The following is a 114,425-nucleotide window of genomic DNA, read 5'->3' on the forward strand; positions in this document are numbered from 1 at the left end:
AGCGGTGCCCGGCCTTGCGCAGGGGCGCGCTCGCTCATGGCTCAGTCGCCCTGCGGGCCGCGCGGCGTGCAGAAACGACGATCGCCCTCGACCAGGATGAAGTCCAGCACCTGCTGCACCAGCGGCTCCTCGCCAACGGTTGCGGCCAGTTTCTGCGCCCGGTCACGCAAGGTGCCCTCGTCGCTTTCGAACAGGTCACGATAGGCAGAACGCAAGGCGTGGATCTGTTCACGCGGGAAATTGCGGCGCTTCAGACCGACCAGGTTGAGACCGCCCAGACGGGCGCGGTTGCCCGTGACCATGCCGAAGGGGATGAGATCGTTCTCAAGACCAGCCAGGCCGCCGACAAAGGCATGATCGCCGATGCGGGTGAACTGGATCACTGCCGAACCGCCGCCAAAGATCACGTGATCACCGACGGTGACGTGGCCAGCGATCATGACGTTGTTCGACATCACCACATTGTTGCCGATGTGGCTGTCGTGGCCGACATGCGAATTGGCAAGGAACGCGCAGCGATCCCCGACGGTTGTCGTGCCGCCGCCGCCTTCGGTGCCAGGGTTCATGGTGACGCCCTCGCGAATGAGGCAGTCAGACCCGATCGTCAGTGACGCGGGCTCGCCGCGATACTTCAGATCCTGCGGCTGATGCCCGAGAGACGCGAAGGGGAAGATCACCGTGCGCGCGCCAATCGTCGTGTCGCCGGCAACCACCACATGGGACTTCATCTCGACGCCATCGCCGATCTTCGCGTCCTTGCCGATGTGACAGAACGGGCCGATGCGGACACCTTCGCCGAGGCTCGCGCCGTCCTCGATCACTGCGCTTGGATGGATCACAGTCTGAACTCCCCGGCACTTACGCGGTACTGTTGATGCATTGCTTCAGAAGGGCGCAAACCCGTCCCGGTCAGGCATCCACCAGCATGGCACTGATCTCGGCTTCCGCAACCTTGACGCCGTCGACCTTGGCGACCGCTTCGAAGCGCCAGATGTTCGAGCGGTTGCGGATCTTCTTCACATGGAAGTGGACCTGGTCGCCCGGGCCTACCGGCTTGCGGAACTTCGCCTTGTCGATGGTCATGAAATACACCAGCTGGGGCGTATGGTCACCGCCAAGCGAGTGAACGCACAGGGCACCCGCCGTCTGCGCCATCGCCTCGATCAGCAGAACGCCCGGCATCACCGGACGGGTCGGAAAGTGACCCTGGAAATGCGGTTCGTTGATCGTGACATTCTTGATGCCGATGCAGGACTCGTCGCCGTTCATCTCGATGATCTTGTCGATCATCAGGAACGGATAGCGGTGCGGCAACAGCTCCATCACCTTCATGATGTCGGCAGCTGCCAGTGTGGTCGTGACTTGTTCTTCCATATCCTCTGCCCCCGTGAAGGGAAAATGTGCCTTTCCTGCTCTTTAGCCGAGCAGAAGCGTCCTGTCAGGTGTCTGAGCCGCGTTGCGCCAGTTTTTTCAGGGCTGTCAGTTCGCGGAACCACTGCTTGACCGGCTTGGCCGGCGTGCCGCCATAACGACCACCGGCCGGAACGCTGTCGTTGACGACGCTGACGGCGGCAATCTGCGCGCCCATGCCGACCTCGACATGTCCGGCAACGCCGGACTGGCCGCCGATTGCGACATAGTCGGCAAGCGTCGAGGATCCAGACAGACCAACCTGCGAAACGATCACACAATGGCGGCCGATGTTGACATTGTGGCCAACCTGGACCTGATTGTCGATCTTCGTGCCCTCCCCCCACAACCGTGTCGCGGTTGGCGCCGCGGTCAATGGTGGTGTTGGCGCCGATCTCGACGTCGTCCTGAATGATGACACGGCCGATCTGCGGCACCTTGAGATGACCGCCGAGGCCCATGGCATAGCCAAAGCCATCCTGCCCTATGGCAACGCCGGGATGCACGATGACACGGTTGCCGATGAGCGTATGCTGCAGGACCGCGTTTGCGCCGATCCGGCAATCGCGGCCGATGCGGACATTCTGGCCAATGACGGCGTTGGGGCCGATATGGCTGCCACTGCCGATCTCGGCACCTGCACCGATCACAGCGCCTGGCTCTACAGTGACATTGTCCTCAAGCTGTGCCTGTGGATGCACGACCGCCCGCGGCGAGACACCCGGCGTATCCTCGAAAGCCGGCAGCGGCGCCATGGCCTGCGGGTAGAGCCGGGCCAGAACCTTGGCCCAGGCGCGATAAGGATCCTTGGCAACCAGCAACGCGACGCTGTCCGGCACCTTGGCCGCGTGTTTCGGCGCAACAATGCAGGCCGTCGCACGCGTGGTCGCCAGGTGATCGAGATACCGCGTGTTGTCGAAGAAAACGAGCGCGCCCTGCCGGGCGTCCTCCAGCGGCGTCACGCAGGAGATGGTGAGGTCAGCGTCGCCCCGCTGCAAGTCAGCTCCGGCCACTTCAGCAAGTTCAGCCAGACGCAGCGCCTGCATCGGCGCGTAGAACATCGGATCTGCCATTCGAAGGCTCCTCGCCCCGCCCGAACGGGGCCTTAAAAAGCAAACGGCCGCCGATGCGTGCGGCGGCCGTAGCTCAATCTCTTGTCCGGCCTTAGAACCGGGTACCACCCGACAGGCGGAACACCTGGGTCTGGTCCTGCTTCTGCTTCATGAGCGGCCATGCGAAGTCCATGCGCAGCGGACCGAACGGCGACACCCAGCGAACGCCGAAGCCGGCAGAAGCACGCAGGTCGAAGCTGTTCGACGACACGCCGTTGGCACCCACGGCCTTGATCAGCTTGGAATCTGCATCCCACAGCGAACCGGCATCGGCGAACACGGCACCGCTCAGACCGAACTCTTCCGGAATGACCGGGAACGGGAACGTCGCTTCCAGCGTACCGGCGACATAGAAACGACCACCGATCGCATCACCTGTCTTACGGTCGCGCGGTCCGATACCGCCGTTCTCGAAGCCGCGAACCATGTCGCCGCCCATCATGAACTGGTCGGAAATGCGCAGACGCTTGCTGCCCAGAGCCTGGATGTGACCGCCGCGCAGGGTGATGTTCCCCACGATGCCCGCATCCGGGTAGATCTCCTTGTACAGGCGACCTTCTGCCGTGGTGCGGATGAACTGAGCGTCACCACCGATGCCAGCAAACTCCTGCTGGAACTTGCCATAGAGGCCGTCCGACGGGTTCTGGTTGCTGTCGAGGGTGTTGTAGATCAGCGCGTAGCCAGCCAACGACGTCAGGTAGGACCCGAGCGAGTCGCAGATGGCCGGGGACAGATCCTTGTTCTTCGAGCAGTTCGACAGACCAGTCGCCAGCTTCTTCGGATCGGAGATCTTGGTCTCATAGATGTTGTAGAACAGCTTGAGAGCCAGCTCGTCTTCGCGCAGCGGCAGGGTGAAGCCGAAACCGCCACCGGTCACGTCTTCCTTGTAGCTGCGGTAGTCGTTCTTGTCCGACACGCGGCGATAGGCGTCGAGGTCGAGTGCAATGCGGCGACCGAGGAAGAACGGCTCACGGAACTGGAACTCGTAGTTCTGCGAGGACTTGCCACCGCCGACACCGACGCGAACAAACTGGCCACGGCCAAGGAAGTTCTTTTCAGAGATCGACACGTCACCGATGACGCCGTCAGACGTCGAGTAACCGATACCGAAGGAAACTTCACCGGTTGCCTGCTCTTCGACATCCACGTTGATGATGACGCGGTCGGGAGAGCTGCCACGCTCAGAGGTGATGCGGACTTCCTTGAAGAAGCCGGTGTTGCGCAGACGACGCTCGGCCTTGTCGAGAAGGACGCGGTTGAACGCATCACCTTCGGCCAGATCGAACTCGCGGCGAATCACATACTCACGCGTCCGGTCGTTGCCGCGGATGTTGATCCGCTCGACATAGGCACGCGGACCTTCCTCGATGTTGTACACGAGGTCGATCGTCTTGGTCTCATAGTTGCGCAGGGCACGCGGGCGCACCTCAGCGAAGGCATAGCCGTCTTCGGACACCTTGAGCGTGATGTCTTCCAGCGTCTGCTCGACACGGCGCGAATTGTACGTGTCACCGGACTTGGTGCGCACGTCGCTCTTCAGCGCTTCAGGGTCGATCGAAGACAGCGAGCTCTGGATCTCGACGTTGCCGATCTCGTACTTCTCGCCCTCTTCCACCGTGAAGGTGACGAAGAAGACGTTCTGTTCACGGTCAAGATCGGCGCTGGTGGCAACGATGCGGAAGTCAGCGTAGCCGTTCTGATAGTAGAACTGGCGCAGGAGCTCCTGGTCGGCGGCAAGACGGTCCGGATCATAGGTGTCCGTGCTGCGCAGCCAGCTCAGCAGCCCGCTCTCACGGGTCCGGATAACCTCGCGCAGACGACGGTCACTGAAGTTGCCGTTGCCGATGAAGGTGATGCGCTCGACGCCGGTCTTCTCGCCTTCGGAGATCTCGAACACCAGATCGACGCGGTTGTTGCCACGGTCAATGATCTTCGGCTCGACCGAGGCGCGATAGCGGCCGGTGCGGCGATAGGCTTCGAGAATGTTCTGAACATCCGACTGGACCTTCGAGCGCGTCAGCATGGAGCGCTCGGTGGTACGGACGGCCGTCTTCAGCTGGTCATCAGTCACCCGGCGATTGCCTTCGAAGGAGACGCGGCCGATGACCGGGTTTTCCTTGACGGTGACCACGAGCGTGCCGCCCTCGGAGCTGATGCGGACATCCTCGAACAGACCCGTTGCAAACAGGGCCTTCAGGGATTCATCCACATCCGCCGCGCTGTACGACTTGCCGCGCTGGATCGTGAGGTAACTGACGACGGTTTCGCCTTCGATGCGCGTGTTGCCACGCACAACGATATTGCCGGCGACCGCGGCCTCAGCGCTCGTGACAGACAGACCGAACGGATCAGGAAGGATCCCACCGGCCACAAAGAGCGGTGCCGACAAAATAACGGCACGAGAAATTTTCCGCAGTCGCTGCATATCCGAGCTATGCCTTTTTCAATTGAGACCGGTTAGGGCCTTCGTCAGATTCTCAGCATCCGGCATGGTTTTACATCCTTTTGCCGAATACGCAACCGCAAGCCTCACCAGAAACGGATTTCATTTGAAGGCGTTGCGGCCATGTCACGCCCGCCTTCAACCGCCGGCGAGGCGTGACACATCATTCCAGGTGGCAAACACCATGAGCATCAGCACAATCGCAAGGCCGATCCGGAAGCCGGCATCCTGCACGCGCTCGCTCAGGGGTTTCCCTCGCACGGCTTCCGCCGCGTAGTAGACAAGATGCCCGCCATCCAGCATCGGGATCGGCATCAGATTGAGCAATCCAATGGAGACGGACAGGACAGCAGCCAGCTGCAGCAAGGGGATGATCCCAAGCTCTGCCACCTGCCCCGACACCTGCGCCACGCGGATCGGACCACCAAGCTGCTCCGCTGATTCCCGGCCTGTGATGACCTTCGACAGGTAGTCGAGGGTCCGGGCCGCGATGAACCACGTTTCCTTGGCCCCCTCAGCCACTGCTTCGACCGGGCCGTAGCGGATGACCTTGAGGTCGTCCTGATTTGGTGAGCGCGCAACGCCAAGCAGGCCCACACGCTGGGTGCCACCGAACCCGTCGGAGACTTCCGTGTACTGCGGCGTCACCACGATCCGCACGACTTCACCCTTGCGGTCGACATCAAGGGTCAACGGAATGTCGGCGCTCGCCGAAACGATGCGCTGCAGATCGGTGAAAGTGGCGATTTCCTTGCCATCAACGGTCAGGACCAGATCGCCCGGCAACAAACCCGCCTGCTCGGCCGCACTGCCCGGACGGATTTCCTGCAACAGCGGCGTCGTGACGACCTTGCCGTAGACACTGAAGACCAGCGCAAAAATGGCAATGGACAGAAGGAAGTTGGCGATCGGCCCGGCAGCAACAACGGCGGCGCGCTGCCACACCGGCTTGGCCGGGAAGGTCCCCGCGCGCTCGGCCTCGCTCATCGCCGCAAGCCCGTCGCGGTCCGGCACGCTGGCGGCGTTGTCGTCGCCGGCAAACTTCACGTAACCACCCAGCGGGATCAGGCTGAGTTTCCACCGTGTGCCGTGCCTGTCATTGAAGCCGAACAGTTCACGGCCGAACCCGACTGAAAAGGCATCCACGCGGACACCGCACCAGCGGGCGACGAGGAAATGACCAAGCTCGTGGAAGAAGACCACTATCGTCAGGACAAACAGGAACGCAGCGAGCATCGTCGCTGACTGGGTCAGGTAGCCTGAAATAAGGTCCATACGCTTATCCTACGCCAAGGGAGGCGGACCAACGCGGCCTCCCCGTTACCGGAACCCTAAGGTCCAAATCGTAATTGTAGTTTAACATAGCCGCCTGCCGCGAGCGTTGCCAGCCCAGAACATCACCACCGGGTCATGCAAGCGGGATAACCTCGGCTGGCGATTTCTGTTCAAACGGCGCGCCGGGCAATCGCGACAGCCGCCTGGCGGCGCGCTTCGCCGTCCAGGTTGAGAACGGCAGCGACCGATTCCGGTGCAGCAAGGGCTCCCGATCCCGTGAGCGTCTCAAGCACATCGGCGACAACCGATGCGATATCGAGAAACCCGATCCGCCCCGCCAGAAAAGCTGCAACGGCCTCTTCGTCAGCGGCATTGAGCGCAGCCGGTGCCCCGCCCCCGGCCCGCATCGCCGAAAGCGCCAGACCCAGAGCAGGAAACCGGACAAGATCGGGTGCCTCAAACGTCAAGGTTGCAAGACGGGCAAGATCAAGCCGCGCCACCGGCAGATCCAGTCTGCGCGGCCAGGCGAGACAATGCGCGATGGGCGTGCGCATGTCCGGGCTGCCAAGCTGGGCCAGCAGGGACCCGTCCTTGTACTGCACCATGCCGTGGATCACAGACTGGGGATGGACCAGCACATCCAGCTGATCATGCGCCAGTGGGAAGAGGTGCGAGGCCTCGATGACCTCAAGCCCCTTGTTCATCAAGGTGGCGCTGTCGATCGTGATACGGCTGCCCATGTCCCAGTTCGGGTGGCGCAATGCCTGTGCGGGCGTCACATGACGCATCTCGTCCAGGGTCTTGGTCCGGAACGGGCCGCCCGACGCGGTGAGAACGATCTTTTCCACCTCGGCAATATTTCGGCTTTCCAGCACCTGGAAGATCGCATTGTGCTCGCTGTCCATCGGCAGCACGGCCACCTGCCGGCGCCGGGCTTCCGCCATGAACAGATCACCGGCACACACAAGGCATTCCTTGTTGGCAAGCGCGATGGTCCGGCCCGCCTGAAGGGCGGCAAAGGTCGGGGCAAGGCCTGCTGCACCGACGATCCCGGCAACGACGATGTCGGCTGGATAGAGCGCGGCGTCATGCAGGGCTGATTGTCCTGCGCCATTGGCAATCCCGCTGCCAGCCAGTGCCGCATCAAGAGCCTCTCCAGCCGACGCATCGGCAAGGGCGGCAAAACGGACGTTGAATTCGCGGGCAAGCTCGGCCAGTTCGGCAGCCCTGCGTCCGGCGGCCAGCGCCACAACTTCATAGCGATCGGGATGATGCCGGACGATATCCAGCGTGCTCTTGCCGATCGAGCCGGTCGCACCGAGAACCACGAGGCGAACACGGGGAGCATCCATCGTGGCGATGTCTGCGCTCATGCCGGGCGCTGCGGAAACGAAACTGTTGCTCGGGGTCACGACAGTACCTTGTTTGGGTCAGCCAAGGCCAAGCCCAGAGACCGGTTCATGCAGAGATCCGCCCAGAAGGAGGCCCAAAAGCGCCGCCGCAACGGCCGCAGCAACCAAGCCGTCGACACGGTCCATCAAACCGCCGTGGCCCGGGATCAGCGCTCCGGAATCCTTGACGCCGAACCGCCGCTTGACGGCTGATTCCGCCAGATCTCCCGCCTGCGAGACGATCGACAGGACCACCGCCAGCGCAAACCAGATCAACAGGTCGGCACGGCCGTAGAAGGCTGCCGCGCCAACGCCTGCCAGTGAACCTGCCAGAAGCCCGCCGAGGGCACCGGACCAGGTTTTCTTTGGTGAAATGCGCGACCAGAGTTTCGGTCCGCCAAGTCGCCGCCCGACGAAATAGGCAGCGATGTCGGTCACCCAGACGGTCGCGATCAGAAAGAAACTGAAAGCCTCGCCAATTGCCCCGCGACGCACGACAAGCAGCGCCCCGACGGACAGGGCGGCGTAGATGAGGCCTTCGGCCGTCCAGCGTCCGGTTTTCCCGCCACCTGCGGCGAAGTACAAGGCGAGTGTGGCAGCAACCAGAAGGCCGAGTGCCGCAAGTTCAAATGACAGATGCACCAGGAAGGTGAAGGCAAGCACCGCCAGATAACCGATGACCGGCACCGGTCCGGAGCCAGGTGCGCTGACGATGACGAACCATTCGCGCAGGATGACGAGGCCGCCAACCGCGATCAGGGCCGTGTAGGGCTCCTCGCCCCACCAGACGATAGCCAGGACCAGCGGCCCCAGCACCAGCGCCGACAGCACTCTGGCCCTGAGGTCAGAAGCCGGCCGGCCGCGCGCTCCCTCGCCTGCCGATGATCCCCCCTCGCCCATCAGCCCCCCGTTGCCGAAACCGCGCCGAACCGGCGTTCCCGCGCGGCAAAGGCATCAAGGGCTGCGTCGAAGGCCGCGGCATCGAAGTCGGGCCACAGAACCGGCGAAAAATAGAACTCGGCATAGGCGGCCTGCCAGAGCAGGAAATTCGACAGGCGCTGTTCGCCGCTGGTGCGAATGATCAGATCCGGATCCGGAATGTCGGATGTATCGAGCGCGGCGGTCACATCACCCTCAGCGAGCGCGTCGGGATCAAGCCGCCCCGCAGCAACATCCTGCGCCAGCTGGCGCATCGCGCGGACGATCTCGTCCCGGGCACCATAGTTGAAGGCGACGATCAGGGTCATGCCGGTGTTGCCCCGCGTCAGCGCCTCGCTCTCGTCGAGCAGGCCCCGGATCCCGGGTTCAAGCCCCTCGCGCGATCCGATGATCCGGACGCGGATGTTGGCCTGGTGCAGCTCGGACAGGTCCCGCTGCACGAACCGGCGCAGCAGGCCCATCAGGAAGCTGACCTCGGTCGGCGGACGGCTCCAGTTCTCGGACGAGAAACTGTAGACGGTCACATAGCCAATGCCGCGCTCCCGGGCGTGGCGAATGGCGCCGCGCAAGGCTTCCAGGCCATGGCGGTGGCCTTCGGTGCGCGGCAGCCCGCGCGCCTTTGCCCAGCGGCCATTGCCGTCCATGATGATGGCGACATGGCGCGGGACACAACCACCCTGACCGGCTCCGCGTTTTGCGGGAGCTGATTGCAGCGAACCGGTATCAGGGTCACTCGTCATTCACATCCTCGGCGTCGCGCGGAACCCGGTCTCAGACCTGAGAGATTTCCTGCTGCTTCTTCTCGAGCATGCTGTCGACTTCCGCAATGCGGTTGTCGGTGAGCTTCTGGACGTCATCCGAGGCGACGCGCGCGTCGTCCTGGCTGATCTTGCCGTCCTTTTCGAGCTTCTTGATCAGGTCCATGCCATCGCGGCGGACATGGCGGATCGAAACCTTCGCCGCTTCCGCGTATTTGTGCGCGACCTTGATCAGCTCTTGACGCCGTTCAGCGTTCAGCTCCGGAATTGGCAGACGCAGCAGCTGGCCATCGATGACCGGGTTGAGGCCGAGGCTCGATTCGCGGATCGCCTTCTCGACAGCGCTCACCATGCCCTTGTCCCAGACCTGGATCGCGACCATGCGCGGTTCCGGAACGGACACGGTGCCGACCTGGTTGATCGGCATGGTCTGGCCATAGGCGGTCACGACAATCGCATCAAGCATGCTGGAAGATGCGCGACCGGTGCGCAGACCCGACAGTTCGGTTTTCAGTACGCCGAGCGCGCCCTGCATCCGACGCTCAAGATCTCCAAGATCGACACCTTCTACCGGCATTTTGATCCTCGCATTTTTTGTTTGTAGAGGCCCGTTCGGGCTGGGGCGCAACCATCGCACAATCTTGCCCAAAGACAAGAACGACCGTGCCGTTGCAACAATATTCGCACGCATTCCCGCCGCCCTCCAGCGCCGAGGGGCGCCTGGGCGGAGAAGCGGTGGAAAAGCGTCCAGTTCGACCTGGGGTCAGGCCGCTGCGCTGACGACGGTGTAGCGCCCGCGCTGGAGCAGCACGTCGACAAGCGAACCCGGCGTATGAATGGAGAAGACGACGACCGGAATCCGGTTGTCGCGGGCCAGCGCAATGGCCGTCGTATCCATGACCTTCAGGTTGCGCGTGATGACGTCCTCGTAGGTCAGTTCCGTGTAACGTTCGGCATTCGGATTGATCTTGGGGTCTTCCGAATAAATGCCGTCGACCTGGGTGCCCTTCAGGAAAGCGTCGCACTTCATTTCAGCCGCACGCAGGGCAGCGCCCGAATCGGTGGTGAAGAACGGGTTGCCCGTGCCACCGGCGAAGACGATCACGTCACCGTCTTCCATGTAGCGTTCAGCACCGCGCTGGGTGAAGGTTTCGCAGATCGAGGGCACCGGCACAGCCGACAACACGCGCGCCTGAACTTCCTGGCGACGCAGCGCATCGGCGAGCGTCAAGCTGTTCATCACCGTGGCCAGCATGCCCATGTGGTCGCCGGTCACGCGATTGCCGCCCTTGGCCGCGACAGCAACGCCGCGGAAGATGTTGCCGCCGCCGACAACCAGACCGACCTGTGCGCCGAGCTTCACCGCATTGGCCACTTCCACTGCGATGCGCTCCACCACTGCCGGATCGATCCCGAAAGCTTGCGTCCCCATGAGGGCTTCACCGGAAAGCTTCAGCAGAACTCTGCGCCAACGCAATGTGGTGGTCATGGGCACACCTTTTTCTATTTATGGAGTGATGGGAAATTAGATGGCAGTCAGAAAAAAGGCGCCGGGGTCGCCGGCGCCTTTGGCATTCAGTGGCCGGCGGCCGCGGCCACTTCGGCCGCGAAGTCCGTTTCTTCCTTCTCGATGCCTTCACCGAGAGCGAAGCGAACGAAGCCGGTGAGCTTGACCGGAGTGCCAAGGTCCTTGGCCAGTGCCTCGACGGCCTGTTCCACGGTCTTGTCCGGGTCGATCACGAAAGCCTGCTTCACGAGGGTCACTTCCTCGTAGAACTTGCGGATACGGCCTTCCACCATCTTTTCGATGATGTTGTCCGGCTTGCCGGACTCGCGGGCCTGCTCGATGAACACGTTGCGCTCACGCTCGACAACAGCCGGATCGAGTTCGTCAACATTCAGCGACAGCGGGCTGGTGGCCGCAATGTGCATGGCGATCTGGCGGCCGAGGGCGTTCAGCTTGTCCTTGTCACCAGCGGACTCGAGCGCGACGAGCACGCCGATCTTGCCCAGACCATCGGTCACGGCGCTGTGGACGTAGGACGCAACGATGCCTTCGGAGACGGACAGCACAGCGGCGCGGCGCAGGGTCATGTTCTCGCCGATGGTGGCGATGGCATCCTTGATCGCAGCGTCGACAGTCTTGTCAGTGCCCGGGTAGGTCGCAGCCGAGATTGCCTCGACGTCGGAACCAGTGGCAACGGCGACCTTGACGACGTCGCGGACGAGCGTCTGGAAGCCTTCGTTGCGGGCAACGAAGTCGGTTTCGGAGTTCAGCTCGATGACGGCAGCCTTGGTGCCCTGGGAGGCAACGCCAACCAGACCTTCAGCAGCGACGCGGCCGGCCTTCTTGGCAGCCTTTGCGAGGCCCTTGGTGCGCAGCCAGTCAATGGCAGCTTCCATGTCGCCGCCCGTCTCGTTCAGGGCGGTCTTGCAGTCCATCATGCCCGCGCCGGTCTTCTCGCGGAGCTCTTTTACCATCGCAGCGGAAATGCTCATCGAACGCCTCGTGGTGGGAGTTTCTAAGATTTGCCCGGTTTAGCGCATGCGCCACCGCGGCATTATGACGATATGCGTTATTCACACATATCGCGGCCCTGACGAAGCTTGCCTGAACTTCAGGCGCCTGAGGGCCGGGCGAAAGTCTTGTGCGGAACCCTGTCTGGCTGTCTTTCGACATCGCAGACGAACCATTCCGTCGTGCGAGATGCTGTTGCCAATGTTCTGGCTGTCACCTCGTCAAGGCGAAGGCGCGCGATGCGTCAAGCACCGCGCGCCTGCCTCAGATAATCAGGCGTCAGCCTGCTCGTCGGCATCCAGAGCCGGCTCAACCGGAGCAGCTTCCGAAGCGCCGATGTCCATGCCCATGTTGCCCTGGGCGCGGGAGATGCCGTCGATGGCAGCACGTGCGATCAGGTCGCAGTAGAGCTGCAGCGCGCGGCCGGCGTCGTCGTTGCCCGGGACCGGATAGGTGATGCCTTCCGGCGAGCAGTTCGAATCAAGGATTGCAGCAACCGGGATACCCAGACGACGGGCTTCCTGGATGGCGATCGCTTCGCGGTTGGTGTCGATCACGAAGATCAGGTCCGGCAGGCCACCCATGTCCTTGATGCCGCCCAGGTTCCGCTCGAGCTTCTCGCGCTCGCGGTCCATGAACAGCTTTTCCTTCTTGGTCAGGCCGGAAGTGTCGGTCGACAGGACTTCCTCGAGCTTGCGCAGGCGCTGGATCGAACCGGAAATGGTCTTCCAGTTGGTCAGCATGCCGCCGAGCCAGCGGGCGTTGACGAAATACTGCGCGGAGTTACGCGCGGATTCGGCAACAGCTTCCTGGGCCTGACGCTTGGTGCCGACGAGCAGCACGCGGCCACCGTTGGCGACGGTGTCGCTCACGGCCTTAAGAGCCTGGTGCAGCAGCGGAACGGTCTGTGCCAGATCGATGATGTGGATGTCGTTGCGAACGCCGAAGATGTACGGCGCCATGCGCGGGTTCCAGCGGTGCTTCTGGTGACCGAAGTGAACGCCTGCTTCCAGCAGCTGACGCATGGTGAAATCGGGCAAAGCCATGGCCCTAAACTCCTGATTTTTCCGGTTATGACCTCCACGGGGAGTGCAGCGGCGGCATCAAGCCGCAACGGACACCGGACGGAACCGGACATGCCGGATCCTTCCCCGTGTGTGGAATGGGCGCCTTATAGGCGTCGAAGTTTCGAAATACAAGTGCCAATGCGGACCTTGGGCCGGTTCTCCCTGCTCCCGGCTCCACGGACAGAAGCGCCACTCAGGCGAGCTGGACGTCGGTTACACCCGGGACGGCCTTCAGTGCCCCGGCGATTTCCGGCGAGAGGCGGAACTTGCCGGGCAGACGGACCTCGACTTCGCGCTTGCCCTCATCCAGCAGCACGACGACGTTGACCTCGCCCTCCCCCTTGGTCGACAGATGACGGACAAGGCTCTTCATCGGCCTTTCGTCGCGCAGGAACACGCGCAGGCTCTTCTGCACCCTCGCGGCCATGGCCTCGATCGGGTCGACCTGTTCGATGCGCAAGGATGGCTCATCGTCACGCATATCTGCGCTGACGAGCACGACCATCGACTTGCCGACCTCCAGCACATCGCGGAACTGGGCCAGCTTCTCTGAGAACAGCAGAGCTTCGAACTGGCCGGACGAATCGGAGAAACGAACGATACCCATGCGGTTGCCGGACTTCGTCTTGCGTTCCTGCTTGGAGATCACCGTCCCGGCGAGGCGTCCAGCCGAAGCACCGCGCTTCACCGCCTCTGAGAACTGCGCCCAGAGCTGCACGCGCATGCGCTCCAGCAGCGGCTGGTACTCGTCGAGCGGATGGGCAGACAGATAGAAGCCGATGGCCTGATGTTCGCGCTGCAACCGCTCGGCCGGCAGCCAGCCGGACACTTCGGCGAGCTGCAGGTCATCGCCTGCGCCACTGCCACTGCCGAACATGTCGTTCTGACCCATGCTGGCGTTGGATTCGGTGCGCTGTGCCTGCCCGATGATGCGGTCGAGCCCTTCGAACACCCGGGCGCGGTTGCTCTCCAGACAATCGAAAGCGCCGGCGTTGACGAGGCTTTCCAGCACCCGCTTGTTCAGGAACTTCGGCGAGATGCGCGAGGCAAAGTCGCCAATGCTTTTGAACGGCCGGTCGCCGCGGACATCAACAATGTGCTGGATCGCCTGTTCGCCGGCCCCCTTGATCGCGCCCATGGCATAGACAATCCGGCCGTCATCGACGTCGAAGGGAACCATGGACCGGTTGATGGACGGCGGCAGAACGGCAACGCCCATCCGCCGTGCCTCCTGACGGAAGTCGCCCAGCTTGTCGGTGTTGCCAAGGTCGAGCGTCATGGACGCGGCCAGGAACTCGACCGGATGGTTCGCCTTGAGCCAGGCCGTATGGTAGGAGACCAGCGCATAGGCGGCCGCGTGCGACTTGTTGAAGCCGTAGTTGGCGAACTTGGCCACGAGGTCGAAGATCGTGCCGGCCTGATCCTTGTCAACGCCCCGCTCGACGGCGCCATCAACGAAGCGGGCGCGCTGGACTTCCATCTCGGCGGCGATCTTCTTGCCCATGGCGCGGCGCAAAAGGTCTGCTTCGCCGAGCGAATAGCCCGACAGGACCTGGGCGATCTGCATCACCTGTTCCTGGTAGACGATGATGCCGTTCGTCTCCGTCAGGATCGGCTCCAGCAGCGGATGCAGGTAATCGGGCTCCTGCTCGCCGTGCTTGACGGCGTTGTAGACCGGAATGTTCTCCATCGGCCCCGGACGATAGAGCGCCACCAGGGCGACGATATCCTCGAACCGGTCGGGCTTCATGCCGGCAATAGCGCGGCGCATGCCCTGGCTTTCCAGCTGGAACACGCCGACCGTCTCGCCGGCGGCCAAGAGCTTGTAGGTTTTCGGGTCATCAAGCGGCACCGCCGCCATGTCGACGGTGATGCCCTTGCGGGCGATCAGCTTCACCGCGGTATCAATGACGGTGAGGGTTTTCAGGCCGAGGAAGTCGAACTTCACCAGGCCCGCTTCTTCCACCATCTTCATGTTGAACTGCGCCACCGGCATGTCGGAGCGTGGATCGCGGTAGAGGGGGACGAGCTGTTCGAGCGGCCGGTCGCCGATCACCACACCGGCGGCGTGGGTCGAGGCGTGGCGGTAGAGGCCCTCCAGCTTCTGGGCCATGGCGAGCAAGCGTTCGACGCTCTCTTCCTCGCGCGCGGCCTCACGCAGGCGCGGCTCCTCGGCGATGGCCTGGGCCAGCGTGACCGGATTGGCCGGGTTTGCCGGCACCAGCTTGCAGAGACGGTCGACCTGGCCATAAGGCATCTGCAACACGCGGCCAACGTCACGCAGCACGGCGCGGGCCTGCAGAGATCCGAAGGTGATGATCTGGGCCACCTGGCTGCGGCCGTACTTCTCCTGGACGTAGCGAATGACCTCTTCGCGCCGGTTCTGGCAGAAGTCGATGTCGAAGTCCGGCATCGAAACGCGTTCCGGGTTGAGGAAGCGCTCGAACAGCAGCGAGAACCGCATGGGATCGAGGTCGGTGATGGTCAGTGACCAGGCGACCACCGAACCTGCACCCGATCCGCGGCCCGGACCGACCGGAATGTCATGCGACTTCGCCCACTTGATGAAGTCCGCCACGATGAGAAAGTAGCCGGGGAATTTCATCCGTTCGATGACCGAGAGCTCGAACTCCAGCCGCTCCCAGTAGTCCTGCTCGCTGAGGCCAGGTGCGAGGCCGTGGGCGGCCAGGCGCATGGCCAGACCATCGCGGGCCTGCCGCTTCAGCTCGTCCGCCTCGGCCTTTTCGGCCTCCTCCGGGTCGGCGTCCGCGCCGGCAAAGCGGGGCAGGATCGGGTTGCGCTTCAGCGGCCGGTAGTGGCAGCGCCGCGCAATCTCGACCGTCGCGGCGGTCGCCTCCGGCAGGTCGGCAAACAGCGCCAGCATTTCCGCGCGTGACTTGAAGTAATGCTCGGGCGTCAGCTTGCGGCGATCATCGTCGATCAGCACGCGGCCTTCGGAGATCGCGATCAGCGCGTCATGGGCCTCGTAATCGTCGCGCTTGGGGAAGAAGGCCTCGTTGGTCGCAACGATCGGCAGGCCCTTTTCATACGCAAGATCGAGGAACCCCGGCTCTGCCTTTCGTTCAGCGGCCATGCCATGGCGCTGCAGCTCGACGTAGCACCTGCCGTCGAAAGCGGCCGCGAGCCGGTCGAGGCGGGTGGCGGCGAGCGCGCGATGGCCGCCGAGCAGGGCCTTGCCGATGGGACCGTGCACGCCGCCGGTCAGCAGAATCATGCCGGCGCTGCGCGATTCGAGCAGGCTGAGCGGAACATGGGCACGCTGGCCCGTTGGCGTATCGAGAAAGGCGCGGCTGGTGAGCTCCATGAGGTTCATGTAGCCCTGCTCACTCATGGCGAGCAGCACGACATCGCTCAGCGACGGCTCTCCGCGCCGCTCATCAGCCGCGTCATCACCAAACGCGACAGCCAGCTGGCAGCCGATGATCGGCTGGATGCCGGATCCCCAGGCCTTGCCGGCAAATTCCTGCGCCCCGAACAGATTGCCCGTGTCGGTGATGGCCAGGGCCGGCTGGTCGTCGGCCTTGGCAAGGTCCAGCAGCTTCTTGATCGGCAATGCCCCTTCGAGAAGGGACAAAGCGGAATGAACCCGAAGGTGAACGAAGCCGATCTCGGACATGGACGGTGCGCCCCGGTGGTAAGATACCCCCTGCCCCGCTGCGGGACTGGAATGGAGCCGCTCACATTCCGAACGGGATGGCGCGAGTCCAGCTTGTCCCGTGATGCCCCGAAGCAGCGGCCCCTGTCGAGACCTTATAGGGTGCGCGGGAAACCGATCCAGAGATTCCTGCGGGGCGACATAGCTGACGCCGGCACGGGGTCAGTTCAGCGCGAGGAGAACCTCGCCCCAGACAGCGACAGTTGCAGCGAAGACAACGAGCGAACCGAAAGCGGCGATATCACGGGCCAGGAAGGTCATGTCATGCTCCTCTCGTCAAACCGGCGTCACAGTCCGCGCCAGCTCTTGGTCCGGGCCGTTCCGGCCCCTTGAGAAGACATTGTTCTCTTTTTGTTCTGTTCGCAAGCCACAAAATCACGCAGGGCCAGAGAAGCCTCGTTCTTCGCACAAGAGGGTGAACGAAGCGTGAACTTTGCCGTCCGGCCGTTTACTGAACTGCGCAGGTGCGCCTGACCGGATCACCTGCGCAGTTCAGTAAACGCCGGGGCCTGGCGGACACTGCCGCCTCGGAGTGACGGCACAGTCCCTGCCTTCTCAATAGTCGAGGATCAGCCCGTCGCGCAGGGTGATGACCCGGTCCATCCGGCCGGCCAGTTCCATGTTGTGTGTGGCAAAGAGTGCCGCAACGCCGGTGGCACGCACAAGGGCGTGCAGGGCATCAAACACGTAATGCGCGGTCTGCGGGTCGAGGTTGCCGGTCGGCTCGTCGAGCAGCAGCAACTGTGGCGCATTGGCGACCGCACGGGCGATGGCAACTCGCTGCTGTTCTCCGCCCGACAGTTCCGACGGCCGGTGCGTGCCGCGCGCGCCGAGGCGCATATAGGCCAGCAGCTGGCCAGCCCGCTCGGCCGCCGTCTTTTTCGGCAGGCCCTGGATCATCTGCGGCATCATCACGTTCTCCAGCGCGGTGAACTCCGGCAGGAGATGATGGAACTGATAGACGAAACCGATGTCATTGCGGCGGATGGTGGTGCGCGCATCATCGCTCAAGGCGCCGCAGGGCTTACCGCCGACATAGACTTCACCGGCATCCGGCTTTTCCAGCAGGCCGGCAATATGCAGCAAGGTCGACTTGCCGGTGCCCGATGGGGCAACAAGCGCGACCATCTGTCCGGCCTCGAGCGTGAGGTCGGCACCGCGCAGGATTTCCAGCTTGCCGGAGGCTTCGCTGAAGCCACGGGTGATGCCACTGAGGCGCAGAACGGGCGCGGACATGGACGAGGTCTCTCCTGAGGATCCGGCTACGGCCATGATTTACTCGTACCGAAGCGCTTCGACCGGGTCGAGGCGCGCGGCGCGCCAGGCCGGGTAGAGCGTCGCCAGCAGCGACAGGACCAGGGCCATGACGAGCACCATGATCGTCTCCCCCTGATCCATTTCCGCCGGCATGCGCGACAGGAAATAGAGCGTGGGATCGAACAGCTGCGTGCTGGTCAGCCACGAGATGAACTGGCGGATGCTCTCGATGTTGAGGCACACGAGCAGCCCGAGCAGGAAGCCGGCGAGCGTCCCCACCACGCCGATGCTGGCACCGGTGATGACGAAGACGCGCATGACCGAGCCACGTGTCGCGCCCATGGTGCGCAGGATCGCGATGTCGCGCCCCTTGTCCTTCACCAGCATGGTCAGGCCGGAAATGATGTTGAGCGCGGCAACAAGCACGATCAGCGTCAGGATCAGGAACATGACGTTGCGCTCCACCTCCAGGGCGGAGAAGAAGGTCATGTTGCGCTGACGCCAGTCGCTGACGAAGGCAGGACGCCCTGCCCCTTCCTCGACCGCCGTGCGATAGTCGCCCACCTTGTCCGGGTCGTCGGTGTAGACCTCGACGCCGGTCGCCTTGCCATCCATGCGGAAGAAGCCCTGGGACTCAGGCAGCGGCATGAACGCAATCGTGCCGTCGTATTCCGACATGCCGATCTCGAAGATCGCACTGACCGGATAGGACTTGGTGCGCGGCGTCACGCCCATCGGGGTGACCGCCCCGCGCGGCGAAATGATCGTGATGTTGTCGCCGACCTGCAGCCCGAGCTGCTGGGCCATCCGGGTGCCGATGGCAATGCCGCCCGCGGTGTCGAAGCCATCGAGCGTGCCCTGGCGCAGGTTGCCCGCCACCAGAGGCAGACGCTTCAGGTCCGCTTCATACATGCCGCGCACAAGGGCGCCGAGATTTCCGGCCGGACCGGAGACGAGCGCCTGCCCTTCGACAAAGGGAATGGCCGACACGACGCCCTGAACACCCTGCAGGCGCGAGGCAACGGCGTCATAGTCTGTCAGCGGCTGGTCAATCGGCTGCACCAGCATGTGGCCGTTGATGCCGAGGATCTTGCTCAGCAGTTCGGTGCGGAAGCCGTTCATCACCGCCATCACGATGACCAGCGTCGCCACGCCCAGCATGATGCCGACAAAGGAAAACCCGGCGATCACGGAGATGAAGCTGTCCCGCCGGCGCGAGCGCAGATAACGGCCGGCAATCATCCACTCGAACGCGGCAAACGGACGGACGGACGGGCGGCTGCCAGCGCCCTTGGAGCTGTCGGCGCCTTGCGACTGATCCGACTTTGCTTCCTGCGACTGCGACGATGTGCTGCGTGCGCTCATGATCTGCCTTGAGGGTTGAGCAAGGGCTCTGGCTCGGCATCGGACGTCCCGCGTCTCCGCCCGTCCGTCGCATTCGCCTGTTCAGTTGCTCGGGCCTGCCGATTCGATCTCGAGCGCCAGCCTGAGGTTTTGCGCTCTAGTGCCGAAAGCGGGCAAGATTTTGGTGGCATGGCCCGAAAGCGGGCCATGCCTGACGAATCCCGTGACAAGGATCCGCGAGTGGGATCAGGAGGTCAATGCGTCGCGGATCTTGTTGAAGGCGGCTTCAACGGTCAGCGTCTCACGGGCACCGGTGGCGCGTTCCTTCACCTCGACCACCCCGTCCTTGAGGCCGCGCGGACCAGCGATCAGCTGGAACGGCAGACCGATGAGGTCCATCGTGGCGAACTTGGCACCAGCGCGGGTGTCGGCATCGTCGTAGAGCACCTCGATCCCGGCATTCTCGAACCGCTGGTACAGCGCCTCGCAAGCCTGATCCGTCTCGGCGTCGCCGGGCTTCAGGTTGATCAGGCCGACATGGAACGGGGCCACCGAGGCCGGCCAGATGATGCCTTCCTCGTCATGGCTCGCCTCGATCAAGGCCCCCATCAGGCGCGACACGCCGACGCCATAGGAACCCATGTGGACCGGCACTTCGGTGCCTTCCGAGGTCATGACCTTGGCACCCATCGGCTCGGAGTACTTGGTGCCGAAATAGAAGATGTGGCCAACCTCGATGCCGCGGGCCGAGACGCGGGCGTCTTCCGGGATTGCGTTGAAGGCTGCCTCGTCGTGCATTTCCTCGGTCGCCGCGTAAGGCGTCGTCCAGCTGTCGACGATCGGCGTCAGGTCGGAGGAGAAGTCGGTGTCGAGGCCCGGCGTTGCCATGTCCAGGAGGCTCTTGTCGCAGAACACGGCGCTTTCGCCGGTTGCGGCCAGGATGATGAATTCGTGGCTCATGTCGCCGCCGATCGGGCCGGTGTCGGCGCGCATCGGGATCGCCTTCAGGCCCATGCGGGCAAAGGTCCGCAGGTAAGCGACGAACATGCGGTTGTAGGCGTGGCGGGCGGCTTCCTTGTCGATGTCGAAGGAATAGGCGTCCTTCATCAGGAACTCGCGGCCGCGCATGATGCCGAAGCGCGGACGGACCTCGTCACGGAACTTCCACTGGATGTGGTAGAGGTTCAGCGGCAGGTCCTTGTAGGAGCGCACGTAGGAGCGGAAGATCTCGGTGATCATCTCCTCGTTGGTCGGCCCGAACAGCATCTCGCGCTCGTGGCGATCGGTGATGCGCAGCATCTCCTTGCCATAGGCGTCATAGCGCCCGCTTTCGCGCCACAGGTCCGCCGACTGGATCGTCGGCATCAAGAGCTGCACGGCGCCGGCGCGGTTCTGCTCTTCCTCGACGATCTTCTCGATCTTGCGCAGCACACGGAAGCCCAGCGGCAGCCAGGAGTAGATGCCAGCCGACTGCTGACGGATCATGCCGGCGCGCAACATCAGGCGGTGCGAGACGATCTCGGCTTCCTTGGGCGTTTCCTTCAGGATGGGCAGAAAAAAGCGGGACAGACGCATATCGGGTTCCTGGATCTTGCGGGCACACTCCACCGGGCCGCGCCGCAGTGAAACCGCATGCACCCGGAAAACACAAGTCCCTTGCGGAAAAGCGGCGGCAAAAGCTTGGGATTCCGGGTCAACCGGCCCCTTCCCTGACGGCCATCCCGTTGAGGAAAAAGGCGTTCTGAACCGCCACCAGAACAAGCATGCAAAAAGTTTGGGCTTATGCGCTCAAAATAGTGACAAGTTTGTGTCAATGCGCTAGGTTGCCACTCCATAAGAACAAAGGCAGTGAGCGGCAACGCTCAAAGCCTTTCATAACAGGCATCGCGGTCTGAGTCTTGGGAGGAAGATCCCTCTGGCGCACCCACAAGGTTCGCAGCCGACACAGTGAAGTTTCTAAAAGAACGCACTGATGTATCGAGGGAGTTTTTGGACGCGGAACTTAAAAAAGCAGGGCAATTGCCCTGCTTTTTTTTCGCCTGAAGTTCGCAGTTGCAAGCGAGTTGCATCTAGATGCATCCGTCCGGAAATTCGAGACCTATCGGAAGGATAGCTGTTGAAAAGCCGTGACTGGCCCTGCGTCTTGCACAGAAAAGCAAGGGCCGCCTCCACGTATTGCCAGTTCTTTCAAGGGGATAACCTGCAGGGCAGGCAGGCATTGGACGCTCGGCAAGAACGATCTCTGCCCTCTGTCTGCCGACGCGGCATGGCCGGGCGGACTGTCGCGACCAAAAGGGATGCCCTCCCGGCTCAAATGACAGACGTCGCCCCGGACATGCGATGATGGCCGGAGCGGCGCAGCTTCATTTTCCGCTCAGCGCGGACCTGGCAGCGGGATGTCATCGAGGGTGATTCCGGACTGTCGCAGCCACACGAAGGCACCGAACAGCACGCTGGTGACGACGGTGGTCCAGAATGCGGTGCGCCACATCCTGAACTTTGCTGGCGCACTCTCGACGGTACCGGGCACCACTTCGCCCTCTTCGGCCTGGGTCCGGACACCGAACGGCAGGATCGCAAAGAGAACGATCCACCACATCATGAAATAGACGGCAAGCGCATAGGCGATGGACATGGGTCACTGGCTCTTGTCTGTGCTGCTGGATGGCCTGCCGGCTCCGCCCGGAGGGCTCAGGCCTGTTCCAGCTCTGTCAGGGTTCCGAGGAAGTCTTTGGGGTGGAGAAACAACACCGGCTTGCCATGCGCGCCGATCTTCGGTTCGCCATCGCCCAGCACGCGGGCCCCACGGGCCACAAGCTGGTCGCGGGCCGCCAGGATGTCGTCCACCTCGTAGCAGACGTGATGAATGCCGCCGGACGGGTTCTTTTCGAGGAACTTGGCGATGGGAGATTGCTCGCCCAGGGGCTCCAGCAACTCGATCTTGGTGTTGGGCAGGTTGATGAACACGGTGGTCACGCCGTGCTCCGTCTGTTCGACCTTGCCCGACACCTCAGCCCCGAGCGTGTCGCGGTAGACCGCCGTTGCCGCATCGATGTCCGACACGGCAATGGCAACGTGGTTCAATCGTCCGATCATGCTCACTCCCCCAGGGGTTGCCGGGGGGCCGGCCTACGCGAGGAACCGAGCACCCACCGGGTTGTCATACACGGGTGACGAGCACCTTGCAGAGCGTCTTTTTGCCCCACACGCTGGTCACCGAGGCGCGTGCTGCACGGCGCACGGCTTCGGACACGAGGTCACTGTCCTTGCGGCGGGCCTTGGGGATGCCGGAGATTGCCCCTGTGACCGCCTTACGAACGATCTCGTCCATCGGATCGCCTTCGGTATCCGTTTCCGGAATACCGAACAGGGCAACGCCGGGATCATCCATCAGGTCGCCGGTCCGGTTCATCACCACCGACACCACCAGCGCCCCGGCAAAGGCCAGCTTGCGCCGTTCCTTGACGCCCGTGACTTCCGGGTCCCCCATGACGTTGCCATCGACGACCGTCAGGCCGAAGGGAGCTTCGTCAATCACCTCCGCCTTGCCAGGGAACAGGCGAATGATGTCACCGTTGCCGGCGATCACCACGGACCGGATGCCCTGGCTTTGCGCGAACGCACCATGGGCGGCAAGATGGAACGGTTCGCCGTGGACGGGAACCACCACCTTTGGCTGAACCAGCTTGTAGAGCTCGGCCAGTTCGCCGCGGCGCGGATGGCCGGAGACATGCACCAGCGCATCACGATCGGTGACGATCTGGACGCCGGTCTGCGCCAGGCCATTGACCACGGCACCGACTTCCTTCTCGTTGCCCGGAATGGTCCGGGCCGAAAAGATGACCATGTCGCCCTTGGTCAGCGCGATGTTGCGATGCTCGCCGGCCGCGATCCGGGCCAGCGCGGCGCGCTCTTCCCCTTGCGAGCCAGTGCAGAGCAGAACCGTCTTTTCGCGCGGCAGGAAACCATAGCTGTCTTCGTCGAGGAACGGCGGCAGGTCGTCGAGATAGCCAAGCTCACCGGCAACCTCGATCACCCGGCGCATCGAGCGGCCGACGACGACGAGATTGCGATCAGCGGCAGCGGCCGCTTCAGCGACCGCGCGAATGCGTGCGACGTTGGACGAAAACGTAGTGACTGCAACGCGATGCTTGGCTTCCTTCAGAATTCGAGTCAGCTCGGCGGCCACATCCGACTCGCTCGGGCTGAAGCCTTCGCGGTAGGCATTGGTGCTGTCGCAGACGAGCGCGGTGACACCCTCCTGGCCGAGCTCCTCAAGACGCTTCAGATCGATCGGCAGGCCGAGACCCGGCTTCAGGTCGATCTTCCAGTCGCCCGTATGCAGGACCATGCCTTCCTTGAACCGCAGCGCCAGCGCGCAAGGCTCCGGAATCGAGTGCGACATGGCGACAAACTCGACGTCGAAGGGGCCGATGTTCAGCCGCTGGCCCTGCTGGACCACGGTGACCGGGATTTCTTCCGCGCCGGGCTCGCCCTCGACCTTGGCCTCGATCAGGCCTGCGGTGAACGGCGTTGCATAGACCGGCGCACGCAACAGCGGCCACAGATGCACGAGACCGCCGTAATGGTCCTCATGCGCGTGCGTGATGACGATGCCGGCAATGCGGTTTTTCTCGGACTCCAGGAAGCTGATATCGGGCAGAACCAGATCGATGCCCGGCAGCTCGGGGCCAGCGAATGTCACGCCGACGTCCACCACCAGCCAGGTTCGATCATCCTCAGGCCCATAGCCATAGAGGCCCAGATTCATGCCGATTTCGCCAACGCCGCCGAGCGGCAGGAAGACGATTTCGTTGGCCTCAGCCATGCGTTCAAACTCCTTCTGTCGTCATGCGCGGCAGGCTGGATCAGCCCTCGGACCGCGCGCCGAAGAACACGTCTCCGGCCGAAATAACCCGTGTCGTCCCGCCAGCAAGCGCCAGAACCAGCTGCCCGCGCGGATCAATGTCGCGAAACCGGCCAACCAGGTCCTCGCCCGGCAGACGGACGATGATTTCCTCACCAAGCTTCAAGGCCCGGTCGAGCCAGGCCCGGCGTGCCGGCTCGAACCCGTCTCGGCGCCAGCCTTCCAGCCGCTCCGCCAGACAAGCCGCAAGGCACCGGAACATGGCCTCCGCGTCGACCCGGTATCCAAGCGCCGCAAGGTCCGTTGCCGCATAATTCTCGGGGTCGGGATGACTGGCGCAATTGACGCCAAACCCGCAGACGACTGCCAGACGACCATCGCCAAGCGGTTCGGCCTCCAGCAGGATGCCCGACAGTTTTGCCCCGCCAACCAGCAGGTCGTTGGGCCACTTGAGCCGCGCCAGTCCGAAGGCGCCGACCGCACGGTCAACCGCTTCTGCCAGGGCAACGGCAGCCACCAGCGGCAGTTCTCCAATCCGGTCGCGCGGGCCCGGATCGATCAGCAGCACACTGGCAAACAGGTTGCCGGCCGGCGACACCCAGTTGCGGCCCCGCCGCCCGCGGCCTTCGGTCTGCACGTCGGCAAGGACCCAAAGACCACTGCCCTGCCCGGCCCGCGCTGCAGCCATGGCGGCGCTGTTGGTCGACGGCAGACTGGCATGCTTTTCAAAGCGGAAGCCCGGCGCCTGAGGCACCGGGCCGTAAGTCAAACCTGCTGACATCCGCGTCTCAGAACAGGCTCTTGGCCGCAAGCGCCGTCGCATCGGTAATCGGCTGAGGCAGCACGATGTAGAAGATCACGAACAGGCTGGACAGGCCAAGGACCACCTTCAGTTCAACGGGCATGGCCTCGAACTTCTCGGCCGGCTCATCGAACAGCATCACCTTGATGACGCGCAGGTAGTAATAGGCACCCACGACCGAGGCAACGACACCGATGATCGCCAGCGGATAGAGCCCGGCCTGCACGGCGGCCGAGAACACGTACCACTTGCCCCAGAACCCGACGAAGGGCGGGATACCGGCCAGCGATACCAGGATCACCGACAGCAGCATGGCCATCGGCAGGTTGGTGCGCCACAGGCCGGACAGGTCAGCGATCTCTTCGACCATGCCGTCCTTGCGGCGCATGGACAGGATGCAGGCAAAAGCGCCGAGCGTCATGCCGAGATAGGCGGTCATGTAGAACAGCACGCCCTCGACACCATTCTCCGTGCCGGCCGCAAGACCGACAAGCGCATAGCCCATGTGACCGATCGACGAATAGGCCATCAGACGCTTGATGTTGCTCTGGCCGATCGCCGCAAACGCACCCAGAACCATCGAGGCAATGGAGACGAAGACGATGATCTGCTGCCACTCATGCGTCACCGGCTGGAATACGTCGATCACCACGCGAACCAGAAGGCCCATGGCGGCAACCTTGGGAGCAGCAGCCAGGAAGGCGGTGACCGGCGTCGGAGCACCTTCATAGACGTCCGGCGTCCACATGTGGAACGGCACGGCCGAAATCTTGAAGGCAAGACCGGCCAGCATGAACACCAGACCGAAGATCAGGCCAAGCGACGCACCATCACGGGCGAGTACCTCGGCGATCTGCGGGAAGCCGACATTGCCGGTGAAGCCATAGACCAGCGACATGCCGTAGAGCAGCATGCCGGAGGACAGCGCGCCAAGCACGAAGTACTTCAGGCCGGCTTCGGTGGAGCGGACGCTGTCGCGGTTGATGGCAGCCACCACGTAGAGCGCGAGGCTCTGCAGCTCGAGACCGAGATACAGCGCGATCATGTCATTGGCCGACAGCATCAGCATCATGCCGACGGTCGCCAGCAGGATCAGCACCGGATACTCGAACTTGTCGAAGTTCTGGCTGCGGGCATAGGCCCAGGACATGGCGATGGCGAAGAACGAGCCGATCAGCACGAGCTGCTTCAGGTAGTAGGCGAAGCTGTCGAGCACGAAGGCGCCCTGGAACGTGGTTCCAAGCTGTGCGCCGTAGGGCATCACGAACAGGGCCGTGGCGGCGATGAGGCCCATCGCCATGCCATTGACCAGGAAGCTGATGCGCTGACCGCCGAAGACGCCGATCATCAGGAGGGCGAGAGCCCCCACGGCCAGAAAGATCTCCGGCAGCACGGGCAGAAGGTCGGGCAACTGGGTGAGTTCAGTCATTGCACACGTCTTTCGTCCTGTCGGGGATCAGTGGGCGGCCGCCGGTGCGGTCGCATGCACTGCATGGCCCGCCGCCTCGATGGCTGCCTGATAGTTGGTGATGAGCGCGTCCACCGAGCCCTGGGTCACATCGAGGATCGGCGCCGGATAGAAGCCGAACAGGATGGTCAGGATGATCAGCGGAACCAGGATCACCTGCTCGCGCAGCGAGAGGTCGGTGATCGACTTCAGGCTTTCCTTGTCCAGCGCACCGAACACGACACGGCGGTAGAGGAACAGCGCATAGGCCGCAGAGAACACGACACCGGTGGCACCGAAGAACGCAACCCAGGTGTTGACCTCGAAGGCGCCAAGCAGCGTCAGGAATTCACCGACGAAGCCGCTGGTGCCCGGCAGACCGACGTTCGCCATAGTGAAGATGAGGAAGGCCACGGCATAGAACGGCATCCGGTTCACCAGGCCGCCATAGGCCGCGATGTCACGGGTGTGCATGCGGTCGTAGATCACGCCGACGCAGAGGAACAGCGCACCGGAGACGATGCCGTGCGACAGCATCTGGAACAGCGCGCCCTGGATGCCCTGCTCCGTCATCGTGAAGATGCCCATGGTCACGTAGCCCATGTGAGCGACGGACGAGTAGGCGATGAGCTTCTTGATGTCTTCCTGAACCAGCGCCACCAGCGAGGTGTAGATGATGGCGATGATCGACAGGGTGAAGACCATCGGCGCGAACATCTCGCTCGCAATCGGGAACATCGGCAGCGAGAAGCGCAGGAAGCCGTAGCCACCCATCTTCAGCAGGATCGCAGCCAGAAGCACGGAACCGGCTGTCGGCGCTTCCACGTGCGCATCCGGAAGCCAAGTGTGGACCGGCCACATCGGCATCTTCACCGCGAAGCTGGCGAAGAAGGCAAGCCACAGCCACGTCTGGACGTCACTTGCGAAGGTGTACTTCGACAGTTCGGTGATGTCGGTGGTGCCGGCGCTCCAGTACATGGTCATGATGGCAATCAGCATCAGGACCGAACCGAGCAGCGTGTAGAGGAAGAACTTGTAGCTGGCGTAGACGCGGCGCTTGCCACCCCACACACCGATGATGAGGAACATCGGCAGCAGGCTCGCTTCGAAGAAGACGTAGAACAGCACCAGATCCTGCGCGCAGAACACGCCGATCATCAGCGTTTCCAGCACGAGGAAGGCGATCATGTATTCCTTGACGCGCTTCTCGATGCTTTCCCACGAGGCCAGGATGCAGAAGGGCATCAGGAACGTCGTCAGGATGACGAACAGCATCGAGATGCCGTCGACGCCCATCTTGTAGCCAATGTTGCCGCCGAGCCACTCCTGGGTTTCGACGAGCTGCAGGCCCGGGTTGGCGTAGTCGAACGCGCCCCAGATGAACAGGGACAGTACAAAGGTGAAAAGGGTCGTCACCAGCGCAACCATGCGGATATTGCGCTTGGCGCCCTCGTCTTCCCCCGGCACCAGGAGAATGGCCAGCACGCCTGCCAGCGGCAGGAAGGTGGTGGTCGTCAGGATCGGCCAGTCGATCATCAGTGCGCTCCCCCGCCGGTCGAAACACCGGTGAACATCGACCAGGTGACGAGCGCCGCCACACCGATCAGCATCGCAAAGGCATAGTGATAGAGGTACCCGGTCTGCAGGCGCACGACCCAGGACGTGACGTTCTGGACACGGGCAGCAACGCCGTCCGGACCGCAGCCGTCAATGACCATGCCATCCCCCTTCTTCCACAGCGTGCGGCCAATCCACATCGCCGGGCGAACGAAGATCCAGTCATAGAGTTCGTCGATGTACCACTTGTTGAGGAGGAACTTGTACAGCCCCTCGTGCTCGGCGGCGAGGCGCTTCGGCGTCTCCGGCGAACGGATGTAGAAGTACCAGGCAACCACGAAGCCGCTTGCCATCATGACGAAGGGCGAGACCTTCACCCATTTCGGGACGTCATGCATGGCATGCAGGATGTGGTTCTCCGGACCGGTGAACAGCGCACCCTTCCAGAAGGCGTCATAGGCGTCGCCGATGAACGGGGCCTTGAACACCATACCGGCAGCAATGGCGCCCACCGACAGGATGAACAGCGGCAGCAGCATGACCAGCGGCGACTCGTGCACGTGCTTCATGACATCCACCGGCGCGCGCGGCTTGCCGTGGAAGGTCATGAAGGTCAGACGCCAGGAGTAGAACGAGGTCAGGCCAGCGGCGGCAACGGTCATCCAGAAGGCGAACTGGGAGGCCGAGTTGTGGCCGGCAAAGGCCGCCTCGATGACCGCGTCCTTCGAGATGAAGCCGGCGAAGCCGATGTAGGTGAGCGGAATGCCGAAGCCCGTGAGCGCCAGCGTGCCGATCATCATCGTCCAGTAGGTATAGGGGATGTGCTTGCGCAGGCCACCCATGCGGCGCATGTCCTGCTCGTCCGAGACGGCGTGAATGACCGAACCGGCACACAGGAACAGCAGCGCCTTGAAGAAAGCGTGCGTGAACAGGTGGAAGATGCCGACCGAGTAGGCGCCGACGCCAAGAGCCACGAACATGTAGCCGAGCTGCGAGCAGGTCGAGTAGGCGATGACGCGCTTGATGTCGTTCTGCACCAGGCCGACGGTGGCGGCAAAGAAGGCCGTGATCGCACCAAAGGCAGTGACGACCGTCAGCGCCGTCGGCGACAGCTCGAACAGCGGCGACATGCGCGCGACCATGAACACGCCCGCGGTCACCATGGTGGCGGCGTGGATGAGGGCCGAGACCGGGGTCGGGCCTTCCATTGCGTCCGGCAGCCAGGTGTGCAGCAGGAACTGCGCCGACTTGCCCATCGCGCCGACGAACAACAGCAGGCAGACAACCGTGATCGCCGACTGCGCGTCGAGCTGGTAGCCGAGGAAATCAAGCACTGCCGGGCCATGCGAGGCGGCTGCTTCCGCGCCATGGGCAACGGTACCGACGACAGCGGGAGCATTGGCGAAGATGGTCGACAGGTTGATCGTGTCGAACATCATGAAGACGCCGAAGATGCCGAGCAGGAAGCCGAAGTCACCGACGCGGTTGACGACGAAGGCCTTCATGGCAGCCGCGTTCGCCGAGGGCTTCTGATACCAGAAGCCGATGAGCAGATACGAGGCAACGCCCACGCCTTCCCAGCCGAAGAACATCTGCAGCAGGCTGTCAGCGGTCACCAGCGACAGCATGGCGAAGGTGAAGAACGACAGATAGGCAAAGAAGCGCGACCGGTGCGGGTCGTGATGCATGTAGCCGATCGAGTAGATGTGGACGAGCGCCGAGACGCTGTTCACCACCACCAGCATGACCACCGTCAGCGTGTCGATGCGAAGCGACCAGGAAACATCCAGCGCACCGGAAGTGATCCAGCGCAGCAGCTCGACCTGAACCAGCGCCGTTTCACCGTAGCCGATCTGGAAGAAGGCGACCCAGGACAGCAGCGCGGCGATCACCACCAGCGTGGAGGTGACCAGCTCGCTCGCCTTGTGGCCGATGGCCCGGCCGAAGAGACCCGCGATCAGGAAACCGATCAGGGGCAGGAAGACAATAGCCTGAAACAACATCTGTCCTCACCCCTTCATCATGTTGACGTCTTCCACGGCGATGGAGCCGCGGTTGCGGTGGAACACGACCAGGATTGCAAGACCGATGGCGGCTTCAGCCGCGGCCACGGTCAGGACAAGCATCGTGAAGATCTGGCCCATCAGGTCGCCGAGGAACGACGAGAAGGCAACGAAGTTGATGTTGACGGCGAGCAGGATCAGCTCGACCGACATCAGGATGACAATGACGTTCTTCCTGTTCAGGAAGATCCCGAAGATCCCGATCGTGAACAGGATGGCCGCGACCGACAGGTAGTGCGACAGACCGATTTCCATGGGCGCCGCTCCGTGCTCCCTCGTTTAACCTGATCCGGCCGATGGCGGCTTAAAGGGCCGCCAGGCCGGGTTTCGTGCGCGTTGCCGCGCTTAGATGCCTTTGCCCGGCTCCACCTTGCGGATCTCGATCGCGCTCGCCTTGTTGCGGGCGACCTGAGCTGCAATGTCCTGACGCTTGACGCCTTCCTTGTGGCGCAGGGTCAGCACGATGGCTCCGATCATGGCGACCAGCAGGACAAGGCCGGCCGCCTGGAAGAAGAAGATGTACTTGGTGTACAGCACCTGGCCGATGGCCTCGATGTTGCTCACCTGATCGATCGGCGGTGTCGGCTGCGAGCCGTGACCCAGCATCTCGGGTGCGATCACCCAGGCGCCGATGCCCATCAGCAGTTCCACCAGCATGATGAGGCCGACAAGGCCACCGATCGGCATGTACTGCAGGAAGCCCTGACGCAGCTCCACGAAGTCCACGTCCAGCATCATGACGACGAACAGGAACAGCACCGCCACCGCGCCGACGTAGACAACCACCAGCAGCATCGCCAGATATTCGGCACCGAGCAGGATGAACAGCCCGGAGGAGTTGACGAAGGCCAGGATGAGGAACAGCACCGAGTGAACCGGATTGCGCGAGGCAATGACCATGAAGGCCGATGCCACCGTCACGCCGGCGAACAGATAGAAGAAGAGGGCTTTCAGGATCATGTCAGGACCTGCCTGTCTCGGTCTCATGCCTCGGGGCATCTGCCCCTGTCGGTAGCTGGCATCTGGGTGCGGCCCCTGCCCGGCTCGGATCAGCCGGCCAAGGACCCTGGATCTGGGCGCGCCTCAGCGGTAGGGCGCGTCCATTGCGATGTTGCGTGCGATCTCGCGTTCCCAGCGGTCGCCATTGGCCAGGAGCTTTTCCTTGGAATAGTAGAGCTCTTCGCGCGTCTCGGTGGCGAACTCGAAGTTCGGTCCCTCGACAATGGCATCCACCGGGCAGGCTTCCTGGCAGAAGCCGCAGTAAATGCACTTGACCATGTCAATGTCATAACGGGTCGTGCGGCGGGTGCCATCGTTGCGGCGCGGACCAGCCTCGATGGTGATCGCCTGAGCCGGGCAGATCGCTTCGCATAGCTTGCAGGCGATGCAGCGCTCTTCCCCGTTAGGGTAGCGCCGCAGGGCATGCTCACCGCGGAAGCGCGGGCTCACCGGTCCCTTTTCGAAGGGATAGTTCACCGTCGGTTTCGGCTTGAAGAAGTACCGCATGGCGAGAAAGAACGCCGATACGAATTCCTTCAAGAAGAGCGACTTGGCGGCCTGATCAAGTCCCATCGCTGTTGCCTTCCCTCACGCGCTCAGCCGACAAGCTGATGCGCGGCCAGATACCCGATCACCGGAAAACCGAAGACCGGGAGAATGAACACCAGTTTGCGCAGGGCGGGTTCGAACCGGACGGCGAAACCGCCGCCCTTGCGCTTTTGCTTTTCCACCATCGCCGACAGCAGCCCGTTGAGGATGCCGTAGTCGATCCAGCCGATGTAGAGGCCGATACCAGCCCCGATCAGCCCGGCGATGGAAAACTCCATCGCCTTACGGAGCCCAGCCCATCAGCTGCAGCACGCCGGCCACCAGGACCACCATGAACAGCGACAGCGGCAGGAACACCTTCCAGCCCAGACGCATCAGCTGGTCGTAGCGATAGCGCGGGACCATTGCCTTCACCATGGCGAACATGAAGAAGACCAGCAGTGCCTTGAGCGAGAACCAGACAATCCCCGGCACCCAGGTGAAGGGCGCGATGTCGAGCGGCGGCAGCCAGCCACCCATGAACAGGATGGTCATCATCGCGCACATCAGCGCAATGGCGACATACTCGCCGAGCATGAACATCATGTACGGGGTCGAGCCGTATTCCACCATGAAGCCGGCGACCAGCTCGGACTCCGCTTCCGCGAGGTCAAACGGCGGACGGTTCGTCTCGGCGAGCGCCGAGATGAAGAACACGACGAACATCGGGAACAGAGGCAGCCAGTACCAGTTCAGGATCGACAGCCACGGCAGACCGACATAGCTCGCCAGACCCGTCTTCTGGGCATGGACGATCTCCGTCAGGTTCAGCGAACCGGCGCAGAGCAGGACGGTGACGATCACGAAGCCGATGGAGACTTCGTAGGACACCATCTGTGCCGCCGAGCGCAGGGCCGACAGGAACGGGTACTTCGAGTTCGACGCCCAGCCACCCATGATGATGCCGTAGACGCCGAGCGACGAGATCGCGAAGATGTAGAGAATGCCAACGTTGATGTCAGCGATCACCCAGCCTTCGGCCACCGGCATCACGGCCCAGGAGCTGAGGGCCAGCAACACGCTGATCAGGGGAGCCAGCAGGAACAGGCCCTTGTTGGAGCCTGCCGGGATCACCGGCTCCTTCAGCACGAACTTCAGAAGATCGGCGAAGGACTGGAAAAGACCCCAGGGACCGACCACGTTAGGGCCACGGCGGATCTGCACGGCCGCCCAGATCTTGCGGTCGGCGTAGAGGATGTAGGCGATGACCACCAGGAGCACCACGAGCATCACCACGCTCTGCAGCGCCATCCAGAGGAAAGGCCAGCCGTAGGTCGTCATAAACTCCGACATGTCTGTCCCCTGCCCCTTATTCCGCAGCCGCTGCCATGCGCGCCTTGGCCAGGGCGGAGCATTCCGCCATGACCTTCGACGCACGGGCAATCGGGTTGGTCAGATAGAAATCGCTGATGACGTTGTGGAACGCCGCCGAGTTGGCCTTGCCACCGGCAGCAGCCAGCTTCGCCACGTCCGCCGGGTCACCGGCGGCAATGCTGTCGATCGCGGCCATGTGCGGATGCGCCTCGAACAGCTTGGCGCGCAGCTGCGCCAGCGTGTCGAACGGCAGCGCCTTGCCCAGAACCGCCGAGAGCGCACGCAGGATGGCCCAGTCTTCACGGGCTTCGCCAAGCGGGAAGCCGGCACGCTCACCGAGCTGCACACGGCCTTCGGTGTTGACGTAGATCGCCGACTTTTCCGTGTAGGCCGCACCCGGCAGGATGACGTCGGCGCGGTGTGCGCCCTTGTCACCGTGGGTGCCCTGGTAGACGACAAAGGCGCCTGCGGGGATCTGGATCTCGTCCACGCCGAGCAGGAACAGCACGTCGAGGCTGTTCTCGGCGAGGATCTGACCGGTGGTCAGACCGCCCTCGCCCGGCACGAAGCCGATGTCGAGTGCACCAACCTGGGCAGCTTCCGTGTGCAGGACACTGAACCCGTTCCAGTCGGCACGGACAGCACCGCGGCTCTCGGCAAGCTTGGCGGCCAGCGCCAGGACGGCCGCGCCATCCGGACGGTTGATCGCGCCCTGACCCACGATGATCAGCGGCTTCTTGGCGCCCGCGAGGAACGACGCGTCATCAATCAGGGCTGCGAGCGTGTCCGGGCCAGCACCGCGATAGGTCGCCGGGTAGGTCAGATCCGCGTTCTGGCCGATGATGTTGACCTCGACCGGACCCTTGACCCAACGCTTGCGCAGACGGGCGTTCAGCACCGGAGCCTCGACGCGCGGGTTGGTGCCGATCAGGACGATGGCATCCGCCTCGTCAATGCCGGCAACCGTGGCGTTGAACAGGTAGCTGGCACGACCGTTCTTCGGATGCAGCGGCGAGCCGGGGAAGCGGCTGTCGAGGTTCTTCACGCCGAGGCTCTCCATGAGCAGCTTCAGCGCAAACATTTCTTCAACGCCCGACAGCTGACCGACGAGCGCGCCGATCTTGTCGGCGCTCGTTGCCTTCACCTTGTCGGCGATGATCTGGAACGCCTCGGCCCAGGAGACCGGCACGATCTTGCCGTCCTTGCGGGCATAGGGGCGATCAAGGCGCTGGGTCTTCAGACCATCCCAGATGTAGCGGGACTTGTCCGAGATCCACTCCTCGTTGACCTCTTCATTGAGGCGCGGCATGACGCGCATGACTTCACGGCCACGGGTGTCGACGCGGATGGCCGAGCCGAGCGCGTCCATCACGTCGATGCTTTCGGTCTTCACCAGTTCCCAGGGACGGGCCTTGAACTCGTAAGGCTTGTGCGTGAGCGCGCCCACCGGGCACAGGTCAGCGGCGTTGCCCTGCATTTCGGACGACAGCGCAGCTTCCAGGTAGGTGGTGATCTCGGCATCCTCGCCGCGGCCGATCAGGCCCATGTCGGCGACGCCGCACACTTCCGTCGTGAAACGGACGCAGCGGGTGCAGTGGATGCAGCGGGTCATGATCGTCTTGATCAGCGGACCGATGTTCTTGTTCTCGACCGCGCGCTTGTTCTCGTGGAACCGCGAACCGTCGACGCCATAGGCCATCGCCTGGTCCTGCAGGTCGCACTCGCCGCCCTGATCGCAGATCGGGCAATCCAGCGGGTGGTTGATGAGCAGGAACTCCATCACGCCTTCGCGCGCCTTCTTGAGCATCGGGCTCTTGGTCAGGACGACGGGCGGCTCGCCATTCGGTCCAGGACGCAGATCCTTGACGCCCATGGCGCAGGATGCGGTCGGCTTCGGGGGGCCGCCCTTCACTTCGACGAGGCACATGCGGCAGTTGCCGGCAATGGACAGACGGTCGTGATAGCAGAAGCGCGGCACTTCCGCGCCGGCCTCTTCGCAGGCCTGCAGCAGGGTGTAGTCCGCCGGGACGTCTACTTCATTGCCGTCGATGATCAGCTTTGTCATCGCGTGTCTCCGAATCCTCGTTCCCGGTTTACTCGGCCGCAACCAGCGTCTTGGGCGCACGGGTCTTGGCGACATAGTCGTCAATCCGCGCCTCGATCACCGGACGGAAGTTCTTGATCAGGCCCTGGATCGGCCAGGCAGCCGCATCGCCAAGGGCGCAGATCGTGTGGCCTTCGACCTGCTTGGTCACGTTGAACAGCATGTCGATCTCCTCGCGCGAGGACTGACCCTTGACCATGCGTTCCATGACGCGCCACATCCAGCCCGTGCCCTCGCGGCACGGCGTGCACTGACCGCAGCTCTCATGCTTGTAGAAGTAGCTGAGACGGGCAATCGCCTTGATGATGTCGGTCGACTTGTCCATCACGATCACCGCCGCCGTGCCAAGGCCGGAGCCAAGGCCGCGCAGGGTGTCGAAGTCCATGGCGACGTCCTTAACCTGCTCGCCGGTCAGGCAAGGCACGGACGAACCGCCCGGGATCACGGCCAGAAGATTGTCCCAGCCGCCACGAATGCCGCCGCAATGGCGCTCGATCAGCTCGCGGAACGGAATGCCGAGTTCTTCTTCCACGGTGCACGGCTTGTTGACGTGACCGGAGATGCAGAACAGCTTGGTGCCGGTGTTGTTCGGCTTGCCGAGACCGGCAAACCAGGCACCGCCACGACGCAGGATGGTCGGGGCGACAGCGATGGATTCGACGTTGTTCACCGTCGTCGGGCAGCCGTAGAGGCCAACGTTGGCCGGGAACGGCGGCTTCAGGCGCGGCTGGCCCTTCTTGCCTTCCAGGCTTTCGAGCAGCGCGGTTTCCTCACCGCAGATGTAGGCACCTGCGCCGTGATGGACGTAGATGTCGAAATCGTAGCCGTTCTTGTTGTTCTTGCCGATCAGGCCAGCCTCATAGGCCTGGTCGATGGCACCCTGAAGGCGCTCACGCTCGCGAATGAACTCGCCGCGCACATAGATGTAGGCCGCAATGGCGCCCATGGCGTAGCCGGCGAGCAAGCAGCCTTCAACCAGCGTATGCGGGTCGTGGCGCAGGATCTCGCGGTCCTTGCAGGTGCCCGGCTCGGACTCGTCGGCGTTGACGACGAGGTAAGACGGACGGCCATCGCTGGCCTTCGGCATGAACGACCACTTGAGACCGGTCGGGAAGCCTGCACCGCCACGGCCGCGCAGTCCCGACCCCTTCATCTCGTCGATGATCCAGTCACGGCCCTTTTCGATCAACGCCTTGGTGTTGTCCCAATGGCCACGCTTGCGCGCGCCCTCAAGACCCCAGTCGTGCAGGCCGTAAATATTGGTGAAGATCCGATCCTGATCCTTCAGCATCTCGCCCTCTCACCCCTCACTCTTGCTGGACGGCACGTCGCCGGCGTCCACGCGCTTGGAGAATTCCGTTTCGCCGCCGGTCGCCAGGGTCTTGGCCTGAACGATCCACTCTTCACGGTCGATACGGCCCTTGAAGTTCAGATTGGATTCAACCCAGGCCTTGTTGGCATCGGTCCAACCGGCGATCTGGTCAAAGTGATAGACGCCAAGCTCGTTCAGCGTGGCTTCGATCTTCGGACCAATCCCCTTGATCCGCTTGAGATCATCCGCCTTGCCTTCACGGGCAGTCGTCAGCAGGCCGGGCTTCTCGCCCTCACCTGCCGGGCTTGCAGCCTCCGGCTTTGCCGGTGCAGCAGCAGCAGGAGCTGCGGCAGCAGGGGCCGGCGCAGGTGCTGCAGCAGCTGCCGCCTTACGGGCTGCAACCTCGGCCTTGACGCGCGCGACCGCATCCTCAGCCGGCGTCGGAACGCCGTTGTAGTCATGTCCGCCGCCGTTGATCGACGCGCCGGCGAAGGCATGCGAAGCCTTGGCGTTGCCGTCGACAACATGGGCGTAGGGCAGCGCGCCAACCGTATCGTCGCTCAGCGAGGTCAGGGTCGTTGCCCCGCCCTCAGGAGCGCCAAAGCGGCGGTCAATCTGCGGACCCGGTGTGATTTCACGGCCGGCGGCGATGCCCTCGATCAGCTTCTCGAGGCTCTCCGGGGTCAGGTCTTCGTAGGTGTCCTTGAAGATCTGGACCATCGGCGCGTTGACGCAGGCACCAAGGCACTCGACCTCTTCCCAGGAGAAGTTGCCATCAGCCGACAGTTCGTGCGAATGCGCCGCGATCTTCGACTTGCAGACGCGGATCAGGTCCTCAGCGCCCCGCAGCTGGCACGGCGTGGTGCCGCAAACCTGGATATGCGCCTTCTTGCCGACCGGCTGAAGCTGGAACATCGTGTAGAATGTCGCGACTTCCAGCACGCGGATATGCGGCATGTCCAGCATTTCGGCGATGTAGCGGATGGCAGGCTCGCAGACCCAGCCCTCATTCTGCTCCTGTGCGCGCCACAGCAACGGAATGACTGCAGAGGCCTGACGACCAGCCGGATAGCGGTCAATCACCTTCTGTGCCCAGGCAAGGTTCTCCGCCGTGAAAGCGAAGTTGTCCGGTTGTTCCGCGGCAAGTCTGCGAACCGCCATGGTCTGATCCCCGTTCCGTATGTCTCAGGCCGCTTGGCCCTGTCCTGTAGCCGCCCGATGCGGACGTCTTCACGACAGGCCCGCGGCGACTGCGGGTTGCGCCAGGGCAAGGCCCCGGTGCCGATTGAATTGCTGCCGGGAAAGGGCAATCCCCTGCCCGGCTTCGAAATCTTGCTCCGGCAACCGGTCAGACCGGAGCCGGAAAACGGACCGCGCTTAGCGGTCAACCTCGCCGAACACAATGTCGAGCGAGCCAAGGATGGCCGACACGTCCGCCAGCTGATGGCCACGGCAGAGGTAGTCCATCGCCTGCAGGTGGGCGTAGCCCGGAGCCTTGATCTTGCAGCGGTACGGCTTGTTGGTGCCGTCAGCCACGAGATAGACGCCGAATTCGCCCTTCGGCGCCTCGACAGCGGCATACACTTCGCCGGCCGGGACGTGATAGCCCTCGGTGTACAGCTTGAAGTGATGGATCAGCGCTTCCATCGACCGCTTCATCTCGCCGCGCTTCGGCGGCACGATCTTGCCGTCAGTCGACGAAATCGGACCCGTCTCCTTGGTCAGGCGCTCAAGGCACTGCTTCATGATCCGGACCGACTGGCGCATCTCTTCCACGCGGATGAGATATCGGTCGTAGCAGTCGCCGTTCTTGCCGATCGGAATGTCGAAGTCGAGATCGGCGTAGCACTCATAGGGCTGCGACTTGCGCAGGTCCCAGGCAGCGCCGGACCCGCGAACCATGACGCCGGAGAAGCCCCAGGCCCAGGCCTCGTCAAGCGTCACGACGCCGATGTCGACGTTGCGCTGCTTGAAGATACGGTTGTCGGTCAGCAGGCCCCTCGATGTCGTCCAGCGTCTGCAGGAACGGATCACAGAAGTCCCAGATGTCGTCCAGCAGCGCACGCGGCAGATCCTGGTGCACACCACCTGGACGAACATAGGCTGCGTGCATGCGGGCGCCACAGGCGCGCTCATAGAACACCATCAGCTCTTCGCGCGGCTCGAAGCCCCACAGCGGCGGGGTCAGCGCGCCAACGTCCATGGCCTGCGTGGTCACGTTCAGGAGATGCGACAGGATGCGGCCGATTTCCGAGAAGAGGACGCGGATCAGCTGGCCACGCATCGGCACGGTGATGCCGAGCATCTTTTCCACGGCCAGCGCGAAGGCATGTTCCTGGTTCATCGGCGCCACGTAATCGAGGCGGTCGAAATACGGAACGGCCTGCAGATAGGTCTTCTGCTCGATCAGCTTCTCGGTGCCGCGATGCAGCAGGCCGATATGCGGATCGACGCGCGTGACCACTTCGCCGTCAAGCTCCAGCACGAGGCGCAACACGCCGTGCGCCGCCGGATGCTGCGGACCGAAGTTGATGTTGAAATTGCGAACCTGAGCCTCAGCCATCTTGCCCGCCTTAATTCGTCGTTGCCTTCTCATCGCCCGGCAGCACGTAGTCCGTGCCTTCCCAGGGCGAGAGGAAGTCGAAGTTGCGGAATTCCTGGTTCAGACGCACGGGCTCGTAAACCACGCGCTTCTTCTCGTCGTCGTAACGCACTTCGACGTAACCGGTGACGGGAAAGTCCTTGCGGAGCGGATGGCCGTCAAAACCATAGTCGGTCAGGATGCGGCGCAGATCCGGGTGACCGGAGAACAGGATGCCGTACATGTCGTAGGCTTCGCGCTCGAACCATTCGGCCGACGGGAACACAGCGATCAGCGAGGGGACCGGCGTGTCTTCGTCGGTCGCGACCTTCACGCGGATGCGCTGGTTCTGGACCGGAGACATCAGGTGATAGACGACGTCGAACCGCTTTTCGCGTGCCGGGTAGTCCACGCCGCAGATATCCGTCAGGTTGACGAACTTGCAGCTCGCATCGTCCCGCAGGAAGCGGATCGCATCCACGATCGCCGGCGCGCCGACCACCAGGGTCAGTTCGCCATAGGCGACGGACCAGCCCAGAAGCTTGTCATGAAGCCCCTGCTGGATATGCTCGCCGAGTTCCTTGAGCGTCTCGTCCATCGTATCGACCTCGACAATGGCCCCGTGAGCGTCACGCGGGGCTCTCCCTCAAGGCACCGTCGCCGGTGCCGCTGGCAGGTTGTCCCCGCCCGTCCTGCCCAGCCAGACTTGCGCCTGGCCCGAGCCTTAGCGTTCGATCGTGCCGGTGCGGCGGATCTTCTTCTGCAGCATCAGCACGCCATAGAGCAGCGCTTCTGCCGTCGGCGGGCAGCCCGGGACATAGATGTCGACCGGAACGATGCGGTCACAGCCGCGCACCACCGAATAGGAATAGTGATAGTAGCCGCCGCCGTTGGCACAGGAGCCCATGGAGATGACATAGCGCGGCTCCGGCATCTGGTCATAGACCTTGCGCAGGGCCGGGGCCATCTTGTTGGTCAGCGTGCCGGCGACGATCATCACGTCGGACTGGCGTGGGCTGGCGCGCGGAGCAAAGCCGAAACGCTCGGCGTCATACCGCGGCATCGACATCTGCATCATTTCGACAGCGCAGCAGGCCAGACCAAAGGTCATCCACATCAGCGAGCCGGTACGGGCCCACTGGATCAGGCTGTCGGTCGAGGTGACGAGAAAGCCCTTGTCGGCCAGCTCGTCATTGACCTGCGAGAAAAAGGCATCGTTCGAGCCGATCGGCTTGCCGGTGGCCGGATCGATCAGGCCCTTCGGCTGCGGCGCGACGAGCGGGCCGGAAGACGTGGTCAGTCCCATTCCAGTGCCCCCTTCTTCCATTCGTAGATGAAGCCGATTGTCAGCACGCCGAGGAACACCATCATCGACCAGAAGCCGTACCAGCCCAGATCACCGAACACGACGGCCCAGGGGAACAGGAAGGCGACTTCCAGATCGAAGATGATGAACAGGATCGAGACGAGATAGAAGCGCACGTCAAACTTCATGCGCGCGTCGTCGAAGGCGTTGAACCCGCACTCATAGGCGGAGAGCTTTTCTGGATCCGGCTTCGAATAGGCCAGCAAAAACGGCGACACCAGCAACGCCAGGCCAATGACCAGCGAGATGCCGATGAAGACGGCAATCGGGATATAGTCCCGCAACAGATCTTCCATGTCTTTCGCGTCCTTGCATTTGGCGGGCCGGATCGGGAGGAGATCCAGTCGCAACGGACAGGCGCGATGGCGCGACTCATGCCCGCAGCGGCCCCGGTTTAACCAACATGCGAGCGCACGATTAGCCCACGCGCATGGGCAACGCAAGAGGCCAGACCGGTCAAACACAAGCACAATTCGTTCTGGCACAAGCCCTGCTCTAGCAATTTTTGCCGGTCACGCCGCGAGGGCAGCGGATTTCCGCCTGAAATGCGCCGCAATTTCTCTCAGCTTGCGGCAGCGCAAGGCGACACCTCGCCGCAGAACTCTCGCTGGAAATGGTTGTTGGCCGGCTAATCGCCGCAGGCACCGGATGGCGGCCTTTGCACGCAGGGCCGCTGGCGGTGTGAATGTTCTGGTGAATTGCTGGCAAAGAAAAAGGCCCCACGAGGGGGCCTGTTCTTTTCGTGAGTGGCGCGAGTGACGGGGCTCGAACCCGCGACCTCCGGCGTGACAGGCCGGCACTCTAACCAACTGAGCTACACCCGCACATCTCACGAAGCGGTCGCCACTTCCAGAACCTGGAGAGTGGCGCGAGTGACGGGGCTCGAACCCGCGACCTCCGGCGTGACAGGCCGGCACTCTAACCAACTGAGCTACACCCGCTTCGCTCCTGCAAACCGTGTGGCCTGCAAGAAGTGGGCGTGGTGTACGGCGCTGAGAGCGGGAAGTCAAGCACCTGAAACAGCGTTCTGTGCGGTTTTTCAGAGAGCGCGAAAACTTGCCCGGATCCCTTGCGGAAACCTCGGATTTCACTTGTGAATAACCGCCGTTTCCGCAGCCGACTAAAAATTTGGTCCGGCAGAAATCTCTTCTCCGGCAAAAGGTTATCCACAGCCAATGCAAGAATGCCGGCGTCTGATCCAGACGTCGCAAAGTGGGTCCGACCCGGCAGATTGGCGCGAGCGCCCTCGCCTTCCATCGGTCGTCTGGCTTGCGACAGGTTGCCGGTACAGGATCAGGCGCCGCAAGGCACAAAAAAACCCGGCGACTTTCGTGCCAGGTTCGTATCGCGTTGACATCGTGCGGAATGGTGGGCGGTGAGAGACTCGAACTCCCGACATCCTCGGTGTAAACGAGGCGCTCTACCAACTGAGCTAACCGCCCGCCGATAAATTGGCTCATAGGGGCTTCGGCCCAGCTTGGCAAGAGGCATTTCGAGGGCGGATTGCAATTCACCAGGAACCTGTGGGCAACATTTCGCGCCCTGCCTTCCCTGCTCAAGACCCGATGTGACAGCTGCATTCGCCAGGATCGAGATCAGACGATTCCTCGCGATAAGCGTTTGAGCTGGCGCAGACAGCGCAGGATGGACGCACGTTGGTTCCCACGCGCTCACCCGGACCCGCTGCTGTCTCAACTGCTTACGGGATGTCCCGGCCGGTTCAGCTCGCAAGCATCGCGTTCGTTACGCTGCTGATGATCGCACCGTTGTTTATGGCAGAGTAGATTGGTCTGGGCGGTCGCGTCTCCTCCTCAACACGCCTGCGAATCCAGGTCCTTTGCTCCATGCACCGCAGCGATTGCGACAAGGCCCGATCCGTGATCGAGGGTAAGCTCCGCTTTATTTCTCCGAACGGATGTGGCGTCTGCAGCGTGGTCAGAACCGGCAAGGTCCAGCACAGGCGCAGGAGGTCCTGTTCGTCAGTCCTGATGATGTGGAGAACCTCATTTGCCAATTTTGCCGCCGCCTCCCCCGCCGGCGTCAGCCGAAATTCCGGTCGTAGCGGGTGCCCGTAGCCCGGGTTTCGCTCCAGCAGTCCGATCATCAGGAGATGATCAAGGCTTTGCAGAAAAGCCGTCCTGCCGGCGCCAGTCGCAGCCAACAGCGCAGCCTGCCGCCCGGGGATGCCGAGATGGAGCTTGTCGAGAATGGGCAGCGCCCAGGCCCGCGAGGTGATCTTGACAATGAAGTTTATGTCCATATTGTATAGTTACTATATTTTTGAACGAAAGGACAGCCCATGGCTCTGGTTGCAGTCGATGAAACCATCACAATCGCCATGTCGGTCAAGGACCGGCACAAAAGCGCAGACTGGTATAAGGAGATGCTGGGCTTCGAGACCATCTTCCACATCGATGACGCCGGCTGGTCAGAGGTGCAGACAAACACAAAGCACGTGACGCTCGGTCTCGGCGAGCACGTTCAGCCAGCACCGGGGAACTGTGTCCCGGTCTTCGGCATTGCAGATCTCGATGCGGCGCGTGCCAAACTGGAGGGGGTCGGCGTCAGGTTCGATGGCCCGACAGAAGTCATCGAGGGTATGGTCAAGACCGCCACGTTCTATGATCCCGACGGGAACGCCTTGATGCTTGCGCAGAACCTGATGACGGACGCATCGTGATTGCGGGCGGAATTGTCCGGCAGTCTTTGATCTCCTGATTTAATGTCCGATCACAAGGGGCGGCCGGTCCACGAAACTGGCCGCCCTTCCCTTTTGTCTCGTCGCCGCGTGAAGATCCGTCCCGGTTGGACCAGCAACGCGCCACCGCCGGCGTCCGCGGCGGGACCTGCTCCAGAACATCGGCACAAAAAAACCCGCGCATTCGACCGAATGCGCGGGAAATCCTGTCCTGACGGACAAACAGATCAGGCGTTGACCGCGTCCTTGAGGCCCTTGCCGGCCTTGAACTTCGGCGTCTTGGAGGCCGGGATCTTGATCGTTTCGCCGGTGCGCGGGTTGCGACCTTCGGTGGCAGCACGCTCGGAAACCGAGAAGTTGCCGAAACCGATGATGCGGACTTCGTCGCCGCCCTTGAGCGCCTGGGTCACGGCTTCAAAGGTCGCATCAACAGCCTCACCGGCCTGCGCCTTGGTCAGGCCGGTCTTCTCGGCCACGGCCGCGATCAGATCGTTCTTGTTCATAGCAGTCCCTTTCTACAAAACGGCGAAAAGCAGGCGATTCTCGCCAAAGCCGCTGGCCGGAAATTCGTGGGAAACGGACCTCAAATCAAGCCATTTTTTCGCAGAAAACCGCCATTTTCACGCGATTTAGACGCAAAAAGCCCCGGTGGTTACCGGGGCTTTCGTTCGTCTAGACAAATTTTGCCGTGTCAATGGGCAATCAGGCCCGATGCATCGTCTTCGGCGGGGCGCTTGTCAGCGGCTGCTGCCGCCCGCGCTTCGTCCCATTCGATGGCTTCGGGCATGCGCAGAAGTGCGTTTTTCAGCACCTCTTCCATGCTCGATACCGGGATGATGTCGAGCGCGTTCTTCACGCTGTCCGGAATGTCCGCCAGATCCTTGGCGTTGTCCTCCGGGATCATCACGGTCTTGATGCCACCACGCAGGGCTGCAAGCAGCTTCTCCTTGAGGCCACCGATCGGCAGGATTCGGCCACGCAGGGTGATCTCACCGGTCATGGCGACATCGCGGCGGACCGGAATGCCGGTCATGACCGAGATCACCGCCGTGGCCATGGCGATACCGGCAGACGGACCATCCTTCGGCGTTGCGCCTTCCGGCACGTGCACGTGGATGTCGCGCTTGTCGAACAGCGGCGGCTCGATGCCGAAGTCGATGGCACGGGAGCGGACGTAGGATGCCGCTGCCGAGATCGATTCCTTCATCACGTCGCGCAGGTTGCCCGTGACCGTCATCTTGCCCTTGCCGGGCATCATGACGCCTTCGATGGTCAGCAGTTCGCCGCCCACTTCCGTCCAGGCAAGACCGGTGACGACACCGACCTGATCCTCGAGTTCCGCTTCGCCATACCGGTAACGCGGCACACCGAGGTAGGTTTCGACCATCGCGCTGTCGACCTGAACCGAGGTCACACCCTTCATCAGGATGTCCTTGACGGCCTTGCGGGCCAGGGTCGCCATCTCGCGCTCGAGATTACGCACGCCCGCTTCGCGGGTATAGCGGCGGATCACCTTGCGCAGCGCCTCGTCATCGACGGAGAACTCACCCGGCTTGAGGCCGTGATCCTTCTCCGCCTTCGGCAGCAGATGGCGGCGGGAGATCTCGACCTTCTCATCTTCGGTGTAGCCGGCGATGCGAATGATCTCCATGCGGTCCATCAGCGGAGCCGGGATGTTCAGCGTGTTGGCCGTCGTCACGAACATCACGTCCGAAAGGTCGTACTCGACCTCCAGGTAGTGGTCCATGAAGGCGCTGTTCTGTTCCGGATCGAGCACCTCGAGCAGGGCTGCCGACGGATCGCCGCGGAAGTCCATGCCCATCTTGTCGATCTCGTCGAGAAGGAACAACGGGTTCGACTTCTTCGCCTTCTTCATCGACTGGATGACCTTGCCGGGCATCGAGCCGATGTAGGTGCGCCGGTGACCACGGATCTCGGCCTCGTCACGCACGCCGCCCAGCGACATGCGCACGAATTCGCGGCCTGTCGCCTTGGCAATGGACTTGCCAAGCGAGGTCTTGCCGACGCCCGGAGGGCCGACGAGGCAAAGGATCGGGCCCTTCAGCTTGTTGGCGCGGGCCAGCACGGCGAGATACTCGACGATGCGTTCCTTGACCTTGTCGAGGCCGTAGTGATCGGTGTCCAGCACCTGTTCGGCGAGGGCGAGGTCGTTCTTGACCTTGCTCTTCTTGCCCCAGGGAATGCCCAGCATCCAGTCAAGGTAGTTGCGCACCACGGTGGCTTCCGCCGACATGGGGCTCATCTGCTTGAGCTTCTTGACCTCGGCATGGGCACGCTCGCGCGCTTCCTTGCTGAGCTTGGTCTTCTTGATGCGCTCTTCCAGTTCGGCCAGCTCGTCACGGCCGTCTTCGCCGTCACCCAGCTCCTTCTGGATCGCCTTCATCTGTTCATTGAGGTAGTACTCGCGCTGGGTCTTCTCCATCTGGCGCTTGACGCGCGAGCGGATGCGCTTTTCCACCTGCAGGACGGAAATCTCGCTTTCCATCAGGCCAAGGACGCGCTCCAGACGTTCGGCGACGGAGACGATTCCGAGGATGTCCTGCTTTTCCGGGATCTTGATCGCCAGATGCGACGCGATGGTGTCGGCAAGCTTCGAGTAGTCCTCGATCTGGTTGACCGCGCCCAGAACCTCCGGCGAAACCTTCTTGTTCAGTTTCACGTAGTTCTCGAACTCGGCCACGACAGAGCGGGCGAGCGCCTCGACCTCGATGTTCTCGCCGTCCTTCTCGGGCAGCACTTCCGCCTCGGCCTCGTAGAAGTCGGACCGGTCGGTGTACTGGGTGATCCGCGCACGCGCGCCGCCCTCGACCAGCACCTTCACGGTGTTGTCGGGCAGCTTCAGCAGCTGGAGAACGGTGGCAAGCGTGCCGATCTCGTAGATGTCATCCGAGGCCGGATCATCATCGGCAGCGTTCTTCTGGGTGGCAAGCAGGATGTGCTTGTCGGAGGTCATGACCTCTTCGAGGGCGCGGATGGATTTCTCACGGCCAACGAACAGCGGGACAATCATGTGCGGGAACACAACGATGTCGCGCAGCGGGAGCACCGGATAGACAGTCTTTCCGGCCTCGTCGAGGGAGCGCGTTTCGATTTCGCTCATGTCCATTCCTTTCTGCGGCCTCTGGCGTCCAGGGAGGAGGACGGATGCCTGAGGCTCTCCTTGGATGGTCTTCCGCCCCGGGGTGGTGCGGATCCTGGCCGGTTCCGGACGTCCCCCATGGGCAACGACGCTGAACCGCCGAACCATCGTTCGACCTATTAGGTGGACACCGGGGGTCCGGGTGTCAAGGCAGCGGCGGAAGATGGGTGGCCTAGGCTGTTGAAGACGCCAGCCTTCCCACCGCTTCCTGCGGAAATGGTATCAGAAATGCAAAATGCCGCCCGGAATACGGGCGGCATCTGATGCACTCGGCAGTCTGGCGGATCAGGCCGAGGTGGCCGTCTCGGCGCGGTCTTCGTAGATGTAGAGCGGGCGAGCCTTGCCCTCCACCACATCCGGCGAGATCACGACTTCCTTGACGCCCTTCAGGCCCGGCAGCTCGTACATGGTGTCGAGCAGGATCGCTTCCAGGATCGAACGCAGTCCGCGCGCACCGGTCTTGCGGTCAATGGCGCGGCGGGCGATCGACTTCAGTGCGTCCTCGTGGAACGACAGCTCGACATTCTCCATCTCGAACAGACGCTGATACTGCTTCACAAGCGCGTTCTTCGGCTCGGTCAGGATGGTGATCAGTGCGTCTTCGTCGAGGTCCTCGAGGGTCGCGATCACCGGCAGTCGGCCGACGAATTCCGGGATCAGACCGAACTTCAGCAGATCTTCCGGCTCCAGTTCCGCAAACAGCTCACCGATGCGGCGGTCTTCCGGACCGACAACATTGGCCTTGAAGCCAATGGTCGACTTGCGGCCACGATCGGAAATGATCTTGTCGAGACCGGCAAAGGCGCCGCCGCAGATGAACAGGATGTTGGTCGTGTCCACCTGCAGGAATTCCTGCTGCGGGTGCTTGCGGCCGCCCTGCGGCGGAACCGAGGCCACGGTGCCTTCCATGATCTTCAAGAGGGCCTGCTGCACGCCTTCGCCCGAGACGTCACGGGTGATGGACGGATTGTCGGCCTTGCGCGAGATCTTGTCGACTTCGTCGATGTAGACGATGCCGCGCTGCGCGCGCTCGACGTTGTAGTCGGCCGCCTGCAGCAGCTTGAGGATGATGTTCTCCACATCCTCACCGACGTAACCGGCTTCGGTCAGCGTCGTGGCATCGGACATGGTGAAGGGAACATCGAGAATGCGCGCCAGCGTCTGGGCAAGCAGCGTCTTGCCGCAACCAGTCGGGCCGCAGAGCAGGATGTTCGACTTCGCCAGTTCCACGTCGTTGTTCTTCGAGGCGTGGTTCAGGCGCTTGTAATGGTTGTGCACTGCCACCGACAGCACCTTCTTGGCGCTGTTCTGGCCGATCACATAGTCATCCAGGACATGGCGAATTTCCTGCGGCGTGGGGATGCCATCGCGCGATTTCACCAGCGAGGACTTGTTCTCCTCGCGTATGATGTCCATGCACAGCTCGACACATTCATCGCAGATGAAAACAGTCGGGCCGGCGATCAGCTTGCGAACTTCGTGCTGGCTCTTGCCGCAGAACGAGCAGTAGAGCGTATTCTTGGAGTCGCTGCCGCTGGCCTTTGTCATCTATTCAACCCCGCAGGTTCCGAAAGGGCTCGCGCCCTTCCCCTTGTCGTTCCGGACCATGCACTGTGCACCTGATCCGACATTCGGTCCATGACCGCGTTTTCGGCGACTTCCACGGACGACCATCGTTCATGGATCGCCCGAAAAAATCAATATTCGTTTAAGCGGGCCAGACAAAGCTGGCCCTAACTCGTTATGACCGCTCAGGCCGTCGGAGCAGCCGACAGGCTGGAACGGTCGGAAATGACCGCATCGACGATGCCGAAGGACTTCGCCACCTCGGCAGTCATGAAGTTGTCACGTTCCAGCGCTTCTTCCACCTGGTCAAGCGACTGACCGGTGTGCTTCACGTAGATTTCATTCAGCCGGCGCTTCAGGCTCAGGATTTCCTGGGCATGCAGCATGATGTCGGCAGCCTGGCCACGGAAGCCACCCGACGGCTGGTGCACCATCACGCGAGCATTCGGCAGCGAGAAGCGGCTGCCCTTGTGGCCGGCCGCGAGCAGCAGCGAGCCCATCGAGGCGGCCTGACCGATGCACAGCGTCGACACTTCCGGCCGGATGAACTGCATCGTGTCATAGATCGCAAGGCCAGCCGTCACGAGGCCGCCGGGCGAATTGATGTAGATCGCGATTTCCTTGGTCGGATTTTCCGATTCCAGGAACAGCAGCTGGGCGCAGACGAGCGTCGCCAGGTGATCCTCGATCGGCCCCGTCAGGAAAATGATCCGCTCCTTGAGGAGACGGGAGTAGATATCGAAGGCCCGCTCACCGCGGTTCGTCTGCTCGACAACCATCGGCACGAGCGTGTTCGTGTAGAATTCGACGGGATCCTTCATACCTTGTCCACTTGCTGGCGCGTACCGGCCGGATCACCGGACGGCAGGCGGGAAAACGCGAGGCTCGACTTTCATGGGCCAGCCGGCGTGCAGCAGGCCCCTTGAGTCGAAAAGAGCGACACCCATACATAGGGGATGCCGCCCAGATCGCAAGATTGTGGCCGATGCGGCGTGAAGGCAAGGTTAAAGCCCACACGCCGCTGGAACGGTCAGAGGGTCAGCCGGCGGCTGCCTCATCCTTTTCCTCATCCTCGGCAACGAGCTTCTGCAGCTCTTCCTTGGTCACGGTCTTGTCGGTGACCTTGGCGAGGGTGAGGATGAAGTCCACGACCTTTTCTTCGTAGATCGGTGCGCGCAGGGTGGCGAGAGCCTGCGGGTTGTTCTTGTAGAACTCGAACACCTGACGCTCCTGGCCCGGGAACTGGCGGACGCGGTCGAACAGCGCGCGCTGGACTTCCTCGTCGGTCACCTGGACAGAGTTCTTCTCGCCGACTTCCGACAGCACCAGACCCAGGCGCACGCGGCGCTCGGCAATCTTGCGGTAATCGGCCTTGGCGGCCTCTTCCGTGGTGCCTTCGTCTTCGAAGGTCTTGCCGTTGCGCTTCATGTCGTTCTCGACCTGGTTCCAGATGTTCTGGAATTCGGTGTCGAGCAGCTTGGACGGCAGGTCGAAGGTGTAGACGGCATCGAGCTTGTCGAGCAGCTGACGCTTGACGCGCTGACGGGTCATGGCGCCGAACTGGCTTTCGATCTGGCCGCGGATGATGTCCTTCAGGCTGTCGAGCGATTCCAGGCCAAGGCTCTTGGCGAATTCGTCATCGACGGAGACTTCACCCGGAGCGGCAACGTCCTTGAGGACGATGTCGAAGGTGACTTCCTTGCCAGCCAGGTGCTCAGCCGGGTAGTCGGCCGGGAACGTCACCGAAATGACCTTCTCTTCGCCCTGCTTCATGCCAACAACGGCTTCTTCGAAGCCCGGGATGAACTGGTTGGAACCCAGGACCAGCTGGCCGTTGTCGTCCGCGCCGCCGTCGAACGGCACGCCGTCGAGCTTGCCGAGGTAGGACATGGTCACGCGGTCGCCGTTTTCGGCAACGGCACCATCGCCCTTGCTGACGAACGGACGGTTGTTGGCGGCAATCGCCTCGACCTGCTCCATCACGCCGGCTTCGGAAATCTCGACGATTTCGCGTTCCAGTTCGATGGAGGAGAAGTCGACGATGTCGAAGGTCGGCAGCAGGTCATAGATGACCTTGAATGCCAGATCAGCGGAGCCTTCGATGATGGCTTCGGCTTCGTCATCGGCCAGGTCGATGTCCGGCTGCAGCGCCGGGCGCTCGGAACGGTCCTCGATCGCCTTGAGGCTCGACTCCTGGATGGTCTTGGAGACGATTTCCGCCATGGCCTGACGGCCGTACATGCGCTTCATGTGCGCAGCCGGAACCTTGCCCGGACGGAAGCCGTTGATCCGGACCTTGTCCTTCAGTTCATCGAGGTACGAGTCGAGCTTCGACGCCAGCTCGGTAGCCGGGATGACGATCTTGAGTTCGCGCTTGAGGCCCTCGGAAAGGGTTTCGGTCACCTGCATGGTAGTGTGCTTCGTCCTCGGTATGGAACCCGGCAGGATCCCATCTCATGTTAGCAATCGGCCCCGGAGGGCCCTCTTCAGGGCGATCGAGACGCTCAGGATCCACACGGCTGCCAGGGATCGCGACTGTTAAACCTGTCGGATCTTTGGAAGACGGGGACCGGCGCACAGTCGACCGGTTCAGCCTCGGCTAGCGACTCCGGGCCTTATCGCCGTGGTGCGGGCGGAGGGACTTGAACCCCCACGGCTTACGCCACCAGAACCTAAATCTGGCGTGTCTACCAGTTCCACCACGCCCGCGACGGCCTTGGACGCCCGAAGCCTGGGCGCGGCCTCTATAACACCCGACCTTGCCGCATCAAAGCAAAAATGCCGCGTCGGCCGAATTCACGCAGGCTTTATTCCGCCTGCAGCCTGGCCAGCGCACTGGCCAAAGCTGGCAAAAGGTCTTCCGCGGTCATTCCCGGCCCGCAGAGCGCGCCGGCCGCTCCGTGCAGGTGAACCCCCATCGCTGCGGCCTCGAACGGGGCAACCCCTTGTGCCAGCAAGCCGGCTATCGTTCCGGCGAGCACGTCGCCCGAACCCGCCGTCGCCAGACAGGGCGGTGCATTGTCGTTGATATAGGTGCGCCCATCGGGCGCGGCGATGACGGTGTCTGGTCCCTTGGACACGATGATTGCACCGGAGAGTTCTGCTGCCGCGCGTGCGGCGGACAGTCGGTCCAGACCGCCAAGGCCGGCGAACAGTCGGCGGAATTCGCCCGCATGCGGGGTCAGCACTGCCGGCTGCTGGCGCTCACAAAGGGACTGGAACAGCGTGTCGGGGGCCTCCTCGAACACGGAGAGGGCGTCTGCATCAAGGACAAGACCAAGCCTTGCCGACGCCCTTGCCCTTGCCAGCTGCAACACCCGCGCCTTCAGCTTGCCGGCGTCAGCTCCACCTCGGCCGGCACCCGGCCCGATGACCGCCGCCATGAGCCTTTGGTCCTCCAGCAGCCCGGCCAGGTCGTCTTCACCGCGCAAGGGGCGCAGCATCACCGCCGTGAGATGGGCCACGAGAGCCGCCGTCGCCGACGGATCGCACGCGACCGTGACCAGCCCTGCCCCGACCCGCAGCGCCGCCTCTGCCGATAGGCGAATGGCACCGGTCATACTGTAGGGGCCACTGACTGCCAGCACGGAACCGCGGCTGTACTTGTGCGCCATCACACCCGGTTGCGGTAGCCTACGGGGCCAGGCAGCGGGCGCGTTCAGGCGCGTCTTCGGCCTCAATCCGGAGATCGTTTCACTACAAATGCCAATATCGCAAACAACTGCTTCACCGCAGAGTTCTCGCCCCGGAAGGAGAAGATGCCCAGGCTTGCGCCGCGCGAACGTCACCGTCCTGTCAGCACGCATGACAGGTCCCTCCGCGGTTCCCGTTGCCCCGTCGAGGCCGGATGGCACGTCAACGGCCAGAACCGGACAAGAGCTGGCCGCCACCACCGAGACAAGTTCGGCTGCCTGCCCTGACAGGGCACGCGACAGTCCCGCCCCGAACAGGGCATCAATGACAAGACCGCACTCCGGGCTTCGCAGATCCCCGATCAGCTGCGTCAGATCTCCAAAGGGCGCGATCTCGCCGCCGCCGCCGAGCCACTCCCGGGTGGCAAGCGCTGCGTCCCCCTTGAGGGCATCCAGCCTTGCCAGCAAATGCAGCTGCACCGGAACGCCCCACCCTGACAGAACCCTTGCGGCAATCAGGCCATCGCCGCCATTGTTGCCCGGTCCGCAGAGGATGATGACCTTCCGGCCCGCGCGACCCGTCTGTTGCAGCATGACCGCCGCCTGCCGCGCGACGGCAGCTCCGGCGCGGCGCATCAGCACGATACCGGGTGTTCCGGATGCAATCGTCCGCCGGTCCGCCTCAGCCATCTCGTCCGGCGTCAGCAAGGCAGCCGAACTTTGCCGCGCATCATCGCCCCAGCTCATCTGATCCTCATCACTCGCCCTGCTGCTGCGTTCCGCAGTTCCGTCCCTGCCCAACATCCCAAGACCACCGCGCAGAGACAAGGGCTGACTGGCTGTGCAGCGCAATGCCAACCGCCCAAACAAGCATCTTTCCTGCCAGCATTCGTGCACCCACCGGAGTGTTTGCCTGACACTGCGGCAGCCAAGTTTGAACCCAAACCGCTTCAGATCCGCCTAATTGATGTGCATTTGCCGCTTATTTTGGCATCAGGCTGGGCGGGAGTGCAGAAGACTCCCGTTCGGCCCGGCGAGAATGCTGCTTTTTTCGGCGAAAACTTGGCCTGTCCAAACTGGCACGCCTTGTGCTTACATGCTTGGCGACAGCGACAGGCAGATGCTTTCATCAGCTTCCGCGCCGCAACACCGGCCTCAAGGCCTCAGACACGGAGAGAGACCCAAGGCGATGAAAAAGATCGAGGCGATCATCAAGCCCTTCAAGCTCGACGAGGTGAAGGAGGCGCTTCAGGAAGTTGGTCTGCAGGGCATCACCGTAACGGAAGCCAAGGGCTTCGGGCGGCAGAAAGGCCACACCGAACTCTATCGCGGCGCTGAATATGTCGTCGACTTTCTGCCCAAGGTGAAAGTCGAAGTGGTCCTGCCGGACGAAATGGTCGAAAAGGCTGTCGATGCGATTCGCAACGCTGCCCAGACCGGCCGCATCGGCGACGGCAAGATCTTCGTCTCCAACATCGAGGAGGCGGTCCGCATCCGCACCGGCGAGTCCGGCGTCGACGCGATCTAACGTTTTTTGCGGGCTCGCCCGCTCATCCTTTTCGGCTCTGCCGGAGCTGGCGCCCTGACCGGCGCGATCCCGGAGCCGAGAACAAGCCCACGTGACAACCAGAACACCAGGGAAGTGAATACATGACCACCGCTGCTGAGATCCTCAAGGATATCAAGGACAAGGACATCAAGTTCGTCGACCTGCGCTTTACCGACCCGCGCGGCAAGATGCACCACGTGACCATGGACGCCGGCCTTGTCGACGAAGACATGTTTGCTGAAGGCGTTGCCTTCGACGGTTCGTCGATTGCTGGCTGGAAGGCCATCGACGCCTCGGACATGACGCTGGTCCTGGATCCGGCCACCGTGCACATGGACCCGTTCTTCGCCCAGTCCACGATGGTGATCCTCTGCGACATCGTCGACCCGCGCACCGGCGAGACCTACAACCGCGACCCGCGCACCATCGCCAAGAAGGCCGAAGCCTACGTGAAGGCTGGCGGCTTCGGCGACACCATCGTGTTCGGCCCGGAAGCTGAATTCTTCATCTTCGACGACGTGCGTTTTGCCTCGGAGCCGTTCAACACGGGCTTCAAGCTGGACTGCTCGGAACTGCCGACCAACCTCGACACCGAGTACGAAGCTGGCAACATGGGTCACCGTCCGCGCATCAAGGGCGGCTACTTCCCGGTTCCCCCGATCGACAGCGCCCAGGACATCCGTTCCGAAATGCTGACCGTGATGTCCGAAATGGGCGTCGTGGTCGAGAAGCACCACCACGAAGTGGCTGCTGCCCAGCATGAACTTGGCATCAAGTTCAACACCATGGTCACCTGCGCCGACCACATGCAGATCTACAAGTACGTGGTGCACCAGGTTGCTCATGCCTACGGCAAGACCGCAACCTTCATGCCGAAGCCGGTGTTCGGTGACAACGGCTCGGGCATGCACTGCCACCAGTCGATCTGGAAGGATGGCAAGCCGCTGTTCGCCGGCAACCTCTATGCTGACCTCAGCGAGATGTGCCTGTACTACATCGGTGGCATTCTTAAGCACGCCAAGGCCCTGAACGCCTTCACCAACCCGTCGACCAACTCCTACAAGCGTCTGGTCCCGGGCTATGAAGCTCCGGTGCTGCTGGCCTACTCCTCGGGCAACCGTTCGGCCTCCTGCCGCATCCCCTACACCTCGTCGCCTAAGGCCAAGCGCATCGAAGTCCGCTTCCCGGATCCGGCTGCGAACCCGTACCTGGCCTTTGCTGCCCAGCTGATGGCCGGTCTTGATGGTATCAAGAACAAGATCCATCCGGGCGATGCCATGGACAAGAACCTCTACGACCTGCCGCCGGAAGAGCTGGCCGAGATCCCGACCGTCTGCGGCTCGCTGCGCGAAGCCCTGCAGTCGCTGGACATCGACCGCGAGTTCCTGAAGGCCGGCGGCGTGTTCGACGACGACTTCATCGACAGCTACATCGAGCTGAAGATGGAAGAGAACATGCGCTACGAAATGACCCCGCATCCGGTCGAGTTCGACATGTACTACTCCGTCTGATCCTCACCGGGATTGGAACAGGAAAGGCCGGGCAATCGCCCGGCCTTTTCGTTTGTGTGGTCTAGCAATCACGTCATCAACTCTGTTGTTGTGCGTTTTGCCTGATCCTTGCGTTCAGGATGACGATGATCTTTCGCATGAGGGCGGCGATTGCGAGGATTGGCTTCTTCCCGTTGTTGATAAGCCTTTGATAGACCTCCTTTAATGGCCCGTTTGCGCGGCTTGCGGACAAGGCGGCCATGAAGAGGGCCGGCTTGACGGTGGAGCGTCCGCCGTGCATCCGGCGATATCCCTTGAGGGTTCCGCTGTCCTTGGGATGAGGGGCGACCCCGGCGAGGCTTGCGGCCTGGCGCCGGTCCATCGTTCCCAGTTCCGGCATGGTTGCGGCGAGGGTGATGGCGGTGCGCTTGCCCACGCCCGGCAGGGAGCAGCAGACCTCGATCCGGCGGGCGAGCTGCGGCGAGGCGTCGACGAGCGCCTCGATGGCGGCGTCGATGGCCTCGATCTCGTGCAGGATCGCCCGCAGGATGACCTGGCAGGAGCGGCGGATGATCGCGATGCCAGGTCCCTCTCCGGGGATCTTTGAGCGGTTCTGCTCGGCCACCTTGAGGGCGAGAAGCTCCTGACGGCGGGCATTGAGGCTGGCGAGTGTGCTCTGGGTCTCATCGGTAGGCGTGAACAGGGCGAGTGTCTTCCAGCGCTCCTCGCCATAGCGGGCCAGAGCCTGGGCATCGATGGCGTCTGTCTTGGCAAGACGGCCAAAGGACCGGCTGAATGCCTTGACCTTGACGGTATCGGCCCGGTGGCAGGCCAGGCCTGCAGCGGTCAGTTCGCCCACCAGCAGGCGCTCGTGGCCGCCGGTCGGCTCCAGCACGCACAGGCAGTCGGCCGACAGGCCTGTCAGCGCCTTGCGGATGCTGGCGGAGCGGTTGGGGAAGGTCGTGACACGGCCGGTGGCGGTGTCGAAGGCGGTGATGCTGTCCTTGGCGACATCGAAGCCGCAGACATGGGCGGGAGGCTGCTGCAGGGCGGGCATGGCCGTGCTATCCTTGACGTGCTTCGGATTGTTTGCGGGCGTGGGTGTCAGCCAGAGGCCCAATCAACTCTCCAAGCGGGAAAAGGGAAGCGTCAGGGAGCCATGATGACAGCGGGTGAAAGCCCGACCCCGGGACGGTCGCCTGACGCTGAAGCTGCGGGTTAAGGGTCGCAGCTTCCCCTTTACCCTAGCACCTCGGACAACAAACAATCCCGGGCGCAGCAAAGCGAAGACCCGGGACCGGAGAGCCCTGGCTCGTCCGTATCGCGTTCATTGATCAAGTTTCGCCTCGGCTCTCCGGTCCCGGCTCTCGCGGTGCTCGGCCGGGATGACGATGAAGCGCTTGCCAGCCAATTCCTGGCGGTCGTCCACACTCGAATTTTCGCCTGATCCGCAAATTATTCCGGCATCACGACCGCCCGTTGCCGCTCCCGTTCCGGGGCCCAGGCCACAAGCATCTCACGAGCCGGGTTGGGCCCGAGCGTCAATCTGTGGAAGTCAAACGTGTCTTCCCGCTGCGAGGCGAAGAAGTAGCAGAAATGCAGCGCGAAGAAGTGCCAGCGCAGATGGTTGAAGCGGTCCCGCCCCATTGCGTCCGGTGCCCTGCCGCTGTAGCTGCGCGGTGCAAGCATCGGCGTCGCGCTCCATCGCCGGCCATAGTCGGCGACCGGATTGGCCCGGCCGCAGCACAGGGCATCCTGGGGCACGTAGATGTCGCTCCAGTCGATCCCGGGAGCCGCTCCCACACGGGCAACAGCGCGCTCAAACGCGCCGCCCGCATGGTATCCGCCGATGTATCCGATCGCCGAGCCAAGCGTCGCCAGCGCAATGCCGCCCCGTGCGACACCGAGGTCCGGTTTTTGCTCCAGCGCCTTGGCAAGCGCCATGACGAGGACGAAGGCACCGGAGCTGTGCGCGCACAGAAGGATATCGTCATCCGCCACCGCCTCGCGCTCCACCTGCAGGATTTTGCTGGCGAAGTGCGTGATGCGCCCGGTCATGTCCGCATCACGGTCAAAGGCAAGCTGGCGGATCGCATGCCAGTCATTGACCAGATACCAGAAGTACGTCGACGGCTCGATGAGGCGGGACAGGCCATGCACCAGGGCCGCCCAGATCCCCCATCCGGCCAGCCAGACCGGCCAGGCGACAAGCTGCGGCAAGCCGACCTCGTTCACCACCCCTCGCACCGGCTCAAGCATGACGGCGGGCGCACACAGGAGCATCAGATAGATCAGCAGGAGGAGGACCGGATAGACGTGGAAGATGCCATTCGGCCAATGGCGACGGAAGCTGTCGATGTATCCGCCGCTGCGCGCAAATCCGGCAAAGCTCGCAAAGGCTCCCAGCATCCGCTTCGGCCAGGAGCGCTGGAAGTCGCGCTTGGCGAGATCTCGCCAGCCCAGGAGATGAAAGATTGTACGTGTCTCGCCTTCCGGCCATGCGGCCCGACCGCGCCAGGTCGCCGACGCACCGCCCGGTCCCTGGCCATCCGCAAAGCCGGAAAGCTCCGCATCAACGCCCCGAATCCGGCCCATCGCCTCGGCTTCCTCAGCCATCGTCGACTGGAGGAACGATGGCCGGCGCAGGTCATAGCCGGGAATGAAGATGACATGTCGCAGCAAGGGATCGGCACCAGTTGGGAATCAAGGGAAGCGGCTTATGCCAGAGCTTGCAGAGCGGATCAGGATTTTTGCTGCTGAACCGGTGAAATCACCACAGACTTCCGATATAGCGGACACAATCACTTTCAGACCAGGGTCAAGCCTCGACGCCTGTACCCGCTTTTGACATGGAATGCGCGAAAGATGACCGAATACAAGTCGGAGTTCCTGAAAACGCTCGCCGAGCGCGGTTTCATCCATCAGGTGTCGGATCATGAGGCGCTGGACAAGCTCCTCACCACGGAAACCGTGACCGCCTATATCGGCTTCGACTGCACCGCGCCCAGCCTGCATGCCGGGTCGCTGGTCACCATCATGATGCTGTACTGGCTGCAGCAGACCGGGCACCGGCCGATCGCGCTGATGGGCTCCGGCACCACGCGCGTCGGTGATCCGACCGGCAAGGACGAGAGCCGCAAGATCCTCTCCGACGAGGATATCGAGGCCAACAAGGCCGGCATCCGCAAGGTCTTCGAAAAGCTGCTGACCTTCGGCGATGGCCCGCGCGACGCCATCATGCTCGACAATGCCGACTGGCTGATGAAGCTCAACTATGTCGAGTTCCTGCGTGACATCGGCCGCCATTTCTCGGTCAACCAGATGATCCAGCGCGACAGCGTGCGCCTGCGTCTTGAGCGCGAGCAGCACCTGTCGTTCCTAGAATTCAACTACATGCTGCTGCAGGGCTACGACTTCCTGGAGATCTACCAGCAGACCGGTTGCCGCCTGCAGATGGGCGGCTCCGACCAGTGGTCGAACATCCTGTCCGGCGTCGACCTGATCCGCCGCAAGGCCGGTATCGAGGCCTTCGCGCTGACCGCCCCGCTGCTGACGACCTCTTCGGGCGCGAAGATGGGCAAGACCGCCGCTGGGGCCGTCTGGCTCAATCCGGAGCAGCTGTCCGCCTATGACTACTGGCAGTACTGGCGCAACACCGAGGATGCGGACGTCGAGCGCTTCCTGAAGCTGTTCACCGTCCTGCCGCTCGCCGAAATCGCACGCCTGGCGGCCTTGCAGGGCTCGGAGATCAACGAGGCCAAGAAGGTGCTGGCGACCGAGGCAACTGCCATGGTCCATGGCCGGGAAGCCGCGGAAGCAGCCGCAGAAACCGCCCGCCGCGCCTTCGAGGAAGGCGCACTCGCCGAAGGCCTGCCGACCGTCGAGATCGCCGCTGCCGACCTTGCCGCCGGTATCGGTGTCCTGGCCGCCTTCGTGACCGCAGGCCTGTCCGCCTCCAATGGCGAGGCCCGGCGCAACATTGCCGGCGGCGCGCTGAAGATCAACGACGTCTCTGTCACCGACGACAAGCGCGTGCTCGGCACGGCCGATCTCACCGGCGAAGGCGTCATCAAGCTGTCGATGGGCAAGAAGAAGCACGTGCTGCTGAAGCCGCTCTGAGCCTTCAGTCCTCGATCAACATCAGGAGCCCGGCCATGTGCCGGGCTTTTTTTGTTCCCGAGACGAGCAATCAGCGGAATTCGAACATCTTGCGGAAGATGCCGGGGGCGATGGCGGAGACTGGATTGACCGCAAGCACGGGAGCACTGACCGGACCTGACAGTCGATAGGTCACCCCGATCAACCCTTCCTGGCTGCCGCCGCCAAGGGCAAAGCCGAGAAGCGGGATCTTGGCGAACAGGTTGTTCAGCGCAAAAATGGGCACGAAGGTGCCGGTGAGCGACATTTCGCGGGTGTTGAGATCCACCGTTCCACCAACGGTTCCGCCCACCACCGCCCCCTGAAGGATCCCCTCCTCGAGGGTCAGCGTGTCGCCCTTGCGCGAGAAGCGGATGTCCATCCGGTCGAAGGACGCGTCGCCGGATGCTGTCAAGGCCGCGCCATTCGGCACAACCTGATTGTCCGGCCGCGGCGCAGAAACCTCGGGCAGTTCGGCCAGCTTGCGCAGGGCCGGATCTTCCGTGATCGAGAACCCGCGCACACCCAGTGTGCCGAACCAGGTGCTGTCGGATGGCAGTGACACCAGCAGACGGCCGGAGCCCCCGCGCATCCGGTCGTAGAGATCCAGGAAGCGCAGCACGGCGCCGGTGTCGGCGAAATCGCCGCTGGCAGCCCGCGCTTCGCCTTCCCCGGTAATCTCGATCTTGAATGCCCCGCGGTTGTTCGTGGCGCCGGTGAGCTTGAGGGTCGCGATATCACCCTTGTCAGCCAGCACATCGCCGATGACATCGGTGGCAAAGATCCCCTGGAAGCCCTGCAGGCGGCCGATCTTCAGGCTGATCCTGTAGGACGTCTTCGACGGCGTCTTGTCCGCGTCCGAGCCCTTGCGATCACGGATCTGCTTGATGAGCCCTCGGCCGTCAAACTGCGGCCCGGTCAGGGCGACACGGTAGCGGCCGGCATTCTCTCTCGTGATCTTCAGCGCCGCAGAATCGCCAGGGCGGATCTGGAACGTGCCAAAATCCGCCTCGCGGAAATCGCCTGCCTTGCTGAGCAGAACCGATCCCTCCAGCACCACGCCCTCGGATCGCAGCGAGAAATTGCGCAACCGGCGTTCGGTCTCCGTCTCGGTGAGCAGGAACGAGGCGCTGGCGGCAACGCCCGGCGCTTTCTCCCATCCGATTTCGGTAAGCCGCAGAGCCGCGTCCTTCAGGTCAATCTCGAAGCGCTGGCCGTCTGGTGTTTCGGCGAGCTTCAAGACAAGCGTTCCACTCAGGAGCGTGCCAAGGTCGACGCCACGCTTGGCAAGCTCTGCCGCCGTCACTTTCAGCTCGACATCCTGTCGCGCCGTGACCTGGCTTGCATCAAGCGGATAGACAATGTCGATATTGGCCTGCAGCCCGTCGATCCGGCCACGGCCCTTGATGTCGACCTGCATCGGATCCGCCGTCAGCTGGATCGTAGCATCGGTGATCTTGTGCCCCTCGATTGGCTTGTCGGCAGAAAACGCGGACAGCTTGGCGCGCGCCGCCCAACCCACCTCGTCGACGGACAAGGCGAGCTTCAGCGGCAGCTTGGCGGTCACGTCGATATCGCCCGATCCGGACAGGCCGACACCGGAGAGGTCAGCCTTGTCAAGGATCCGGAACGGCTTGGCATTGGCGATCTCGGCAAGGGGGCCAAGCGCCCCTTGTAGCTTCAGGTCCAGTGTCCCGGTCTTGATGTCGCGATCGGCAAGGTCAGGGATTTCAAAGCGCCCCGCAGGAACCGAGACAATGCCCCCTGACGGCGTGGTGACGCTGCCCGAGCGCATGTCAACCGTCAGCACCTCCTGTTCGATCCGAACGGTACCGGCAAGATCCGTGATCGGTGGCAGTGTTTCCAGAGGCGCCAGATCTGTGTCGATCAGGGTCAGCTCGAGCTTCAGGTCGTCGCCTCCCCAACCCGGATCAGGATGGGCCGCGTCGAAGGCCGGCGGGCGGATCGATGCATCAACCCTGGCACTCTGGATCTGTCCGGCTTTCATATGGTCGATGACCCAGCGCCGCGCTGGCGGTGTCAGCGTGATCGGCCAGATCTGCTTCAGCATCGCGACCGGCATCGCCTCGGCGTCTGCAGCCAGCGCCAGATAGGGTCCGTCATCGCGCAGGTCCAGCGAGGCAATCGCGCGGAAGATTGCAGGGCCGGACTGCAGCTGCAGCCGGTCGACCAGCACCGCCTTCTGGGCAAGGTTCACCCGACCCTCCAGGCCAAGGTAGTCGGCCACGACCGGTGGCTCGGCGACATCCGCCGAGCCAAAACGTGCCCGATCGGCCGTGATCCGGAACGTCCAGTCGTCTGCTCCAGTTGCGCCCGGACTTACAGCACCGCTGAAGAAAATCTCCGTATCGCCGCGCACGACATGCGATTTGCCGATAGCGATCTCCGACGAACCGGCGGACCACCCAAGCGCCACGGCCACATCATCGAAGCGGATCAGGGTCGGTCCGGAGCGCATCCAGCCGTTCTGACCGCGCGCCACCAGATTGGCAGCTTCGAACCCGCCGGCTGTGTCCAGAGTGGCGCTGAACTGGATTTCCAGCGGCAACCCAAGGCCCTTGCCGGCGTCGACCTGTTCGTTGGTTGGAAACAGCTCGGCCAGCGCCATGTCGCGGATGTAGAGACCGATTTCACGGCCCTTGTCATCAGATCTGGGCACGCGGCGCAGCGCCAGATCCCACAGGCCCATACGGCCGGCGATCTGCGCTTCCGCAATCAGCCCGCCCTGACTGTCGCGATGCATGACAGCATCGATCTCGTTGATCCGCCGCGGGACAGGACCCAGGATATCGACTTGGCCGTTGGTAATGCGAACTTCTCTGAGGTTGCGCTGGCGAAACTCGTCATCAACGATCCCGCCGACGCGGTCCACCGCTTCCATCGCCTCGTCCATCGACAGAAGGCTGGTCTCCGCATCGCCCGGACGCAGGGACACATGCGGCTGGTCGATCTCGAGGGCCGAGAACTGCAACCGCCCGGAGAGCAAGGGCTCCAGTTCGACAATGGCCTCGACACGCGGCAGGCGCAGTTCCGTCTGCGCGTCGCCGGGCACGACGAGCACCGCGTCCTGAATGAGCACCCGGCTGCCGCCGGATGCGAACAGGTCCAGCTGCAGCGACCCGACGGTCAGGTCCAACCCTTCGGCGCGCGCCTGCCGCGACATCAAGTCGGCCACGCCTGGTATGGGCGTTGGCCCCATCGACAGCACACCCGCAAGCGCGCCGGCAGACAGCAGGACCACCAGCCCAGCCCCGATCACGCCCCGGCGCAGGCGCCGCAATCCAGTGCGGCCAGCCGTCCGTATGGTCTCAGTGTCTGACGTGGACTGGGGCTGTGTCAGCGTTGGATACCCTTATCCGGTTTGGTCAAAATCGAGTCGGCTTGCAAACTATGATAAATCGCGGCGCACCAAAACCCGAAGCGCCGTCGAAAGGCCCCGTGCAATCGTGGATCCAGCCGGATAAACCGGTGCAGTATGACAGAAGGAAGGCAACATGAGTGAATTGCAGATCGGCGACACCGCTCCGGACATCGCCCTGGCACTCGATGGTGATCGGGTCGTGCAGCTGTCATCGCTTCAGGGCAAGTCTGTCGTGATCTATTTCTACCCGAAGGCCGACACGCCCGCCTGCACGGAAGAATGCATCGCCTTCAGCCGAATGAAGGGCGACTTTGCCGCCGCAGGTGCCGAACTGATTGGTGTCTCGCCGGACGAGGCCAAGAAGAATGCCCGCTTCAAGGCCAAGCATGAGCTGACCGTTGACCTTGCCTCAGATCCGACCAACGCCGTTTGCGAGGCCTTTGGGGTCTGGGTGGAAAAGGCCATGTATGGCAAGAAGTACATGGGCGTTGAACGGAGCACGTTCCTGATCGGCCCGGATGGCAAGGTTGCCGGCATCTGGCGCAAGGTCAAGGTTCCGGGCCATGCGGATGCCGTGCTGACCGCCGTGAAGGCTCTTTGATTCTGTCTGTCCTGGAATAAGCTGCCATGTCGATCCCCAGTGACCTTGACCGTGCCGATACTCTTGTCGGCCGCGCCAATGCCATCGTCCGTGCAGCCGACACGGCCGAAAAGGTCCGCCTTGCCTATGACACGGCCAAGGCCTGGTTTTCCCGGCAGCTTGCACTTGGCAGCGTGTCGCTTGGCGGGCAGATGCCGGACCGCCCCGGACGGCCGGAGCATCCGGTGCTGCTTGCGCCGCGCGACATGCCCAAGCGCGCGCTTGGCGGTGACGCCGGCAAGATCGCCCTGCTCCACTCGCTCGCCCACATCGAGCTCAACGCCGTTGACCTGACCTGGGATCTGATCGGACGCTTTGCCGACGTCAGGCTGCCGCGCTCCTATTATGACGACTGGGTCCGTGTCGGTCTTGAGGAAGCCAAGCATTTTTCCATGCTGGAGGACCGGCTGGGCGAGCTTGGCGCGCGCTATGGCGATCTGCCGGCCCATGATGGTCTCTGGCAGGCCGCCCAGGCGACCGGACGGGATCTTGCCGCAAGGCTCGCCATCATCCCGCTGGTGCTGGAGGCGCGCGGGTTGGACATTACCCCGCCGATGATCGAAAAGGCCGAGGCGCTGGGGGACCATGCAACGGCGCGCGTGATGGGCATCATCTACCGCGACGAAAAGAATCACGTCGCCTTCGGCGCCAAATGGTTCCGATTCCTCTGTGACCGGACCGGTGTGCGCCCCGAACCTAAGTTCCATGAGCTGGTCCGGGCGCATTTTCGCGGTGCCCTGAAGCCGCCTTTCAACGACCGGGCACGGTCCGAGGCCGGGTTGACGCCGGGATTCTACCGCCCTCTTGCAAAGCTTGTCGGGTGACCTGCAGTTCTGTTTCCGTTTCGGCAGGTCGCAAGGGCTTTGTTAACCTTACCGCTTTCTAATCATCCCGACTGGCAGACATGAAGTCTGCCTTGAGGATGACGGCAAGCGACATGTCCGACCCCACAGCCAGTTCCCGCCATGGCTTCGGAAGACGCAAGTCCCTGCACCATGTGACCATTACGACCGGAGAGCGAAGCCGAACCTTCAGCTTCCGTCCCTGGGTTCTGGGAACGGTGCTCGGCAGCGTCGGGCTTTTTGCCGTGGGATATCTGTCAGCGACAGCCTATCTGTTCTGGCGCGACGACATCCTGGCGGCCCGCGACACCGAGCGGCACCAGATTGAAGCCTCCTACGAGAATCGCATCGCCTATCTGCGTGCCGAGATCGACCGCCTCGCCAGCTCGCAGGTGTTCGAACGGCGTTCAGTTGAGACGATGGTCGATTCGCTGATCGAGCGGCAGAACCTGTTGACCGACAAGCACGCCCGCGTCCGCGCCCTGCTGGACAAGGCCGCAGCCAGTGGCTTGACCGCCGACCTGTCGACGCCGGTCCCGGCGGAAAAGCCAACCGCTCCAGCTGGCCTCCTGTCGTTCCAGGCAACCGGTGACGGTCTTGCTGTGGGTGGTGAGCCCGCGCCGCTTCCCTCCGGTCCCCTGCCCTCGCTGGGCCTGCGCGGATCGTCGAATGACATCGGTACCGATGCGGCCGCTCCCCTTGCCCCCGCTATCGATGCCCCCGGCCCGCAGGCGCATGCAGAGGACCTTCTCGGCATTGGCGCAACCCTGGATGCCATGAATGTCGAGAGCGAACGGGCACTGGATGCCCTCGCCCTTGCAGCCGAACGCAACATCCGCACGCTGACCGCAGCCCTCGATCCGCTGGGCCTCGATCTTCGGCGTCTGGCGCCAGAGGCCACCGGCGGCCCGTTTGTTCCCGTCGAAGCGACTGATTTCAGTGCCCGGTTGCTGCGCGCCGAGAAAGCACTCATTGCTTATGACGTCCTGCGCGGGACAGCCAAGCGCCTGCCGCTTGCGCGCCCGATCCGCAACGTCGAAGTCTCGAGCGATTTTGGCCCGCGCCTTGATCCGTTCCTCGGTACGCTCGCCATGCACACCGGCATCGACTTCAAGGCTGACTATGGCACTGCGATCCGTTCCGCCGGTGCTGGCCGTGTCGTCACCGCTTCCTATCAGGGTGGCTATGGCAACATGGTGGAGATCGAGCACCCGGGTGGCTACGTCACGCGCTACGCCCACATGAGCCGGATCATGGTCAGTGAAGGCGAGGAAATCCTCGCTGGCGAAATGGTTGGCCGCGTCGGCAGCACCGGACGTTCCACCGGCCCGCATCTGCATTACGAGCTGCGCCGCGATGGTGCCGCGCTCGACCCCTCGCGGTTTGTCATCGCAGGTGACCGGCTGGCGGGCGTTTTGCTGCGCTGACCTGGTCCGCTGTGCCAACAAAAAAGCCGCCCCGTCTGACGGAGCGGCTTTTCTCTTTCGGATGCGTGCGGACGCGTCTCAGTCGACGTCGCTGATCTCGGCGCCGTCACCAGCACCGAAGACGCGCTGCGCAAGCGCTGCTTCCATGAAAGCGTCGACGTCACCATCGAGCACGTCGCCCGGCGCGGTGCTCTCGACGCCGGTGCGCAGGTCCTTGACCAGCTGGTACGGCTGCAGCACGTAGGACCGGATCTGGTGACCCCAGCCGATGGCCGTCTTGGAGGCGGCTTCCGAGTTCGCGGCTTCTTCCCGCTTCTGCAGCTCCGCCTCGTACAGACGTGCCTTCAGCATGCTCCACGCCGTGGCGCGGTTCTTGTGCTGGGAGCGGTCGTTCTGGCACTGAACCACGATCCCGGTGGGGATATGGGTGATGCGGACGGCCGAGTCGGTCGTGTTGACGTGCTGGCCACCGGCACCGGATGCGCGATACGTGTCGATGCGGCAGTCGCTTTCGTTCACCTCGATCTCGATGGAATCATCGATGACCGGATATACCCAGGCGCTGGCAAAGGACGTGTGGCGGCGGGCCTGGCTGTCGTAGGGCGAGATGCGCACCAGACGGTGGACACCGGACTCGGTCTTCAGCCAGCCATAGGCGTTCTCGCCCTTGATCAGCAGCGTGGCCGACTTGATGCCCGCTTCTTCACCGTCATGGTATTCCAGCAGCTCGACCTTGAAGCCGCGCTTTTCCGCCCAGCGGCGGTACATTCGCAGCAGCATCGAGGCCCAGTCCTGGCTCTCGGTGCCGCCGGCGCCGGAATTGATTTCCAGGTAGGTGTCGTTGCCATCGGCTTCGCCGGACAGCAGCGAGGCAAGCTGCAGCTTGTTGACCTCAGCCTTCAGGCTGCGCATGGCCGCCTCGGCTTCCTCGACCACCGACTTGTCACCTTCCTCGGTGCCCATCTCGATCAGCTCGATGTTGTCCGTCAGCTCGTTTTCCAGACGGCGCACACCGGTGATGCCGTCCTCCAGCTGCTGGCGCTCGCGCATGAGCTTCTGTGCCTTGGACGGGTCGTTCCAGAGGCTCGGATCTTCGGACAGGGCGTTCAGTTCGTCCAGACGGACAAGGGCCTGATCCCAGTCAAAGATGCCTCCTCAGCAGGCTGAGGGCCTGCTTGATCTCGTCGACGATGGCTTCCATTTCGGCGCGCATCGGATACCTCGCTACGGGGTTGCCGGAAGGGTGGAATAAGCACCGGCCCGCCTTTGGGACGGGCCGGAATTTGGGGCGTGAACCTAGCTGCGCAAGGCCGCTCTGTAAACCGTGGACTGGGCTTTCAGTAAAGACCACCTGTACCGGTCAGCACAGCCTCGCCGGCTTCCGGAGAAACGGTGCGCGGCACGCCCATTTCATCCTGGAAGCCGATGACCGAATAGGTGTCCGGCGGTGCGGTGCCCGGCTTGAAGGCTTCGAGGATCGTGTCCTCGACCCCGGCCACGGCCCGCAGCCCTGTACGGCGGTTGATCGGGATCAGCTGCAGCCCCTTCGGAACACGGAACTCGACCGGCGGCTTGTCCTTCAGCGCCATCTGCAGGAACTCGGTGAAGATCGGGGCGGCGACCTGGCCACCGGTGCCGCCACGTCCCATCGGACGCGGCTGGTCGAAGCCGAGGAACACGCCAACGGTCAGATCCGGCGTGTAGCCGATGAACCAGGCGTCCTTCTCGTCGTTGGTGGTGCCGGTCTTGCCGGCGACAGGGCGGCCAAGCGCCTTCACGCTGGTCGCGGTGCCGCGCTGGACCACGCCTTCCATCATCGATGTGATCTGGTAGGCGGTCATCGGATCGAGCACCTGCTCGCGTTCGTCAATCAGCTCCGGCTCGTCCTGCCCCGACCAGTCCATGTCGGCACAGGTCTCGCAGATCCGGCTGTCGTGCTTGTAGATCGTGCGGCCATAGCGGTCCTGGATGCGGTCGATCAGCGTCGGGGTGATCTTGCGTCCGCCATTGGCGAGGATCGAATAGGCCGTGACCATGCGCAGCACGGTGGTCTCGCCCGCACCCAGCGACATCGACAGAACCGGCATCATATTGTCATAGATGCCAAAGCGCTTGGCATACTCGGCGACCAGCGGCATGCCCATGTCCTGGGCCAGGCGGATGGTCATCAGGTTACGCGACAGCTCGATACCGGTGCGCAGGGTCGAGGGGCCATAGAACTTGCCGCCGTAGTTCTGCGGGCGCCAGACATCCTGACCCGGAACGGCCAGCTCAAGCGGGGCATCCATGACCACGCTCGACGGGGTGTAACCATTGTCGAGTGCGGCGGCGTAGAGGAACGGCTTGAACGAGGACCCCGGCTGACGCATGGCCTGCGTGGCGCGGTTGAACTCGCTCTGGGAGAAACTGAACCCGCCGACCATGGCCAGCACGCGGCCCGTGAAGGGGTCCATGGCAACGAGTGCACCCGAGATCTTCGGGATCTGGCGCAGCTGGTAGGATCCGCCCACGGCCTGCACATAGACCACATCGCCCGGCTTCAGCACGGTGCTGACAGCAGCCGGTGCCCTGCCCTCGACGCGGGCCCATTTCATGTCGGCGAGCTGCAGCGTCGCGGTCTCGCGCTCAGGTCCAAGTTGTCCGCTGACGAGGCGCTTCGGCTGCAGGCCGATTTCGGCCTGGTCCTTGCCGGCAGACAGAACCACGGCAAGCCGCCACTCCGGCAGATCGGCCAGGGCTTCCACCTTACCCACATCGACGCCCCAGTCGGCGCTGAGAGCGATCTCGGCGACAGGCCCACGCCAGCTGCCGCGCTTCTGGTCGAAGTCGAGCAGCCCGTCCATCAGGGCCTTGCGCGCCATGACCTGCATCTTCGGATCCAGCGTCGAGCGCACGGAGAGACCACCTTCATAAAGGCTGTTCTCGCCGTAGATGTTCGCCACCTCGCGGCGAACCTCCTCGGTAAAGTATTCGCCAGCAAACTGCTGCGAACCGGCTTCGCGCGGCGTGACCTCGAGCGGCCGCGCCTTGGCGGCTTCGCCATCGGCGGCCGTGACGTAGCCGTTCTCGACCATGCGGTCGATCACCCAGTTGCGCCGCTCGATCGCGCGCTCGCGGCCGCGGAACGGATGATAGTTGTTGGGAGCCTTCGGCAGGGCTGCCAGATAGGCGACTTCGTCCAGGGTCAGTTCATGCACCGACTTGTCGAAATAGACGAGCGAGGCAGCCGCGACACCATAGGCACCAAGACCCAGGTAGATCTCGTTCAGATACAGCTCAAGGATCTCGTCCTTGGTGTAGGCCTGCTCGATGCGAAGCGACAGGATGGCTTCCTTGATCTTGCGATCGATCGACACTTCGTTGGTCAGGAGGAAATTCTTTGCGACCTGCTGGGTGATGGTCGACGCGCCTTCCGGACGGCGGCCCGAGCCGTAGTTCTGGACGAAGCGGATGGTCGCGCGGGCGATGCCCTCCGGATCGATACCGACGTGGCTGTAGAAGTTCTTGTCTTCGGACGAGATATAGGCCTGCTTGACCAGATCCGGGATCGCCTGGATGGGCAGGAACATGCGGCGCTGCTTGGCATACTCGGCCATCAGGCTGCCATCTGCGGCATGGACACGGGTCATGACCGGCGGCTCATAGTTCTTGAGCGCGGTGTAGTCCGGCAGGTCCTTGGACAGGTTGTCGAGATAGACCCAGACACCTGCAGCCACCAGCAGCGCCAAGACAGCGCCGATGCCGAACAGATACCCGAAAAACTTGATCAGAAACTTCATGCGTCCGGCTCGCCCTAAATCCAGGCCTGAGGTCGTCTGCGCCCCACGTAACACACCCGTAACGGCGCGGCACCGCTTTTCAGCACGATGCGACCCATGCTCTTAGTCCTCGAGCAATATGGCGATGCTGAGGCATCGCAGGCTCAGTCCCTTGCAGATGCACGTCTATTGCGCTGTTGCCTGCACGGCGGGGGCCTTTTCCATGGCAAGGCGCGGCTGGAAGAACGTGTCGATCGCCTCTGCAACAGCCGTTGCCGTCCGGGTGCGCCATTCTTCCGAGATCAGCAGCTTCTCGTCATGCTCGTTTGACAGATAACCGAGCTCGACCAGCACCGACGGCACATCATGCGCCTTGAGGACAACAAAGCCAGCTGAGCGATGCGGGTTGTTGATGAGCTTCACCGCGCTCTTCAGCTCCTCGACGAGGGTGCGCGCGAAATGGATCGAAAACACCTTGGTCTCGCGCCGGGCGAGATCGATCAGGATGTCGGTGACTTCGGCCGGTTCCTGGTTCAGCTCCACACCGGCGATCACGTCCGACAGGTTTTCAGATTCTGCAATCTGCGCGGCAACATCGTCCGAGGCCTTGTCAGACAGGGTGTAGACCGTGGCCCCGCGTACGATGTCGGTGCCGCTGCGCACGGAATCGGCGTGGATGGAAATCAGCAGATCCGCCTTGAGTTCCCGCCCCATCGCCGCGCGCTTGCGCAGAGGCACGAACGTGTCGCCTTCCCGCGTCATGTGAACGGTGTAGCGGCCTGAGGCTTCGAGCTTGCGCTTGAGCTCGTTTGTGAAATCGAGCACGACGGCCTTTTCCAGCGTGCCGTGCACGCCGACAGCGCCGGTGTCGATCCCGCCGTGCCCGGCATCGAGCAGGATCACAGGCCGGGTCTTGGCCGCAGTGTCCAGCCGGTCGCCTTTCGGCGCAGCAACCGGCGCGGCGTCACCCGCCTGGTCCGGTTGACGTGTCGCCTCAACTGCGGCCAGGAATTTCTCGCGGTCCGACTTGACCAGATCCAGCACCAGACGCGCCGGCTGATCTTCCACGGCGGGCAGCACGAAACTCTTGTCGAGGTCCGCCGGCTCGCGCAGATCCAGGACGATGCGCGACTTGCCGGCCGCAAAGGATCCATAGCGCCAGGCCTTGATCAGGCCCCTGCCCTCATCTCCGGCGCGCGGTGGCAAACGGAAGTCCATCGCCGGCAGATCGATGATCAGCCGATAGGGATCCGCCAGCTTTGAAATGGAGAATGTCACGGGGGCATCGACGTCGAGGATGAAACGGGTGCGGCTTTCATCTCCGGCGATTCGCGCATCTGTGGCTGCTGCCACCGGTTGAGACGCCGCTTGCACCTGGCAAACATCGACGAGAACCACGCCAGCAAAGAGCGCCACAGCAGCCAGGACAGCCCGCGCAAACAGGCTCCGCCGAGCCCGGCCCTGATCAGGGACCGTCACGGCCGGATGCATCTGCTGGCATTTGCTGCAATGCATTGCGTCGAACTCCATCGTGGTCAGGCGCCGGGCGCTCCCTGTCGCAGCCGCATTACCCGCTGAATTCCGGGCTTTTCTGCCCTTACGGAAGACAGCTGGCGACAAAACCGGGAAGCACCGAAATGCTGCTTCAGGCTGCCTTGGTCAGGTTAACCTTTCGCTAACGCTTGACGCATTGCAGCGCAAGCGCTTCTCCACCATTTCCATTGCTTGCCAAGGGGCGCAACGGACCGTAAAAGGGACTCTACGGATTTCGGTTTGCAACCGATACCGGTTAGACAGATGGAACAGCACGACTTTCCACATGTCATCGCAGGTTTGACCGGACGCACGGCTAGGGGAGAGGCCACTTCATCCCGACCGTCAGCGGCCCGACCGGGTGGCGAGACAACCGGCAGCGCGTTGCAGGCTTCACGGGAATGCCCGCCTTTTTGACGTGGTTGCTTGCCGGGAGTGCGGCCCGGATCCGGATCATCAGAGGTTGGATGCAAGGGCAAGGGCCTGCGCATCAAGCCTCCATAGCGTAACACAAGTTCAACGACGGCAGGCACTGCCTTGACGATTTTCGCGATGCAAGCGGGGACAAGACAACCGGTGGATCATCCCCTCAGGGACCGTCGGACCGCAGGCATCAGCGCGCGCAGGCCAGCCCTTTTCCTCTTCACATCAAGCGACAAGAAAACGATTCGCCGTGCCCTCAGCGATGGAGCGCGTTCGCCGCGCCCAGAGGGGTCGGGAATCGTGGAGATCCCTATCAATGGCAAACAAGATGCTGATCGACGCGGCACACCCGGAGGAAACCCGGGTTGTCGTGGTCCGTGGCAATCGGGTTGAAGAATTCGACTTCGAGGCAGCTAATCGCAAGCAACTGCGCGGAAATATCTACCTGGCCAAGGTGACGCGTGTCGAGCCGTCCCTGCAGGCCGCCTTTGTCGAGTATGGCGGCAACCGGCATGGCTTCCTCGCCTTCAGCGAAATCCATCCGGACTACTACCAGATCCCGATGGCCGACCGGCAGGCGCTGATCGACGACGAACGCGCCGAAGACGAACGCCGTGAAGCCGCAGAGCGTGCCGCCCAGGCGCGCAAGAGCAGTGAAGCCGAAACCAGCGACGACGAAAACGACGGTGATAGCGACGGCGACGGCGATCACGACAATGATCGCCATGGCGACGACGACGCGGACCATGTCGAATCCGTTGGCGCTGAAGACGCCATGGAAGAAGTGCCGGAGCGCCGCATGCGCCAGCGCCGGCAGTACAAGATCCAGGAAGTGATCAAGCGCCGCCAGGTGCTGCTGGTCCAGGTCGTCAAGGAAGAGCGCGGCAACAAGGGCGCGGCCCTCACGACCTATCTGTCGCTCGCCGGCCGCTACTCGGTTCTCATGCCGAACACCGGTCGCGGTGGCGGCATTTCCCGCAAGATCACCCAGCCGACCGACCGCAAGCGCCTGAAGAAGATCGCTTCGGAGCTGGATGTGCCGGAGGGCATGGGCGTCATCCTGCGCACTGCAGGTGCCAGCCGCACCAAGGCCGAGATCAAGCGCGACTTCGAATATCTGATGCGCCTGTGGGAGAACGTGCGCGACCTGACGCTGAAGTCGTCGGCGCCCTGCCTCGTTTATGAGGAAGGCAGCCTGATCAAGCGCTCGATCCGCGACCTCTACAACAAGGACATCGACGAGGTTCTCGTCGCCGGCGAGGAAGGCTATCGCGAGGCCAAGGACTTCATGCGCATGCTCATGCCGAGCCATGCCAAGAACGTCCAGCCCTACCGCGATGCCACGCCGATCTTCACCCGTTTCGGCGTCGAGCCGCAGCTTGACGCGATGTTCTCGCCGCAGGTCACCCTGCGTTCGGGCGGCTACATCGTCATCAACCAGACCGAAGCGCTGGTGTCGATCGACGTGAACTCGGGCAAGTCGACGCGCGAGCACAACATCGAGGACACCGCCCTCCAGACAAACCTTGAAGCCGCCGAGGAGATCACCCGTCAGTTGCGCCTGCGCGATCTGGCCGGTCTCATCGTCATCGACTTCATCGACATGGAGGAGAACAAGAACAACCGGTCCGTCGAGCGCAAGCTCAAGGATTGCCTGAAGAACGACCGCGCCCGTATCCAGGTCGGCCGCATCTCGCACTTCGGCCTGCTGGAAATGTCGCGTCAGCGCATCCGCACCGGTGTTCTGGAAAGCTCGACCACCGTCTGCCCGCATTGCCATGGCACCGGCATGATCCGCTCCGTGGAGTCGGTTGCGCTGCATGTGCTGCGGTCGCTGGAAGACTTCCTGCTGAAGGGCGTGACGCACAACATCATCGTGCGCACGAACACCTCCGTCGCGCTCTACATCCTCAACCAGAAGCGCAAGCACCTCGGTGACCTCGAAGCCCGTTTCGGCCTCGAGATTTCCATCCAGGCGGAAGATATCGGGCATGGCCAGCATTATGTGCTGGAGCGCTCGACGCTGATCGACCGCGAACGTATCCCCCTGCCCGCGCCGACCATGGTGCAGCCGCACATGATCGTCATGGACGAGATTGACGACGTGGTCGAGGAGATCGAGGAAGAGGAAGACGAGGAAGAAGTCGCCGCACCGGCCGCCAAGCGCTCGCGTGGCGCGGAAGTGTCCGAGGATGGCGAGAGCGAAGGCGAACGCAACCGCCGCCGCCGCCGCCGCAAGCGCCGGCGCGGTCCGGATGCTGGCCAGGCTGACGGCGCGTCCGAAGGCCGTGGCGAGACTGGTGCTCCGCAGGCCGGCGGTGAGGCTTCCGGCTCCGCTGATGGCGAGAGTGACGAAGACGGCGAAGGCGAAGAGGGCGGTGACGAACAGTCCGGCCTCGGCGCTGACGGCGAAACCAAGCGCAAGCGCCGCCGGGGCCGCCGTGGCGGTCGTCGTGGCCGCCGCAATGGCGATCGCGAAGGTGACACCGGCGAAGACGGTCAGTCCGAGGAAGGTTCCGCTGACGAAGAGCGGTCTGCCGAGAGCCATTCCGCTGACAGCGAAGCCGATGCGGGTGACCAGTCCGGCGATCAGGCTGACACCGTGATCGTCGGCGCCGCCGATGTCGCTCCGGCCGAGGTTGCTCCTGTCGAGCCGGTTGCCGCTGAGACCGCGCCTGAGCAGGACAGCGTCCGCCCTGCAGCCGCCGATGAAACGGTCACTGAAGCTCCGGCTGAAGCCGCCGCTCCTGAAGAGCCTGCCCCTGTCGCAGCTGCGCCTGCTGCAGAGCCCGCAGCCGTGGAAGAGCCCGTTGTTCCGGCCAAGCCGCGTGCCCCGCTGACACCTGTCGTGACCAGCGAAGGCAATGGCGATGACGACGGCGACGACGACAAGCCGAAGCGGTCCGGCTGGTGGCAGCGCCGCTCGTTCTTCTGAGCCGCTGCAAACGATCAAGACTGAAAACACCTCCGGGATCCGTCCCGGAGGTGTTTTCGTTTCACCGGCCCGTCACGGGCACACGACACCATTCTGCAAACCGCACTGGAAGAAGCCGGTGCCGCCGGTGTTCCACTGGATCAGCAGCCCGTAATTGTGGCTCTCGCCAATGGGATAGACAGGAGCGTTGAGAAACTTGTCCTGCACCGCCAGACGAAAGACATCGAGCGAAGCCATATCGGCGTTGCCGGTGTAGGTCTGGCAGGCCGCCTGCCATGTCATACCGCTGTCGACGTAGTTCTGGGTCGTCCAGACAGTCATGATGTTGCCGACAACCGCCGCAAACTGGTTGCCTGGCAGCAGCCCGGCGCCATAGCGATTTTCGGCGTCGGCCACGTTCGGATTGCCATTGCCAACCAGTTGGCAAGCCCCCTGCGGCCCATACAGCGCCGGGATCTGGTTGCCATAAAGGGCATTGGTCTGCGCCAGCACCGTGTTGGCACCGCTCGCGGTGTTGCAACTGTCAAAATACACCGTTGCCGGCAGGGACGGATGCGCGGCCAGGAGATTTGCAGCGAACTGGGCCTTGGCGAAAGGGCCGACATAATCCGCGTTTCCATGCGAGACGACATACACGTTCTGCCGCGTGTCCAGGGCTACAGCCGTGTTCATCGGCACCACCGCGTTCGTGTCGTCGCGCATGTAGAACACGTCATTCGCGCCATAGCGCCGCGAAACCCACAACGTGTCGATTGCATCGCGCGGGTTGTCGCAGATCGCCGAGGTCATGACGACGGCGCCATCCGCAAGCGCGGCGGAGAGTTGAGCAAGGGTCAGCACTGCGCCGCAGATAAGGCGTTTGAGAACCGGAAAGCGGATTGGCATGGCAATCTCCCGATGTTTGTCCACACCGGGAGAGACGTTTGCGCCTGCGATCCGTGAGGTCTTACCCGCGCCGCTGCATCCAGATGGCGAGGCGATCCAGAGCCTCCGCAATATCCGCCGTCGCGCCGGCAAACGAAAACCGCATGAAGCTTGCGCCATGGACCGGATCGAAATCGGCCCCCGGCGTTGCCGCAATGCCCGCTTCGGTCAGCATCGAGCGGGTAAAGGCCAGGGAGTCATCACAGAACCCGCCGATGTCGGCATAGACGTAGAAGGCCCCATCAACAGGCAACAGGCGGTCGAAGCCGATGCGCGGCAGGCGCTCGAGCAGCATCGACCGGTTGGCCGCGTAGCCGGCCTTGACGAGTTCCAGCTCGGCTGTGGCATCAAACGCCGCCGTGGCGGCGATCTGGGACAATTCCGGCGGCGAGATGTAGAGCGACTGGGCAATCCGCTCGGCCGGGCGCATCAGGCACTCGGGCAGGATCATCCAGCCGATGCGCCAGCCGGTCATGCAATAGTATTTCGAGAAGCTGTTGATCAGGATCACGTTGTCGGAGGTGGACAGTGCCGTCGCCTGCTGCCCCTCGTAGACGAGCCCGTGGTAGATCTCGTCGGAAATGAACCAGATGCCCTCGCCCTCACAGTAAGAGACGAGTTCAGCCAGCGCCTCAGGGGTCATCATCGTGCCCGTCGGGTTGGCTGGGCTCGCGACAAGAACACCCTTGACCGGTCCATTGGCGCGGGCGGCCTCGATCAGCTCGGGCGTCAGGCTCCATCGTGTTTCCGGCCCGACCTCGATCTCGACCGGCACGAGCCCAAGCGCGCGGATGATGTTGCGATAGGCCGTATAGCCTGGCGCCGTCAGCACGATCCGGTCGCCCGGATCAAACGCTGCCAGAAAGGCGAGGTTGAACCCGGCCGACGATCCGGTCGTGACCATCACGCGCGCTTCCGGCACATCGACGCCATAGGTGTCGAGGTAGTGACGCGAAATCCGCTTGCGCAGCGACTGGATGCCGGCCGCCTCGGTGTAGCCGAGCCTGCCACCTTCCAGCGCCTGTCGGGCGGCGTTCAGAACCAGTGCCGGAGCTGGCGCGCCCGGCTGCCCGACTTCCATGTGGATGATGCTGCGCCCCTCGGCCTCCAGCTTTCGCGCTGCGGCCAGAATGTCCATCGCGATGAACGGATCAACGGCACTGCGGCGGGACGCGGAGAGCTTGGGACTGGACACGGCATAACCTCGAAGAACAGGAGGATCGGGACGCATGGCGCAGCTGGAAGGGCTGCGGACGTTTCCCTACTCCATCGCTGCCGCGCTGTCGCCCCATTCAATCAGTTGACTGGCGCTGAGAAGCGATACGGTTGACCTGCCAGCGGGGGCTGCCTACCCTTCCCTGACAAGGTTGCGCGAGGAAGACTGCCGACGGCGCGTGTGACAACGACCGCCGATACTGATCATGCAATGCAAGGTACGCCCGTGAGCGAGAAGACTGAGCTTTCCCCTGGTCGCACAGAAGGTTCGCTGGCCACATCCTGCCGCCGCCTGATTGCGCGAACACTGACCCGGACGTTGGCCCTGACGCTGTCTGGAGCGATGACCGCATCGCTGGCCATGACAGGCCTGTCCTCGCCTCTTCAGGCGCAGGGCGCCAAGATCCCGCTTGTGCGCGATGCAGAGACGGAAGAGCTGCTCCGGGACTACGCCCGGCCGATCTTCAAGGCGGCGGGCATCGACCAGGGTCAGGTCGAGATTATCTTGGTCAATGACAAGGATTTCAACGCCTTCGTACCCGACGCGCGGCGCATGTTCATCAACATCGGCGTCATCATGGACGCACAGACGCCGGGCGAGGTCATCGGCGTCATTGCCCATGAATCGGGCCATATCGCAGGCCGCCATCTGGTCCGCCTGCGCGAGGCGCTCGCCAATGCGCAGATCATGTCGGTGATCGGCATGGTTCTGGGCGCCGGCGCCGTCGTGGCGGGTGCGTCACAAGGGGCCGGCGGCATCGATGGCAGCGGTGCGGCCATGGCCCTCAGCGCGGGCAGCATCGGCCAGCGCTCGCTGCTCGCCTATCAGCGCGGCGAGGAGGCCGCCGCAGACAAGGCCGCGCTGAAATACCTCGAAATGACCGGACAGTCGGCAAGAGGCATGCTCAAAACCTTCGAGCGCTTCGCCGACCAGCAGCTTGTCGCCTCGAAATACACCGACCCCTACGCCCTTAGCCACCCGATGGCGCGCGAGCGCTACGCCTCGCTCGAGGCTGCCGCGGCAAAGAGCAAGTACTTCGACAAGCCCGCCCCTCCGGCGCTTCAGGCCCGGCATGACATGGTGCGGGCGAAGCTGATCGCCTTCTCCAGCCACCCCAATGCGGTTGCCCGCGTTTATCCCAGTTCTGACACCAGCCTTCCGGCCCAGTACGCCCGCGCCATTGCGGCGATGCAGTCGCGCGGGCGCGGCGCGTTGAAGGACATCGATGCGCTGATCAAGCAACAGCCGGACAATCCGCATTTCCATGAGCTGAAGGGCCAAACCTTGCTCGAATCAGGCAAGCCGCGCGAGGCGATCCCCTCGTTCCAGCGCGCGCTGGCGTTGCGGCCGGACGAAGGCCAGTTCCACATCTGGCTTGGCTATGCGCTGGTCGGAGCCAATGACAAGTCGCTGCTGCCGGAAGCCGAGCGCGTGCTGCGCGCCGGCCTGGTGCGGGATCCGAATTCAGGGATCGGCTACAGCCAGCTCGCCATCGCCTTGGGCCGCCAGGGCAAGCAGGCCGAGGCGGATGTTGCGACCGCACAGGGCCTGTCGATGTCCGGGGACTTCGAAGGCGCGCGGCGCTATGCCGCCCGGGCTCAAAAGAATTTGAAGCCGGGTTCACCGGCATGGCTGCAGGCTGATGATATTGTGGCGTATAAGCCGCCCAAGCTGGGACGCTGAACCCTGCCCTTCTGTTGTCGGACCCTTGCCGGGTTCAGTCGGAGTTGACCCATGAAACGCCTGCTTGCCGCCGCCGCTGCCTGTGCCCTCACCTGCGCAGTGACTTTCCTGCCTCTGCAGCCGTCACCCGCCCTGGCCCAGGACAAGCCGCTCGACAAGGCGGCCATCGAAGCCATCGTGAAGGACTATCTCCTCAACAATCCGGAAGTGGTGCGCGACGCCCTCGTCGAACTTGATCGCCGCGAAAAGGCCGAGGCCGAAGCCGCCACCGCCAAGCTTGTCGGCGACAGTTCCGGCATCCTGTTCAACTCGACGCGGCAGGTGGTGCTTGGCAACCCGAAGGGCGATGTGACGCTGGTCGAGTTCTTTGACTACAACTGCGGCTACTGCAAGCGGGCCATGTCCGACATGGAGCGCCTGATCGAGGAAGACCCGAACCTGCGCGTTGTGCTGAAGGAATTCCCGGTGCTTGGCCAGGGCTCGATCGAAGCCGCCCAGGTTGCCATCGCGGTCAACACGGTCGCCCCGGACAAGTACGGCGCCTTCCATTCGGCGCTGATGTCGAACCGTGGCAAGGCCGACCGGGCCATCGCCCTTGAAATGGCCAAGGACGCAGGCGTGCCGTCCAAGGATATCGAGGCAGCGATCCGTTCCGACGAGGTGCTTGCGACGCTCGAGGAGGTCTATGGTCTTGCCAACCAGCTCGGCCTGTCTGGGACCCCGGCCTATGTAATCGGCAATGAAGTGATCCCGGGCGCCGTCGGCTATGACACGCTGAAGACGGCAATCGCCTCGGTGCGCAAATGCGGCCAGTCGAGCTGCTGAGCACCGCCACGGCGTCTTCTGGCAACTTTTCGTCAAGACTTCCTGGGGGCATGCGAACCATGCCCCCGTTCGGGGCTTTTCCTGACGGCCGCAAATCCCTATAAGAGGTCGGACTTCGCGGCCCTGGAGACGGAATGCCCGCAACCCTGTTCATTCTGAACGGCCCCAATCTCAATCGGCTCGGCACACGCGAGCCGGAGACCTATGGCCGGACCACGCTTGCGGATATCGAGGCCCAGTGCCGTGCGACTGGCGCGCGCCATGGCTTCGACATCGTCTTCCGCCAGTCCAACAGCGAAGGCACCCTGGTCGACTGGATCCAGGAGGCAGGCGACGTCGCGCGCGGCCTCATCATCAATCCGGCGGCCTATACCCACACCTCGGTGGCCCTGCACGATGCGATCCGCACGGCGGCCATTCCGACGGTGGAAGTGCATCTGTCCAATGTCTTCGCCCGTGAGGCGTTCCGGCACCATTCCTATGTGTCGCCGGTCGCCCTGGGCGTGATCTGTGGCTTTGGCGCCAAGGGCTATGACCTGGCGATCGAGGCCCTGGCACACAAGATCGGCGCTTGACGCCAGAACCGAAAGAACTCCGTGATGACCAAAGAAAACAACGGTTTCGATAAGAATCTCATCCGTGAGCTGGCACTTCTCCTCGACGAGACCAACCTGTCGGAGATCGAGCTGGAGCAGAAGGACTTCCGCATCCGCGTCGCCCGCCAGCTGCGCATCGAAGCGTCGGTCCCGACTTATGCTGCCGCAGCTCCCGTTGCCGCGCCGGTCGCAGCAGCCGCCCCGGTGGCTGCCGTCGCAGAAGTGGCTGACCCGGCCAAGCACCCGGGCGTCGTGCCCTCGCCGATGGTTGGTACCGCCTACCTGTCGCCGGAACCGGGCGCGCGCCCCTACATCGAAGTTGGCGAGCGCGTCAACGAAGGCCAGACGGTCCTGATCGTCGAGGCCATGAAGACCATGAACCAGATTCCGGCTCCGCGCAGCGGCGTGCTGAAGCAGGTCCTCGTCAAGGACGCGCAGCCGGTTGAATACGGCGAGCCGCTCTTCATCATCGAATAAGGGGCGACCTCATGTTCACCAAGATCCTGATCGCCAACCGCGGCGAGATTGCCCTCCGGGTGCTGCGCGCCTGCAAGGAGCTCGGCATCTCGACGGTGGCGGTGCATTCGACGGCGGATGCCGACGCGATGCATGTGCGCCTTGCAGACGAGAGCGTCTGCATCGGCCCCGCCCCGGCACGCGACAGCTACCTCAACATCCCCTCGCTGCTCGCTGCCTGCGAGATCACCGGTGCGGATGCGGTGCACCCCGGCTACGGTTTCCTCTCGGAAAACGCCCGCTTTGCCGAGATCCTCGAAGCGCACAACATCACCTTCATCGGCCCGACGTCGGAACACATCCGCATCATGGGCGACAAGATCGAGGCCAAGCAGACTGCCAAACGCCTCGGCATTCCGGTGGTGCCCGGGTCTGATGGCGCCGTCGGCCCCAAGGACGACGCCCACGCCATCGCCCGCGAGATCGGTTTCCCGGTGCTCGTGAAGGCTGCTGCCGGTGGTGGTGGCCGCGGCATGAAGGTCGCCCTCACCGAAGCCGATCTCGACAACGCGCTGGCCACCGCTCGCGCCGAAGCCAAGGCTGCGTTTGGTGATGATGCTCTCTACATGGAGAAGTATCTCGCCAAGCCGCGCCACATCGAGATCCAGGTTCTCGGCGATGGGCAGGGCAATGCCATCCATCTGGGCGAACGCGACTGCTCGCTGCAGCGCCGCCACCAGAAGGTGCTGGAAGAGGCCCCGTCCCCGTCCCTTAACGCTGGCCAGCGTGCCCAGATCGGCGAGATCGTCGCCGATGCCATGCGCAAGCTGAAGTACCGCGGTGTCGGCACGATCGAGTTCCTCTACGAGGACGGCGAGTTCTACTTCATCGAGATGAACACCCGTCTGCAGGTGGAGCATCCGGTGACCGAAATGATCACCGGCATTGACCTCGTCAACGAGCAGATCCGCATCGCCGCCGGCGGCACCCTTGGCCTGCGCCAGGAAGACGTGCTGTTCGAAGGTCATGCCATCGAGTGCCGCATCAATGCAGAAAACCCGCGCACCTTCGCCCCGTCGCCGGGCATGATCACCTACTACCACCCGCCCGGCGGGCTTGGTGTGCGCGTCGATTCCGGCGTCTATCAGGGCTACAAGATCCCGCCCTACTACGACAGCCTGATCGGCAAGCTGATCGTGCATGGCCGCAACCGCGTCGAATGCATGATGCGCCTGCGCCGCTGCCTCGACGAATTCGTCGTGGACGGTGTGCAGACGACGATCCCGCTGTTCCGCGAACTGGTCGACAACCAGGACATCGCCAACGGCCAGTATGATATTCACTGGCTGGAGAAGTATCTGGCAGAGGACAAGGCCTGAACGGGGGCCTGAGGCCCCGGAAACGGTCATGGCAAAGCGAAAGAACAAGAACGGCGACCTGCCCGAGATCACGCCGCAGCTGGTGCTCCGCGCCTATGCCTGCGGCATCTTCCCGATGGCAGAGTCTGCCGAGGATCCGGACCTGTTCTGGGTCGAACCCGAGCGGCGGGGTCTCCTGCCGCTCGAGACGTTTCATGTGCCCCGGCGTCTCGCCCGCACGGTCCGCGCCGATCTGTTCGAGATCCGCATCGACAGCACGTTCCAGGGCGTCATTGACGGTTGCGCCACACCGGCGCCGGGCCGGCGCAAGACCTGGATCAACGGCGAAATCCGCCGCCTCTACGGCGACCTCTTTGACCTTGGCCATTGCCACACGGTGGAAGCCTGGCGTGATGGCAAGCTGGTCGGCGGGCTCTACGGCATCAGCCTCGGCGGCGCATTCTTCGGAGAAAGCATGTTTTCCTTCGAGCGCGATGCCTCAAAGGTCGCGCTCGTGCACCTTGCCGCCCGCTTGATTGCCGGCGGCTATCGCCTGCTCGACACCCAGTTTGTCACCGAGCATCTCGCCCGCTTTGGCGCGATCGAGGTCGACAAGCAGGACTACGAGATCCTGCTGCAGGCCGCGCTGCCGCATGACGGCAACTACACCGCCCTCCCCGCCGCGGCGACAGGCGCGATGGTCATGGATATCCTGGACCGTCGCGCAGAGGCTGAAGACGCCTCCTGACCAAGCGATCTGTAGGCCTCCATGACGAGGCCTCTTTCAGGTCACGCTATCAGTACGCAGGCCGCCCTGCTCAGAACAGCGGCGGCTTGGGCCGGGGCACGGGCACGGCAACACCATCCAGCGGCGCGGCTGCTGCATCGGGGGCAGCCGGGGCACCAGCGCCCAGCGTATCAGCACCTTCCTGGACGATCTGCACCGGCGGGCCTGCGTAGCCTTCCGGCGGCGGGACCGTCGAGGTCTGACGGCAATCGGTCAGCCAGACGTCATAGACCGGATGCTCGACGGCATGCAGGCCGGGGCTGGCCGCGAACATCCAGCCAGAAAAGATCCGCCGGACCTCGTTGTTCAGCGTGATTTCATCCACCTGGACGAAGGACGTCGTCTGCGGGTTTTCCGTCTGCGGCCGGGTGTTGCAGACGCGCGGGGTCACCTGCAGCGCGCCGAACTGCACCGTCTCTCCGATATAGACATCGAAGCTGGTGATGCGGCCGGTGATCTTGTCGAGGCCGGAAAAGACGGCCACCGGGTTCTCGATCTTCTCAGCAAGGGCTGGCGATTGACCAAGACCGCTGAGGGCCACAAGACCAATCCCGATCTGCTTCATCCTGATAGAAAGCCGCATGACATCCTTCGGCACTGATTCATCGGCGCGAGGCCATTGGCGCTTCTAGCGCCGGATTGCGGCCCCGAAAAGGCCAACGCACGGCTGCCGGCCACGATGAGCGGCCGACAGCCAGTCCAGTTCAGGCACTCAGCCGATCTGGGCGAGACGGCTCAGCGCGATTTCGGTCTGCACCTTGCGCTCGGTGAGTTCAGCGAGCTTCTCGCGCTCGCCTTCCACCACTTCCTCCTTGGCCTTCTCGATGAAGGCCGGATTGGAGAGCTTCTTCTCGATGCGCCCAATCTCTTCGGCGATCTTGCCCAGTTCCTTGTTCAGGCGTGCCTGCTCGGCGGCAAGGTCAATGACACCGGCGAGCGGCAGGCAGATCGTTGCCTCACCATAGATGATCTGCGCCGCGCCCTTCGGCAGCTCGCTGGACTGTGTCAGAGCATCGGCGCGGGCAAGCCGCTGGATGGCTGCCTCATGCGTCGCCAGACGCGCCTGCGTCACTTCATTCGCCCCCACGACCACGACAGGCACTTGCGCCCCGGCCGGAACGTTCATTTCCGAGCGCACGGAGCGGATCTCGGTGATGAGCCCGACCAGCCAGTTGATCTCGTCAGCCGCAGCCGCATCGACCAGCGCCGGAGCCGGCCAGCTGGACAGCATGAGGATCTGATCGGGCTTGCCGGTCTCCTCGCCAAGACGCTCCCACAGCTCTTCGGTGAGGAAGGGCATGAACGGGTGCAGGATCTTGAGGATCTCGTCCAGCGCCCAGGCGGCGGTGGCGCGCGTCTCGGCCTTGGCGGCCTCGTCATCGCCGTTGAACACCGGCTTGGCCAGTTCAAGGAACCAGTCGCAATAGGTGTTCCAGACGAAGCGGTAGACGGCATTGGCCGCATCGTTGAAGCGGTAGCCTTCCAGCGCCGCCGTGACATCTTCGGCGCAGCGGCCGACTTCCGTCGCGATCCAGCGGTTGAGCGTCCGCGTCGCACGGGCCGGGTCGAAGCCGGCGACACGCTTGCAGCCGTTCATCTCGGCGAAGCGGGCTGCGTTCCAGAGCTTGGTGGCGAAGTTGCGATAACCGCCGACGCGGCTCGTCGCCAGCTTGATATCGCGGCCCTGCGCTGCCATGGCAGCCAGCGTGAAGCGCAGCGCATCGGCGCCGAATTCGTCGATCAGCTGAAGCGGATCAATGACGTTGCCCTTCGACTTCGACATCTTCTGCCCCTTCTCGTCACGGACGAGGGCATGGATGTAGACGGTCTCGAACGGCTCGGTCTTCATGAAATGCAGCGACATCATCATCATCCGGGCAACCCAGAAGAAGATGATGTCGAAGCCGGTGATGAGAACCGACGTCGGGAAGTAGCGGGCAAGCTCCGGCGTCTTGTCCGGCCAGCCGAGCGTGGAGAAGGGCCACAGCGCGGAGGAGAACCAGGTGTCGAGCACGTCCTCGTCGCGGTGCATGAGGACCTTGTCCCCTGCCCCGGCTTCCCAGGAGGCAATGGCCGCTTCGGTGTCCGTCACCTCGACCGGCTTGCCATAAAAGGCGCTGGCGGCGGCAATTGCCTCGGCTTCCGATTTCTCGACGAAGACCTTACCGTCCGGGCCGTACCAGGCCGGGATCTGGTGACCCCACCACAGCTGGCGCGAGACGCACCAGGGCTGGATGTTTTCCATCCACTCGTAATAGGTCTTGTCCCAGTTCGACGGAACGAACTTGGTGCGGCCTTCGCGGACGGAGGCAATGGCCGGCTTGGCGAGCGTTGCGGCATCGACATACCACTGGTCGGTCAGCATCGGCTCGATCGGCACGCCGCCGCGGTCGCCATGCGGAACCATGTGCGGGTGATCGTCGATCCGGTCGAGGAGGCCCTGCTCTTCCATGCGGGCGACCAGCGCCTTGCGGACGACAAAGCGGTCCTGGCCGTGGAAAGCGGCCATCGTCTCGTCCAGCATCGCCGAAGCAGGAACGCCCTCGAGGAACTCCGGATTGTCCCTGAGGACGACCGCAGCTTCGCGGTCGAGGATCGAGATCATCGGCAGATCGTGACGCTTGCCGACTTCGAAGTCGTTGAAGTCATGCGCCGGGGTGATCTTCACCGCGCCGGAGCCGGCGGTCGGATCGGCGTAGTCGTCGCCGACGATCGGGATGCGCCGGCCGACGAGCGGCAGGATGACATGCTTGCCGATCAGGTCCTTGTAGCGCGGGTCTTCCGGGTTCACGGCAACAGCCGTGTCACCCAGCATGGTTTCCGGACGCGTGGTGGCGACGACAATATAGTCGCGGGTCTCGAACTCGGTCGGGTTGCCCTCGTCGTCGAAGGCAATCGGCGCCTGATAGGTCGCCCCGCCCTCCAGCGGATAGCGGAAGTGCCAGAGGTTGCCCTTGACGTCCTGCTGCACGACTTCCAGGTCCGAAATCGCGGTCAGCAGCTTCGGGTCCCAGTTGACGAGCCGCTTGTCCTTGTAGATCAGCTTTTCCTTGTAGAGCGAGACGAACACTTCCAGGACGGCGGCGGACAGGCCCTCGTCCATGGTGAAGCGCTCGCGGCTCCAGTCGCAGGAAGCGCCAAGGCGCTTCAGCTGGTTGAAGATCATGCCGCCGGACTCGCCCTTCCAGGTCCAGACCCGGTCGAGGAAGGCCGCACGTCCCATCTCGCGGCGCGACGGCTCCTTGCGTTCGGCCAGCTGGCGCTCGACAACCATCTGCGTGGCGATGCCGGCATGGTCCATGCCCGGCTGCCACAGCACGTCCTTGCCACGCATGCGCTCGAAGCGGACGAGAATGTCCTGCAGCGTGTTGTTCAGCGCATGGCCCATATGCAGCGAGCCAGTGACATTCGGCGGCGGGATCACGATCGTGTAGGACGGCGCGCCCTCGGCAGCGCCGGCTCCAGCGCGCGAGGCTCCAGCCTGTTCCCACATTTCGGTGATGCGCGGCTCGACGCTTGCCGCGTCATAGGTCTTGTCCAGCATGAAACTACTCGAAGCTCAAGGATACGTGGTCCCGTGTAAATCGGATGGCTCGGGCCGAGTCAACCGGCGACAGCGGGATTGGCGGCAGCGGAGGCCAGAAACGCAAACGCCGCCCGGCGGGCGGCGCTTCCAGACGGATCTGCCGACCGCACCTGTTCAGCGGCGGCGGGCTACGCGCTCGATTTCCTGACGGACGAGGCGCTCGACGATGACCGGCAAGTTCTGGTCCAGCCAGTTCTTCAGCATCGGTCGCAGCATGTCGGTCACCAGGTCTTCCAGCGTGCGGGCGTTCGCAGACAGGATCGTGGTCGACAGATTCTCGAAGGCGGCATGAACGGCAGCGCCGGTTCCATCGGAGACGAGCGGTTCACTCTCGTCCACCTCGTCAAGCTGGCTCATGTCGACCGGCTTTGTCGCGACTGTCGGCTTGGCAACCGGCTTGGGAGCGGGAGCCGGTGCCTCGAACGCGACCTCCTCCTCTTCCTCCTCGACGAAGGCAATATCACCGCTGTCGTCGTCGACGCTTTCGGCGAGCCCTTCGACCATGTCGAAATCGTCGCTTTCGTCCTCGTCGACGGCCAGTTCTTCGGTCAGTTCGAGAACGTCTTCGCCTTCTTCCTCGGCGAAGGCGACGTCACCTGCGTCGTCGGCATCGTCGCCGCCGTCCATGTCGAACAGCTTGTCGAGATCGTCCTGCGACATCGCGACGTCTTCCTCGGCCTCGGCGGCCTCGAAAGCATCATCGATGTCCAGCTCCTCTTCAACAGGTGCAGGCGCGGCCTTCTTGGCGGCCGGAGCTTCCTCGTCGGAGATGATCCGGCGGATGGACGCCAGAATTTCTTCCATCGAGGGCTCTTGGGCCTGACTCGCCTTCGACATGAGTTCCCCCAGCACTGAATCAGCTACGCACCGTCGCAAAGACCAACTGTTACGATTCGGTTAAATCAATTATGCGACGTCAAGTCTGCGCAGGATAGGACGCCGTTGGTCCCATGCCAGCCTTTTCCCCTTCAAAAGCTGTCCAAGGGTCAACGATTGCTGACCCGGGCTGCTTGCGTTTGAACCAATCCCGGCAAAAGCGCACGCCTAACCCCTTCAACGGGAGAAAAACGCCCTTCGTGCCACCACGAAGGGAGCAAAAGCAAAAGGCCGGGCAACATGCCCGGCCTGTCTGATTCGCTGTCCGGAGGCCAGACTTAGCGGCCGTCCGGCGTCTTCATGCCGAACCACTTGTCGCGCACCTTGTCATAGTGCTCCTTCGGGTCGTAACGGGCGACCTTCAGGCCCAGGTATTCCGCATCCAGCTTGCCCGTTGCCGAGATCAGCTGGAAGGCAGCCACGATGCGGTTGCGCTGAGCGGTGACGAGGTTGACGCGCTGGTCGACCAGTTCACGCTGGGCATCGAGAACGTCGAGCGTCGTGCGCTGGCCGACGCGCTGCTCTTCGATGACGCCTTCAAGCGCCAGCTGCTGCGCTTCAACGGCGGCCTGCGCTGCGCTGATCGATGCCTCTGCCGCCTGATACTGGCCCCAGGCCGAAATCACGTTGGCGCGGATACGGTCACGAACGACGTCGAGCTGGATCTGGGTGCGGCCCAGTTCTTCCTTGGCCTGACGCACGCGCGAAGATGTGGTGCCACCCTGATAGATCGGAACGGACACGCGGCCGAACACCGATGCCGAGTTCGACACGGCAACGTTCGACGACGGGTTCCAGGACCGTTCCACGGAACCTTCGACCGACACGGTCGGCAGCGCCTCGCCTTCGATGGTCTTGACGGCAAACTGTGCCGCGTCGACCAGATGCTGCGCCTGGCGAATCAGCGGCTGGCTGTCTTCGCTGGTGATGAGAGCGGTCTCGAGGGTCTTCGGGACCAGCTTGCCGACCGGCGTGCTGGCCGAAAGGCTGCGCGCCTCGATGCCGACGACCTGGCGATAGATCGCCCGGCTGGAATTGAGGTTGGCGATGGAACTGTTGAGGCTCGCCTGTGCTTCCGCACGGCGCGCTTCGGCCTGAGACACGTCGGTCCGGGTGCCTTCACCGACCTCAAACCGGTCGCGCGCGGCGCGAACCTGTTCGGCGAGGAACTCGACGTCGGAGCGCTGCAGCGACACGAGTGCGGTGTCGCGGATGACGTTGACGTAGGCTTCCGCTGCCGACAGCAGAACGTCCTGCTCGGTCGCGTTCAGGCTTTCGCGCTGCGAGCGGACAATCGCCTCGGCCTGACGGGTCGAATTGACCGTCCGGAAGCCGCGGAACAGCGCCTGCTGCACAGTGAGCGAGATGGAAGCATTGTTGCGGTAGTTGTTAAAACCGGAGCCGCTCGACGAGATGCTGCCGACACTGCCGTTCGCAGTGATGGTCGGCCGCCAGCCGGCCAGGGCCTGCGGGACGCGTTCATCGACGCCGCGCAGTTCAGCCCGCGCAGCATTCAGCGTCGGATTGTTGGCATAGGCAAGCGCCAGTGCCTCGGCGATGGTTTCGGCCTTGGCGCCAGAAACCGGAAAAACGGAGACCGAAGTCAACGCTGCGAGGCCAAAGACTGTGGCAGTCAGAGATACGCGAAAATACACTGAAGTCAGCCCCTTGTGTCACGGACCCCCACCCGTGCCGAAAGATGGTGGCAGTATAGCCACCGCGAAGGTCATGCCTACCCCGAACGATCCGGCTGGATCGCAATTCCGCACCCCTGCGGCACGGGAGCAACATGTTACGAAAAGGTTAATTCCGCAAGGCGCAGAATTTCCCCGGGCGGGCGAGCTGCCTGTCCCGGGGGTGCCGCGTCAACGCCCCGAGCGGGGCGGCGGGTATCAGAATACGAATTCGCGGGCCTTCTCGAAGCCCGGCAACAGATGCGCATTGGCGTTGAAGCCGAAACGCGCGCCGATCGCATCGCCGGAGGCCTGGTAGAGCCGGGCAACACCGGCACGGCCCAGTCCCTCGATCGCAACCAGACGGCCACCGGACTTCAGCTGCGCAGCCAGGCTCTCGGGCAGGACCTCGACCGCGCCATCCAGCACGATCACGTCATACGGACCTTCCGAGGCACAGCCGGCCGTCAGCTTGCCTTCGACGACAGCCGCATTCTCGATACCGAGTTCAACCAGCGTGGCGCTTGCCTTGGCCGCAAGGGCCGCGTCTTCCTCGACCATGACGACCGCGCCGGCGAGGCTTGCAAGCACGGCAGCGCTGTAGCCCGTCGATCCGCCGACGACCAGGACGACGTCGGTCGGCTTGACCAGCGCGAGCTGCACCAGCTTGCCGAAGACATGCGGCTTCATCAGATAGCGGTTCGGTCCGGTGTCCGAGACAAGGACGTCCTCGTCGATATAGGCCACAGGCCGCTTCGAGGCCGCGACAAACATCTCGCGCGGAATGCGTTCCATCGCGTCGAGGATGCGAAGGTCGGTCACATCATTGGTTCGCAGCTGGTTGTCGACCATCCGCGTGCGGGACTGTGCATAATCACCCATGGCGAGCCTCATGCCTTGTGCGGCCGCGCACTGCGACCGTCCTCTCTCTGCTGTTCCCTTAACGAGGCGAGCCAGCGCTGACAAGGGCTCCTCGTATCGGCATCCCTCTCTGTCACCCGTTCTGTGGCCAGATCTGTGGCCAGACTGGCGACCGGCCGCGCAGCGCGACATGACGGCGCAGTGGAAATCATTCACCTGCAAATCGTCAGTTTTGGCGAGCCCCATTCCGTTCTGCGCGACAACTTCAGCCGAGACAAATGTGCAAATTCGGTGACAGCCGCAGTTCGGCCCCTTGACAGCGGCAACCATCTCCTTGAAAAGGCACGCAACGGCCTCGTGGCGGAGTGGTGACGCAGCGGATTGCAAATCCGTGAACCCCGGTTCGATTCCGGGCGAGGCCTCCAGCCTTCCTTTACTGACGCTGAAAACAAAGGCTTTTTCGCCTTTTTTGGTCCCACCTTTTTCCATGCCGGAAAAGGTGGGACTTTTTTGTTCGCCCGCCGTTCCCGGGCACGACCTGCAATCCCCTATCCCGGCGCATGACCGGAGACCGCCTGTGCGGCTCCGTCCACCCCCGCGCCGGGCTGGCTGATTCCGCGTCGCACAGGCCCTCCGAACTGGAGAGCCACATGGCCCTGACCTTGCAGCAGCAAATCACCGCGCTCTATGACGCGGCATTCAACCGCCCGCCCGACGCGGCAGGCCTCGCCCATCACATCGACCTGATCACATCCGGCCAGCTGGACCTCTACAGCGTCGCCGACGCGTTTGCCGCCAGCGCGGAGTTTGCCGCCGGCACAGGGCTCGGCGGCACGCCATCAGTCATCGTGCAACGGCTCTACAGCAACGCGCTCAACCGCGCCGGCAGCGTCGAGGAGTCCAGCGCATGGCTGGACCTCCTCTACACCGGACGCGCCGACATGGGCGACGCGCTCGCCGGATTTGCCCTGTCCGCCGAGTACGCCACCCTGGTCGGCTGGCACCACGACGCAGCCTGACACCAGCCCCGGCGGCACCTCACGGCGCCGCCGGGCTCGCCAAAAGCGGGTGCTCAAAATTGGCAATGATCAGCTCGCCAAACTCGCCCGGCGCACCCTCCGAAATCGAATAGGTTACGGTCACCGGCAGCATCGTGAACCGGCCGAATATCTCGCGCACCTCCGGCGTATCGTTGATCGACAGAATCACCCGCCCCTGCAGCCCGGCCATCAACTCAGCCAGGCGCGTAAAATCGTCACAGGCGAACATGTCCTTGCCGTAGTCGGTCTCACAGCCGAAATACGGCGGATCACAGTAGAACAGCGTACCCGGCCGGTCATAGCGCGGGATGAACTCCTGAAACGGCAGGTTCTCGATGATGACGCCCGAGAGCCGCTCATGCACCGCCTCGAGCATGGGTGCCAGCGTCGTCAGGTCGAACCGACCGCGCCCATCGGTGACGACGCCGAAGGTCCGCCCACGAACTTTGCCGCCGAAGGCCGTCCGTTGCAGGTACAAAAACCGGGCAGCGCGCTCGAGATCCGTCAGCGTCGACGGATCGACCCGGGTGAGCCGCTCGAACTCGCGCCGGCTTGTGATCTGAAACCGGAGGCAATCGAGAAACTGCGGATAATGCCGCTGCAAGATCCGGAACAGGGTCGTCACCTCGCCGGAAAAATCATTGATCACCTCGGCACTCGGCAACACCCGCCGCCGCAGGAACACGCCGCCCATGCCCACGAATGCCTCGGCATAAAGGCTGTGCTCGACGGCAGCGATCAGCCGTGTAAGCCGCTTGGCGAGCACGCGCTTACCCCCGATCCAGGGCGCAACGGGAGAGACGGGCGAGGTTTCCCGCTCCCCAAAGAGATTTGACAACATGTGGAATTGGCCTTCCTGATGCGCGCGATCTGCGGTCAGCAGAATCAGACCCACGGGTCTGATCGCGGGGCGATGCATGTCTAGGCCATCGGTCCGGTTACAATCTTGCAGGAGCGTACCGGATTGCCGGGTGATCCCGGCCCCCGCGTCAGCGGGATCTGAGTTGCCATTGACTGCTCGGGCAGTCATGTAGCAAAAGAACAAAAAGCGAACTCTGAGCCCCCGACATGCCGCACCCCACGCTCCCGGAACACCTCCCGATCACGGTCGAGGCGCGCGATGAAACGGGTCGCATCGTCGAGTTGATCGCGCGCTGCGCGAATGTGACCGTGGCACGCGGCGCATTCGAGGCCGCACGGACCTGCCGCCAGGGCGTCGAGATCATGATCCGCGACCGCTCACGAGTGATCGCGGCGGAATTTTTACCAGTGGCCCGATAATCTTCTTTACAGTGCGGAATTTCCGCACTATATTTGAACCATGGCGAGGCGGTAGAGCCTAGGCCGAATGTCAGAGGAGACACACAGATGACCAATACGAACGACGCATACAAAGCCTGCCTCGAAGCGACCCGGTTCTCCCTGGAAGAAGCCTTGAAGGTGGTAACGGAAGCTATTTCGGACCTTGAAACGCATAACCGCAACACGTCGGTCGGCGGCCTCCTGAAAGCAGACACACCGCTCGAAACCGCTCAGGCGACCTACAAGGCCGCCCTCGCAATCCACGCGATGCGCTGAGACGGACAGGGCCGCGCCTCAGCCGCGGCCCTACCAACAATTGCGCAAGGCATCTTGATTACCTATTTACAACGCGGGATTTCCGCTTTATATTCTAACCATGGCGAGGCGATACAGCCTAGGCCGATGTCAGAGGAGACAGAACATGAGCATCAAGATCACCCGCGCCGCGAAGCTTTCCAGGATCGGCAGCACCCCGCGCAGCTTCGCGGCCATGGCCGAGTACCTGCCTGACAGCGTCATCAAGTCCCTGACCAGCGCCCAGCTGGCCGAGATGATCGACGCGCTCTGGACCTGCGCAGGCGATGCGAAGGCGATTGCCGCACGCGAGGCCATCGAATCCGGCCGCGTCTGGGACGCCAAGCGCGGCGTCTCCCGCGACCTGGCCCCGCTGGCCTGACCGGCCCGGTGCCCGCCAAAACGGCGGGCACCATGTCCAAACGATACTGCGAGGCCAAAGCCATGACAGACAAGGTCGAAATCTACTGCGACAGCAACACCCACGGTGCCTTTTTTGCCAAGCAAGGCGACAAGTGGTTTACCGTCCCGTCCTGCCCCACCGGGTGGGCCAAACGGCGCGAATGGCAGCCCTGCGCGGCCATGGTGCAGCGCCTCATGCGCCACGGCATGCGGATGGGCTTCTATGGCCACGGCTGGCTGGCTGAGGCTGTTCTCGGCATTCCGCGCGACATGGTCGCAGTGACCAGGCACTGACAACAAAACAGCCCGCTCGTTTCCGGGCGGGCTGTTCGCTTGGGCATGAGCCCAACCTAAAGAAAAACTAGGTTTCGATCCAACACGACAGCGTTAGCCACCGCGACATTGGCATGTGCCAAGGCACATACTAAAGAACAACTAAGTTTCGATCCAGCGCGACAGGCAGGACCACCGCGACACCGCCAGCCCCATGCGCTGACCCCTCAACCATACGATGCACCTCAGGCCCCGTCAACACGCGAGCAACATGACCATGCATTCCAACCTCGCCCAGGCGCTGATCATCCGCGCCATCGCCCGCGAAGACGCCGAGCGCGCTCTGATCGGCGCCCCCTCGCCGCCCTGCGCGCCGGCAGGTCGCCGCGGCGAACACGCCGACCACCCGGCAGCCCTGACCGCCGATGCGGTACGGCAGGAGATCAGGAGCCTCGGCGTTTGCGACATGCCCCCGGCGACCGACCTGGTCGCCACACTTCTGGAGACGCTGTCGCAGCGCCTTGGAGGCAACGGCTATAAATCCGCCTGGGAGGCCATCGGCATCAAGCCCACGCGGGGCCGGGACCTGCTCGCCCGCTCGGCCGGCGCCGTTGACTGGCCGATCTGGAAAACACTCCGGGATGCCGCGCTGGCGGATTGAGCATCGCGGGCGAAAAACTCCCGCATCCACAAATCGCCCCTTTACAATGCGGGATTTCCGCTCTATATTCTGACCATGGCAAGGCGATGACGCCTGGGCCGAATGTCAGAGGAGACGAAATTGACCAACGAAACCGCGTTCCGCTTCGCAGATCATCTCAGCACCCTGTGCGCCGCGCTCGGCGACGGCTGGGGGTGGACGATTGATGCCGAAATCCCGCACTACGGGCAGGTTAACAGCCCCGACGGGATTGTGTTCACCGCCGTCCATGACGCCAACAAACGCTCCGTCGGCCTCTATCTGACGCCCCCGGCTGATCACGGCCGCCCCATGTCGGTGGCTGACTGGCTGGGCGAGAACACGTTTGGCGCGTCGATTGCGCCGTCCTGGTCGGAGTCCTCGACGGCAGAACTGGCGGCAGGCCTCGTCGAAGCGGCCCTCGGCGCGTGCCACGACTGCATGCGGCAGATCAACGAGCGCAAATCCCACGTCGAGGCAGAGCGCGGCGCTGTTAACGCTATTGATGCCGACCTCGCTGCTCTCGGATTTCTGCGGCGCGGTTCCGGCCATAACGTGAGTTCGTGCTGGGTCCTCAAATCTGGCCGGCCGGGATCACCGAACCGAGCCAGCGCGACTGTCGAGTTTGAAATGTTCAGCGAACGGGCGACGGCTGATATCACGATCCCGCGCCAATTCGTTCCGGCACTTTGCAATTTCCTCGCCGACCTCATGGCCCGGAATGCCGGCTAACCAACCGAAAAGCCCTCCTCTCACAGGGGGGGGGCAACAAACCCGCTGCGCTGGCCTGCGGCCGCCAGGCTGAGAAATCTCAGGCCTGACGGCGCTAGGCGCAAAACCCCGCGTGTGCGAGGAACGCAGTCCGCACCACCATTCGATACGGATCATCCCCGCGTGTGCGGGGAACTTAGTCCGCGCTGTGATGCGATACGGATCATCCCCGCGTGTGCGAGGAACTTAGTCCGACCCACAACCAGATACGGATCATCCCCTCGCGTGAGGGGATGCCGCATCCTATGCGCGCAGTTTGCGCGGTGTCAACTCCGCCCCCGCCACAGCCCCAACACATCGCGCGCTGTCGCCAGCGGGTCCCTGCTTGCCCGCAGCGCGAACGCAGCCCAGTTGCGCCCCGTGAGCGCCAGCCCCGCCGCCACCGCGTCCGACCAGGTCGGGTCGAGCGACAAAACTGCCGGATCGGCTCGGCGAAAATCACCGCCGCGCCGAGCCCTGCCGCCACCGCCAGCAGCCGCCCCCACAGGGACAGGTCCCGCTGCATCAACGCGCCGAGAACGGCAAAGGCGAGTATCATCAGCCATTTGGTCAGCGACGCGTGGGCAAGCCATTGCCCGATCAGATCAATCAGTTTCACCGCATCGCTCCTGTAAAGTGTCAATTCGCGCCAGCGACAGCACCAGCCGGTCGCTCGCGTGGTCCATATCCTCCGGCTCCCAGCTGACAGCCGCCAGCAACGGCCGCAGCTGTTCGCAGGCCAGCGCCCGGTCAGCGCCGCCGGCTGCCGTGCTGACGAGCGGCGGCCCGCTCGCGCAGCCGCTGGCGCAGAGCGTCAAGGCCCCCGCCACCAGCCACCATCTGATCAACCGTCCATCTCGCATCCCGCACCTCCTCGCGCACAGCCTGCGCGGCCTGCCCCCGGCCCTCGGCCCGGGTGAGACGGATCAACCGCCAGCGATCGAGGAGCTGGCCGGCAAACGCGGCCAGCACCTCGGCTAGAATCGCCCACACCGTAGCCATCGGCTCAGCCCTGAGACCGCCCGACAACACCGTCGCCGTTGAGATCCGCACCGAGCCGCGCCTCGATCATCTCGACGAGCCGCCCCCGGTCGATCCCGAAATAGGTCAGCGCCTGCGGCACCGCCGCCATCGCATAGCGCGCGGCCTCGGCCACCATCTCGTTGCGGAGATCCACCGTCAGCGGCCCGGCCGTCACCCTGCCAACCTTGGACCGGGCGAAATCCACCGCGTAAAACAGCGCGTCCTGCAACCGAGCCCGCATCTGCTCGTCGAGCTGCATGTCCGCGCGATCCTCAAACACGGCAATCGCCCGGCGCAACAGCCAGAGCAAAGCGCCGGCCAGCAGCGTCAGGCCGATCTCGATCACGGGCGCCGCCATCGGCGACAGGTCGACCACGGTCGAGGCCGCAGCCGGGTTGAGGGCAAGCAAAAGCAGGCCAGCGCCGAGCGCCAGCGTCATCATCATGCGCATGTCAGTCTCCTGGGATTGCGAGGCGTCACGCCTCGTTTGTGGTCACCTGACCCTCAGCGGTCAGGGCGACAGGACCGGTCAGCGGCAGCGGCACCGAGGCCGGCCACCGGAAGCCGAGCAGCCGATCGCGGGCGATGCGGGCAATGCTCACCATGTTCGATTGATTGCCGCCGAGAATGTGATAGTGCGTCGCGTCCTCGCCGACATAGAACCCGACGTGTCCGGACGAGCCCGTCCGCGAGCCGCGCCAGAACACTGCCACCGCGCCGACAGACGGCCGCGCCAGCTTCACGCCGAACGTGAGCCAGTTGCGGGCGAGATACGGATTGGTGGGCAGCACCTCATTTGTCAGCGCCAGTGCAAGCGAGGTCTCGACAAAATCCCCGCACCAGGGCAGCCGCGACGGATCGCCCAGCGTTTTGCCGTCCGACCGCAGCCAGGCCATCAGCCCGCCCCGGTTGCGCCGCTCATGCAGCCCCATTTTGGAGCGGGCGACGGTCAGCCAGGACGGCTCCAGATCGCCAGACACCGGCCCCAGCAGCGCACGACGCGTCACCGGCCCGACGATCCCGTCCGGCGTCAGGTTATGCGCTGCCTGAAACCGCACGACAGCCGCGCGCGTGCGCCGCCCGGGAATGCCGTCAATCGCCCCGGGCCGAAAGCCCTTGGCCTCCAGCGCCCGCTGGATCTCTTTCCAGTCCATCTCGATCTCCATAAAAAAAGGCCCGCCGAAGCGAGCCAGAAGGTCACATTGTGTGCGGGATAATCAGGCGACGATGTCCACCTCGGTCAGCGTCCGCAAATCGTAGTCATCCCCCATCCACTGGGGGAACACCCGCTTGCGCAGGCTGTCGAGCGGATAGCTCGGATTGAGGTAGACGACATAAGGCAGCCCCTGCCGGGCAAGATCCGCATCCGCAGCGGCCACCAGTTCCGGCAGGCCGGTCAACAGATGATCCGCACGCACCGCCAGCCAGACGCCGGGGACAATGATTTGAGGCGTCAGCTCGTAGCCCTCGTCGTCAAACGTCGCATCTTGAGCGTAGACCGTGACACGAACAGCCGTGATCTGTGCGCCGTCAAACGTTCCAGACTGCGGACGGATGGACAGGTCAGCCAGAGTGACCGGCTGACCCTCGTTAACGAGCCCGAGCGCGGCAAGGTCCACCGCGTCCGGGCCGGAGTAATGCAGGATGTGGTCAATCGTGATCATGACGCGGCCACCGCGATAAAGAGGTTGAGCGCTTCAGCGTCGGACAGGGCAAAGGCCCCGACTGCGGCGATGCGGATTTGTGAATTGCACTGTGTCGTCCTAGCTGTGTCGCTCCCGAGAGCAAACTGGCTGGCCCCCGGCAGCGGCACGACGACGCCTGATCTTGTCACATGTGCGTCAGAACCCACTTTCGTCCAAGTCGTGCCGTCGGGGCGAATTGTCGAAACAACGGTTGTCTCTGTGCCTGCCCAGACACTCCCCGTGTTTGTAATTGTGTTGTTTCCACCCCCCTCAAGAACACCTATCCCCAATGTGCCATTCGCCCTCAAGAACATTGAGACACGCCTGTTGGCTGCCGCACGAATTTCAAGCAGCGTTGCGAACGATGGCGCAGAAGACAGCGGAACGCCGCGCCAAACCACCGTAAGCGGCGGATTAACAGCCAGCCCCGCATCCGCAGCTGGGACGACAATACTGTCCGGCGCGACTGTGCCAGACCCGAAGGGCATCAGATATGCCGTCTGGGTTAGCTGCGGCGCGGCGATATCGAATGTCACATCGACCGCCGCCCCATTTGAGGGCGACATGGTAATTCTCATCCGCCCGAATGCCGCATCGGCTGCGCTGGTTAGATTGACATTGAACCGAGTCAGAACTGGCGTCGCATTGAGCGTGACTGTGTTGGCCAATGTAACAGACACGGCCTGAGCTTGGTCGGCCCTGCGTTGCGTGAACCCGAACTCGCCGGAAGCCGGGAACGCTCCAGCCACCACACCCATGTAGCCGGACACGTTGTACGCCGCGCTTGGCAGGATCGCAGGCGAAGATGCGGCTCCGGGCTGTAAATTCAGCTCATAAAAGCCCCCGTTCGACGTGCCCGAAACTCGAAACCGGATGACCGGCAGCCCGTTGACGGTGGAGACGCCGACAATCTGCGTCGTCATCCCGTGCGACGTGTTTACATACCAGCCGGTCGGCAACGCACCGCCCGAACCAACAACGCCGACAACAGCGCCTGTCCCGAGTGGGTTAGGGATCAGGTTCGTCCAGCCTTCCCGGCTGTCGTAACCGCGATCAGTCACGGCCATCACGCCGTTAGCGAACTCACGGGATACCCCGGCGCTGTCCTCAGCACGACGCGCAGACGCACGCGAGTGATACAGGCTGTCAATCCGCGACAACCCAACTTGTTGCCGGTTGAGCTGATAGCGCCCGGCCCGGAAATCCAGCGCCAGCTGAAACGGACCCATCCAGGCAGGCGCCTGCCGCGTCACCGCCAGCGGCCCGAGCCCCAGTTTGATCGCACCCATGCCGCTCACCACAGTGCCACGATGGCCGCAGCCGTGGTGCCGGTCGCACGCACCTGCCGCACCCGGATCGGCAGCAACCCGCTGGCCCCGGCCAGCGTCACCGTCTGGCCGCCCAGCATCGTCACCACCAGGTCGCCAGCCGACCCAACCCACAGCGCGCGCGACGGCACAGCCAGCGCGTTTGCGTCATGCGGCACCACCGCCGCCGCATTGGTCGCCGGGCTGTCCGGCGCCAGGGAATAGCTTTCAAACGGATCACTCATCGGTCAGCTCCTCAGGTGCGAAAATCGAATGTGGTGGCCGCCAGGATGACCAGCGGCGCGGTCGAGACGACGAAAAACGACACGGTGTCGATGGCCCCGGCCGCAGGCGACAGGATCGGCGCGCCGCCGGCAAACCGCCACGCGCCGGACCAGCTCAGCTGATGCCCCCCGGCCCCGCCCTGCGTCAGGATCAACAGGCCGGACTGGCCAAGCGCCGCCCCGGTGGGGTCCATCACCGCCCGCGACCCTGTCAGTGTAAGCGCGAAGTTGAGACCCGAGGATAAGTCCAGCGTCACCGCCGGCCCCTCTGTCACGGCCACCGGCGCAAACGTGCCGGCAATCCAGTTGCTGACGGTCACCATGTCGGCGAGCGCAGCCGGGAAATTGATCACATGCCCGCCGTCATCGAAGCCGCGCGGGTTGCTCGCCGGCTCATAGTCGCCGGAATTGTACTGCGCGAGGCGCGTCAGCGCGCCCGCCACGGCTGCAGGTGTCGTCATGCCAGGATCTCCGTTATCTCAAACCCGGTCGCCGCGCGGCGCCAGTGCGCCAGCGTCAGCGCGTCCATGCGCGTGATGCGGCCAAGGATCGCCCGACGTTGCATGCGCACCGGCCCGTCAGCCGGATCGGAGATCACATGCACCTCGCCGGCATAGCCCGCCCGCGCCATCACATCGAGCACGTCGCCGAACGCCTCATCATCGGGCAGATGATCAAAGCCGAAACGGCAGATCCGCGCGCCGCGCCGCGCCCGCACATGCTGCCCACCGCCGAGCAGCGGCGAGCGCCACGTGGCATCCTCGACCTCATGGCCATTGCCCTGCACCGCGACCCCGGTCGACGGACGCCAGGACCGTCCGAGGAACAGCCGCCCGGCCTCGACATAGCCCGCCGGGTTGACCACGTCCGACAGCTCCAGCCGCCAGCTGCGAGCATTGACCCGCGCGGCAAACACATGCACCAGCCACAGCGGCGGCAGCGCCGAGCCATCCGTCAGCCCGGACCAATAACGCGGCGCATCCCAGCCGAGCCCCGCCCGGTCCGCCGCCATCGGCTGCAGCCAGCCGCTGTCAAACACCTCGTCGGTGAGCGCCCCGGCATAGCCGCGCAGCCGGTATCGATAGGCCGCCGTCAGATTGGTCGGGCCGAGCAGCCACGCCGAGAGTTTGCGCGGGCGCCCGAGATCGACGGTCATCTGCGTTGCCGCCTCGGCCGCCGACGTGCTGCGCGCCACCGCCGCCAGCGGCAGCCGCTGCAGGTTGGCAAGCGGCAACGCGGCCGCCCAGGAGCCGCCGGACAGCGTCGCGCCGTCCGACCAGGGATCATAGGTCAGGATCATTTGTCACCCGCAGTGGTATGTGCAAGCGATCCGCCGCACCTCGTCCGGATTGGAAAACGTCGCCGCCTCGCGCGCCTTGGCGACGGTAAAGGCCCGCATCACGCCATCGCCCTGCCGCTGGCTCGGCACCGGGCAGGCTCGACGCGCAGAGGAGATCACCCGCCGCGATATCCCCGCCCCGGCCGCAGACATTGATCAGCCCCTCGCCAAGCGAGTTGATCACCAGCCGGTCAAACCGCTCCGCGCAATAGTCGCGCAGCGCCGCCGCCTGCTGCGGGAATGCGGCCATCATGGCCCCCGCCTCAAACGGTACGCGACGGCTGATCACGCCATAAACACGTGGATCGGCCACCGTATCGGCCAGCGCATTGACGCCGACAGCATCGTCAAGGCCGCTGCGCATCAGGATGCGACCCGTGTCGATGACGATGTCACCCGGTCCGCCCGCCGACGCGCGCTCGAGGAAACCGTCATGCGACCCGGTAAACGGTGCGATGGACCCCACCTCGCCGTAAACCGCAAACCCGCCCGATGCCGCCGGCACGCCGATCAACCCCGACCCGCCGCCGCTCGCCCGGCCACGAATGCCGTGATTGTTGCCCGAGCCGCTGGACCCGGTCACGATCAGCGCCGGCTGGAATGCGTAGCTGGACGAAATGTCCGCAAATCCGGTCAGCTGCAACGCCCCGCCGGAGGAGCTGTTCTGGAGCCGCACCGCTGGCGTGCCGGATTCGCGCGCGACAGACATGACCACATCGCCCGAATAGGTCTCGCCGATGGCCGCCACCTGCGAGCCGGACGCGCTGATCACCCGCAGATAATTGTCGCTCGCCGACATGGTCACGCGCCGCCCGCTCGTCGCGGTCTGCACCGTGGCCCCCGTGATCGTGACGCCGGTCAGCGAGCCCGCCGTGACCGTACCGAGATTGGCCGTCAGCGCCGACAGGCTCGACACACTCATCTTGTCCGCCGTCACCGAGTAGGCCGCGATCTTGACCCCGGTCACCGCGCCATTGGCCAGCTCGGTATTGCCGACAGATCCGGGCGCCAGCGCGGTCGAGGTTGTCGCCGCACTCACCCCCGCCGTCGCCGAGGCCGGAAACCACGGCCCGAGATTGCCGCTGCGGTCGCGCGCCCGCGCCCAGTAAAACCGCGTTGCCGAGGTCGGCAGGCCCGTATGCGTCAGCTGCCCCGCCGGCCCCTCGCCGGCTTTCGCCGCGCTCGCCCGGTCATTGACGCTCGCCGCCCAGATCTCGACGGCCGCCAGTTGCAGATAGGGCAGCACGTTGCCGTCACTGACCGCCACCGCCAGCGTGATTTGCTGCGCCCCGCCGGCTGCCGTCAGGCTCGTTATGGTGATGTCCGGCATGTCGTCAGCCCCACAGCGTCAGCGTCACGAGCCCGTCGCGCCATTGCTCGCGCGCCGGCCGATCACAACCATGTCGCGCCCGGCCTGATAGCCGAGCCGTGACAGGACGAGCCGGACGCTCACCCCCAGCCGCGCCGCGCTTACCATCTCCGCTTAAGACATCCAGCGCGACCAGATCACGCCGGACGCTGTAGAGCGCCAGCCGCCGCGCCGCCTCGGCGGCAGCAGCCCCCACGTCCGTCAGCAGCGTGTCAAATGTCAGCTCCGGCGCCAGAGGATGCCGGCTGCGCACCGCAGGCGCCTCGGCAATCACGTCCAGCGCATCGCGCGCGAGATCTGCCCGCAGCTCCTGCGACAGCATTTCGGCGACATCGCCCGCCTGGTACTGATGCCAGTGCCGCCGGTGCCGCAGCACCACCCGCCACGCTGGCAGCCCCTCGCCCGGATCGCTGACGCGCAACAGTCGCAGCGATCGCGCCTCGATCTGCCCCTCACCGATCTGCATCACTGGCACACCGGGCGCCGCCAGCCGCCCGACCTCGATTGCCCCGGTCGGCGCGGTCAGCAGCCACCCGCCGACGCTCGCCAGCACGTCCTGCATCGCCGCCAGTCCCGACCGCTCGTCGCCAATGAAAATCCCGGCCTCGCCCGGAGCTGCCGCCGCCAGCGCCGCGACCGACACCGCGTCGACCGACGCGCCGAGCCCCATGCGGATGAGCATCCGCTCGACCACGCGCGCCGCCGACCGATCCGCCAGCGCCGCGCCCTCCACCACATCCGCCGTCACCGTGCGATACGGCGCAGCCCCCAGCCGGAACAGGCCGAGCGCCCGGCACGTGCGATAGCGCCCGCCAGGGATCACCGCTGCCGCCAGCGCGGCGAGGCTTGCCACGTCGCCGTCATCGGTGAGCGGCACGCCCGCGTCAAAAACGCTGATCGCGCCCACCGCCCCGTCATGCACCTGATAGATGAGATTATGCGGGTTGACCGAGACCGCCGGCACCTTGAACACCCGCCCGAACACCAGCGGCCTGACCTTGCCTACCAGATCCGCCCCCCGTCCGCGCTTGCCCCCGCCGCCGCCGTCGTGCCGCCGTAGCGCGCGCTCTGGATCGGCTGGTCGAGATCGAGCCGCCGGTCATAGAGCCGCAGCCGCAGGCTGGTGAGCGCATCGCTGGTCGCGTCCACCGCCTCCATCGTGCCGGTAAACAGCCGCTCCGCCGCTGCGAGCCCGAGACGCGGATCGGCAATCCGGTCGATCCGGATCGCGCGCCCGTCAAATCCGTCATCAAGCCAGCCGTCCAACGCGCCGTCCGCATTGGAGAGCACCACCTCGCCCGCCGTCACCGACCCCGCGCCGAACGTCCGCCCCGCCCCGAACAGGCTCGCCTCGATAAAGCCGGGATCGGAGATCCGTGGCTCATAGAGCGTGTTGGCCGGCACCTCGGCAGGACCGCTCGCCCGGCCATGCGTCGACAGATAGCGGGTGACAACAGAGCCACCCGACCCGGCATCAGACCAGGCGTCCAGCGTGATCAGATACTCGCTCATCGAGCCGCCCTGCCCATGCCGGCCAGCCGCCGCTGATCCTGCACCGCTCGCGTGGTTTCGAGCGTTGCGTCAACATTGGCCTTGGCCCCGGCCGCCACGACCCCGGCCAGCCGGTCCACGTCCTGCCGCAGCCCACGGATCTCGGCCGCCACCGCGCCCGAGTTGTCATTGGCCTGGAATGTCCCGGCCCGCATCTGCGCCAGCTCGCTGGCATAGTTGCGCGTCGCCAGCACCGGCATCACGAACTCGCCCGGCATCAGCATGCGCGGCACGCTGTCAACACCGGCAACCCCGCCACTGACCAGCCCGCCCGCCGCCATGCCCGGCAACCGCAACCGCGCCGCTTCCGGCGAGTTGACGATACCCGCCTGCACACCGGCCATATCGCCCCCTTTGCCGAGGTAATCGAGCCAGCCCGCAAGGCCCGCAGCGTCCGGCTCGCGCCCCAGCACCGACAGATAGAGATTGCGGATCGCCGCCTCGCGCGAGTTGGCGATGCCCGACGCCACGTCCTTGATCGAGCCGCCCCCGGCAAGATGCTGCTGCCAGCCTACCAGCCCGCCCGCATCCGCCTGCCGCCCGAGCAGGGATTGATACAGCGCCTGGATCGTGGCCGTGTTCTGGGCGGCCTGCATCGCCGCCAGCTCGCGGATCGCCGCCGCCTGCGCACCCTCGGCACTCGCCAGCGCCGCCATCGCCGCATTGAGCCCGGTGATCGCCGCGCCGACCGATAGCACGCTGTCATTGATGTCGATCAGCGCGCCAACCTGCGTCTTCAGGGTCGCAAGCTGCTGCTCTGCCGCCGAGACCTGCGTTTCCGCACTCGCCAGCGCCGCTGCCAGTTGCTGGTCAACCGATTGCCAGATTGTGGTGTAAGCCTCGGTCGAGCCATAGTAAGCTCGCGCCTCGTTGAGGTAATCGCGGCTGACCTGCTCCAGCCTGCCGAGCGCATCCTTGTCGCCCTGCCCGACCTTGGCCAGCGTGTCCTGATAGGCCGCTGCCGCCGCCTGCAGTTTTTCCAAGGGCGACAGCGGCGAGAGCTGCGCGTCCAGCCGCAACTGCGTCCGGAACGCCTTGATCTGCTCGGCAAAACCGCCCAGCGTCGCAATCGTCTGTTCCAGCTCCGAGCGCTCGGCCTCATACGCCGCCCGCAGCGCCGCCCGCGCCTGATCCGCCGCCGAGCGCGCATCCGCCACCTGGTTCGACCCACCCGCCCCTATCAGCCCGCGCAGCGTGTCGGAAACCGCCGGGAACACCTCGGCCAGCGCCTCGAGCTGCGCTTCCGTGAGACCCGAGGTCGCCGAGATCTGGCCGAGCGACAGCTCCAGCGCCCGCAGCGCCCCGGTCGCCTCAAACCCCAGATCCGCCGCCGTTTTCAGCCGCTCGTTATAGAGCGTCAGCGCCTCCTCGATCTCGCTGTAATAGCCGATCCCCATGGCGCCGGAGATGCTGCCCCGGATGCTTAAGCATAGAGCCCGCGCGCGCCCTCGCCCAGTTGCGTCGCGGCCTCTGCCGCCGCTTCCGTCAGGCTTTCCAGAGCGCGTTTGAGCAGCCCGTCCACAACTCCGGCCGCCTCGCCGCTCGCCGAGGAGACGGCCTTGAGCGCATTGCGATAGACCTCGGCCCGCTCCGCCGCTTCGGCAGGCTGTCCGCCGCCCCCTTGGTGATCGAGGCGATGGCCGCGTCGAACTCCTCGAGCGCAAGCGCGCTGTCGAGGCCGAGAAGCTTTGTATCCGCCAGCCGCTCGCCGAGCGTCTTGACCGCATCATTGAGCTGGTTGATGTAGCCTTGGTCGGTGAGGTCATTGATCGAGCGCCGGATCTCGTCAGCGAACTCGCCGCGGAGCTTGTCCATCGCCGTTTTGACCGCATGGTCCACCGAGGCCGCGGCCTCGTCCGCCGACATCGCCAGCCTGATCAGTGTCTCCTCGAGGCCGACCGCCGAGCCCTTGATCTCGTTGATCCGCTCGGCGACATCGCTCATCGGCTCGACGCCGGTCACCAGCGAGATCGCGTAGCGCTGCGCCGCATGCTCCATTTCGGAGATGTAGGTGTTGACCGCATCCGGATCGAGATCGTTGCCATAGTCCCGCAGCCGGTCGAACATGTAGCGTGCATCGTCGACCCAGCCGGTCAGCTGGTCGCGCGCCTGCTCCATGTTGTCGACGGCATCGAAGAACGCGGTATCAAACCCGAAGCCCAGGTTGAGATTGCCGAGCGCAACATCGCGCTCCTTGCGGAACGTCTTTTCCAGCAGCGCGAAATACTGGCTGTGCAGCTGCTCCAGCTCGCGCTGCAGCCCCTTGTTGCCCGCATCGCGCGCCATGATCTGGTACTTGACCGACTGGTCCGTGTATTCCGTATGCCCGTCGCGGAACTCGCCGATACCCCGGCCAGCGCTCATCTGCTTGAACTGGTTGATGGCGCCCATCGACGTCGCCAGCTCGCGCTGCGCCTGCAGCCGTTTTTGCTTGGCCTGCGCATTGCCGCCGAGAATGCCGCCGAACAGCCCAAGCCCGCCGCCGACCAGCGCACCAATCGCCCCGCCCACCGGCCCGAAGGCAAGACCTGCAGACAGCCCGGACAGCGCACCGCCCAGCCCGCCCATGAGCGGCGAGCCGGACTGATAGCCCATGCTGAACGCGCCAAGCGCCCCGCCAAGCGCCTGGCCACCAGCCGACATCAGCCCGCCAGCCCCGCCCTGCGCCAGCGCCCCGAAAATACCCGTCGCCGCGCCCGTGCGCGTGCCACGCATCGCCCCGGCCTCGACGGCATCGGTCAGCGCCGCCCCCGGCGAGCCCTTCAGCGCCGAGCCCATATCCTTGAACGCCTCGCCCGAGAACAGCCGGTCGATGTTCTGATAACCGATATCGGCAAACTTGCTCGTCACCTTGTCGAGCAACTCGTCGAAGGAGTCGAACCCGCCCTCCATCAGGTCGCGGAACACATCCCCGAACCCGGACGAAAACGCGTCGCCGAAATCCCGGCCCATGTCAGCGCCAAGCCCTGAGAGCACACCGCCCTGTTCCAGCTCGTCGATCCGCGCCCGCACGGCGATCACATATTCGGGCGGCAGATCCTCGCCCGTGGCAATCAGCGCTGCCAACGCCTCGCGCAGCTCCTGCGCCTCTTCCGCCGCGCGCAGCCAGGGCATCTCCTGCTGCGCCGTGCGCTCCACAAGCCGCCGATAGTCGTCAACCGACTTGACCGCGTCCTTGACCTTTTTCCCCGCTCCGCCCGCCTTGCGGCCCTTGTCTTCGAACGCTGCCGCACTGTTGCCGAGCGCCTTTTCCAGCGCCCGGCTGTTCTTCGCCAGCAGATCGTCAATCTCGGCCTGTTGTGCGCCCGATTTAACCAGCGCCCGGATGCCTTCCGCCCGCTCCTCGAACTGCCGCCGGATCTGCGCCGCCGCCCGCTCCTTGGTAAGCATCTTGTCGATCAGTGTGTCTTTCTCGATCCCGGCGAGTTCGCGATAGGCCCCGGCCACGCCGGTAATCTCGCGCTTCTGCTCTTCGAAGCGATCCATCAAGGCCTGGCTGGCACCGAGCGCGTCCGGCATGAACGCCGCCGCCTCAAGCCCCTTGTTCAGCTCTTCGCGCGCCTTCGCCAGCTTTTCCTGCGCACCAATGGCCGCCTGCATCCCGGGCAGCGCCGCCGACAGCGCCCGCATCGAGGCTGCATAGGCGTCAACCGCCGCAGCCGCCCCGGCGAACTGCCCCGCCGCACCCGCCGCCGCATTGCCCGCCCCGGCAATGGCCCCGCCAGCGCCGCCCGCCGCGCCCTGCACCAAATTGAGCGCCGCCTCGCCATCGCGGACACTGCGCTCCAGATCGGCAACCTGCGTCGTCGTGCGCAGCGCCTGCTCGACCAGCGCGACCAGCGCCGCATTGCCGCTGTTCTCCGAGCCGAGCCGCGCCAGTGCGTCGCGGAACTGGTCAATCCCGATCCGGCCCTGGTCAAAATCATCGGCGAGCTGACGCAGCGCGCCGCCCTGTTTAAGAAATTCGTTGAGCGGATCGTCGATCCCGAGCTGCACCCGCCGGTCCGCCCGGCGGCCCATTGCCGTGCGCCAGACATCGAGCGCCGCATTCAGCTCCGCGCGTGCCGACTCCAGCTGGCTGCGCTGTTCCTTGAGAGCCTCACCGACCTCGAATGCCGCCATGTCGCGCGAGGCCTGCGACAGTTTTTCGACCTCGGCACCGGTCTGGCCATAGGCCTCCCGCAGCCGGCGCACCGCCGCCTCGAGGCTCTGCGTCGCGGTTTCGGTCTCGCTCGTCCGCGTCGCCCAGATCGCCACCCCAGCCGTGATGGCGGTAATGCCGAGACCGATCGGTCCGCCAAAAAACGCCAGCGTGCCGCGCAGCGCCGACATCGTCGCATTAGCCGCCCGCGCCCGCACCGTGCTCTGCGCCAGCTCGTCCGACCAGCGCGCCATGCTGGCCGTCGCCCCGTCGACCGCGCGCTCGGCGGTGCCCACATCCCTGTTCAGCCGGGCGAGCGTACCCGCCGCCGCCCCGTTTGCGACCGCAAGGTCTCGCCGCGCCTGCGCCGCCCTCAGCGTTGCCACCGCATTGACGCCCTGCGCCCGCGCATCCTCGAGCGCCGCCGCAGCATTGGCCCGCGACGCCGCGACCGCCTGCATCGTGCCCTGGACATAGTCCGTCACCGCGCCGATGGTCCGCCCGGCGAACACCGCAGCCAGCGCGATTGCGGCCATATCCGCATTGCGGGCAAGCGGCACCATCGCACCCGCCGCGCCCTCGAGCGCCGATCCCAGCGCTCCGCCAAACCCCTCAAACGACGCCCGGCTCTCCTCGAGCGCCGACGCCGCATCATTCGCAAGCCGCGAAATCGCGTCCGACAACCCACCCCGCCCGATGGCATCCGCCGTCAGCTGGATCTGGTCATCGAGCGCAGACAGCGCCCCGTTGAGCCCCTGCATCTGCTCGCGCATGGCCCCGGCAAACGTATCCGTACCGATTCGCCGCAGATAGCGCTCGACCTCGTCGGCGCTGTTGCGCACCGTCGTCGTGACGCCCTGGAACGTAAACGCAACATCATCGCCAGACTTGCTGGCCTTGACGCCAAATTCCTTGAGCCGCTCGAACTCACCAGTTGTGGCATCCGCAATGGCCTCGACCCACTGCATAAGGTCCTTGCCCATGGCCGAGGCCGTGTTGCCGTAGCTCTCCATCGCCACCATCGACGGATCGAGCCCGAGAGCCTTCAGCTTGATGAACGCCTCGGTCGCCTGCGCAACCGAGAACGGCGTCGTCCCGGCAAATCGCTTGATCTCCTCAAATGCCGCCCCGCCGGCCGCCGCCGATCCGGTCACAGTCTTGAGCGAGGCCCGCAGTTTTTCAAACGACGCCGAGGTCTGCACGACCCCGTTGATCAGTTGCGTCGAGCCGAGCGCCGCCATCGCCGCAGAGACGCCGAGAAACGCTCCCTTCAGCCCCGCCAGCGCCTGCTGCTGCTGCTGCATCGCGCGCATGTTCGCAGCCCAGACCCGGGCCGACTGGGCCGACGAGCGATTGAAATCGCCCGTTGCCCGGTCGACCTGGGCAAGCCCACGCTCCGCCTTTCGCGAGAACGCGCTAATCTCGGCATCCGCCCGGCGCAGCTCGCGCTCAAACCCGGCAATATCCGCCGCGAGCACAACTTCCATCGAACGATCAGAATCACCGGTCATGTCGTCTCCGATGCGGCCCGCGCCGCGATCATGCCGTTATGCGAGCTGGCAAACCGCATGAGCTTGCCAGCCACCCCGTCGCCGCCGGGCGGCGTCGGCGCTGGCGGGAACACCGCGCGCAGCACCGACGAGATCAGCTCATGCCGGGCGTCAGCAGCCCGGCGGATGTGGTCGAGATTGGTGTCGAGCGTTTGAGCCGCCGTCCAGCCGAGGTGCCCGGTGCCGAGGTCGAACAACCGGTCCAGATACTCGGAGACGGCGGCCGCCCTCACTCCGGGTCTGCGTCTCCGTCATCCGGCGCGTCGGTTTCGGCAGCCGCATCCGCATCGCGCCCGCCTGCGGTCAGGTTGCGCAAGAACTTGATGGCGGCCTCGCCATACCCGGTGAACAGACCACCGGCGAACACCTGCGGCTCGATCTCGTCAATCGTCTCCTGCAGCCGCTTTGCGTTGAGCCCGGCCGCCAGGACATAGGTCAGCGCCGCGAAGTCCTGTTGCACGAACTGCTGGTAGACCTGGGTAAAGCCGCCGAACTTGGAATTGATCTTCCGCGCTGCATCGAGCGTCGGGCGCAGCACGCGCTCGCGCCCACCGAGCGTGATGGTCACCTCGCCCGAACTGAGACGGTCGGTCATTGGATTTGCTCCTGTTATGTGGCTCAAGGAAAAGGACCGGCGGCACACTCGCCGCCGGCCAGTTGGCTGCCGACCGTCAGGCGGCAGCCGGGACGATCAGAACCGTCGTGTTGATGGCCATGGTGACCGAGCCCTTGACGATGGCGTCGGCATTGCCGACCTGCGTCGTCAGTTTCGTCACCGCCGCGTGAAAATAGAAAATGGTGTTTTTCCCGGTCGGAGTCGGCTTGTCGTCCAGCTCGATCCGGATCGCGTAGTCGGCATCAGCCGCAACCGCTGCAGCCAGCGCCACCTGGCCAGCATCCGCAGGATCACGCCCCAGCGTCAGCTGCAGATCGCCCGCATCAAAACTCGTCTTGAACTTGCGGACGCGCCGATTGTTCAGCGCCGTGAAATTGGCAAGGCCGACATTGTCGCCGAACTCGCCGATATCCTCGACCTCGCCGATCTCGGTCCAGGGCGTCAGCGCCGCGTACGCGGTCGGTGTGGTCGCGGCCGTGGTCGGGCCGATGGAAATGCGCGCCCCTGCGCCAGTCTGTACTGCCATTGTCGTTGTCTCCTGTGGACACGAAAAAGCCGCCTCGCGGGCGGCAGAAACCTCCATCTGGAGGATTGATCGGCGGCAGGCGCCGCGTATGTCAGAGTTGCTCGGTCAGGATTTCGAGGCTCATCTGCCCCATGAAGGTCAGCCCATCCGGCTCCGGGCTCGTCGCCTCGGTCAGTACCGTGCACAGCACCACCCGGCCCGAGACGTTACCGCTGTCGTCGGTGAGGTCGCCGCGCCGCCGGTGCAGCCCGCCACGGATGCGGCCCATGATGCGCAGGCACTCGGCCTGTCCGCTGTAGGCCGACCAGACCGACAGCGTCACCAGCCAGCGCCGTTTGAGATCCGTCAGCCGGTCTTGTTTGGCCGCGACCACCCGGCTGATCTGCACATAGGGCAGCGCCTGGCCGGGCCGCGCCACATCGTACACCGGCACAGCCGGCAGCGGCGGCACCGCGGAGAGCGCTGCCGTGAGCCGCTGGTAGACCCAGCGATTGACCTCGGTTGTCATTTTCTGGTCCGCGATTTGAGCGCCGCCCCGGCGGACAGCACGCCGCCGGTCGCCCGGCCGATCCGTGCCGCGATGCCCGGCGCGTTGAGATCCAGCGCCAAGCCCCATGAACGGGCTCGCCGGCATCGGCGGGATGTTGCGCTCCGCAGAGCCTTTGGTCCCGAACTCGATGAATTGCCAGTAGAACCGCTCACGCGCGGCTGTCCGCGACAGCAGCCCGATCCGCGCCCGTAAGCCGTCGCCATCAACCTGCGCACTCAGCGCCGCCGCCAGATCACCCGTGCGCACCGGTACCAGCCCGCGCATCGTGTCGAGCACGTCCTGCGCCCCGGCCTCGATCTCCCGCGCCACCGCCACCCGCACCCGCCCCGGCATCCCCTTGACCGCCGCCCGCACCCGGCCAACGCCCTTGATCTGCGACTTGGTCATGTGGTCACACGCTCCACACCGAGGGAAATTTCGGCAACCGCCCGTCCCCGATCCGTCACCGATATGACGCGGTAGGACGCTCCCGCGATCACGACGCGGTCATTGACTGCCGCCTGCCGCGTGCTGGCACTGCGCCGCACACGCACCTCGCCGCGCACCGGATCGGTGATCCGGCCCGCCTCGCGCCGCTCCCGCGTGGTCTCGAAAACCACATGGGCTGCACAGGCGCTGATCTGCACCGGCACCTCGGTCGCACCGCCGAGCCCATCCGGCACCCGGTCGAGGCGACTGATCACCACGCGCTGATCCATCTGCCCCGCGCGCATCAGAGGCTCCTCCAACGCAGCTGGCGGATCAGCGCCGACGCACCGCCCGGCATTTCCAGCGGCGACGCGCTCACTACAACGCCCTCGCGCAGCATGTCGAGCGCACCCACCCGCAACTTGACCAGCAACCGCGCCGCCGGCAGCCGCTCCTCCGGCAGGGCACAGAGATAGTCGACGCGCCACAGCGCCCCGGGCTGATACGCCGCAAGGCTCGGCAGATCGACCCAGGCGCCGCGCGCGTCACGGCCCCAGGCAGGACCAGCCACCAGCGTTGCGGTTGCCCCTTCGATCACGCGCAGGCTGACCTCGGTCACGTCAGGCAACGCCAGACGCTGCAGGCCAGCCTCGGCAAACTCCTCCCGCCAGCGCTGCGGCAGGATCACCCGGCCGAGCGCCCCGCCCGGCCCTTCAAGCTCGGAGACAACCGACGCCTCGAGCGCCGCCAGCGTTGCGTCATTGTCGCCTGGCTCATACCGCAGATGCTCGCGCAACTCGGCCACGCTGACGACCGGCCCCGCAGGAGCCTCGATCCGGACCGCCGGCATCACACACCCGTCTTGCCTGCCCGCTTGGGCGATGACGCGGCAGCCTCGTCGTTCTGCGCGTCGTTAGCGCTGACCTGGTCCGGCTCGCTCTGATCCGTGTCATCCCCACCACCAGCATTCGGGTCATCCGCTACATCGACACAGCCAAGCGCAATGGCTGCTGCCAGCAGCTCGGGCGGGCATTCGCCGCCAGCCTCGATCACCACCGGATAGATTTCCCCGGCCCTGACGCCCTCGAACGGCTTCGTCACAATCGGCATCGCTCATCTCCTTGGAAAGGCGGCGGGCGCACACCGCGCCCGCCGGGATCAACGTCAGGCCGCCACGCGGTGATAGCGCATCCACTCCGGATTCCAGAGCCCGCCGCCGACGCGCCTGGTCGTGTAGAACAGCACGTATGGCTTACGCGTGTAGGCATCGCGCAGCACCGAGACCCCGGTCCGGTCGAAAATCCGGTACGCCTCCGCCATATTGCCGTAGACAATCGGGATCGCATTGGCGGCGACATTCGGCAGACCGGACAGCTCGCGCACGGGCTCGCCGTTGAGCGTGGCCGGCTGACCCGCCTGATAGGACGGCTGCCAGAGATAGTTGCCATCACCGTCCTTCAGCTTGCGGATCGCGCGATACGTCAGCCGGTTGGCATACAGGGCTGCACCGGCACGCCGCTCCGCCGGCAGGCTGGTCGTGAGGTCGATCAGACCATCGGAGGTGAGTGCCGCAGCCGCACCGGTCTTGATCTCCTCGACCGCTCCGAGTGGATGGCGCTGCGCCGCCGGACGCGCCGCCTCCGCAGCAGCATCATAGTTGAGCAAGCCGGTCGGCTTGTTGACGCCGTCGCCGGAGATGAAGGCGACGCCCTCCTGCCGGGCAAACTCGGTGTTAACCTCGCTGGCAAGCCATGCCGCGATGTTGATCTCGCTGTCCTCGAGGATCTGGTTGGTCGCGGCCGGCTGAGCGTAGATCTCGCCAAACGCAAAACCGTACTCTGCCAGCTGGCTGCTGTTCGTTTCAGGCCGGGTAGCCGTTTCCCCACCCAGCCCGAGGACGTCCCGCCGATGTTGTAAAGCCGTTTGAAGCCGCGTCCGGTGACGGTCTGCACAGCAGCGAACTGGCGCATGGGAGAGATCAGCACCAGCTTGTCAGTGATCGTCCGATCCCACTCGACCGGCGCGGTGTAGCCACCGTCCGAGTCAGAGCCGACCGAATAGGCCGCCGAAACCCCCTGCACGCGCATCGCCGCCTTGACCGCATTCTCGTCGACGCGCCCTCGCACAAACGCATCAAACGTCTGCGCGTAGGCCCGGTCTGCCTCAGTCATCACCGCCGGTGCGCCCGGCCCGTGATCCCGGGCAGCCGCTCGGATCGCCTGCTGATCGAGCGCCGCTTGCAGCTCGCCGACCTGAGCGTTGATGCGCTCCAGCTTCTCGGCCGTCACCACGTCGGCATACTGCGCCTTGATGCCAGCCAATTCCTCGGCGTGCGTCTTTTTGAACTCCTCAAACGCCTGACCCAGCTGGGCCAGAACCGCATCAGGGCCATTGCCCTGCGCGCGAGCGAACAGGATGCCGCGCTGTCCGGCGGCGCTGGTATGAATAGTCATCTTTTCTGTCTCACTTTTTCAGGGTGGCAATCAGGCGCTGTACGGCGCCAACGTCCAGACCAGCGCCGGGCATGGTCTCAGCGGCAGCGCCAGGCGTGCCGGGGAAGGCCTGCCGCATCAGGGCGCGCCGCTCGGAACGCGGCACCCCCGCCTTGGCAAGCTTCATGTCGAGCCGCGAGCGTGCGGCTTTCTGCGTGTCCGTCGTCGGACTGAGGTCCGGCGCGGTGAATGTCTCGTCGGCAAAGGCCAGCTCGATGGCACTCCCTGCAGAGAGCCAAGTCGTCTCCTTCATCATTGCGCGAATCTCGACTTGGTCACGGCCCGTGCGGGCGGCGTAGATCCCGGCCATCGCCTTATCGAACTCCCGGAACGCCTCAGCAGCGCTGGCAAAATCTGCTTCACCGCCGACAACTGAACCCCAGCTGTTGTGGATCATCAGGAACGAGCCGAGCCCCATTTGCACCGTGTCACCCGCCATGGCGATGATCGAGGCCGCAGAGGCCGCGAGCCCCATCACCCGCACGGTCACCCGTGCCGGATGCTCGGCGAGCAGGTTGTAGATGCTGACGCCCTCGAACATGTCGCCGCCGGGGCTGTTGATGTTCACGGTCACGTCGACCGGGCCGATCTGCCGCAGCGCGCCCGCAATCCGTTTGGCCGTCACGCCCTCGCCGGTCCACCAGTCCTGACCGATCACGTCATAAATCGAGATCGTGGGCGTCTCGTCGCCCTCGGCCGCAAGCGGCGTCCACCGTTCCAGCGCTTTGGATGCCGGTTCGCCGACATAGGCCAGGGGCCGCTCGATCTGCACGCTTGGCAAGGTGCGCAGGCTCATTGACGTGTCTCCTTCTGGCCGGGCATCGGCGGCAGGTTGCGCGCCTCCGGCAGGTCCATGAATTCGCGCACCTCGTCGATTTCCAGCCACGGGTGATGCCCGCCGGAGCCGAGGCCGCGCGCGAAAAACTCGCTTTGATCTTTCATGTTTCCGCGCAGCAACGCGCCCGCGTTGAACTTGGCCTCCAGCTCGTCCGCCCCGGCATCCGTCAGCAGATCGCGGGCAACGGCCTGCTCCCAGGCCTCGAACCACGGATTGAGCCCGTAGAGCACGAACATCTGCCCTAGCTCGGCGATGCCCGATCCCCAGGACGTATCGGCCATGCCGAGCAGCGGTCTCGGCACTCCGAACACGCGACCGATCTCCTCGATCTGGTGCGCCCGCTGCTCCAGTGCCTGAGCATCACGGCCCGTGGTCGGCGCGGCATTGAGCGTCATCCCCTCCTCGAGGATGATCGTGCGGTGCGCATTCTCCGCGCCCTCGCGCTCATCAAGGCTCGCCTTTAGGCGTTCGAATGCCTCTGGCGTTACCTGCCCCTTTGTCTCGAGGACCAGACCTGCCATCACGCCGCGACGGAACAGGTTGGCCGCCGCGCGCTCAGTCTGCATCGCAAGCGCGATGGCCTCGGCCGCTTGCTGTACCAGCGAGAGGCCGGTGATCCCATCATCCGACAGGCCGAACCGCACGTGAAAAACCTCGCTCTGCGGCAGCACAATCCGCGAGCCATCGCGGTTGCTGACGACATACTCCAGCCGCCAGTCATCGCGCTGTCGCGGCATGACCGACGCAATCGGGACGAGGGCCACGACATTGCCACGCGAACGGATGATCCGCGCATAGGCGCTGCCCTGCGTCAGCGCCCGTTGCTGCATCAACGCCCGAAACTCGAACGATGTTTGCCACGGGTTAGGCCGACGGTGCAGGATCTTGAACAGCGGATGGTCCCGCTCCTTGGTCCTGTCCGCCATGCGGATCAGATGCAGCGGCAGCTGCCCGACCGCAAACGAGATCAGGCTGACGCTGCGCAGGACAGCCGGATTGCGCAGCGCAACCTTCGGCGTCACCGTCAACCCGGACTGTGTTGTCCGCTGGCCGAGCGCATCGACGATCAGCGCATATAGCTCCGGCGACGTGAGCGACAGGCCACCCTCGGCACGCGGCGCCGGGTCCCGGCGAAAGAGGTCAAGCAGTCGCTTCACAGCATCAATATCCCGCGTGTCTCATAGACCGAGGGGGGCGGAGCTGCGCGCGTGCGGCACGTGGCAACACCGATGGACATGGTCAGCGTGACCATGCCGTCGATGCGCCCCGTCGCTTTCTGCTTGTCCAGCATCCGGTGCCCGGTCCGGTTTTGGGTGTAGGCGGTATGTGCCGCGCAGCTCGTCATCATCGGGTTGCGCTCGATCACGATGCGGCCCTCGAGGACCGCCGCTTCCATTTTGTTGATGCTGTCCGGCATCCAGAGATAGATTTCCTGCTCGCCCCCGGCAGGTCCTTGTCGGTCTCCAATACCCGCCGGTTGAACCCTGCGGGTGGATCACGAACGGGATGGGACTGGCCGCCGTCGAGCAGTGTTCGCGAGCCGCTCCAGCCTGTACTGATCCGCCGCAACCTCGCGCGGTCGCGCCCTCGCGCTATGCGCTGCAGCGCGTCGGCCACCCAGGCATAGCGGATGCGGTCACCGTCCACCGGCTCTATGAACCCGTCGCGCGCCCAGACCTCATAGGGCGCTTTGTCCGCCGCCAGCGCTCGCGCAGCGTGTCGCCCGGCGTCCAGAACCACGTCTTGCTGACAAACCGTCGGTGTCCTTGGTCGGGTCGAGCACCCAGGTCAGCGTGAAGGCCG

At 64.0% G+C, this 114,425-nt stretch carries 99 protein-coding genes, 5 tRNA genes and 3 pseudogenes (1 of these 107 cut by a window edge); 22 read left to right on the plus strand and 85 right to left on the minus strand.

Annotated features, from left to right (window positions below; all coding sequences use genetic code 11):
• The 40 genes and pseudogenes from OVA12_RS16515 to OVA12_RS16710 all read right to left on the minus strand — a co-directional run.
• Positions 1–38, minus strand: the beginning of a protein-coding gene (locus tag OVA12_RS16515) for an LpxI family protein (RefSeq protein ID WP_268139249.1). 841 nt of this gene lie to the left of the window's left edge; only the first 38 of its 879 coding nucleotides appear in the window; its start codon is at positions 36–38; its stop codon lies off the left edge, out of view.
• A 3-nt stretch (positions 39–41) separates the two neighbouring features.
• The gene (gene lpxA / locus OVA12_RS16520) at positions 42–839 is read right to left on the minus strand and encodes an acyl-ACP--UDP-N-acetylglucosamine O-acyltransferase (protein ID WP_268139251.1); all 798 of its coding nucleotides are present in this window, start codon (positions 837–839) and stop codon (positions 42–44) included.
• 70 nt (positions 840–909) lie between these two features.
• Positions 910–1,374, minus strand: coding sequence for a 3-hydroxyacyl-ACP dehydratase FabZ (gene fabZ, locus OVA12_RS16525; RefSeq protein WP_268139253.1), 465 nt, complete (start codon positions 1,372–1,374; stop codon positions 910–912).
• A gap of 64 nt (positions 1,375–1,438) precedes the next feature.
• Positions 1,439–2,483, minus strand: a pseudogene (gene lpxD, locus OVA12_RS16530) (UDP-3-O-(3-hydroxymyristoyl)glucosamine N-acyltransferase).
• A gap of 91 nt (positions 2,484–2,574) precedes the next feature.
• The gene (bamA, locus tag OVA12_RS16535; protein WP_268139255.1) at positions 2,575–4,947 is read right to left on the minus strand and encodes an outer membrane protein assembly factor BamA; all 2,373 of its coding nucleotides are present in this window, start codon (positions 4,945–4,947) and stop codon (positions 2,575–2,577) included.
• A 156-nt stretch (positions 4,948–5,103) separates the two neighbouring features.
• Positions 5,104–6,240, minus strand: a complete 1,137-nt coding sequence (gene rseP / locus OVA12_RS16540; RefSeq protein ID WP_268139258.1) for an RIP metalloprotease RseP — start codon at positions 6,238–6,240, stop codon at positions 5,104–5,106.
• Between the two features lie 170 nt (positions 6,241–6,410).
• Entirely contained in the window at positions 6,411–7,613 is a 1,203-nt protein-coding gene (locus OVA12_RS16545) for a 1-deoxy-D-xylulose-5-phosphate reductoisomerase (RefSeq protein WP_268139260.1), read from the minus strand.
• Positions 7,614–7,670: 57 nt separating this feature from the next.
• Positions 7,671–8,531, minus strand: coding sequence for a phosphatidate cytidylyltransferase (locus tag OVA12_RS16550; RefSeq protein WP_268139262.1), 861 nt, complete (start codon positions 8,529–8,531; stop codon positions 7,671–7,673).
• Positions 8,531–9,310, minus strand: a complete 780-nt coding sequence (locus tag OVA12_RS16555; RefSeq protein ID WP_268139263.1) for an isoprenyl transferase — start codon at positions 9,308–9,310, stop codon at positions 8,531–8,533. The genes OVA12_RS16550 and OVA12_RS16555 overlap by 1 nt, the downstream gene beginning before the upstream one ends.
• Positions 9,311–9,341: 31 nt before the next feature.
• Positions 9,342–9,905, minus strand: coding sequence for a ribosome recycling factor (frr, locus tag OVA12_RS16560; RefSeq protein ID WP_268139265.1), 564 nt, complete (start codon positions 9,903–9,905; stop codon positions 9,342–9,344).
• Positions 9,906–10,091: 186 nt separating this feature from the next.
• Positions 10,092–10,817 (minus strand): UMP kinase, encoded by a 726-nt coding sequence (gene pyrH / locus OVA12_RS16565; RefSeq protein WP_268139267.1) that lies wholly within the window; start codon positions 10,815–10,817, stop codon positions 10,092–10,094.
• 86 nt (positions 10,818–10,903) lie between these two features.
• The gene (gene tsf, locus OVA12_RS16570; RefSeq protein ID WP_268139269.1) at positions 10,904–11,827 is read right to left on the minus strand and encodes a translation elongation factor Ts; all 924 of its coding nucleotides are present in this window, start codon (positions 11,825–11,827) and stop codon (positions 10,904–10,906) included.
• Between the two features lie 291 nt (positions 11,828–12,118).
• On the minus strand, positions 12,119–12,892 hold the full coding sequence (rpsB, locus tag OVA12_RS16575; RefSeq protein WP_268139271.1) for a 30S ribosomal protein S2: 774 nt from the start codon (positions 12,890–12,892) through the stop codon (positions 12,119–12,121).
• Between the two features lie 214 nt (positions 12,893–13,106).
• Positions 13,107–16,550 (minus strand): DNA polymerase III subunit alpha, encoded by a 3,444-nt coding sequence (gene dnaE / locus OVA12_RS16580; protein WP_268139273.1) that lies wholly within the window; start codon positions 16,548–16,550, stop codon positions 13,107–13,109.
• 594 nt (positions 16,551–17,144) lie between these two features.
• Positions 17,145–17,825 carry an ABC transporter ATP-binding protein gene (locus OVA12_RS16585; protein ID WP_268139275.1) on the minus strand — a complete coding sequence of 227 codons (681 nt, stop codon included), beginning with the start codon at positions 17,823–17,825 and terminating at the stop codon, positions 17,145–17,147.
• Positions 17,826–17,864: 39 nt separating this feature from the next.
• Entirely contained in the window at positions 17,865–19,088 is a 1,224-nt protein-coding gene (locus OVA12_RS16590; protein WP_268139448.1) for a lipoprotein-releasing ABC transporter permease subunit, read from the minus strand.
• A 348-nt stretch (positions 19,089–19,436) separates the two neighbouring features.
• Entirely contained in the window at positions 19,437–20,765 is a 1,329-nt protein-coding gene (gene proS / locus OVA12_RS16595; RefSeq protein ID WP_268139277.1) for a proline--tRNA ligase, read from the minus strand.
• Between the two features lie 799 nt (positions 20,766–21,564).
• Positions 21,565–21,825, minus strand: a complete 261-nt coding sequence (locus tag OVA12_RS16600; RefSeq protein WP_268139279.1) for a DUF1467 family protein — start codon at positions 21,823–21,825, stop codon at positions 21,565–21,567.
• Between the two features lie 56 nt (positions 21,826–21,881).
• Complete coding sequence (gene mce / locus OVA12_RS16605; RefSeq protein ID WP_268139281.1) at positions 21,882–22,286, minus strand: methylmalonyl-CoA epimerase; 405 nt, start codon at positions 22,284–22,286, stop codon at positions 21,882–21,884.
• Between the two features lie 64 nt (positions 22,287–22,350).
• The gene (locus OVA12_RS16610) at positions 22,351–24,018 is read right to left on the minus strand and encodes a ribonuclease J (RefSeq protein ID WP_268139283.1); all 1,668 of its coding nucleotides are present in this window, start codon (positions 24,016–24,018) and stop codon (positions 22,351–22,353) included.
• Positions 24,019–24,058: 40 nt separating this feature from the next.
• Positions 24,059–24,838 carry a biotin--[acetyl-CoA-carboxylase] ligase gene (locus OVA12_RS16615; protein ID WP_268139285.1) on the minus strand — a complete coding sequence of 260 codons (780 nt, stop codon included), beginning with the start codon at positions 24,836–24,838 and terminating at the stop codon, positions 24,059–24,061.
• Positions 24,839–24,845: 7 nt separating this feature from the next.
• Positions 24,846–26,288, minus strand: a complete 1,443-nt coding sequence (nuoN, locus tag OVA12_RS16620; RefSeq protein ID WP_268139287.1) for an NADH-quinone oxidoreductase subunit NuoN — start codon at positions 26,286–26,288, stop codon at positions 24,846–24,848.
• Between the two features lie 27 nt (positions 26,289–26,315).
• Positions 26,316–27,842: an NADH-quinone oxidoreductase subunit M gene (locus tag OVA12_RS16625; RefSeq protein ID WP_268139288.1), complete on the minus strand. Its 1,527-nt coding sequence runs from the start codon at positions 27,840–27,842 to the stop codon at positions 26,316–26,318.
• Positions 27,842–29,866, minus strand: coding sequence for an NADH-quinone oxidoreductase subunit L (nuoL, locus tag OVA12_RS16630; protein WP_268139291.1), 2,025 nt, complete (start codon positions 29,864–29,866; stop codon positions 27,842–27,844). Before nuoL ends, OVA12_RS16625 begins: the two co-directional genes overlap by 1 nt.
• 6 nt (positions 29,867–29,872) lie before the next feature.
• A complete protein-coding gene (nuoK, locus tag OVA12_RS16635; protein WP_161673190.1) occupies positions 29,873–30,181 on the minus strand; it encodes an NADH-quinone oxidoreductase subunit NuoK in 309 nt (102 codons plus the stop codon).
• A 90-nt stretch (positions 30,182–30,271) separates the two neighbouring features.
• Positions 30,272–30,886: an NADH-quinone oxidoreductase subunit J gene (locus tag OVA12_RS16640; RefSeq protein WP_268139294.1), complete on the minus strand. Its 615-nt coding sequence runs from the start codon at positions 30,884–30,886 to the stop codon at positions 30,272–30,274.
• Between the two features lie 123 nt (positions 30,887–31,009).
• Positions 31,010–31,498: an NADH-quinone oxidoreductase subunit NuoI gene (gene nuoI, locus OVA12_RS16645; RefSeq protein ID WP_106753282.1), complete on the minus strand. Its 489-nt coding sequence runs from the start codon at positions 31,496–31,498 to the stop codon at positions 31,010–31,012.
• 23 nt (positions 31,499–31,521) lie between these two features.
• Complete coding sequence (locus tag OVA12_RS16650) at positions 31,522–31,752, minus strand: hypothetical protein (protein ID WP_268139297.1); 231 nt, start codon at positions 31,750–31,752, stop codon at positions 31,522–31,524.
• A gap of 4 nt (positions 31,753–31,756) precedes the next feature.
• Positions 31,757–32,806: an NADH-quinone oxidoreductase subunit NuoH gene (gene nuoH / locus OVA12_RS16655; protein ID WP_268139299.1), complete on the minus strand. Its 1,050-nt coding sequence runs from the start codon at positions 32,804–32,806 to the stop codon at positions 31,757–31,759.
• Positions 32,807–32,822: 16 nt separating this feature from the next.
• Complete coding sequence (gene nuoG / locus OVA12_RS16660) at positions 32,823–34,892, minus strand: NADH-quinone oxidoreductase subunit NuoG (RefSeq protein ID WP_268139302.1); 2,070 nt, start codon at positions 34,890–34,892, stop codon at positions 32,823–32,825.
• 28 nt (positions 34,893–34,920) lie between these two features.
• Entirely contained in the window at positions 34,921–36,222 is a 1,302-nt protein-coding gene (gene nuoF / locus OVA12_RS16665; protein WP_268139304.1) for an NADH-quinone oxidoreductase subunit NuoF, read from the minus strand.
• A 9-nt stretch (positions 36,223–36,231) separates the two neighbouring features.
• Positions 36,232–37,404, minus strand: a complete 1,173-nt coding sequence (gene nuoE / locus OVA12_RS16670) for an NADH-quinone oxidoreductase subunit NuoE (protein WP_268139306.1) — start codon at positions 37,402–37,404, stop codon at positions 36,232–36,234.
• A 216-nt stretch (positions 37,405–37,620) separates the two neighbouring features.
• Positions 37,621–38,806, minus strand: a pseudogene (locus tag OVA12_RS16675) (NADH-quinone oxidoreductase subunit D).
• Between the two features lie 10 nt (positions 38,807–38,816).
• Positions 38,817–39,422, minus strand: coding sequence for an NADH-quinone oxidoreductase subunit C (locus OVA12_RS16680; RefSeq protein WP_268139308.1), 606 nt, complete (start codon positions 39,420–39,422; stop codon positions 38,817–38,819).
• 126 nt (positions 39,423–39,548) lie between these two features.
• Complete coding sequence (locus OVA12_RS16685; RefSeq protein ID WP_198647003.1) at positions 39,549–40,130, minus strand: NuoB/complex I 20 kDa subunit family protein; 582 nt, start codon at positions 40,128–40,130, stop codon at positions 39,549–39,551.
• Positions 40,121–40,486: an NADH-quinone oxidoreductase subunit A gene (locus OVA12_RS16690; protein ID WP_106753291.1), complete on the minus strand. Its 366-nt coding sequence runs from the start codon at positions 40,484–40,486 to the stop codon at positions 40,121–40,123. Before OVA12_RS16690 ends, OVA12_RS16685 begins: the two co-directional genes overlap by 10 nt.
• Before the next feature lie 451 nt (positions 40,487–40,937).
• Positions 40,938–41,014 (minus strand) — tRNA-Asp (locus OVA12_RS16695).
• Between the two features lie 40 nt (positions 41,015–41,054).
• Positions 41,055–41,131 (minus strand) — tRNA-Asp (locus tag OVA12_RS16700).
• Positions 41,132–41,556: 425 nt separating this feature from the next.
• Positions 41,557–41,632, minus strand: a tRNA-Val gene (locus OVA12_RS16705).
• Between the two features lie 278 nt (positions 41,633–41,910).
• Positions 41,911–42,450 carry a winged helix-turn-helix transcriptional regulator gene (locus OVA12_RS16710; RefSeq protein WP_268139310.1) on the minus strand — a complete coding sequence of 180 codons (540 nt, stop codon included), beginning with the start codon at positions 42,448–42,450 and terminating at the stop codon, positions 41,911–41,913.
• Between the two features lie 39 nt (positions 42,451–42,489).
• Between OVA12_RS16710 and OVA12_RS16715 the strand changes: the two genes are divergently transcribed.
• On the plus strand, positions 42,490–42,870 hold the full coding sequence (locus tag OVA12_RS16715) for a VOC family protein (RefSeq protein WP_268139312.1): 381 nt from the start codon (positions 42,490–42,492) through the stop codon (positions 42,868–42,870).
• 245 nt (positions 42,871–43,115) lie between these two features.
• Here the strand turns inward: OVA12_RS16715 and OVA12_RS16720 are convergent, their stop codons facing one another.
• The 7 genes from OVA12_RS16720 to OVA12_RS16750 form a co-directional block, all read right to left on the minus strand.
• Positions 43,116–43,391 carry an HU family DNA-binding protein gene (locus OVA12_RS16720; protein ID WP_268139315.1) on the minus strand — a complete coding sequence of 92 codons (276 nt, stop codon included), beginning with the start codon at positions 43,389–43,391 and terminating at the stop codon, positions 43,116–43,118.
• Between the two features lie 188 nt (positions 43,392–43,579).
• Complete coding sequence (lon, locus tag OVA12_RS16725) at positions 43,580–46,015, minus strand: endopeptidase La (RefSeq protein ID WP_442793887.1); 2,436 nt, start codon at positions 46,013–46,015, stop codon at positions 43,580–43,582.
• A 318-nt stretch (positions 46,016–46,333) separates the two neighbouring features.
• Positions 46,334–47,596 carry an ATP-dependent Clp protease ATP-binding subunit ClpX gene (gene clpX / locus OVA12_RS16730; RefSeq protein WP_268139320.1) on the minus strand — a complete coding sequence of 421 codons (1,263 nt, stop codon included), beginning with the start codon at positions 47,594–47,596 and terminating at the stop codon, positions 46,334–46,336.
• A gap of 203 nt (positions 47,597–47,799) precedes the next feature.
• Positions 47,800–48,435, minus strand: coding sequence for an ATP-dependent Clp endopeptidase proteolytic subunit ClpP (clpP, locus tag OVA12_RS16735; protein WP_268139323.1), 636 nt, complete (start codon positions 48,433–48,435; stop codon positions 47,800–47,802).
• A 217-nt stretch (positions 48,436–48,652) separates the two neighbouring features.
• Positions 48,653–50,023, minus strand: a complete 1,371-nt coding sequence (gene tig / locus OVA12_RS16740; RefSeq protein ID WP_268139326.1) for a trigger factor — start codon at positions 50,021–50,023, stop codon at positions 48,653–48,655.
• 215 nt (positions 50,024–50,238) lie between these two features.
• Positions 50,239–50,323, minus strand: a tRNA-Leu gene (locus OVA12_RS16745).
• Positions 50,324–50,421: 98 nt separating this feature from the next.
• Positions 50,422–51,993, minus strand: a complete 1,572-nt coding sequence (locus OVA12_RS16750; RefSeq protein WP_268139328.1) for an NAD(P)H-hydrate dehydratase — start codon at positions 51,991–51,993, stop codon at positions 50,422–50,424.
• 442 nt (positions 51,994–52,435) lie between these two features.
• Here OVA12_RS16750 and OVA12_RS16755 point away from each other — a divergent pair, with 442 nt between their 5' ends.
• Together OVA12_RS16755 and glnA are read left to right on the plus strand one after the other, a co-directional pair.
• Positions 52,436–52,774 (plus strand): P-II family nitrogen regulator, encoded by a 339-nt coding sequence (locus OVA12_RS16755; RefSeq protein WP_106753298.1) that lies wholly within the window; start codon positions 52,436–52,438, stop codon positions 52,772–52,774.
• Between the two features lie 122 nt (positions 52,775–52,896).
• Entirely contained in the window at positions 52,897–54,306 is a 1,410-nt protein-coding gene (gene glnA / locus OVA12_RS16760) for a type I glutamate--ammonia ligase (protein ID WP_268139330.1), read from the plus strand.
• Between the two features lie 76 nt (positions 54,307–54,382).
• Here the strand turns inward: glnA and OVA12_RS16765 are convergent, their stop codons facing one another.
• The gene (locus tag OVA12_RS16765; RefSeq protein WP_268134003.1) at positions 54,383–55,342 is read right to left on the minus strand and encodes an IS110 family transposase; all 960 of its coding nucleotides are present in this window, start codon (positions 55,340–55,342) and stop codon (positions 54,383–54,385) included.
• 398 nt (positions 55,343–55,740) lie between these two features.
• A complete protein-coding gene (locus tag OVA12_RS16770; RefSeq protein WP_268139334.1) occupies positions 55,741–56,967 on the minus strand; it encodes a hypothetical protein in 1,227 nt (408 codons plus the stop codon).
• Between the two features lie 183 nt (positions 56,968–57,150).
• Here OVA12_RS16770 and tyrS point away from each other — a divergent pair, with 183 nt between their 5' ends.
• The gene (gene tyrS, locus OVA12_RS16775; RefSeq protein WP_268139337.1) at positions 57,151–58,404 is read left to right on the plus strand and encodes a tyrosine--tRNA ligase; all 1,254 of its coding nucleotides are present in this window, start codon (positions 57,151–57,153) and stop codon (positions 58,402–58,404) included.
• A 70-nt stretch (positions 58,405–58,474) separates the two neighbouring features.
• Here tyrS and OVA12_RS16780 read toward each other — a convergent pair whose 3' ends face one another.
• Positions 58,475–61,684: a YhdP family protein gene (locus tag OVA12_RS16780; protein WP_268139340.1), complete on the minus strand. Its 3,210-nt coding sequence runs from the start codon at positions 61,682–61,684 to the stop codon at positions 58,475–58,477.
• A 253-nt stretch (positions 61,685–61,937) separates the two neighbouring features.
• Here OVA12_RS16780 and OVA12_RS16785 point away from each other — a divergent pair, with 253 nt between their 5' ends.
• The 3 genes from OVA12_RS16785 to OVA12_RS16795 all read left to right on the plus strand — a co-directional run bounded on the left by OVA12_RS16785 (position 61,938) and on the right by OVA12_RS16795 (position 64,713).
• Positions 61,938–62,405, plus strand: coding sequence for a peroxiredoxin (locus tag OVA12_RS16785; RefSeq protein ID WP_268139343.1), 468 nt, complete (start codon positions 61,938–61,940; stop codon positions 62,403–62,405).
• A 26-nt stretch (positions 62,406–62,431) separates the two neighbouring features.
• On the plus strand, positions 62,432–63,268 hold the full coding sequence (locus OVA12_RS16790) for a ferritin-like domain-containing protein (RefSeq protein WP_268139345.1): 837 nt from the start codon (positions 62,432–62,434) through the stop codon (positions 63,266–63,268).
• Positions 63,269–63,381: 113 nt separating this feature from the next.
• Positions 63,382–64,713, plus strand: coding sequence for a M23 family metallopeptidase (locus tag OVA12_RS16795; RefSeq protein ID WP_268139348.1), 1,332 nt, complete (start codon positions 63,382–63,384; stop codon positions 64,711–64,713).
• A gap of 78 nt (positions 64,714–64,791) precedes the next feature.
• Here OVA12_RS16795 and prfB read toward each other — a convergent pair.
• From prfB to OVA12_RS16810, 3 genes are all read right to left on the minus strand, one after another.
• Positions 64,792–65,926 (minus strand): peptide chain release factor 2 gene (gene prfB / locus OVA12_RS16800; RefSeq protein ID WP_268139351.1). Its coding sequence is split into 2 segments (ribosomal slippage): positions 64,792–65,856 and positions 65,858–65,926, totalling 1,134 coding nucleotides; the frame shifts between segments, so codons are not numbered across the junction.
• A gap of 124 nt (positions 65,927–66,050) precedes the next feature.
• The gene (locus tag OVA12_RS16805; protein ID WP_268139354.1) at positions 66,051–68,492 is read right to left on the minus strand and encodes a penicillin-binding protein 1A; all 2,442 of its coding nucleotides are present in this window, start codon (positions 68,490–68,492) and stop codon (positions 66,051–66,053) included.
• Between the two features lie 165 nt (positions 68,493–68,657).
• Positions 68,658–69,824, minus strand: coding sequence for an N-acetylmuramoyl-L-alanine amidase (locus OVA12_RS16810; RefSeq protein ID WP_268139357.1), 1,167 nt, complete (start codon positions 69,822–69,824; stop codon positions 68,658–68,660).
• Between the two features lie 919 nt (positions 69,825–70,743).
• On the opposite strand from OVA12_RS16810, the gene OVA12_RS16815 reads away from it, so the two are divergent.
• Positions 70,744–73,362 carry an Rne/Rng family ribonuclease gene (locus tag OVA12_RS16815; RefSeq protein ID WP_268139359.1) on the plus strand — a complete coding sequence of 873 codons (2,619 nt, stop codon included), beginning with the start codon at positions 70,744–70,746 and terminating at the stop codon, positions 73,360–73,362.
• A 72-nt stretch (positions 73,363–73,434) separates the two neighbouring features.
• On the opposite strand, the gene OVA12_RS16820 is transcribed toward OVA12_RS16815, so the two are convergent.
• Both OVA12_RS16820 and OVA12_RS16825 read right to left on the minus strand, forming a co-directional pair.
• On the minus strand, positions 73,435–74,247 hold the full coding sequence (locus tag OVA12_RS16820; protein ID WP_268139361.1) for a hypothetical protein: 813 nt from the start codon (positions 74,245–74,247) through the stop codon (positions 73,435–73,437).
• Positions 74,248–74,308: 61 nt separating this feature from the next.
• Complete coding sequence (locus tag OVA12_RS16825; RefSeq protein WP_442793890.1) at positions 74,309–75,424, minus strand: pyridoxal phosphate-dependent aminotransferase; 1,116 nt, start codon at positions 75,422–75,424, stop codon at positions 74,309–74,311.
• A gap of 420 nt (positions 75,425–75,844) precedes the next feature.
• Here OVA12_RS16825 and OVA12_RS16830 point away from each other — a divergent pair, with 420 nt between their 5' ends.
• The 6 genes from OVA12_RS16830 (at position 75,845) to aat (ending at position 81,168) form a co-directional block, all read left to right on the plus strand.
• Positions 75,845–77,185: a M48 family metalloprotease gene (locus OVA12_RS16830; RefSeq protein ID WP_268139367.1), complete on the plus strand. Its 1,341-nt coding sequence runs from the start codon at positions 75,845–75,847 to the stop codon at positions 77,183–77,185.
• A 51-nt stretch (positions 77,186–77,236) separates the two neighbouring features.
• A complete protein-coding gene (locus OVA12_RS16835; RefSeq protein WP_268139369.1) occupies positions 77,237–78,010 on the plus strand; it encodes a DsbA family protein in 774 nt (257 codons plus the stop codon).
• A gap of 134 nt (positions 78,011–78,144) precedes the next feature.
• Positions 78,145–78,585, plus strand: coding sequence for a type II 3-dehydroquinate dehydratase (aroQ, locus tag OVA12_RS16840; RefSeq protein ID WP_268139372.1), 441 nt, complete (start codon positions 78,145–78,147; stop codon positions 78,583–78,585).
• Between the two features lie 24 nt (positions 78,586–78,609).
• Positions 78,610–79,083 (plus strand): acetyl-CoA carboxylase biotin carboxyl carrier protein, encoded by a 474-nt coding sequence (accB, locus tag OVA12_RS16845; RefSeq protein ID WP_268139375.1) that lies wholly within the window; start codon positions 78,610–78,612, stop codon positions 79,081–79,083.
• Between the two features lie 11 nt (positions 79,084–79,094).
• Positions 79,095–80,441, plus strand: a complete 1,347-nt coding sequence (accC, locus tag OVA12_RS16850; RefSeq protein ID WP_268139377.1) for an acetyl-CoA carboxylase biotin carboxylase subunit — start codon at positions 79,095–79,097, stop codon at positions 80,439–80,441.
• A 28-nt stretch (positions 80,442–80,469) separates the two neighbouring features.
• Entirely contained in the window at positions 80,470–81,168 is a 699-nt protein-coding gene (aat, locus tag OVA12_RS16855) for a leucyl/phenylalanyl-tRNA--protein transferase (protein ID WP_268139380.1), read from the plus strand.
• A gap of 70 nt (positions 81,169–81,238) precedes the next feature.
• Here aat and OVA12_RS16860 read toward each other — a convergent pair whose 3' ends face one another.
• The 5 genes from OVA12_RS16860 to OVA12_RS16880 all read right to left on the minus strand — a co-directional run bounded on the left by OVA12_RS16860 (position 81,239) and on the right by OVA12_RS16880 (position 88,224).
• A complete protein-coding gene (locus OVA12_RS16860) occupies positions 81,239–81,790 on the minus strand; it encodes a DUF2155 domain-containing protein (protein ID WP_268139382.1) in 552 nt (183 codons plus the stop codon).
• A gap of 129 nt (positions 81,791–81,919) precedes the next feature.
• Positions 81,920–84,751: a valine--tRNA ligase gene (locus OVA12_RS16865; protein ID WP_268139385.1), complete on the minus strand. Its 2,832-nt coding sequence runs from the start codon at positions 84,749–84,751 to the stop codon at positions 81,920–81,922.
• Positions 84,752–84,907: 156 nt separating this feature from the next.
• Positions 84,908–85,597, minus strand: coding sequence for a PopZ family protein (locus tag OVA12_RS23915; RefSeq protein ID WP_326493918.1), 690 nt, complete (start codon positions 85,595–85,597; stop codon positions 84,908–84,910).
• A gap of 350 nt (positions 85,598–85,947) precedes the next feature.
• Positions 85,948–87,324 (minus strand): TolC family outer membrane protein, encoded by a 1,377-nt coding sequence (locus OVA12_RS16875; RefSeq protein ID WP_326493919.1) that lies wholly within the window; start codon positions 87,322–87,324, stop codon positions 85,948–85,950.
• Positions 87,325–87,561: 237 nt separating this feature from the next.
• Positions 87,562–88,224 carry a protein-L-isoaspartate O-methyltransferase family protein gene (locus tag OVA12_RS16880; protein ID WP_268139388.1) on the minus strand — a complete coding sequence of 221 codons (663 nt, stop codon included), beginning with the start codon at positions 88,222–88,224 and terminating at the stop codon, positions 87,562–87,564.
• A 330-nt stretch (positions 88,225–88,554) separates the two neighbouring features.
• Here OVA12_RS16880 and OVA12_RS16885 point away from each other — a divergent pair.
• Both OVA12_RS16885 and OVA12_RS16890 read left to right on the plus strand, forming a co-directional pair.
• A tRNA-Cys gene (locus OVA12_RS16885) sits at positions 88,555–88,628 on the plus strand.
• 225 nt (positions 88,629–88,853) lie between these two features.
• Positions 88,854–89,222, plus strand: coding sequence for a DUF4214 domain-containing protein (locus OVA12_RS16890; protein WP_268139390.1), 369 nt, complete (start codon positions 88,854–88,856; stop codon positions 89,220–89,222).
• Between the two features lie 19 nt (positions 89,223–89,241).
• Here the strand turns inward: OVA12_RS16890 and OVA12_RS16895 are convergent, their stop codons facing one another.
• Positions 89,242–90,084, minus strand: coding sequence for a DNA adenine methylase (locus OVA12_RS16895; RefSeq protein ID WP_268139454.1), 843 nt, complete (start codon positions 90,082–90,084; stop codon positions 89,242–89,244).
• Positions 90,085–90,311: 227 nt separating this feature from the next.
• Here OVA12_RS16895 and OVA12_RS16900 point away from each other — a divergent pair, with 227 nt between their 5' ends.
• The 6 genes from OVA12_RS16900 (at position 90,312) to OVA12_RS16925 (ending at position 92,925) form a co-directional block, all read left to right on the plus strand.
• A complete protein-coding gene (locus tag OVA12_RS16900; protein WP_268139392.1) occupies positions 90,312–90,524 on the plus strand; it encodes a hypothetical protein in 213 nt (70 codons plus the stop codon).
• A gap of 87 nt (positions 90,525–90,611) precedes the next feature.
• Complete coding sequence (locus tag OVA12_RS16905; RefSeq protein ID WP_268139394.1) at positions 90,612–90,821, plus strand: hypothetical protein; 210 nt, start codon at positions 90,612–90,614, stop codon at positions 90,819–90,821.
• Between the two features lie 145 nt (positions 90,822–90,966).
• Positions 90,967–91,221 carry a hypothetical protein gene (locus OVA12_RS16910; protein ID WP_268139396.1) on the plus strand — a complete coding sequence of 85 codons (255 nt, stop codon included), beginning with the start codon at positions 90,967–90,969 and terminating at the stop codon, positions 91,219–91,221.
• A gap of 62 nt (positions 91,222–91,283) precedes the next feature.
• Positions 91,284–91,535, plus strand: a complete 252-nt coding sequence (locus OVA12_RS16915) for a hypothetical protein (protein WP_268139398.1) — start codon at positions 91,284–91,286, stop codon at positions 91,533–91,535.
• A gap of 250 nt (positions 91,536–91,785) precedes the next feature.
• Complete coding sequence (locus OVA12_RS16920) at positions 91,786–92,175, plus strand: hypothetical protein (RefSeq protein ID WP_268139400.1); 390 nt, start codon at positions 91,786–91,788, stop codon at positions 92,173–92,175.
• 120 nt (positions 92,176–92,295) lie between these two features.
• The gene (locus OVA12_RS16925) at positions 92,296–92,925 is read left to right on the plus strand and encodes a hypothetical protein (RefSeq protein WP_268139402.1); all 630 of its coding nucleotides are present in this window, start codon (positions 92,296–92,298) and stop codon (positions 92,923–92,925) included.
• 768 nt (positions 92,926–93,693) lie between these two features.
• On the opposite strand, the gene OVA12_RS16930 is transcribed toward OVA12_RS16925, so the two are convergent.
• The 24 genes and pseudogenes from OVA12_RS16930 to OVA12_RS17050 form a co-directional block, all read right to left on the minus strand.
• Entirely contained in the window at positions 93,694–93,945 is a 252-nt protein-coding gene (locus OVA12_RS16930) for a hypothetical protein (RefSeq protein WP_268139404.1), read from the minus strand.
• 4 nt (positions 93,946–93,949) lie between these two features.
• Positions 93,950–94,417 (minus strand): inadl protein, encoded by a 468-nt coding sequence (locus OVA12_RS16935; RefSeq protein WP_268133660.1) that lies wholly within the window; start codon positions 94,415–94,417, stop codon positions 93,950–93,952.
• A gap of 25 nt (positions 94,418–94,442) precedes the next feature.
• Positions 94,443–95,120 carry an NlpC/P60 family protein gene (locus OVA12_RS16940; RefSeq protein ID WP_268133661.1) on the minus strand — a complete coding sequence of 226 codons (678 nt, stop codon included), beginning with the start codon at positions 95,118–95,120 and terminating at the stop codon, positions 94,443–94,445.
• 63 nt (positions 95,121–95,183) lie between these two features.
• Positions 95,184–95,630 (minus strand): hypothetical protein, encoded by a 447-nt coding sequence (locus OVA12_RS16945; RefSeq protein WP_268133662.1) that lies wholly within the window; start codon positions 95,628–95,630, stop codon positions 95,184–95,186.
• A complete protein-coding gene (locus tag OVA12_RS16950) occupies positions 95,627–96,940 on the minus strand; it encodes a hypothetical protein (RefSeq protein ID WP_268133663.1) in 1,314 nt (437 codons plus the stop codon). The genes OVA12_RS16945 and OVA12_RS16950 overlap by 4 nt, the downstream gene beginning before the upstream one ends.
• Positions 96,941–96,945: 5 nt before the next feature.
• Positions 96,946–97,203 carry a spike base protein, RCAP_Rcc01079 family gene (locus OVA12_RS16955; protein ID WP_268133664.1) on the minus strand — a complete coding sequence of 86 codons (258 nt, stop codon included), beginning with the start codon at positions 97,201–97,203 and terminating at the stop codon, positions 96,946–96,948.
• 11 nt (positions 97,204–97,214) lie between these two features.
• Entirely contained in the window at positions 97,215–97,703 is a 489-nt protein-coding gene (locus tag OVA12_RS16960; RefSeq protein ID WP_268139406.1) for a hypothetical protein, read from the minus strand.
• Positions 97,700–98,542, minus strand: a complete 843-nt coding sequence (locus OVA12_RS16965) for a hypothetical protein (protein ID WP_268139408.1) — start codon at positions 98,540–98,542, stop codon at positions 97,700–97,702. Before OVA12_RS16965 ends, OVA12_RS16960 begins: the two co-directional genes overlap by 4 nt.
• A complete protein-coding gene (locus OVA12_RS16970; RefSeq protein WP_268139410.1) occupies positions 98,526–99,911 on the minus strand; it encodes a hypothetical protein in 1,386 nt (461 codons plus the stop codon). The genes OVA12_RS16965 and OVA12_RS16970 overlap by 17 nt, the downstream gene beginning before the upstream one ends.
• Before the next feature lie 4 nt (positions 99,912–99,915).
• Complete coding sequence (locus OVA12_RS16975) at positions 99,916–100,923, minus strand: hypothetical protein (protein ID WP_268139412.1); 1,008 nt, start codon at positions 100,921–100,923, stop codon at positions 99,916–99,918.
• 29 nt (positions 100,924–100,952) lie between these two features.
• Positions 100,953–101,462, minus strand: a complete 510-nt coding sequence (locus tag OVA12_RS16980) for a hypothetical protein (RefSeq protein WP_268139414.1) — start codon at positions 101,460–101,462, stop codon at positions 100,953–100,955.
• Positions 101,459–102,898 carry a DUF4214 domain-containing protein gene (locus OVA12_RS16985; RefSeq protein WP_268139416.1) on the minus strand — a complete coding sequence of 480 codons (1,440 nt, stop codon included), beginning with the start codon at positions 102,896–102,898 and terminating at the stop codon, positions 101,459–101,461. The genes OVA12_RS16980 and OVA12_RS16985 overlap by 4 nt, the downstream gene beginning before the upstream one ends.
• An 88-nt stretch (positions 102,899–102,986) precedes the next feature.
• Positions 102,987–107,153, minus strand: coding sequence for a tape measure protein (locus OVA12_RS16990; protein WP_268139418.1), 4,167 nt, complete (start codon positions 107,151–107,153; stop codon positions 102,987–102,989).
• Entirely contained in the window at positions 107,150–107,425 is a 276-nt protein-coding gene (locus tag OVA12_RS16995) for a hypothetical protein (protein WP_268133673.1), read from the minus strand. Before OVA12_RS16995 ends, OVA12_RS16990 begins: the two co-directional genes overlap by 4 nt.
• A complete protein-coding gene (locus tag OVA12_RS17000; protein WP_268133674.1) occupies positions 107,422–107,787 on the minus strand; it encodes a GTA-gp10 family protein in 366 nt (121 codons plus the stop codon). Before OVA12_RS17000 ends, OVA12_RS16995 begins: the two co-directional genes overlap by 4 nt.
• Positions 107,788–107,863: 76 nt before the next feature.
• Positions 107,864–108,334: a phage tail tube protein gene (locus OVA12_RS17005; protein WP_268133675.1), complete on the minus strand. Its 471-nt coding sequence runs from the start codon at positions 108,332–108,334 to the stop codon at positions 107,864–107,866.
• Between the two features lie 91 nt (positions 108,335–108,425).
• Complete coding sequence (gene gp17 / locus OVA12_RS17010; protein WP_268139420.1) at positions 108,426–109,271, minus strand: tail completion protein gp17; 846 nt, start codon at positions 109,269–109,271, stop codon at positions 108,426–108,428.
• The gene (locus tag OVA12_RS17015; protein ID WP_268133678.1) at positions 109,268–109,597 is read right to left on the minus strand and encodes a phage head completion protein; all 330 of its coding nucleotides are present in this window, start codon (positions 109,595–109,597) and stop codon (positions 109,268–109,270) included. Before OVA12_RS17015 ends, gp17 begins: the two co-directional genes overlap by 4 nt.
• Complete coding sequence (locus OVA12_RS17020) at positions 109,597–110,142, minus strand: hypothetical protein (protein ID WP_268139422.1); 546 nt, start codon at positions 110,140–110,142, stop codon at positions 109,597–109,599. The genes OVA12_RS17015 and OVA12_RS17020 overlap by 1 nt, the downstream gene beginning before the upstream one ends.
• Complete coding sequence (locus tag OVA12_RS17025; protein WP_268133680.1) at positions 110,142–110,402, minus strand: hypothetical protein; 261 nt, start codon at positions 110,400–110,402, stop codon at positions 110,142–110,144. Before OVA12_RS17025 ends, OVA12_RS17020 begins: the two co-directional genes overlap by 1 nt.
• Positions 110,403–110,456: 54 nt before the next feature.
• Positions 110,457–111,745: pseudogene (locus OVA12_RS24000) on the minus strand (phage major capsid protein).
• A 10-nt stretch (positions 111,746–111,755) separates the two neighbouring features.
• A complete protein-coding gene (locus OVA12_RS17040; RefSeq protein ID WP_268133682.1) occupies positions 111,756–112,580 on the minus strand; it encodes a head maturation protease, ClpP-related in 825 nt (274 codons plus the stop codon).
• Complete coding sequence (locus OVA12_RS17045) at positions 112,577–113,779, minus strand: phage portal protein (protein ID WP_268139424.1); 1,203 nt, start codon at positions 113,777–113,779, stop codon at positions 112,577–112,579. The genes OVA12_RS17040 and OVA12_RS17045 overlap by 4 nt, the downstream gene beginning before the upstream one ends.
• Positions 113,776–114,039 (minus strand): hypothetical protein, encoded by a 264-nt coding sequence (locus OVA12_RS17050; protein ID WP_268139426.1) that lies wholly within the window; start codon positions 114,037–114,039, stop codon positions 113,776–113,778. Before OVA12_RS17050 ends, OVA12_RS17045 begins: the two co-directional genes overlap by 4 nt.
• Between the last annotated feature and the right edge of the window lie 386 nt (positions 114,040–114,425).

It is taken from the genome of Pannonibacter sp. SL95 (assembly GCF_026672425.1).
In the GTDB taxonomy this organism is placed as follows: domain Bacteria; phylum Pseudomonadota; class Alphaproteobacteria; order Rhizobiales; family Stappiaceae; genus Pannonibacter.

Bases quoted from the DNA above. Each gene is read 5' to 3' on its own strand.
- OVA12_RS17050 (WP_268139426.1), bottom strand. From the start codon at position 114,039: ATGCCGGACAGCATCAACAAAATGGAAGCGGCGGTCCTCGAGGGCCGC.
- OVA12_RS16940 (WP_268133661.1), bottom strand. From the start codon at position 95,120: ATGGACTGGAAAGAGATCCAGCGGGCGCTGGAGGCCAAGGGCTTTCGG.
- OVA12_RS16805 (WP_268139354.1), bottom strand. From the start codon at position 68,492: ATGAAGTTTCTGATCAAGTTTTTCGGGTATCTGTTCGGCATCGGCGCT.
- OVA12_RS16955 (WP_268133664.1), bottom strand. From the start codon at position 97,203: ATGAGTGATCCGTTTGAAAGCTATTCCCTGGCGCCGGACAGCCCGGCG.
- aroQ (WP_268139372.1), top strand. From the start codon at position 78,145: ATGCCCGCAACCCTGTTCATTCTGAACGGCCCCAATCTCAATCGGCTC.
- OVA12_RS16585 (WP_268139275.1), bottom strand. From the start codon at position 17,825: ATGTCCGCGCCCGTTCTGCGCCTCAGTGGCATCACCCGTGGCTTCAGC.
- tsf (WP_268139269.1), bottom strand. From the start codon at position 11,827: ATGAGCATTTCCGCTGCGATGGTAAAAGAGCTCCGCGAGAAGACCGGC.
- OVA12_RS16880 (WP_268139388.1), bottom strand. From the start codon at position 88,224: ATGGGTGATTATGCACAGTCCCGCACGCGGATGGTCGACAACCAGCTG.
- OVA12_RS17025 (WP_268133680.1), bottom strand. From the start codon at position 110,402: ATGCCGATTGTGACGAAGCCGTTCGAGGGCGTCAGGGCCGGGGAAATC.
- OVA12_RS17015 (WP_268133678.1), bottom strand. From the start codon at position 109,597: ATGCGCGCGGGGCAGATGGATCAGCGCGTGGTGATCAGTCGCCTCGAC.
- OVA12_RS16555 (WP_268139263.1), bottom strand. From the start codon at position 9,310: ATGACGAGTGACCCTGATACCGGTTCGCTGCAATCAGCTCCCGCAAAA.
- OVA12_RS16915 (WP_268139398.1), top strand. From the start codon at position 91,284: ATGACAGACAAGGTCGAAATCTACTGCGACAGCAACACCCACGGTGCC.
- OVA12_RS16680 (WP_268139308.1), bottom strand. From the start codon at position 39,422: ATGGACGAGACGCTCAAGGAACTCGGCGAGCATATCCAGCAGGGGCTT.
- accC (WP_268139377.1), top strand. From the start codon at position 79,095: ATGTTCACCAAGATCCTGATCGCCAACCGCGGCGAGATTGCCCTCCGG.
- pyrH (WP_268139267.1), bottom strand. From the start codon at position 10,817: ATGACCACCACATTGCGTTGGCGCAGAGTTCTGCTGAAGCTTTCCGGT.
- OVA12_RS16990 (WP_268139418.1), bottom strand. From the start codon at position 107,153: ATGACCGGTGATTCTGATCGTTCGATGGAAGTTGTGCTCGCGGCGGAT.
- nuoL (WP_268139291.1), bottom strand. From the start codon at position 29,866: ATGTTGTTTCAGGCTATTGTCTTCCTGCCCCTGATCGGTTTCCTGATC.
- clpX (WP_268139320.1), bottom strand. From the start codon at position 47,596: ATGACAAAGGCCAGCGGCAGCGACTCCAAGAATACGCTCTACTGCTCG.
- OVA12_RS16820 (WP_268139361.1), bottom strand. From the start codon at position 74,247: ATGCCAATCCGCTTTCCGGTTCTCAAACGCCTTATCTGCGGCGCAGTG.
- nuoI (WP_106753282.1), bottom strand. From the start codon at position 31,498: ATGGGACTTGATCAGGCCGCCAAGTCGCTCTTCTTGAAGGAATTCGTA.
- OVA12_RS17000 (WP_268133674.1), bottom strand. From the start codon at position 107,787: ATGACCGACCGTCTCAGTTCGGGCGAGGTGACCATCACGCTCGGTGGG.
- nuoE (WP_268139306.1), bottom strand. From the start codon at position 37,404: ATGGCGGTTCGCAGACTTGCCGCGGAACAACCGGACAACTTCGCTTTC.
- fabZ (WP_268139253.1), bottom strand. From the start codon at position 1,374: ATGGAAGAACAAGTCACGACCACACTGGCAGCTGCCGACATCATGAAG.
- OVA12_RS16815 (WP_268139359.1), top strand. From the start codon at position 70,744: ATGGCAAACAAGATGCTGATCGACGCGGCACACCCGGAGGAAACCCGG.
- nuoG (WP_268139302.1), bottom strand. From the start codon at position 34,892: ATGACAAAGCTGATCATCGACGGCAATGAAGTAGACGTCCCGGCGGAC.
- tig (WP_268139326.1), bottom strand. From the start codon at position 50,023: ATGCAGGTGACCGAAACCCTTTCCGAGGGCCTCAAGCGCGAACTCAAG.
- OVA12_RS16970 (WP_268139410.1), bottom strand. From the start codon at position 99,911: ATGCCGGACATCACCATAACGAGCCTGACGGCAGCCGGCGGGGCGCAG.
- OVA12_RS16615 (WP_268139285.1), bottom strand. From the start codon at position 24,838: ATGTCAGCAGGTTTGACTTACGGCCCGGTGCCTCAGGCGCCGGGCTTC.
- OVA12_RS16960 (WP_268139406.1), bottom strand. From the start codon at position 97,703: ATGACGACACCTGCAGCCGTGGCGGGCGCGCTGACGCGCCTCGCGCAG.
- OVA12_RS17020 (WP_268139422.1), bottom strand. From the start codon at position 110,142: ATGCCGGCGGTCCGGATCGAGGCTCCTGCGGGGCCGGTCGTCAGCGTG.
- aat (WP_268139380.1), top strand. From the start codon at position 80,470: ATGGCAAAGCGAAAGAACAAGAACGGCGACCTGCCCGAGATCACGCCG.
- OVA12_RS16795 (WP_268139348.1), top strand. From the start codon at position 63,382: ATGTCCGACCCCACAGCCAGTTCCCGCCATGGCTTCGGAAGACGCAAG.
- OVA12_RS16890 (WP_268139390.1), top strand. From the start codon at position 88,854: ATGGCCCTGACCTTGCAGCAGCAAATCACCGCGCTCTATGACGCGGCA.
- OVA12_RS16650 (WP_268139297.1), bottom strand. From the start codon at position 31,752: ATGGAGTTTTCCATCGCCGGGCTGATCGGGGCTGGTATCGGCCTCTAC.
- OVA12_RS16715 (WP_268139312.1), top strand. From the start codon at position 42,490: ATGGCTCTGGTTGCAGTCGATGAAACCATCACAATCGCCATGTCGGTC.
- frr (WP_268139265.1), bottom strand. From the start codon at position 9,905: ATGCCGGTAGAAGGTGTCGATCTTGGAGATCTTGAGCGTCGGATGCAG.
- OVA12_RS16600 (WP_268139279.1), bottom strand. From the start codon at position 21,825: ATGTCCATCGCCTATGCGCTTGCCGTCTATTTCATGATGTGGTGGATC.
- OVA12_RS16685 (WP_198647003.1), bottom strand. From the start codon at position 40,130: ATGGGACTGACCACGTCTTCCGGCCCGCTCGTCGCGCCGCAGCCGAAG.
- OVA12_RS16640 (WP_268139294.1), bottom strand. From the start codon at position 30,886: ATGATCCTGAAAGCCCTCTTCTTCTATCTGTTCGCCGGCGTGACGGTG.
- OVA12_RS16865 (WP_268139385.1), bottom strand. From the start codon at position 84,751: ATGCTGGACAAGACCTATGACGCGGCAAGCGTCGAGCCGCGCATCACC.
- OVA12_RS16830 (WP_268139367.1), top strand. From the start codon at position 75,845: ATGACCGCATCGCTGGCCATGACAGGCCTGTCCTCGCCTCTTCAGGCG.
- dnaE (WP_268139273.1), bottom strand. From the start codon at position 16,550: ATGTCCGAGATCGGCTTCGTTCACCTTCGGGTTCATTCCGCTTTGTCC.
- OVA12_RS16950 (WP_268133663.1), bottom strand. From the start codon at position 96,940: ATGGGTGCGATCAAACTGGGGCTCGGGCCGCTGGCGGTGACGCGGCAG.
- OVA12_RS17040 (WP_268133682.1), bottom strand. From the start codon at position 112,580: ATGAGCCTGCGCACCTTGCCAAGCGTGCAGATCGAGCGGCCCCTGGCC.
- OVA12_RS23915 (WP_326493918.1), bottom strand. From the start codon at position 85,597: ATGGAAGAAATTCTGGCGTCCATCCGCCGGATCATCTCCGACGAGGAA.
- rpsB (WP_268139271.1), bottom strand. From the start codon at position 12,892: ATGGCTTTGCCCGATTTCACCATGCGTCAGCTGCTGGAAGCAGGCGTT.
- OVA12_RS16550 (WP_268139262.1), bottom strand. From the start codon at position 8,531: ATGGGCGAGGGGGGATCATCGGCAGGCGAGGGAGCGCGCGGCCGGCCG.
- bamA (WP_268139255.1), bottom strand. From the start codon at position 4,947: ATGCAGCGACTGCGGAAAATTTCTCGTGCCGTTATTTTGTCGGCACCG.
- nuoK (WP_161673190.1), bottom strand. From the start codon at position 30,181: ATGGAAATCGGTCTGTCGCACTACCTGTCGGTCGCGGCCATCCTGTTC.
- clpP (WP_268139323.1), bottom strand. From the start codon at position 48,435: ATGAAGGATCCCGTCGAATTCTACACGAACACGCTCGTGCCGATGGTT.
- OVA12_RS16920 (WP_268139400.1), top strand. From the start codon at position 91,786: ATGACCATGCATTCCAACCTCGCCCAGGCGCTGATCATCCGCGCCATC.
- lon (WP_442793887.1), bottom strand. From the start codon at position 46,015: ATGGACATGAGCGAAATCGAAACGCGCTCCCTCGACGAGGCCGGAAAG.
- OVA12_RS16610 (WP_268139283.1), bottom strand. From the start codon at position 24,018: ATGGCTGAGGCCAACGAAATCGTCTTCCTGCCGCTCGGCGGCGTTGGC.
- mce (WP_268139281.1), bottom strand. From the start codon at position 22,286: ATGATCGGACGATTGAACCACGTTGCCATTGCCGTGTCGGACATCGAT.
- OVA12_RS16785 (WP_268139343.1), top strand. From the start codon at position 61,938: ATGAGTGAATTGCAGATCGGCGACACCGCTCCGGACATCGCCCTGGCA.
- OVA12_RS16945 (WP_268133662.1), bottom strand. From the start codon at position 95,630: ATGATCACGATTGACCACATCCTGCATTACTCCGGCCCGGACGCGGTG.
- OVA12_RS16790 (WP_268139345.1), top strand. From the start codon at position 62,432: ATGTCGATCCCCAGTGACCTTGACCGTGCCGATACTCTTGTCGGCCGC.
- OVA12_RS16545 (WP_268139260.1), bottom strand. From the start codon at position 7,613: ATGAGCGCAGACATCGCCACGATGGATGCTCCCCGTGTTCGCCTCGTG.
- OVA12_RS16905 (WP_268139394.1), top strand. From the start codon at position 90,612: ATGACCAATACGAACGACGCATACAAAGCCTGCCTCGAAGCGACCCGG.
- OVA12_RS16895 (WP_268139454.1), bottom strand. From the start codon at position 90,084: ATGTTGTCAAATCTCTTTGGGGAGCGGGAAACCTCGCCCGTCTCTCCC.
- gp17 (WP_268139420.1), bottom strand. From the start codon at position 109,271: ATGACCAAGTCGCAGATCAAGGGCGTTGGCCGGGTGCGGGCGGCGGTC.
- OVA12_RS16900 (WP_268139392.1), top strand. From the start codon at position 90,312: ATGCCGCACCCCACGCTCCCGGAACACCTCCCGATCACGGTCGAGGCG.
- OVA12_RS16985 (WP_268139416.1), bottom strand. From the start codon at position 102,898: ATGGGGATCGGCTATTACAGCGAGATCGAGGAGGCGCTGACGCTCTAT.
- OVA12_RS16625 (WP_268139288.1), bottom strand. From the start codon at position 27,842: ATGATCGACTGGCCGATCCTGACGACCACCACCTTCCTGCCGCTGGCA.
- OVA12_RS16935 (WP_268133660.1), bottom strand. From the start codon at position 94,417: ATGCGCATGATGATGACGCTGGCGCTCGGCGCTGGCCTGCTTTTGCTT.
- OVA12_RS16750 (WP_268139328.1), bottom strand. From the start codon at position 51,993: ATGAGCTGGGGCGATGATGCGCGGCAAAGTTCGGCTGCCTTGCTGACG.
- accB (WP_268139375.1), top strand. From the start codon at position 78,610: ATGACCAAAGAAAACAACGGTTTCGATAAGAATCTCATCCGTGAGCTG.
- nuoF (WP_268139304.1), bottom strand. From the start codon at position 36,222: ATGCTGAAGGATCAGGATCGGATCTTCACCAATATTTACGGCCTGCAC.
- OVA12_RS16965 (WP_268139408.1), bottom strand. From the start codon at position 98,542: ATGATCCTGACCTATGATCCCTGGTCGGACGGCGCGACGCTGTCCGGC.
- glnA (WP_268139330.1), top strand. From the start codon at position 52,897: ATGACCACCGCTGCTGAGATCCTCAAGGATATCAAGGACAAGGACATC.
- nuoH (WP_268139299.1), bottom strand. From the start codon at position 32,806: ATGTCGGAGTTTATGACGACCTACGGCTGGCCTTTCCTCTGGATGGCG.
- OVA12_RS16835 (WP_268139369.1), top strand. From the start codon at position 77,237: ATGAAACGCCTGCTTGCCGCCGCCGCTGCCTGTGCCCTCACCTGCGCA.
- OVA12_RS17005 (WP_268133675.1), bottom strand. From the start codon at position 108,334: ATGGCAGTACAGACTGGCGCAGGGGCGCGCATTTCCATCGGCCCGACC.
- OVA12_RS16590 (WP_268139448.1), bottom strand. From the start codon at position 19,088: ATGATTGCCGGCCGTTATCTGCGCTCGCGCCGGCGGGACAGCTTCATC.
- OVA12_RS16910 (WP_268139396.1), top strand. From the start codon at position 90,967: ATGAGCATCAAGATCACCCGCGCCGCGAAGCTTTCCAGGATCGGCAGC.
- OVA12_RS16930 (WP_268139404.1), bottom strand. From the start codon at position 93,945: ATGGCTACGGTGTGGGCGATTCTAGCCGAGGTGCTGGCCGCGTTTGCC.
- OVA12_RS16860 (WP_268139382.1), bottom strand. From the start codon at position 81,790: ATGCGGCTTTCTATCAGGATGAAGCAGATCGGGATTGGTCTTGTGGCC.
- OVA12_RS16825 (WP_442793890.1), bottom strand. From the start codon at position 75,424: ATGGACATTCTGGCCGCAGCGCGAAAGCTGGAGGCCGAGGGGCGCAGC.
- OVA12_RS16720 (WP_268139315.1), bottom strand. From the start codon at position 43,391: ATGAACAAGAACGATCTGATCGCGGCCGTGGCCGAGAAGACCGGCCTG.
- OVA12_RS16980 (WP_268139414.1), bottom strand. From the start codon at position 101,462: ATGAGCGAGTATCTGATCACGCTGGACGCCTGGTCTGATGCCGGGTCG.
- rseP (WP_268139258.1), bottom strand. From the start codon at position 6,240: ATGGACCTTATTTCAGGCTACCTGACCCAGTCAGCGACGATGCTCGCT.
- proS (WP_268139277.1), bottom strand. From the start codon at position 20,765: ATGCGTCTGTCCCGCTTTTTTCTGCCCATCCTGAAGGAAACGCCCAAG.
- nuoN (WP_268139287.1), bottom strand. From the start codon at position 26,288: ATGACTGAACTCACCCAGTTGCCCGACCTTCTGCCCGTGCTGCCGGAG.
- OVA12_RS16710 (WP_268139310.1), bottom strand. From the start codon at position 42,450: ATGGACATAAACTTCATTGTCAAGATCACCTCGCGGGCCTGGGCGCTG.
- OVA12_RS16765 (WP_268134003.1), bottom strand. From the start codon at position 55,342: ATGCCCGCCCTGCAGCAGCCTCCCGCCCATGTCTGCGGCTTCGATGTC.
- OVA12_RS16690 (WP_106753291.1), bottom strand. From the start codon at position 40,486: ATGGAAGATCTGTTGCGGGACTATATCCCGATTGCCGTCTTCATCGGC.
- tyrS (WP_268139337.1), top strand. From the start codon at position 57,151: ATGACCGAATACAAGTCGGAGTTCCTGAAAACGCTCGCCGAGCGCGGT.
- OVA12_RS16755 (WP_106753298.1), top strand. From the start codon at position 52,436: ATGAAAAAGATCGAGGCGATCATCAAGCCCTTCAAGCTCGACGAGGTG.